Source organism: Corynebacterium sp. HMSC063A05 (assembly GCF_001809695.1).
Lineage (GTDB): Bacteria > Actinomycetota > Actinomycetes > Mycobacteriales > Mycobacteriaceae > Corynebacterium > Corynebacterium amycolatum.
Genome location: NZ_KV798500.1, coordinates 57,672 through 173,014, shown reverse-complemented (window position 1 = coordinate 173,014; position 115,343 = coordinate 57,672). Strand labels below are relative to the sequence as shown.

Annotated in this window: 98 protein-coding genes and 1 pseudogene (2 of these 99 cut by a window edge); 66 read left to right on the top strand and 33 right to left on the bottom strand. The window is 59.3% G+C overall.

Going from position 1 to position 115,343, the window contains the following annotated elements; genetic code table 11:
- From HMPREF2651_RS04590 to HMPREF2651_RS04565, 6 genes are all read left to right on the top strand, one after another.
- Window positions 1–202: the 3' portion of a phosphomevalonate kinase gene (locus HMPREF2651_RS04590; RefSeq protein ID WP_049182337.1), read on the top strand. Its footprint begins 896 nt before the window's first position; only the last 202 of its 1,098 coding nucleotides appear in the window; its start codon lies off the left edge, out of view; its stop codon occupies window positions 200–202.
- A gap of 93 nt (window positions 203–295) precedes the next feature.
- Window positions 296–1,351, top strand: a complete 1,056-nt coding sequence (locus HMPREF2651_RS04585; RefSeq protein ID WP_038627713.1) for a hydroxymethylglutaryl-CoA reductase — start codon at window positions 296–298, stop codon at window positions 1,349–1,351.
- 194 nt (window positions 1,352–1,545) lie between these two features.
- Window positions 1,546–2,736: a hydroxymethylglutaryl-CoA synthase gene (locus HMPREF2651_RS04580; protein ID WP_049182336.1), complete on the top strand. Its 1,191-nt coding sequence runs from the start codon at window positions 1,546–1,548 to the stop codon at window positions 2,734–2,736.
- A 99-nt stretch (window positions 2,737–2,835) separates the two neighbouring features.
- On the top strand, window positions 2,836–3,171 hold the full coding sequence (locus tag HMPREF2651_RS04575) for a hypothetical protein (RefSeq protein WP_049182335.1): 336 nt from the start codon (window positions 2,836–2,838) through the stop codon (window positions 3,169–3,171).
- The gene (locus HMPREF2651_RS04570; protein ID WP_049182334.1) at window positions 3,171–4,415 is read left to right on the top strand and encodes a hypothetical protein; all 1,245 of its coding nucleotides are present in this window, start codon (window positions 3,171–3,173) and stop codon (window positions 4,413–4,415) included. Before HMPREF2651_RS04575 ends, HMPREF2651_RS04570 begins: the two co-directional genes overlap by 1 nt.
- A complete protein-coding gene (locus HMPREF2651_RS04565; protein ID WP_049182333.1) occupies window positions 4,415–4,696 on the top strand; it encodes a hypothetical protein in 282 nt (93 codons plus the stop codon). The genes HMPREF2651_RS04570 and HMPREF2651_RS04565 overlap by 1 nt, the downstream gene beginning before the upstream one ends.
- A gap of 15 nt (window positions 4,697–4,711) precedes the next feature.
- Here the strand turns inward: HMPREF2651_RS04565 and HMPREF2651_RS04560 are convergent, their stop codons facing one another.
- A complete protein-coding gene (locus tag HMPREF2651_RS04560) occupies window positions 4,712–5,563 on the bottom strand; it encodes a dienelactone hydrolase family protein (protein WP_049182332.1) in 852 nt (283 codons plus the stop codon).
- A 111-nt stretch (window positions 5,564–5,674) separates the two neighbouring features.
- On the opposite strand from HMPREF2651_RS04560, the gene glmS reads away from it, so the two are divergent.
- Entirely contained in the window at window positions 5,675–7,549 is a 1,875-nt protein-coding gene (glmS, locus tag HMPREF2651_RS04555) for a glutamine--fructose-6-phosphate transaminase (isomerizing) (protein WP_049182331.1), read from the top strand.
- Here the strand turns inward: glmS and HMPREF2651_RS04550 are convergent.
- On the bottom strand, window positions 7,532–8,884 hold the full coding sequence (locus HMPREF2651_RS04550) for an HNH endonuclease signature motif containing protein (protein ID WP_049182329.1): 1,353 nt from the start codon (window positions 8,882–8,884) through the stop codon (window positions 7,532–7,534). The genes glmS and HMPREF2651_RS04550 overlap by 18 nt on opposite strands.
- A 219-nt stretch (window positions 8,885–9,103) precedes the next feature.
- Window positions 9,104–10,192, bottom strand: a complete 1,089-nt coding sequence (locus HMPREF2651_RS04545; RefSeq protein ID WP_049182328.1) for an esterase/lipase family protein — start codon at window positions 10,190–10,192, stop codon at window positions 9,104–9,106.
- A 24-nt stretch (window positions 10,193–10,216) separates the two neighbouring features.
- Here HMPREF2651_RS04545 and HMPREF2651_RS04540 point away from each other — a divergent pair, with 24 nt between their 5' ends.
- The 9 genes from HMPREF2651_RS04540 (at window position 10,217) to groL (ending at window position 20,427) form a co-directional block, all read left to right on the top strand.
- Window positions 10,217–11,887, top strand: a complete 1,671-nt coding sequence (locus tag HMPREF2651_RS04540) for an NAD(P)H-hydrate dehydratase (protein ID WP_049182326.1) — start codon at window positions 10,217–10,219, stop codon at window positions 11,885–11,887.
- Window positions 11,884–13,497, top strand: coding sequence for an alanine racemase (alr, locus tag HMPREF2651_RS04535; protein ID WP_049182325.1), 1,614 nt, complete (start codon window positions 11,884–11,886; stop codon window positions 13,495–13,497). The genes HMPREF2651_RS04540 and alr overlap by 4 nt, the downstream gene beginning before the upstream one ends.
- Before the next feature lie 30 nt (window positions 13,498–13,527).
- The gene (gene tsaB / locus HMPREF2651_RS04530) at window positions 13,528–14,178 is read left to right on the top strand and encodes a tRNA (adenosine(37)-N6)-threonylcarbamoyltransferase complex dimerization subunit type 1 TsaB (RefSeq protein WP_049182323.1); all 651 of its coding nucleotides are present in this window, start codon (window positions 13,528–13,530) and stop codon (window positions 14,176–14,178) included.
- Window positions 14,175–14,654, top strand: coding sequence for a ribosomal protein S18-alanine N-acetyltransferase (rimI, locus tag HMPREF2651_RS04525; protein ID WP_049182320.1), 480 nt, complete (start codon window positions 14,175–14,177; stop codon window positions 14,652–14,654). Before tsaB ends, rimI begins: the two co-directional genes overlap by 4 nt.
- A 38-nt stretch (window positions 14,655–14,692) precedes the next feature.
- On the top strand, window positions 14,693–16,429 hold the full coding sequence (locus HMPREF2651_RS04520) for a pyruvate dehydrogenase (protein ID WP_049182318.1): 1,737 nt from the start codon (window positions 14,693–14,695) through the stop codon (window positions 16,427–16,429).
- Between the two features lie 55 nt (window positions 16,430–16,484).
- Window positions 16,485–16,913, top strand: coding sequence for a hypothetical protein (locus HMPREF2651_RS04515; RefSeq protein WP_038627743.1), 429 nt, complete (start codon window positions 16,485–16,487; stop codon window positions 16,911–16,913).
- A 58-nt stretch (window positions 16,914–16,971) separates the two neighbouring features.
- On the top strand, window positions 16,972–18,045 hold the full coding sequence (gene tsaD / locus HMPREF2651_RS04510) for a tRNA (adenosine(37)-N6)-threonylcarbamoyltransferase complex transferase subunit TsaD (RefSeq protein WP_049182358.1): 1,074 nt from the start codon (window positions 16,972–16,974) through the stop codon (window positions 18,043–18,045).
- 458 nt (window positions 18,046–18,503) lie between these two features.
- On the top strand, window positions 18,504–18,803 hold the full coding sequence (groES, locus tag HMPREF2651_RS04505; RefSeq protein WP_005510054.1) for a co-chaperone GroES: 300 nt from the start codon (window positions 18,504–18,506) through the stop codon (window positions 18,801–18,803).
- A 19-nt stretch (window positions 18,804–18,822) separates the two neighbouring features.
- On the top strand, window positions 18,823–20,427 hold the full coding sequence (groL, locus tag HMPREF2651_RS04500; protein ID WP_038627745.1) for a chaperonin GroEL: 1,605 nt from the start codon (window positions 18,823–18,825) through the stop codon (window positions 20,425–20,427).
- 125 nt (window positions 20,428–20,552) lie between these two features.
- Here groL and HMPREF2651_RS04495 read toward each other — a convergent pair whose 3' ends face one another.
- Both HMPREF2651_RS04495 and HMPREF2651_RS04490 read right to left on the bottom strand, forming a co-directional pair.
- Entirely contained in the window at window positions 20,553–20,876 is a 324-nt protein-coding gene (locus HMPREF2651_RS04495; protein ID WP_080972931.1) for a WhiB family transcriptional regulator, read from the bottom strand.
- 137 nt (window positions 20,877–21,013) lie between these two features.
- Complete coding sequence (locus tag HMPREF2651_RS04490) at window positions 21,014–21,382, bottom strand: DUF5319 domain-containing protein (RefSeq protein WP_038629374.1); 369 nt, start codon at window positions 21,380–21,382, stop codon at window positions 21,014–21,016.
- A 263-nt stretch (window positions 21,383–21,645) separates the two neighbouring features.
- Here HMPREF2651_RS04490 and guaB point away from each other — a divergent pair, with 263 nt between their 5' ends.
- From guaB to guaA, 4 genes are all read left to right on the top strand, one after another.
- On the top strand, window positions 21,646–23,175 hold the full coding sequence (guaB, locus tag HMPREF2651_RS04485; RefSeq protein ID WP_038629376.1) for an IMP dehydrogenase: 1,530 nt from the start codon (window positions 21,646–21,648) through the stop codon (window positions 23,173–23,175).
- 50 nt (window positions 23,176–23,225) lie between these two features.
- Entirely contained in the window at window positions 23,226–24,374 is a 1,149-nt protein-coding gene (locus HMPREF2651_RS04480) for a GuaB3 family IMP dehydrogenase-related protein (protein ID WP_038627749.1), read from the top strand.
- 119 nt (window positions 24,375–24,493) lie between these two features.
- A complete protein-coding gene (locus HMPREF2651_RS04475; protein WP_038627751.1) occupies window positions 24,494–26,242 on the top strand; it encodes an FAD-dependent oxidoreductase in 1,749 nt (582 codons plus the stop codon).
- Between the two features lie 13 nt (window positions 26,243–26,255).
- A complete protein-coding gene (gene guaA, locus HMPREF2651_RS04470) occupies window positions 26,256–27,830 on the top strand; it encodes a glutamine-hydrolyzing GMP synthase (protein ID WP_038627753.1) in 1,575 nt (524 codons plus the stop codon).
- A 4-nt stretch (window positions 27,831–27,834) separates the two neighbouring features.
- On the opposite strand, the gene HMPREF2651_RS04465 is transcribed toward guaA, so the two are convergent.
- Window positions 27,835–28,512 (bottom strand): hypothetical protein, encoded by a 678-nt coding sequence (locus HMPREF2651_RS04465; protein WP_038627755.1) that lies wholly within the window; start codon window positions 28,510–28,512, stop codon window positions 27,835–27,837.
- Window positions 28,513–28,661: 149 nt separating this feature from the next.
- On the opposite strand from HMPREF2651_RS04465, the gene HMPREF2651_RS04460 reads away from it, so the two are divergent.
- The 3 genes from HMPREF2651_RS04460 (at window position 28,662) to HMPREF2651_RS04450 (ending at window position 31,542) form a co-directional block, all read left to right on the top strand.
- Complete coding sequence (locus HMPREF2651_RS04460; RefSeq protein WP_038629377.1) at window positions 28,662–28,967, top strand: antibiotic biosynthesis monooxygenase family protein; 306 nt, start codon at window positions 28,662–28,664, stop codon at window positions 28,965–28,967.
- Between the two features lie 215 nt (window positions 28,968–29,182).
- Entirely contained in the window at window positions 29,183–29,878 is a 696-nt protein-coding gene (locus tag HMPREF2651_RS04455) for a hypothetical protein (RefSeq protein WP_038629380.1), read from the top strand.
- Window positions 29,878–31,542 (top strand): Y-family DNA polymerase, encoded by a 1,665-nt coding sequence (locus HMPREF2651_RS04450; protein WP_038627756.1) that lies wholly within the window; start codon window positions 29,878–29,880, stop codon window positions 31,540–31,542. Before HMPREF2651_RS04455 ends, HMPREF2651_RS04450 begins: the two co-directional genes overlap by 1 nt.
- Before the next feature lie 39 nt (window positions 31,543–31,581).
- On the opposite strand, the gene HMPREF2651_RS04445 is transcribed toward HMPREF2651_RS04450, so the two are convergent.
- Window positions 31,582–32,262, bottom strand: a complete 681-nt coding sequence (locus tag HMPREF2651_RS04445; RefSeq protein ID WP_038627758.1) for an AMIN-like domain-containing (lipo)protein — start codon at window positions 32,260–32,262, stop codon at window positions 31,582–31,584.
- Between the two features lie 163 nt (window positions 32,263–32,425).
- Between HMPREF2651_RS04445 and HMPREF2651_RS04440 the strand changes: the two genes are divergently transcribed.
- The gene (locus HMPREF2651_RS04440; RefSeq protein ID WP_049182317.1) at window positions 32,426–33,337 is read left to right on the top strand and encodes a sucrase ferredoxin; all 912 of its coding nucleotides are present in this window, start codon (window positions 32,426–32,428) and stop codon (window positions 33,335–33,337) included.
- Window positions 33,338–33,361: 24 nt separating this feature from the next.
- On the opposite strand, the gene HMPREF2651_RS04435 is transcribed toward HMPREF2651_RS04440, so the two are convergent.
- The 3 genes from HMPREF2651_RS04435 to HMPREF2651_RS04425 all read right to left on the bottom strand — a co-directional run bounded on the left by HMPREF2651_RS04435 (window position 33,362) and on the right by HMPREF2651_RS04425 (window position 36,040).
- Entirely contained in the window at window positions 33,362–33,994 is a 633-nt protein-coding gene (locus HMPREF2651_RS04435; RefSeq protein WP_224433327.1) for a methionine ABC transporter permease, read from the bottom strand.
- Between the two features lie 65 nt (window positions 33,995–34,059).
- Complete coding sequence (locus HMPREF2651_RS04430) at window positions 34,060–35,109, bottom strand: methionine ABC transporter ATP-binding protein (RefSeq protein ID WP_038627760.1); 1,050 nt, start codon at window positions 35,107–35,109, stop codon at window positions 34,060–34,062.
- A 64-nt stretch (window positions 35,110–35,173) separates the two neighbouring features.
- Window positions 35,174–36,040, bottom strand: coding sequence for a MetQ/NlpA family ABC transporter substrate-binding protein (locus HMPREF2651_RS04425; RefSeq protein WP_049182316.1), 867 nt, complete (start codon window positions 36,038–36,040; stop codon window positions 35,174–35,176).
- Between the two features lie 247 nt (window positions 36,041–36,287).
- Here HMPREF2651_RS04425 and HMPREF2651_RS04420 point away from each other — a divergent pair, with 247 nt between their 5' ends.
- The 5 genes from HMPREF2651_RS04420 to HMPREF2651_RS04400 all read left to right on the top strand — a co-directional run bounded on the left by HMPREF2651_RS04420 (window position 36,288) and on the right by HMPREF2651_RS04400 (window position 43,396).
- Window positions 36,288–39,527, top strand: a complete 3,240-nt coding sequence (locus HMPREF2651_RS04420; protein ID WP_049182357.1) for an error-prone DNA polymerase — start codon at window positions 36,288–36,290, stop codon at window positions 39,525–39,527.
- A gap of 18 nt (window positions 39,528–39,545) precedes the next feature.
- Window positions 39,546–41,510, top strand: coding sequence for an alpha/beta hydrolase family protein (locus HMPREF2651_RS04415; protein ID WP_038627764.1), 1,965 nt, complete (start codon window positions 39,546–39,548; stop codon window positions 41,508–41,510).
- A 31-nt stretch (window positions 41,511–41,541) separates the two neighbouring features.
- Window positions 41,542–42,081, top strand: coding sequence for a tRNA (cytidine(34)-2'-O)-methyltransferase (locus HMPREF2651_RS04410; protein ID WP_038627766.1), 540 nt, complete (start codon window positions 41,542–41,544; stop codon window positions 42,079–42,081).
- A 68-nt stretch (window positions 42,082–42,149) separates the two neighbouring features.
- On the top strand, window positions 42,150–43,007 hold the full coding sequence (locus HMPREF2651_RS04405; RefSeq protein WP_049182314.1) for a bifunctional methylenetetrahydrofolate dehydrogenase/methenyltetrahydrofolate cyclohydrolase: 858 nt from the start codon (window positions 42,150–42,152) through the stop codon (window positions 43,005–43,007).
- A 20-nt stretch (window positions 43,008–43,027) separates the two neighbouring features.
- Window positions 43,028–43,396: a DUF3017 domain-containing protein gene (locus HMPREF2651_RS04400; protein ID WP_038627769.1), complete on the top strand. Its 369-nt coding sequence runs from the start codon at window positions 43,028–43,030 to the stop codon at window positions 43,394–43,396.
- Here the strand turns inward: HMPREF2651_RS04400 and HMPREF2651_RS04395 are convergent.
- From HMPREF2651_RS04395 to HMPREF2651_RS04380, 4 genes are all read right to left on the bottom strand, one after another.
- Window positions 43,393–44,529 carry a homoserine O-acetyltransferase MetX gene (locus HMPREF2651_RS04395; RefSeq protein WP_038627771.1) on the bottom strand — a complete coding sequence of 379 codons (1,137 nt, stop codon included), beginning with the start codon at window positions 44,527–44,529 and terminating at the stop codon, window positions 43,393–43,395. The two genes, HMPREF2651_RS04400 and HMPREF2651_RS04395, sit on opposite strands and share 4 nt — an antisense overlap.
- Window positions 44,530–44,574: 45 nt before the next feature.
- Entirely contained in the window at window positions 44,575–45,897 is a 1,323-nt protein-coding gene (locus HMPREF2651_RS04390; RefSeq protein WP_038629393.1) for an O-acetylhomoserine/O-acetylserine sulfhydrylase, read from the bottom strand.
- Window positions 45,898–46,351: 454 nt separating this feature from the next.
- Window positions 46,352–48,574, bottom strand: coding sequence for an NADP-dependent isocitrate dehydrogenase (locus HMPREF2651_RS04385; RefSeq protein ID WP_049182313.1), 2,223 nt, complete (start codon window positions 48,572–48,574; stop codon window positions 46,352–46,354).
- A 265-nt stretch (window positions 48,575–48,839) separates the two neighbouring features.
- Window positions 48,840–49,877, bottom strand: a complete 1,038-nt coding sequence (locus HMPREF2651_RS04380) for a hypothetical protein (protein WP_049182312.1) — start codon at window positions 49,875–49,877, stop codon at window positions 48,840–48,842.
- A gap of 395 nt (window positions 49,878–50,272) precedes the next feature.
- Between HMPREF2651_RS04380 and HMPREF2651_RS04375 the strand changes: the two genes are divergently transcribed.
- Together HMPREF2651_RS04375 and HMPREF2651_RS04370 are read left to right on the top strand one after the other, a co-directional pair.
- Window positions 50,273–51,583, top strand: a complete 1,311-nt coding sequence (locus HMPREF2651_RS04375; RefSeq protein ID WP_038627777.1) for an MFS transporter — start codon at window positions 50,273–50,275, stop codon at window positions 51,581–51,583.
- Window positions 51,584–51,626: 43 nt separating this feature from the next.
- Complete coding sequence (locus tag HMPREF2651_RS04370; RefSeq protein WP_038627780.1) at window positions 51,627–52,583, top strand: exodeoxyribonuclease III; 957 nt, start codon at window positions 51,627–51,629, stop codon at window positions 52,581–52,583.
- Between the two features lie 25 nt (window positions 52,584–52,608).
- Here the strand turns inward: HMPREF2651_RS04370 and HMPREF2651_RS04365 are convergent, their stop codons facing one another.
- The gene (locus HMPREF2651_RS04365) at window positions 52,609–55,296 is read right to left on the bottom strand and encodes a DUF6541 family protein (RefSeq protein ID WP_070585985.1); all 2,688 of its coding nucleotides are present in this window, start codon (window positions 55,294–55,296) and stop codon (window positions 52,609–52,611) included.
- 190 nt (window positions 55,297–55,486) lie between these two features.
- On the opposite strand from HMPREF2651_RS04365, the gene HMPREF2651_RS04360 reads away from it, so the two are divergent.
- The 3 genes from HMPREF2651_RS04360 (at window position 55,487) to HMPREF2651_RS04350 (ending at window position 58,205) form a co-directional block, all read left to right on the top strand.
- Window positions 55,487–55,918: a hypothetical protein gene (locus tag HMPREF2651_RS04360; protein ID WP_070560858.1), complete on the top strand. Its 432-nt coding sequence runs from the start codon at window positions 55,487–55,489 to the stop codon at window positions 55,916–55,918.
- A 143-nt stretch (window positions 55,919–56,061) separates the two neighbouring features.
- Window positions 56,062–57,117 (top strand): tryptophan--tRNA ligase, encoded by a 1,056-nt coding sequence (gene trpS, locus HMPREF2651_RS04355; protein ID WP_049171954.1) that lies wholly within the window; start codon window positions 56,062–56,064, stop codon window positions 57,115–57,117.
- Window positions 57,118–57,179: 62 nt separating this feature from the next.
- On the top strand, window positions 57,180–58,205 hold the full coding sequence (locus tag HMPREF2651_RS04350) for a YhjD/YihY/BrkB family envelope integrity protein (RefSeq protein ID WP_049182310.1): 1,026 nt from the start codon (window positions 57,180–57,182) through the stop codon (window positions 58,203–58,205).
- Here HMPREF2651_RS04350 and HMPREF2651_RS04345 read toward each other — a convergent pair whose 3' ends face one another.
- Complete coding sequence (locus HMPREF2651_RS04345; protein WP_065423015.1) at window positions 58,206–59,456, bottom strand: D-alanyl-D-alanine carboxypeptidase family protein; 1,251 nt, start codon at window positions 59,454–59,456, stop codon at window positions 58,206–58,208.
- A gap of 156 nt (window positions 59,457–59,612) precedes the next feature.
- On the opposite strand from HMPREF2651_RS04345, the gene HMPREF2651_RS04340 reads away from it, so the two are divergent.
- Window positions 59,613–60,842 carry an adenosine deaminase gene (locus HMPREF2651_RS04340; protein ID WP_038627790.1) on the top strand — a complete coding sequence of 410 codons (1,230 nt, stop codon included), beginning with the start codon at window positions 59,613–59,615 and terminating at the stop codon, window positions 60,840–60,842.
- Between the two features lie 30 nt (window positions 60,843–60,872).
- Here HMPREF2651_RS04340 and HMPREF2651_RS04335 read toward each other — a convergent pair whose 3' ends face one another.
- The 3 genes from HMPREF2651_RS04335 to HMPREF2651_RS04325 form a co-directional block, all read right to left on the bottom strand.
- Window positions 60,873–62,114, bottom strand: a complete 1,242-nt coding sequence (locus HMPREF2651_RS04335) for a hypothetical protein (protein WP_038627792.1) — start codon at window positions 62,112–62,114, stop codon at window positions 60,873–60,875.
- A 132-nt stretch (window positions 62,115–62,246) separates the two neighbouring features.
- Window positions 62,247–63,290 (bottom strand): C40 family peptidase, encoded by a 1,044-nt coding sequence (locus HMPREF2651_RS04330; RefSeq protein WP_049182309.1) that lies wholly within the window; start codon window positions 63,288–63,290, stop codon window positions 62,247–62,249.
- Window positions 63,290–63,610, bottom strand: coding sequence for a hypothetical protein (locus HMPREF2651_RS04325; protein WP_038627794.1), 321 nt, complete (start codon window positions 63,608–63,610; stop codon window positions 63,290–63,292). The genes HMPREF2651_RS04330 and HMPREF2651_RS04325 overlap by 1 nt, the downstream gene beginning before the upstream one ends.
- 348 nt (window positions 63,611–63,958) lie before the next feature.
- Between HMPREF2651_RS04325 and upp the strand changes: the two genes are divergently transcribed.
- Window positions 63,959–64,594, top strand: coding sequence for a uracil phosphoribosyltransferase (gene upp, locus HMPREF2651_RS04320; RefSeq protein WP_049171962.1), 636 nt, complete (start codon window positions 63,959–63,961; stop codon window positions 64,592–64,594).
- Between the two features lie 9 nt (window positions 64,595–64,603).
- Here the strand turns inward: upp and HMPREF2651_RS10895 are convergent, their stop codons facing one another.
- Window positions 64,604–65,287 carry a hypothetical protein gene (locus HMPREF2651_RS10895; RefSeq protein WP_141746481.1) on the bottom strand — a complete coding sequence of 228 codons (684 nt, stop codon included), beginning with the start codon at window positions 65,285–65,287 and terminating at the stop codon, window positions 64,604–64,606.
- Window positions 65,288–65,483: 196 nt separating this feature from the next.
- Between HMPREF2651_RS10895 and HMPREF2651_RS04305 the strand changes: the two genes are divergently transcribed.
- Both HMPREF2651_RS04305 and HMPREF2651_RS04300 read left to right on the top strand, forming a co-directional pair.
- Window positions 65,484–66,710: a M20 family metallopeptidase gene (locus HMPREF2651_RS04305; RefSeq protein ID WP_049182306.1), complete on the top strand. Its 1,227-nt coding sequence runs from the start codon at window positions 65,484–65,486 to the stop codon at window positions 66,708–66,710.
- Window positions 66,711–66,785: 75 nt separating this feature from the next.
- On the top strand, window positions 66,786–68,195 hold the full coding sequence (locus HMPREF2651_RS04300; RefSeq protein WP_038627803.1) for an NAD(P)H-quinone dehydrogenase: 1,410 nt from the start codon (window positions 66,786–66,788) through the stop codon (window positions 68,193–68,195).
- Window positions 68,196–68,317: 122 nt separating this feature from the next.
- On the opposite strand, the gene HMPREF2651_RS04295 is transcribed toward HMPREF2651_RS04300, so the two are convergent.
- The 5 genes from HMPREF2651_RS04295 to pgi form a co-directional block, all read right to left on the bottom strand.
- A complete protein-coding gene (locus tag HMPREF2651_RS04295) occupies window positions 68,318–68,596 on the bottom strand; it encodes a mycoredoxin (RefSeq protein WP_038627805.1) in 279 nt (92 codons plus the stop codon).
- 139 nt (window positions 68,597–68,735) lie between these two features.
- On the bottom strand, window positions 68,736–69,266 hold the full coding sequence (locus tag HMPREF2651_RS04290; RefSeq protein ID WP_038627807.1) for a dihydrofolate reductase: 531 nt from the start codon (window positions 69,264–69,266) through the stop codon (window positions 68,736–68,738).
- A 23-nt stretch (window positions 69,267–69,289) separates the two neighbouring features.
- Window positions 69,290–70,126 (bottom strand): thymidylate synthase, encoded by an 837-nt coding sequence (locus HMPREF2651_RS04285; protein ID WP_049182304.1) that lies wholly within the window; start codon window positions 70,124–70,126, stop codon window positions 69,290–69,292.
- A 16-nt stretch (window positions 70,127–70,142) separates the two neighbouring features.
- Window positions 70,143–70,898: a 3'(2'),5'-bisphosphate nucleotidase CysQ gene (locus HMPREF2651_RS04280; RefSeq protein WP_038627816.1), complete on the bottom strand. Its 756-nt coding sequence runs from the start codon at window positions 70,896–70,898 to the stop codon at window positions 70,143–70,145.
- A 394-nt stretch (window positions 70,899–71,292) separates the two neighbouring features.
- Window positions 71,293–72,930 (bottom strand): glucose-6-phosphate isomerase, encoded by a 1,638-nt coding sequence (pgi, locus tag HMPREF2651_RS04275; protein ID WP_049182302.1) that lies wholly within the window; start codon window positions 72,928–72,930, stop codon window positions 71,293–71,295.
- A 213-nt stretch (window positions 72,931–73,143) separates the two neighbouring features.
- On the opposite strand from pgi, the pseudogene HMPREF2651_RS04270 reads away from it, so the two are divergent.
- Window positions 73,144–74,627 (top strand): annotated as a pseudogene (locus tag HMPREF2651_RS04270) (NAD-dependent succinate-semialdehyde dehydrogenase).
- Between the two features lie 22 nt (window positions 74,628–74,649).
- Here the strand turns inward: HMPREF2651_RS04270 and HMPREF2651_RS04265 are convergent.
- A complete protein-coding gene (locus HMPREF2651_RS04265; protein WP_038627823.1) occupies window positions 74,650–75,024 on the bottom strand; it encodes a chorismate mutase in 375 nt (124 codons plus the stop codon).
- 65 nt (window positions 75,025–75,089) lie between these two features.
- Here HMPREF2651_RS04265 and HMPREF2651_RS04260 point away from each other — a divergent pair, with 65 nt between their 5' ends.
- Entirely contained in the window at window positions 75,090–77,789 is a 2,700-nt protein-coding gene (locus HMPREF2651_RS04260; RefSeq protein ID WP_049182298.1) for a UvrD-helicase domain-containing protein, read from the top strand.
- A 67-nt stretch (window positions 77,790–77,856) separates the two neighbouring features.
- On the opposite strand, the gene HMPREF2651_RS04255 is transcribed toward HMPREF2651_RS04260, so the two are convergent.
- Both HMPREF2651_RS04255 and HMPREF2651_RS04250 read right to left on the bottom strand, forming a co-directional pair.
- Window positions 77,857–78,348, bottom strand: coding sequence for a hotdog fold domain-containing protein (locus HMPREF2651_RS04255; protein ID WP_049182296.1), 492 nt, complete (start codon window positions 78,346–78,348; stop codon window positions 77,857–77,859).
- 152 nt (window positions 78,349–78,500) lie between these two features.
- Window positions 78,501–79,208 (bottom strand): M23 family metallopeptidase, encoded by a 708-nt coding sequence (locus HMPREF2651_RS04250; RefSeq protein ID WP_070585984.1) that lies wholly within the window; start codon window positions 79,206–79,208, stop codon window positions 78,501–78,503.
- 532 nt (window positions 79,209–79,740) lie between these two features.
- Here HMPREF2651_RS04250 and HMPREF2651_RS04245 point away from each other — a divergent pair.
- The 14 genes from HMPREF2651_RS04245 to HMPREF2651_RS04180 all read left to right on the top strand — a co-directional run bounded on the left by HMPREF2651_RS04245 (window position 79,741) and on the right by HMPREF2651_RS04180 (window position 96,859).
- Window positions 79,741–81,570: a cell division protein PerM gene (locus HMPREF2651_RS04245; protein WP_070585983.1), complete on the top strand. Its 1,830-nt coding sequence runs from the start codon at window positions 79,741–79,743 to the stop codon at window positions 81,568–81,570.
- 57 nt (window positions 81,571–81,627) lie between these two features.
- Entirely contained in the window at window positions 81,628–82,281 is a 654-nt protein-coding gene (gene purN, locus HMPREF2651_RS04240) for a phosphoribosylglycinamide formyltransferase (RefSeq protein ID WP_016422166.1), read from the top strand.
- A complete protein-coding gene (purH, locus tag HMPREF2651_RS04235; RefSeq protein ID WP_049182294.1) occupies window positions 82,278–83,825 on the top strand; it encodes a bifunctional phosphoribosylaminoimidazolecarboxamide formyltransferase/IMP cyclohydrolase in 1,548 nt (515 codons plus the stop codon). Before purN ends, purH begins: the two co-directional genes overlap by 4 nt.
- 199 nt (window positions 83,826–84,024) lie before the next feature.
- Window positions 84,025–84,618 carry a TetR/AcrR family transcriptional regulator gene (locus HMPREF2651_RS04230; protein ID WP_038627845.1) on the top strand — a complete coding sequence of 198 codons (594 nt, stop codon included), beginning with the start codon at window positions 84,025–84,027 and terminating at the stop codon, window positions 84,616–84,618.
- Between the two features lie 306 nt (window positions 84,619–84,924).
- Window positions 84,925–86,505, top strand: coding sequence for a carboxyl transferase domain-containing protein (locus HMPREF2651_RS04225; protein WP_049182293.1), 1,581 nt, complete (start codon window positions 84,925–84,927; stop codon window positions 86,503–86,505).
- Window positions 86,506–86,559: 54 nt separating this feature from the next.
- A complete protein-coding gene (locus HMPREF2651_RS04220; protein WP_038627850.1) occupies window positions 86,560–88,653 on the top strand; it encodes an acetyl-CoA carboxylase biotin carboxylase subunit in 2,094 nt (697 codons plus the stop codon).
- Window positions 88,654–88,715: 62 nt separating this feature from the next.
- Window positions 88,716–89,885, top strand: coding sequence for an acyl-CoA dehydrogenase family protein (locus tag HMPREF2651_RS04215; protein WP_049182292.1), 1,170 nt, complete (start codon window positions 88,716–88,718; stop codon window positions 89,883–89,885).
- A 1-nt stretch (window position 89,886) separates the two neighbouring features.
- A complete protein-coding gene (locus HMPREF2651_RS04210; protein ID WP_049182290.1) occupies window positions 89,887–90,429 on the top strand; it encodes a MaoC family dehydratase in 543 nt (180 codons plus the stop codon).
- Between the two features lie 7 nt (window positions 90,430–90,436).
- Complete coding sequence (locus tag HMPREF2651_RS04205; RefSeq protein ID WP_049182288.1) at window positions 90,437–91,315, top strand: HpcH/HpaI aldolase/citrate lyase family protein; 879 nt, start codon at window positions 90,437–90,439, stop codon at window positions 91,313–91,315.
- Window positions 91,316–91,418: 103 nt separating this feature from the next.
- Entirely contained in the window at window positions 91,419–93,173 is a 1,755-nt protein-coding gene (locus HMPREF2651_RS04200; protein WP_070585982.1) for an AMP-binding protein, read from the top strand.
- A 4-nt stretch (window positions 93,174–93,177) separates the two neighbouring features.
- On the top strand, window positions 93,178–93,930 hold the full coding sequence (locus HMPREF2651_RS11085) for a CoA transferase subunit A (RefSeq protein ID WP_038627858.1): 753 nt from the start codon (window positions 93,178–93,180) through the stop codon (window positions 93,928–93,930).
- Window positions 93,931–94,599, top strand: coding sequence for a CoA transferase subunit B (locus HMPREF2651_RS11080; RefSeq protein ID WP_049182284.1), 669 nt, complete (start codon window positions 93,931–93,933; stop codon window positions 94,597–94,599).
- Window positions 94,600–94,657: 58 nt separating this feature from the next.
- Entirely contained in the window at window positions 94,658–95,866 is a 1,209-nt protein-coding gene (locus tag HMPREF2651_RS04185; protein WP_049182283.1) for an acetyl-CoA C-acetyltransferase, read from the top strand.
- A 129-nt stretch (window positions 95,867–95,995) separates the two neighbouring features.
- Window positions 95,996–96,859, top strand: coding sequence for an HpcH/HpaI aldolase/citrate lyase family protein (locus tag HMPREF2651_RS04180; protein ID WP_038627866.1), 864 nt, complete (start codon window positions 95,996–95,998; stop codon window positions 96,857–96,859).
- Here HMPREF2651_RS04180 and hypD read toward each other — a convergent pair whose 3' ends face one another.
- Complete coding sequence (gene hypD, locus HMPREF2651_RS04175) at window positions 96,860–98,011, bottom strand: hydrogenase formation protein HypD (protein WP_016422178.1); 1,152 nt, start codon at window positions 98,009–98,011, stop codon at window positions 96,860–96,862.
- 16 nt (window positions 98,012–98,027) lie between these two features.
- The gene (locus HMPREF2651_RS04170; protein WP_038629409.1) at window positions 98,028–98,297 is read right to left on the bottom strand and encodes a HypC/HybG/HupF family hydrogenase formation chaperone; all 270 of its coding nucleotides are present in this window, start codon (window positions 98,295–98,297) and stop codon (window positions 98,028–98,030) included.
- A 123-nt stretch (window positions 98,298–98,420) separates the two neighbouring features.
- Between HMPREF2651_RS04170 and hypE the strand changes: the two genes are divergently transcribed.
- The gene (hypE, locus tag HMPREF2651_RS04165) at window positions 98,421–99,563 is read left to right on the top strand and encodes a hydrogenase expression/formation protein HypE (RefSeq protein WP_049182282.1); all 1,143 of its coding nucleotides are present in this window, start codon (window positions 98,421–98,423) and stop codon (window positions 99,561–99,563) included.
- Here the strand turns inward: hypE and hypF are convergent.
- On the bottom strand, window positions 99,560–101,962 hold the full coding sequence (gene hypF, locus HMPREF2651_RS04160; RefSeq protein WP_083303367.1) for a carbamoyltransferase HypF: 2,403 nt from the start codon (window positions 101,960–101,962) through the stop codon (window positions 99,560–99,562). The genes hypE and hypF overlap by 4 nt on opposite strands.
- Before the next feature lie 76 nt (window positions 101,963–102,038).
- Here hypF and HMPREF2651_RS04155 point away from each other — a divergent pair, with 76 nt between their 5' ends.
- From HMPREF2651_RS04155 to HMPREF2651_RS04130, 6 genes are all read left to right on the top strand, one after another.
- Complete coding sequence (locus tag HMPREF2651_RS04155) at window positions 102,039–102,356, top strand: hydrogenase maturation nickel metallochaperone HypA (RefSeq protein ID WP_038627871.1); 318 nt, start codon at window positions 102,039–102,041, stop codon at window positions 102,354–102,356.
- A 16-nt stretch (window positions 102,357–102,372) separates the two neighbouring features.
- Complete coding sequence (gene hypB, locus HMPREF2651_RS04150) at window positions 102,373–103,179, top strand: hydrogenase nickel incorporation protein HypB (protein ID WP_038627874.1); 807 nt, start codon at window positions 102,373–102,375, stop codon at window positions 103,177–103,179.
- A 337-nt stretch (window positions 103,180–103,516) separates the two neighbouring features.
- Entirely contained in the window at window positions 103,517–104,755 is a 1,239-nt protein-coding gene (locus tag HMPREF2651_RS04145) for a hydrogenase small subunit (RefSeq protein ID WP_038627876.1), read from the top strand.
- Window positions 104,756–104,766: 11 nt separating this feature from the next.
- Window positions 104,767–106,515, top strand: coding sequence for a nickel-dependent hydrogenase large subunit (locus tag HMPREF2651_RS04140; protein WP_049182278.1), 1,749 nt, complete (start codon window positions 104,767–104,769; stop codon window positions 106,513–106,515).
- Window positions 106,512–107,780 (top strand): Ni/Fe-hydrogenase, b-type cytochrome subunit, encoded by a 1,269-nt coding sequence (cybH, locus tag HMPREF2651_RS04135; protein ID WP_049182276.1) that lies wholly within the window; start codon window positions 106,512–106,514, stop codon window positions 107,778–107,780. Before HMPREF2651_RS04140 ends, cybH begins: the two co-directional genes overlap by 4 nt.
- 61 nt (window positions 107,781–107,841) lie before the next feature.
- On the top strand, window positions 107,842–108,426 hold the full coding sequence (locus HMPREF2651_RS04130) for a hydrogenase maturation protease (RefSeq protein ID WP_049182354.1): 585 nt from the start codon (window positions 107,842–107,844) through the stop codon (window positions 108,424–108,426).
- On the opposite strand, the gene HMPREF2651_RS04125 is transcribed toward HMPREF2651_RS04130, so the two are convergent.
- Window positions 108,423–108,782, bottom strand: coding sequence for a hydrogenase maturation nickel metallochaperone HypA/HybF (locus tag HMPREF2651_RS04125; RefSeq protein ID WP_187271236.1), 360 nt, complete (start codon window positions 108,780–108,782; stop codon window positions 108,423–108,425). The two genes, HMPREF2651_RS04130 and HMPREF2651_RS04125, sit on opposite strands and share 4 nt — an antisense overlap.
- A 40-nt stretch (window positions 108,783–108,822) precedes the next feature.
- Between HMPREF2651_RS04125 and HMPREF2651_RS04120 the strand changes: the two genes are divergently transcribed.
- Window positions 108,823–110,178: a nickel-dependent hydrogenase large subunit gene (locus HMPREF2651_RS04120; protein ID WP_049182275.1), complete on the top strand. Its 1,356-nt coding sequence runs from the start codon at window positions 108,823–108,825 to the stop codon at window positions 110,176–110,178.
- Between the two features lie 4 nt (window positions 110,179–110,182).
- Window positions 110,183–110,443, top strand: coding sequence for a HypC/HybG/HupF family hydrogenase formation chaperone (locus HMPREF2651_RS04115; RefSeq protein WP_038627884.1), 261 nt, complete (start codon window positions 110,183–110,185; stop codon window positions 110,441–110,443).
- Here the strand turns inward: HMPREF2651_RS04115 and HMPREF2651_RS04110 are convergent.
- Window positions 110,440–112,074 (bottom strand): LCP family protein, encoded by a 1,635-nt coding sequence (locus tag HMPREF2651_RS04110; protein ID WP_371199666.1) that lies wholly within the window; start codon window positions 112,072–112,074, stop codon window positions 110,440–110,442. The genes HMPREF2651_RS04115 and HMPREF2651_RS04110 overlap by 4 nt on opposite strands.
- Window positions 112,075–112,242: 168 nt before the next feature.
- Between HMPREF2651_RS04110 and rfbD the strand changes: the two genes are divergently transcribed.
- The 3 genes in view from rfbD to HMPREF2651_RS04095 are tightly spaced (at most 41 nt apart) and all read left to right on the top strand, a layout consistent with a single transcriptional unit that may run on beyond the window.
- Complete coding sequence (gene rfbD / locus HMPREF2651_RS04105) at window positions 112,243–113,217, top strand: dTDP-4-dehydrorhamnose reductase (protein ID WP_049182274.1); 975 nt, start codon at window positions 112,243–112,245, stop codon at window positions 113,215–113,217.
- A gap of 11 nt (window positions 113,218–113,228) precedes the next feature.
- Entirely contained in the window at window positions 113,229–114,152 is a 924-nt protein-coding gene (locus HMPREF2651_RS04100) for a glycosyltransferase family 2 protein (protein ID WP_049182273.1), read from the top strand.
- A gap of 41 nt (window positions 114,153–114,193) precedes the next feature.
- Window positions 114,194–115,343 carry the 5' portion of a mannose-1-phosphate guanylyltransferase gene (locus HMPREF2651_RS04095; protein ID WP_038627889.1) on the top strand. Its footprint extends 8 nt past the window's final position, so the window shows 1,150 of its 1,158 coding nt (coding positions 1–1,150); it begins with the start codon at window positions 114,194–114,196; its stop codon lies beyond the right edge, outside the window.

Sequence of the window (115,343 nt, the reverse complement as noted above, 5' to 3'; positions counted from 1 at the left end):
GCTCGCCGACATCGCCGATGGCGCGGGGGCCGCGGGCAAGAGCAGTGGCTCCGGTGGTGGCGACTGTGGAATCGCTTTGGTCGGAGCCTCAAATGGTGCCGATGCTGAGAGTTCGACCCGAGAGACTGCCGCGGACATCACCGCGCGCTGGCAGGCAGCTGGCATTCGGCCGTTGTCGCTGAAGCTGGCCGCTCAACTTTGACCACAGTTTTTTGACCGTAGAATTTAAGACAGCTGAAATTTACAGAAGCTGGGAACCGAAGCTGCATGCAGCTAGAAAGGGTCGCTTAGGATAATGGCTGAAAAGAGCTCGCACGACCTGGAATATGCACACGTACCACTGAGCTGGATTGGCCCGGTGCGCATTAGTGGCAACGTCATGAATGACGAGGTGAAGATTCCGCTGGCGACTTACGAGACCCCGCTGTGGCCGTCCTGTGGTCGCGGTGCGAAGGTCTCCCGCATGATTGAAGGTGGCATTACCTGTACTTTCGTCGGCGAGAAGATGACCCGCTCGGTGATTTTCACTCTCGACTCGGCAGCTGATGCCGTCATTGCACGCGACAACATCCTGTCTCGTTATGACGAGCTGAAGAAGGTCGTGGAGTCCTCCTCGCGTTTTGCCAGGCTGGTGGATATTCACTTTCAGATCGCATCGCGTCTGCTCTTTGTCCGCTTTGACTTCTTCTCCGGTGACGCCTCGGGCCACAACATGGCCACGCTGGCGTCTGAGCGTTTGATGTCCTACCTGATGGAGCAGATGCCAGAGTTGGGCTATGGCTCTATCTCGGGAAACTACTGCACCGATAAGAAGACCTCCGCCGTCAATGGCATTTTGGGTCGCGGTAAGTACGTGATTGCCGAAGCCGTCATTCCAGAGCCAGTTGTCCGCGAACGTCTGCGCACAACTGCCAAGCGTCTGGCCGAGCTCAACGAGCGCAAGAACCTCGTCGGCTCCATCATGGCCGGTTCGCTGCGCAGCGGTAATGCGCACTACGCCAATATGCTGCTGGGCTTTTACCTCGCTACCGGTCAGGACGCTGCGAATATCGTCGAGGGCTCGCAGGGGCTGACGCAGGTAGAGGCGCTTGACGACGGCTCCGTGCGCTTTAGCTGCACCCTGCCACATTTGATCGTCGGTTCCGTGGGCAACGGCAAGGGCTTGGACTTCGTGGAGAAGAATCTCACGGCGCTGGGCTGCAAGGAGGACCGTGAGCCGGGTGAGAATGCCCGTCGTCTAGCAGCGTGCTGTGCGGCAATCGTCTGGTGTGGTGAGCTTTCCCTGCTCGCGGCACAGACGAACCCGGGTGAGCTGATGGAGGCGCACGTTTCTATCGAGCGGGCGAAGTAGTGCGTCGCAACAATTCGCAAAACCTAAGACAAATCTCAGGTAAACGCGCTAGATTTCTGTAGTAGGCAATTAACATTTTGTGGGCAAAATATCCCGTGGTCTGATGACTGCTCTGATGGTCGTTCTGATGACATGGGATGTTTCGTTGCCCGTTATTTCTTAAAATCTGTAGAGGTAGTGAAGGCACGGTTTTGATGACAACAAGCAATGTGACCCCGGTCGGTATTGATGACATCGCTTTTGCGACGGGTTCGTACTGCATTGACCTCGCCGATATTGCGCCCCGACTCGGAGCGGAACCGGCAAAATATCACAAGGGCCTGGGGCAGGAACGCTCCAGCGTGGTTGCCTCTGATGAAGATCCGGTGACGATGGCCGCGACTGCGGTGAAGAAGATTGTGGATCGCCACGGTATCGACGGCGTGCGCACCATCATGTTCGCCACTGAGACCGGTATCGACCAGTCGAAGGCCGCTGCCGTCTATGTCCACGAGTTGGTTGGTCTTGACCCGCACGCGCGCTCTGTTGAGCTGAAGCAGGCTTGCTACTCGGGTACCGCGGCGCTGCAGTTTGCGTGCGCTCTGGTGGCCCGCAATCCGGAGGAAAAGGTCATCGTTGTCGCCTCCGACATTGCCCGCTATGACCTGGACTCCGCTGCGGAGCCAACCCAGGGCGCAGGTGCTGTGGCCATGCTGGTGACCGCTAATCCGCGCATCCTGGCCATCGATGCGGCTTCGGGCGTCTTCACCCGCGAAGTTATGGACTTCTGGCGTCCGAACCACCGCAGTCAGGCGTTGGTGGAGGGCAAGCTCTCTATTGGCGCTTACATCGACGCTGTTCAGGGGGCTTACGAGGACTACCGTGCCCGCGGCGGTGTGGACTTCAGCGAGATTGACTACTTCAGCTACCACCAGCCGTTCACCAAGATGGCCTACAAGGCGCACCGGCAGCTGTCGGCCAATAACGGTGTGGAGCTCACCGCAGAGGACGAGGCCCGCCAGTTAGGCCCAACCACTGAGTACAACCGCATCATCGGTAACTCCTACACAGCATCGGCCTACTTCGGCCTGCTCTCGCTGCTGGACACCGAGAAGGACCTGACTGGTAAGAAGGTCGCTATTGTCTCCTATGGTTCCGGCTCAGTTGCTGAGTTCCTCACCGGCAATGTGGTCGAGGGCTACGAGTCCCAGCTGCGCACCGCAGATAATGCTCGTGAACTGGAAGAGCGCGTAAAGCTCGATGATCCGACCTACTACCGCCACGCTCAGGTGACGCATGAAGATCCTGGTGAGTACTCAAACCTGGGAGACGACGCACTGATCGGCACCGGTCCATTCAGCTTCACCGGTGTTGAGGGCTGTAAGCGCATCTACCGCGCTCGTTAGCCCGGGGGCACCCGCGCTAGGACCTCAACGGAACCGAATCCCCTTTTTTCGCGCCTAACAGTAATAAGAACTGTTTTTCGCGGGGGAAGGGGATTTTTCGTGTCCGCAAGTTTTACTGGAGGCAGTGGCGGAGGCTTGCTGCACTTTTCGGAGGATGCAGTGACAGCGGCTGCCCGAGAGATCGAGCAGCGCGGCCGTGACGGCCATGAGCGGTGGGGAAGCGCTCCCAATATCTCAGCAGCAGACTGTGGCCAGGGTTTTGCCGCCCAGGGGCATCGTCTGCAGCAGGCGGCAGTGCGGCTGCGTGAGCACGGGCAATCGATGTACGCGGGACTTGGCAACCATGCTCCGGCAGTGCGGGAACAGTGGCGTGTCTTTGCAAGCTGTGACAGCGACGGGAGTGCCGACCTCGGTGGAATTGAGGTAGTGGACTGATGCCATGGGTTGCTCGAATTCTTCCGATATTGGTGCGTGTTATTGGCCGTGGAAGCCGTATTGGAGCCAAGCGCGGGGTCGGCGGCATCGGCAAGAATCTGCCCAAAGTCTTGGATAAGGCGCGACGCGCTGACGGCTGGAAAGGCAGCGCCCTATCCAAGTTCTCCAACTCCGTGGGGTTGATAGCCTCCGCGATAACTATTGCTATGGCTTTCGATTGGGGCGGTTTGAAAGGCGATGCCGCCGGCGCCGCCAAGGAACGCTGCGATAAAGCCGCGCAGGACTGTGCGAATCAGGATGAGCGGTCCGCCGATGGCGCACAGAGTGTCGGCGAGTGCGGCAAGAAAGTCGACGAGGTCCTCGAGGATTGTGAAAAGCAGGCCGAAGATATGGCTGAGCAAACCGACGGTGTTCTCTCTCAGTGCGAAGCGCTTGTCGACGATCCGGAGGTCGGCGCCGAAGCCGCACAAGTGGCCCAGCAGGTGTGCAACAGTCTCGTCGACTCCACTGGTCAGCTCTACGATGCGCGCAATGCCTGCATCGAGCAGTGTCTTGAGCAGGCAGCGTGTGACACTGAGGCCGCAGTGGTCGCCACCCCGCCGCAGCCTCCTACTGTCCCTGCCAGTTCGGGTGCTACCTCGGCGGCCTGTGCAGAGGTGGCTGAGTCTGTGAGTGGCGAAGGAGCTACTGTAACCGGTGGCAACGGTGCTATCGCTGGTGGAACTGGGGTTGTTGCCAACGTTGATATTGGGATAGAGGCAGGCGTTGCTGCTGGGATATCCGTTGGAGATGCCATTGGTGCTGTAGGTGCTGCCAGTATCGCCGGAATTGCGGAGGCTGTGGGTGTTGCGGGCAGCGTCGCCACCTCGCTGCTCAACTTAGACATGTGCACGGAGATGGAAGAGTCAGTGTGCGAACAGGCACCTGAGCCAGCACCAGCTCCTGCGCCGGAGGACTGTAAGCCGGAACCAGAACCCGAACCCGAGCCCGAGCCGGAACCAGAAGATGCGCCTGAGCCACCTCCTCCGGCTGAGAAACTAAAGCACTTGGGAATCGAGCTGCCACAGGAACCGCAGTCAGAATCACAACAGCCAGAAACACAAGCAGAGCCACAGCCAGAACCAGCCCAGGACGCGGCAGCATCAGTGCAGGAATCTGCTTCAGCTGTGCCCGAGCCCCCTGAGCAGCCCAACGCACAGGAGCTTGTGGGCGCGGTTAATTCGCCAACGGCAGGTGAGTGGTAATGGGGAGTAAGCATGCCGCGAAATATGACCGGATTGGGCAGGCCTATTACGACGCTGCTGCAATGACCAGGCAGGAGTTCGAAACGACGATACAGAGGGCACAGAAAGAATTGCAGGGTTTGGAAGAGCGTCGTAAAGCACGCGAAATTAAGGAGAGAGAGGTGGCGAAGGGCGTCGAGAAGCAGCAAAAAACCGCCCGATCGAAGGGAACCGTTACGCGGTTGTTCGGGCGGGCGGGGAAAGGGACGCCGACGGTGAAGTCGATTCGGGGCGTGTCCTGAAGCGTGGCCTAGTGACTACTTGCCGGGAACCAGCGAGTGCTCCGGGTTTTCCGGCAGCTCCTTGATGAGCCACTCCATATCGCGGTTAGTTGTGCCCTTGATAGTGGCGGTCGGGTCTGCGAAATCCGAGTACTTCTTGTCGTCACCGACCGTGGCCAGCAGGAAGCCTGTGAGCGCGGCGCGCGCAACCTCCTGGTACTTCACCTTGGAAGAAGAGAAGCCCGCTAGGCGACGTAGAAGAGTTGTCTCCGAGAAGCTGCTCTGGTCAGCGTTGTCTACTTCGCGGTAAACGACATCGCCCTTCCACTGAACAGCCAGGCGAGCCGGGTTGCCGCGATCGAGCCACTTATCCTCGCCAGGGGCCAGGACGAGGCCCGGAGCCGAGACATTAGTTGCAGCCGCGCTGGAGGAAGGCGCGGTAGTCGCGGGGTAGACGCAGCCAACGCCGGAGATGATGTCGTGACCAGCGGCGGCGAGGACGGCTACGCCAGCGCCCATGCCGTGGCCGGCGACACCGAGTTTCTTTGGGTGGACGACGACCTTGCCCTCACCGAGGCGGACACCAGCGAGAATCTGGAGCGCTGTCTCCAAATCGTTGGCGAGACCACGGTGGTCTGCCACAATGCCATTTTCGGTGTCCGGAGCAGCGACCGCGATGCCCCACGAAGCTAGGTGACGCAGCGTGGCGTGGTACTCCTCAATCGGTGTGCGCCAATCGTGTGCGAAGGCGATACCGGGGATGCCATTGCCCTCTGCAGGCGTGTAGACCTTTCCCGGCAGGCCAGTAAAAGCTAGGTCACCGACCATGACGCGGTGCGGTCCACGCTTGGAAAGATTAGATGTCAGAGTCTTCAAGTTGTCAGCCACAGTGAATAGCTTAACTATAAGGGGCATACCTTTGCTGAAAAAGTGCCAGGATGAGCGAGAATGTCTATTTCGTTATGACGATTTTCCGCTTCGCGGGTTATTCTGTAGGGCATGTGTGGAATCGTTGGATATGTGGGCCATCAGCCCGCCCTGGATATTGCTGTCGATGCGCTACGACGCATGGAATACCGTGGCTATGACTCCGCGGGTGTCGCCATTGTCGACAATCAGGGGCATATCACTGTAGAGAAGAAGGCCGGTAAACTCGCCAACCTCGAGGCTGCCCTTGACGCGGATGGGCGCGACAAAATCACTGGAACCACTGGAATCGGGCACACCCGTTGGGCTACCCACGGTCGCCCAATTGATGAGAATGCCCACCCACACCAGTCCTATGACGGCAAGGTGGCTATCGTCCACAACGGCATTATCGAGAACTTTGCTCCGCTACGTCAGGAGCTGGAGGATGCCGGCATTGAGCTGAAGTCCGAAACCGACTCCGAGGTCGCCGCGCACATGCTCGCACGTTCCCTGGACGGTTCCGACGGCGGATCTACCGCTGGTGATTTCGAGGCGTCTGCGCTGTCCGTGCTCAACCGCCTCGAGGGTGCTTTCACGCTGTTGTTTACTCATGCAGACCACCCGGATCGCATCATCGCTGCTCGTCGCTCCACTCCGCTGATTGTCGGTGTGGGCGAAAACGAAATGTTCCTCGGATCTGACGTTGCGGCTTTCATCGCGCACACCCGCGAGGCCGTGGAGCTGGGGCAGGACAACGTCGTCATCATCACCGCAGATGATTACCGCATCCTGGATTTCGCCGGCAACGAGCAGCAGGGTCGACCATTCACCATCGACTGGGATCTCGCTGCAGCCGAAAAGGGTGGCTATGACTCCTTCATGATGAAGGAAATCCACGAGCAGGCTGCCGCCGTTCGCGATACGTTGGCCGGTCACCTCGTTGATGGCCGCATCGTTCTCGACGAGTCCCGCCTGAGTGACCAAGATCTGCGTGACATCGAGAAGGTCTTCGTCGTCGCCTGTGGTACCGCATACCACTCCGGTTTGTTGGCCAAGTACGCCATTGAGCACTGGGTGCGTATCCCGGTCGAGATTGAGGTCGCGTCCGAGTTCCGATACCGCGATCCGGTGCTGGACCGCCAGACGCTGGTGGTCGCTATTTCGCAGTCGGGTGAGACTGCGGACACCCTCGAGGCCGTGCGGCACGCAAAGAGCCAGGGCGCCCGCGTGCTGGCTGTCTGTAATACCAACGGTGCACAGATTCCGCGTGAGTCTGATGCCGTGCTCTACACGCACGCTGGGCCGGAGATTGGTGTTGCTGCAACCAAGTCGTTCCTGGCGCAGGTAGCCGCAAATTACCTGGTCGGATTGGCTCTTGCCCAGGCACGCGGCACTAAGTACCCGGATGAGGTCACTCGCGAGTTTGAAGAGCTGGAGACCATCCCGGCACTGATTGACAAGGTCGTTGCTAAGGGCGATGAGTTCATCGACATGGCCAAGGAAATCGGTGCTATTCCGACGATGCTCTTCCTCGGCCGACACGTTGGCTACCCAGTCGCACTTGAGGGTGCGCTGAAGCTCAAGGAGCTTGCCTACATTCACGCAGAGGGGTTCCCGGCAGGCGAGCTCAAGCATGGTCCAATTGCACTCATCGAGGATGATCTTCCGGTCGTCGTTGTAGTGCCATCGCCGAAGGGACGCGCCGTGCTGCACTCCAAGATTGTCTCCAACATCCAGGAGATTCGTGCCCGTGGCGCCAAGACCATCGTGATTGCCGAAGAAGGGGATCAGTCGGTGGTTCCGTTTGCGAACTACCTGATTGAGATCCCGGAGACGTCCACGTTGCTCCAGCCGCTGTTGTCTACGATTCCGATGCAGTTCCTGGCAGCTGAGATTGCTCGCCAGTGCGGTAACGAGGACATCGATAAGCCGCGCAACCTGGCTAAGTCAGTCACCGTCGAGTAGTTCGTCCTGCTTTCGTCGGTACTGCTCAATTTCCGCATCGAGTTCTTCATCCGTGAGGGACCCGATGCGTTTTTCTTCCTCCTCTGTTAGCTCCCAGACCTCGTCAGGTACGTCGCAAAATGACAACATCCAATCGAGGTTGCGTTTCTGAATCGTCTTCATCTTTCGTGTCACGCGCTGATGAAAAGTTTGCTTGCCGACGTTCTTTAGCGCCCCAACCGGAACGCTAGTCGCGGTGTCTCCATCGCGGGAAGTCCACACTTCCGTTCCATCGGGGTACCTGTCGATGTCCCAGCCCTCGTGAGTTTTTAGGTTGTGGTGTCGGCGGCAGAGACAGTGCAGATTCTCTGTGTCAGTTGGCCCGCCCTGGTCGGGATTGTCGTGGTTGTACGGCTGAATATGGTCCAGGTCGCACTTGGATGCCGGGACGTCGCAGCCAGGGAAGCGGCAGGTACCGTCGCGACCACGGACGCGAGCCACTTGGCTCTCGGTGGGGCGGTAACCATCCACCTTGCTGTCGGCGGAGATACGGATGTGAGTTGCGCGAGCAATCCATTCTTCGGTGGCTACCTCGCTCAGCCAGCCGACGCCATCAATCCATGCTGGCCCACCGCCGACCTCGCGGTAGACATTGATGACAATCTCGGCATTGGTCGAATTCTGTGCCAGCTGTAGTAGCGCTTCCGCCTGCGTGCACTGTTCACCACGATTGATTGCGATGTTGCGAATCCCCTGGATCCTGGCCATGAGCTCGGTCGCGCGGTCGTTTTCAAGGATTGCTGTGACCTTTTTGTGCTTGCCATCGCCCGTGTCGGCGAGTGTGACCGCTTCGCCTTCTGGAACCCGTTGGGTGCCGTCGTTGCGGGCGCAGTCGTTGTACTCAGAAACCAAGTCGCCGATTAGGCGAGACAGCGTGTAGACACCAATCATTGCTTGTCGAGGTCGCGTCGGAGTGAGCATTTCCAAAAGATGGGGCTCTACCGTGTCGAACTGGTCTGGTGACAGCCCGGCAACGCCATTGGCGATGGCGCGGAGATGGGCTAGAGAGAAACAGAAGGTGGATTCGATGAGAGCCCGGACTTTTGGTAGGCGCTCGAACATCAGTGCAATCTCGCACAGCGTAGAGCACTTGCCGCGGCTAAGGCCGGTTCGAATGCTTATGCGGGCGAGATGGTGATTGACATCTACCGCGTCACCGGGAGCGCAGATATCGATGAGCTGAAGGTCTGCGGCGTTGGTGGCACGGGCCGCGATGCTAATGGGGTCGTCGGATTGCTGGTTGGCCCATGAGGGCTTTTGACCTGGTGCTGGAAGTTCTATGGGCGGCGATGACATTGGTTATCCCCCTGATTACTACGTGTCCGCCGGAGAATTGAAGATTGAGTTCTGTGGTGGAGAGAAGCGTGGAGAGGCTCGTTCAACCAGCCCCCGCCAACCTCTGTGCACCGGACCAAGAACTTTTGCTTACAAATTTTCCCTACAACCCAAATCGTACACCTGTTTGAAAAAGTGTCAATAGGGTTTTAGAAATATGTTCTAAAAGTCCATGTTGAATTAGATTTGGCCGCGCCGTCCGAGTCTCCGCCGCCCGAGCCTCGTCGGCAGTGCGCCGTACATAGGCAGGACTCGCTGCCGTACATGGCGCGGCGTTTGCTTGTTGGTCGAAGAGTCCTCGGCGCCACCCTCCTCGGCGCGATCCAGCTCGTCTAAGAACTCGTGGATGAGTTCTAAGGTATTGGGGGAGTAGAGCAGCGCGAGGTGGTCAGACCAGTCGCCACCGCCGGTGGCGTTGTTGACGTTCGTAATGTGGTGACCCTCTTGTTCGGGCAAAAAGGCGCCGGTCCACGGGCGAACTACGGTGTCGAAAGGGGTGCCGATATTCAGGTAGTGCGGGCCGCGTCGGGTAATGCCACGCACTGCGCGGTTCAGAGTCGCAATATAGTCGGAGTCCAGCAGCTGTTGAATACAGGCACGGCCGACAAGGCGGTCGACGAGTTTGTGCATTGGTAGGCCGCATCGTTCAAAGGCACTGAGCCTTCGGCGCATGCCCCACGCAGTAGTGCCGCGATGGTTTCCCGCAAGCGAGATGACTGCCCGCACGGGGCTGTTGTCGGAGGCGAACTGCTCGGCGTCTTCTTCGTTGAGGCCATGGTTGAGGGCGTCGTCGTAAAGCGAATCGATGCTCGCGTTGGCGTAACTGCGACAGTGCAGACCGCCCTGGGAATGACCGATGAGGTCGATGCGGGGTAGGGAGAGTTGGGCTCGGAAGCGGTCGAGAAGGTCGGTGACTTCGGCGAGCGCATCGCTCAAATCGGTGGTGGCTTTGACGCTCCGGAGGCGGCTGACCAGCGCGGCGGGGTCGGAGCCGTAATCGAGTGAGAATACAGGGCGATTCCGGGCGAGGAACGGCCCCAACATGGCGAAGGAGTTGAACGAGTTCATCCAGGTGCCGTGAACCAGGACAATTGGTGTGCGGCCGTTGTATCCATCCAGGTCGGGAGTGACTTTGCCGTCGAGGATTTCGCGAATGTCCTGCACGCCGTGGGGGATCCATTCGGGATGACGCAACGAGCGCAGGTATGCCTGCGGAAAGGCGCGCAGTAGAGGGCCGAAAACTCGCGTGCTCGGGGAGTAGTCATCCATAGGGGCTAATCGTAGGCTGGGTTTATGACGTACTGCTACACAGCTGCCGAAATTCGCGCCGCGGAACAGCCCTATCTGGACGCACAAACGCGTGACGACGAACTCATGCGCCACGCAGCCACCGCTGTGTCGGAGGTGGCGGAGCGGATGCTCGCTAAGGTGTCGCCGGAGCCTGGTCGCGGTCGTGTGCTGCTGTTGGTTGGGTCGGGAGGCAATGGTGGCGATGCGCTCTATGCCGGCCGGGACTTGTCTTCGGGCGGACATGGCGTGGATGCAGTTTTGCTGGGCACCAAGCCACATGAACGGGCGCTGAAAGCGTTTGAGCTCGCAGGCGGGCGGGTGCTGCCGTTGGGGTGTGACCGGGAGACGGATTTATCGAAGATTCTGTGGTCGATAAGTGAAGACTACGCACTGATTATCGACGGAATTGTGGGGCTCGGTGGTCATGGTGCGCTGCGCGAAGAGGCTGCGTGGCTGGTGCGCGAGGCAAACATAGGCGAGGTGCCTATTCTCTCGGTCGACGTGCCGAGTGGCGTGGAAGCCGATACCGGACGCACTTTTGATCCGCCCTCCCAGACCATCAACCCCGACCTCGACCTGGAAGAGGGCCAGGATCCGTATCTGCCATCCCACGTCGAGGCCACGACAACGGTGACCTTCGGCGGACTGCGCTACGCGCATGCGCTGTCGGAAGCCTGTGGTGAGGTCGAATTGTACGAAATTGCGCTCGATGTCTGCTCCCTCGAACTTCCAGGACTGGGGCAGACGCTCTATGAAAACGGTCACTACAATGCCGTCCACCACCAGACTCCGACCGTAGAGTTTTACGAAGCCCTAGGCGGGAGCTTTCCGGCACCTTTTGGCGCGAAGACTCAGCTCGAACCCGGTGCTGCTGACCACAAGTACTCTACCGGAGTAACGGGTATCGCCGCCGGTAGTCAGGAGTATCCGGGCGCTGGTCAGCTGTGTGCCTCCGCTGCCGTGCACGCGACCAGTCCCGCGGTTATCTATGTCGGCGACGTGGACGCCCGCAACCGCATCACCGCAGCCTTACCGACGGTGATTGCGCAGCCGGACTCGGTGGATCGTAAAGAGGTACGCGTCGATGCCTGGGTTGCCGGCCCTGGTCGGGGCACTGATGAGCGCGCGGCCGAGGAACTGCGTGCCATCCTGGCTACCGACAAACCAGTAGTCATCGATGCTGACGCCCTGACGCTGCTCTCGATGCATGAGAATCTCCGACAGCTCGTCCGCGAGCGCGGCCAGGAGCGCAACCTGCGCACTGTTCTCACACCGCACGCCGGCGAATTTGAGCGCCTTACCGGGCACGAGGTCACTAACGCCATCGCAGATGCCCGTGAACTTGCCGAGCAGTTCTCCTGTGAAGTGTTGCTCAAGGGACGCCGCACCGTGATTGCCAATCCGAAAACGCAGCGCACAGTTGTGATTGACGCGGGTAGCTCCTGGGCAGCCACGCCGGGCTCCGGCGATGTACTGTCCGGACTTCTTGGCGCCTGGGTAGCACGAGGCGAATCCCTCTACGTACCAGTAATTATTCACGCTCGCGCCGCATTCTTGGCCGCGCAGACAGAGTTCGGACCAGCACCCTGCAGCGCCCAGGACATCGCTGAATCCATCCGAGATGCCACCGCGTGGTTCACCAATGAAGGCATCAGTGGCAAAATACGGCTATGACTTCCTCGGCACCAGCCATCCTGACCCATACCGTTAATCTCGACGCAATCACCCACAATGTGAAGACCGTCAAGGCCATCGCAGGGGTGTCGGAATTCATGGCCGTCGTCAAGGCGGACGGCTACTCGCAGGGTGCGCTGCAGACGGCGCGTGCCGCACTGGCCGGCGGCGCAACACAGCTCGGCGTCGCAACAATCGACGAGGCGCTCTCCCTCCGCGAGGAACTCCGCACCACGCTTGACGACGGCCACACCATCCCCATCCTCGCCTGGATCTGGGACGCGGCAGCCACCTCGTTGCTGCAGCGTGCTGTGGCTGCAGATATTGACCTCGGCCTGCCGTCGATGGCTCATGCGCTGGCCGTGGCCAATGCCGGGCGGGCGCTATCGGTGACACCACGTGTGACGGTGATGGTCGATACGGGCTTGGGTCGCTCGGGATTCTCTATGGCCAATGGGGACTTTGAGAATGCGGTTGATCAGCTGGTCGAGCTGCACAAGACCGGCGCGCTGAACATCACCGGTGCTTTCACGCACTTTGCGTGCGCGGATGAGCCGGGCAACGAAAGCGTCGATAAGCAGGCGCAGAATTTCCGTGCAGCGATTACTGCACTGCGCGAGGCGGGGCTGGATGAGCTGATTAACCATGCGGCGAATTCGCCGGCATCGTTGTCGCGTCCTGACCTGGCCTTCGACATGGTGCGCCCAGGTCTGGCGATTTATGGTGGCGAGCCAATTGTGGGGTCCACCCATGGATTGCGTCCAGCGATGCGGTGGGAAGCGTCGGTCATCTTGGTCAAGAAGCTGCCGGCAGGGCAGTCGGTGTCCTACGGACAGACCTGGACAGCTGACCGCGATACCACCATCGGCATCGTGCCCTGCGGCTATGCCGACGGCATGATGCGCTCAGCATCCGGGCGTTTCGAAGTCAGCATCAATGGCACACGCTATCCGCAGGTAGGACGCGTATGTATGGATCAGTTCGTCGTCGACCTTGGTCCCGACAGTGATGTCGAGGCCGGCGACACTGCGGTCATCGTCGGTGATCCCACACTGGGGGAGCCCGGTCTCGATGACCTCGCGGAGGCATCCGGCACCATTAACTACGAAATCCTCACCGCACCGAAGGGACGCAGCGAGCGAAAGTGGGTGCGCAGCCGCATTGCGCCAACCGCAGAGGACATGCGTGACCTCGGCGAGGAGATTGGCCGGGAGCTAGCCGCCGGGGATTTGGTGATTCTCGATGGCCCACTCGGCGCGGGTAAGACCACTCTCACGCAGGGCATCGCCCGCGGCATGAATGTGCGCGGGCGCGTGACATCGCCGACGTTCACCATCGCCCGCGAGCACCGTCCGCTCGCAAAAGACGGCGTCACCCTCATCCACGTCGACGCCTATCGACTCTTCGGCGAAGAGGGACCCGGCTCCGATGGCGAGGCCTTCGATGCGCTGGATTCACTCGATCTGGACACCGACCTCGAGGACAGCGTCGTGGTCGCCGAGTGGGGAATGGGGCTCGCCGAGGTGCTCTCTGAGCGCTATCTGCAGGTGAGCATCGATCGTTCGCGTGACGACGATGCCCGCGTCGTCACCTGGAAGTGGAGCAAGTAGCTTCAAGTCGGTTCAAGTAGGTTACTGAGTATGAACATTTTGGCCGTTGACACATCGACCCCACAGGTCACCGCGGGAATTGTCCGTGATGGTGAAACCGTGGCCGAAAAGCTGCACCTGGATGCCCGCGCGCACAACGAGGTGCTGGTGCTGCTGATTCAGCAGTGCCTCACCGACAGTGGGGTGGCGGCAGCCGAGCTAGATGCCGTGGTTGTCGGCTGTGGTCCGGGGCCGTTTACGGGCTTGCGCGTTGGTATGGCAACCGCAGCCTCCTTTGCCGACGCTCTGGGACTTCCCTGCTACGGCATCTGCAGCCTGGATGCGCTCGCGGGTGGTGTTGGCGATGAACTGGTCGTCACCGATGCCCGCCGCCGCGAGGTGTACTTCGCGGCCTACCACGATGGCCAGCGAGTTTTCGGCCCGGCAGTGGCCAAGCCAGCCGACGTCATGGAGCTGCTCAAGGAAGAACTCGCAGCAGAAGTCGCCGACTTCACGCCGAGCCACGCCCGCGGCAGCCTCAGCCACATCGAGCAAATTGCCGGACTTGAGGTTGCTGCCGAACAAGTCTTTCCCACTCCGAAAGCCATGGTTGAAACGGTTGACTTTGACTCCGCGCCGGGCCCACTGGTGCCGCTGTACTTGCGCCGTCCGGATGCCGTTGTCCCGAAGGCTATGAGATGAGCGTCGTCAAGCTAGTGCGTCTCGGGCCTCCTGCAGCCAAGGCGTGTGCGGCGATTGAGGCGGAGCTATTTGCCGGCGATGATCCCTGGCCGGAATCGGCCTTTATGGCAGAGCTGGCCGCGCCGAACAATTTCTACGTCGGGCTGATCGCAGAGGCAGACGGGGTCGAAGAACTGTGCGGCTATGCGGGGATTACCAAGCTGGGACCTGCGGGTGGCGCCGAGTACGAGATTCACACCATCGGCGTGGGGCAGAAGTGGCAGCGCCGGGGCTTTGGGGCGCAGCTCATGGACGCGCTGATGGCAGCTGTGGCGGAGGATCCGGGCCCGGTGTTTTTGGAAGTGCGCACGGATAATGAACCCGCTATCGCCATGTATCGACGCTACGGCTTCGAAAATATGGGGCTACGAAAAAACTACTACCCGGGCTCTGGGGCGGACGCTTACACAATGTGCCGGCCTGTGCCCGCCGGCTAAATGTTGACGTAGCGACTATTCTGCGTTAGACCGGTCACATGGCTAAAACCTTTGCAAAGCAGCTCGTAGAAACCCTAGAGAATCAAGGTGTCAAGCGAATCTTCGGACTCGTCGGAGATAGTTTGAACCCCATTGTCGACGCGGTGCGTGAGTCCTCCATTGAGTGGGTGCACGTCCGCAACGAGGAGGCTGCGGCCTTCGCTGCCGGTGCCGAGTCCCTGGTCACCGGCGAATTAGCAGTGTGTGCGGCCTCTTGCGGTCCGGGTAACACCCACCTCATTCAGGGCCTCTATGACTCCCACCGCAACGGCGCAAAGGTGCTGGCGCTGGCATCGCACATTCCTTCTCGCCAGATTGGCTCGAACTTCTTCCAGGAGACCCATCCGGAGTTTATCTTCAACGAGTGCTCCGGTTACTGCGAGATGGTGAACTCCGCTGAGCAGGGTGGCGTCGTTTTGCATCATGCTATCCAGTCGACCATGACTGGCCACGGTGTTTCCGTGCTGGTTCTGCCGGGCGACATTACAACGCATGAAGTGGAAAATGATGAGTTCGTCACCTCCACTATCAGCAGCGGTCGCCCAGTCGTATTCCCTGATGCCGGTCAGGCCGCCGCGCTTGCCGACGCAATCAATGAGGCTAAAACCGTCACGCTTTTCTGTGGCGCAGGTGTGAAGGATGCCCGCGAACAGGTGCTCAAGCTTGCGGAGAAGATTAAGTCGCCGGTGGGGCATGCGCTGGGTGGCAAGATGTACATCCAGTACGACAACCCCTATGACGTCGGAATGTCCGGACTGCTGGGCTACGGCGCCTGCCACGATGCCTCTAACGATGCTGATTTGTTGATTCTGCTCGGTACTGACTTCCCGTACAACGACTTCCTGCCGACTAAGAACGTCGCCCAGGTCGATATCGATGGTCGCGCCATCGGTCGTCGTACCACGGTGAAGTACCCAGTCGTCGGCGATGTGGCCGCAACGATTGAAACCATCCTGCCGTACCTGGATGAAAAGACCGACCGCTCCTTCCTGGACAAGCAGCTGCGGAACCACGAGCGCCTGCTCAGCCACGTCATCGAGGCATACACCCATGACGTTGAGAACATGCGCCCGATTCACCCGGAGTATGTGGCCGACCTGATTGATAAGTACGCCGATGACGATGCCGTCTTTACCGTCGATACCGGCATGGGCAATGTCTGGGCTGCACGCTACGTCACGCCGAATGGCAGGCGAGAGCAGATTGGTTCCTTCCGTCACGGCACTATGGCCAATGCACTGTCGCAGGCTATTGGTGTGCAGGCTGCTGACCGGGACCGTCAGGTCATTACCTTCAACGGTGACGGTGGCCTGTCAATGCTGCTCGGTGAGCTCATCACCGTGCAGCAGCAGCAGCTGCCGATCAAGATGTTTGTGTTCAACAACTCCTCGCTCGGTATGGTCAAGTTGGAAATGTTGGTTCAGGGGCTGCCGGAGCACGAGACCGATCACGGCGCAGTTGACTACGCGGGAGTCGCGGAGTCGTTGGGTATCAAGGCCATCCGAATTGAAGATCCGGCCGATGCACCTCGCCTGATTCAAGAGGCGCTGGCCTACGACGGTCCGGTACTGGTGGACATGGTCACCGACCCGAACGCCCTGTCCATCCCGGCGAATATCACCTGGGACATGCTGATGGGATTCTCCAAGGCCGCTACTCGCACCGTCTTTGGCGGCGGCGTTGGTCAGATGATCAACATGGCACGGTCGAACCTCCGCAACATCCCGCGGCCATAGTGGGGGTAGCGCTCTCGAGATGCGGGAGCGGATGCGGTGCGGTACCTCTGTTTCCATGATTAAAGGTTTTCTGGTGAACCCTGACCTGACGCATCGCATCGTCGAATTTGAGTTGGAGGCCGCTGCTACATTCCTCGGCGGAGTTTCCTCTGACCGTGTTTCGGTGGCGTTTCAGGAAGATGGCGTCGATTACGCCGCTCTCTACAACCCGACGGCCAAGGCTGAGGGCGCTGAACCGAACCCGGTCGCGTCCCTCGGTCGCAATGAGGCTGCTACGGGCAACTCGGCTTTCTTCACCGACCCCACCACCGCAATTTGCGGAACGGTCGTATTCGTCGACGCCGAGGGCGAGGACATCGGCGACGAGGAAATTGAGCGTATCAAGCACGGTATGCGCGCCGTTCGTCACTACCGCGATGACTACCCAGAGGAATACGCCCTCTGGCGTGCTGCAGTGAGGAACCTCGGTCGCCTCGAAATTTAAACTCGGTCGCTGGTAAGCGACCCGGTGGTGCGCTAGTACCATGACTGCTATGACCGAGTTGACCCTGCTGGCAATCGAGAGTTCCTGCGATGAGACTGGCGCTGCAGTGATGCGTGTGCGCTACGACGACACCGCCACCCCTGCCGCTGTTGAGGTAGAAGTGCTTGCCGACGTCGTCGCATCCTCCATGGAACAGCACGCCCGTTTCGGCGGTGTGGTTCCCGAGATTGCTTCTCGCGCTCATTTGGAAGCCTTGCAGCCAGTAGTCTCCGAGGCGCGCGCGCAAGCAGCTGCCAAGCTCGGTATCGATACTTTTATCCCAGATGCCGTTGCCGCTACCGTGGGGCCTGGTCTCGCCGGTGCGCTGCTGGTTGGTTCGGCAGGCGCGAAGGCCTACGCCGCTGCCTGGGGTGTACCGTTCTACGGCATCAACCACCTCGCCGGTCACGTTGCTGTTGGTGCCCTTGACGGCGCGGATTTGTCCAATGCTGTAGCGCTGTTGGTCTCTGGCGGTCACACACAGCTGCTGCGTGTACAGGGGGTCGGTCGCCCGATGCAGGAGCTCGGGTCGACGCTTGACGACGCAGCCGGAGAGGCATACGACAAGGTTTCTAGGTTGCTTGGGTTGGGTTACCCGGGCGGCCCGATTATCGATAAGTTGGCTAAGCAGGGAAACCGCAAGGCCATCGCGTTTCCTCGGGCCATGATGCGCCAGCAGGATGCGCGCCATGACTTCTCCTTCTCCGGCTTGAAGACAGCCGTGGCCCGCTATGTCGAGGCAGCGGAGAAGGAAGGTCGTGAATACTCCGTAGAGGACGTTTGTGCTTCCTTCCAGGAGGCGGTCTGCGATGTGTTGACCAAGAAGGCTGTCCGTGCGGCTCAGGATGTGGGGGCTACTACGCTGCTGCTCGGTGGTGGTGTAGCTGCGAACTCGAGGTTGCGTGAACTCGCAGCGGCGCGAGCTACCTCGGCGGGAATTACGCTGCACGTGCCGCCGATTAAGCTGTGTACCGACAACGGTGTCATGATTGGCGCAGCTGCCGCCTACCTAATTGCCGCAGGGGTCAATCCCTCTGGTTACGCCTGTCCGACCGACCCATCGATGCCAGTGGAAGAACCTGTAATGCAATGAGACTGATTACCACTCGGCTCCGTTTAGCGGAGACTGTGAGGCGCCGGAGTTCCCAACCACGGAGGAAAACTTTACGATTGTCGCCTGTGACGGATGGTGGGCGATAGGTGGACGCACAAACAGTGGGGGGACTGGCGGTTTACCAATGGGACGAAGGTGCCTGGCAAAGGAGGGAGCCAGACAGTCGTTACACGACCGGTTCTGGTGGCCCCTGCTTTAGCGATGAGTACATCAAGGAACACGGGATGACGGTTACTGTGTTCGGTCGTATGGCTTGCAACCCCGACAAGCTGACCAATTAGCATTAGCGCTCACTGTTGTTGAGTGTTAGCACTTGCAGAGGTAGAGTGCTAACGAAGGTTGTTTGACACACAGTTGTTCACCCGCGACGACGGCTGTGCACGGCAGACCAACCGGCACAAGAACATCACATCACCGCATGTATGGAGGAATTCATCGTGGCGAACGTCAACATCAAGCCGCTGGAGGACCGCGTCCTCGTTCAGATCAACGAAGCAGAGACCACCACGGCTTCTGGCCTGGTTATCCCGGACTCCGCTAAGGAGAAGCCGCAGGAGGCTACCGTTATCGCAGTTGGTCCGGGTCGTTGGGCCGATGACGATGACCGCATTCCTATGGACGTCAAGGAAGGCGACATCGTCATCTTCTCCAAGTACGGCGGCACTGAGCTGAAGTACCAGGGCGAGGAGTACCTGCTGCTGTCGCAGCGCGACATCCTGGCTGTTATCGAGAACTAAAGGGAGGACGTACCCACACATGGCGAAGCTTATTGCTTTTAACGAAGAGGCTCGCGAAGGCCTCAAGCGCGGTGTGGACACGCTTGCCGACGCAGTCAAGGTCACGCTTGGCCCGAAGGGTCGCAACGTAGTCCTGGACAAGGCCTTCGGCGGTCCGCTGGTCACCAATGACGGTGTGACTATCGCCCGCGACATCGACGTTGAGGATCCGTTTGAGAACCTCGGCGCGCAGTTGGTTAAGTCCGTTGCGGTCAAGACCAATGACGTTGCCGGCGACGGCACTACTACCGCAACGCTGCTGGCACAGGCGTTGGTCCACGAGGGTCTGCGCAACGTTGCAGCTGGCGCAAACCCGATTTCTCTGAATCGCGGTATTCACGCTGCATCCGACAAGGCGGTTGAGCTGCTGAAGCAGCGTGCCACCCCGGTCAGCAGCTCTGCTGCCATCGCACAGGTGGCAACCGTTTCCTCGCGCGACACTGAAATCGGTGACCTGGTTGCAGGTGCCATGGACAAGGTCGGCAAGGACGGCGTCGTCTCTGTGGAGGAGTCGCAGTCGATTGCCACCGAGCTGTCCGTGACCGAGGGCGTGTCCTTCAACAAGGGCTTCCTCTCGCCGTACTTCATTACCGACGTTGAGGCTCAGCAGGCAATTCTCGACGGTGCACAGGTGCTGCTGGTCCGCGAGAAGATTTCCTCCCTGCCGGAGTTCCTGCCGATTCTGGAGAAGATTGCCGAGTCCGGCAAGCCGACTCTGATCATGGCTGAGGATATCGAGGGCGAGGCTCTGTCCGCGCTGGTTATCAACGCTATGCGCAAGACCTTGAAGGTTGCCGCAGTGAAGGCACCGTACTTCGGTGACCGTCGTAAGGCGTTCATGGATGACCTGGCAGTTGTCACCGGTGCAACCGTCGTTACGGCTGACACTGGCATGCAGCTGAAGGACGTTGGACTTGAGGTGCTGGGTAACGCACGCCGCATCACCATTACCAAGGACGAGACCGTCCTGGTTGACGGTGCCGGCACCGCTGAGGCCGTGGAAGAGCGTCGTAACCAGATTCGTGCCGAGATTGAGCGCACTGACTCTGACTGGGACCGCGAGAAGCTGGAAGAGCGTCTGGCGAAGCTCTCAGGCGGTGTGGCTGTTATTAAGGTCGGCGCTGCAACCGAGACCGAGGTCAACGAGCGCAAGCTGCGCGTCGAGGATGCCATTAACGCTGCTCGTGCAGCAGCTCAGGAAGGCGTCATCGCCGGTGGCGGTTCCGTACTGGTGCAGATTTCCCGTGAACTCGAGGCATTTGCTGACGAGTTCGAGGGTGACGAGGCAGTCGGTGTCCGTGCAGTTGCCAAGGCTCTGATCCGCCCGGCTTTCTGGATTGCTGAGAATGCTGGTAAGGATGGCGCAGTTGTCGTTTACCACATCGGCGAGCAGGAGAACGGCAACGGCTACAACGCTGCTACTGACACTTACGAGAACCTGATTGAGTCCGGTGTCATTGACCCGGTCAAGGTCACTCACTCCGCAGTCGTCAACGCAACCTCCGTGGCACGCATGCTGCTGACCACTGAGGCTTCCGTTGTGGACAAGCCGGAAGAGGAGCCGGAGCACGATCACGCTCACTAATTGCTAATGAGCTAGTGTGCTAGCTGCTAGTACGTGAAATGCTCCCCGCCTTTCAATCTGAGGGTGGGGAGCATTTTGGTTTTATGTGAACTGGAACTGGCTGGAGTCCGAGAGAAGGGGAGGGACTACATGGCAGCGACTAGAACGCGTTCAAGTTCGCGTTCACGTGAGGCCGGCTTAGCTCGAAGGATTTCATTTCGTTCAGATTCGCTGAGACCACCCCAGACGCCGTATGGCTCACCAACCTTGAGTGCGTGACTACGGCACTGCATAAGAACGGGGCAAGAACGGCAGATAGCCTTCGCACGGGCTTCGCGTAGGCTGCGTGCGCGTCCGCGCTCGCCTTCCGGGTGGAAGAAGGTCGCGGAGTCCTGCCCGCGGCAAGAGCCGTGCAGCTGCCAATCCCACAAATCCGCATTGGGCCCGGGCAAGTGGTCGATGTACGTCATCGGAATTGATGTCTCCTTCATTGAGCTTTCTTGAAGCAGTGAGCTCAAGTGTGGAGGCCAACAATGAACGGTTGGTAAACCTAAGGAGGCCAGCCGGGATACTACGCAAACAATTCCGTGAAACTCTTACCAAATTTTTAGAAACGGCCAGGTCGGCGAGAACGCAGACCGTCGACAAAGCCTGCGCAGTAGTCCCATGGAGCGTAACGGGAGGGGTCTGGATCGAATTGTGGCTCGTGAACCGGGGACGCCTGTCCAGACAGGAGCATCAGGTAGTGGTTTTCCAAAACTTCCCAGTTGTAAAAGTGCTCGTCACCGCAGTCCTCACACAACATGCAGACACCCAGTAATCCCTCTGGGCTCAAAGCGGTGCGGAATAGGCGAACTGCGGCCAGATCTTCAAGAACCTCTCGACGTTCCTGGTCTGTCAGCGGAGCAAACGGCTCATCCGGCTCGAGAAAGCTTGCCGGGTCATTGGGATCTCCCTCGAACGGATCCCGCGGCATGGATGAGAAAAAGTTATGGTTCACAATCACTACCGTAACAGCTCTGTACGGCAATCCTGACGATTGGCAATCTACTTAGTTGGGGTTTAGTTCACCTTGGTATAACCCTCAGCTAGCTTTTGGCTAACCCTTGTCGGGCGCCTGTCGCTCCGTCTAATTGTCGCGTTCTATCACTTAAGGACTACCCTGTATATAACGTTTGGCAACCACGAAGCGATAGCGCCCCTGGCCGGATGTCGGCAAGGGTGGAGCAGGAGGAGTCCATGACCAACCCCACGGGAATTAGCCTCGGCGGAGACAATCCCAACAAGATTCCACTAGTCGGCCTTACATTCGATGACGTCCTGCTTCTGCCGGACGCTTCGGACGTTATCCCCTCCGGCGTTGATACTTCGACGCAGCTCACTCGTGAGCTGCGTCTGAACATTCCGATTGTGTCCGCTGCTATGGACACCGTCACCGAGGCTCGCATGGCTGTTGCCATGGCCCGCCAGGGCGGTATGGGTATCCTGCACCGCAACCTGTCCATCGAGGAGCAGGCTCAGCAGGTCGAGATTGTAAAGCGCTCTGAGGCTGGCATGGTGTCCGACCCGGTGACCTGTTCCCCGGATGACACCATCGCCGAAGTAGATGCCAAGTGCGCTCGTTACCGCATCTCGGGCCTGCCGGTCGTCGACGAGGACGGCAAGCTGGTCGGTATCTGCACCAACCGCGACATGCGTTTTGAGGCAGACCTGAACCGCAAGGTTTCCGAAATCATGACACCGATGCCGCTCGTCGTGGCTGAGCAGGGTGTGTCTGGCGATGCGGCGCTGAACCTGCTGCGCGCTCACAAGGTGGAGAAGCTGCCGATCGTCGATGGCGAAGGCCGTCTGACTGGTCTGATTACCGTCAAGGACTTCGTCAAGAAGGATCAGTACCCGAATGCTTCCAAGGATGGTTCCGGCCGTCTGCTGGTCGGTGCTGGCATCGGTACCGGCGAGGACTCCTGGAAGCGCGCACACGCATTGGCTGACGCAGGCGTAGACGTGCTCGTTGTTGATACCGCTCACGCCCACAACTCAGGTGTACTTGAGATGGTCTCCCGCGTTAAGAAGGAATTCGGCGAGAACATCCAGATTATCGGCGGCAACCTAGCTACCCGTGGTGCTGCACAGGCCATGATTGACGCGGGTGCAGATGCCATCAAGGTCGGTATCGGCCCGGGCTCGATTTGCACCACTCGCGTTGTCGCAGGTGTAGGTGCCCCGCAGATCACCGCCATCATGGAAGCCTCTGTCGCAGCTAAGAAGGCTGGCGTTCCGATTATCGCCGATGGCGGTATGCAGTTCTCCGGCGACATCGCCAAGGCTCTGGCGGCCGGTGCATCCTCCGTCATGCTCGGTTCGATGCTGGCCGGTACCGCTGAGGCTCCGGGTGAGGTTACCTTCGTTAACGGCAAGCAGTACAAGATGTACCGCGGCATGGGCTCGCTGGGCGCCATGCAGGGCCGCGGCCTGACCGGCGAGAAGCGCTCCTACTCCAAGGATCGCTACTTCCAGGCTGACGTCAAGAGCGAAGAGAAGCTGGTTCCGGAAGGTATCGAGGGCCGTGTTCCGTTCCGCGGCAGCATCGACTCCATCGTTCACCAGCTGGTCGGTGGTCTGCGCGCAGCTATGGGCTACACCGGTTCCGCTACCGTCGAGCAGCTGCACGACGCACAGTTTGTCCAGATCACCGCTGCAGGCCTGCGCGAGTCGCACCCGCACGATATCCAGATGACTGTCGAAGCGCCGAACTACTACCAGCGCTAAACTGGCTTAGTCGAGTTAAATTCCACGGAAAGGGCATGTGAGGAAAGCTCATGCGCGACATCGTTGAAATCGGTATTGGCCGCGAGGCACGCCGGACCTACGAGTTGGACGATATTGCACTCGTTCCCACTCGTCGTACTCGGTCGTCCAAGGACGTCGATACCTCCTGGCGAATTGACGCCTACGATTTCGAACTCCCGATGATGATGCATCCGACAGATGCCATCGCCAGCCCGGAATCCGTCGCTGAGTTTGCTCGCCTGGGCGGCTTGGCGGTTCTCAACGCCGAGGGTATCTGGGCCCGTCATGCCGATGCGCAGGACAAGATTGCCGAGCTGGTGAAGTTGGCAAAGAATGCCGCCACCAAGCGCGAATCCGAGGCAGTGAACCGCAAGCTGCAGGAACTGCACTCTGCTCCGATTGATACGGAGCTGTTGGTTGAGCGCATCAAGGAAATCCGCGCAACCGGTGCGATCACTGCAGTTCGTGTCTCCCCGCAGCACGTCCGTGAGTTGGCGCCGCTGGCTATTAAAGCTGGCATTGACTTGTTGGTTATCCAGGGCACGCTGATTTCCGCAGAGCACGTCACTGCTCAGGGTGAGCCGCTGAACCTCAAGGACTTCATCGGCAGCCTGGACGTTCCGGTTATTGCCGGTGGCGTTGTCGACTACCAGACTGCGCTGCATCTGATGCGCTCAGGCGCCGCTGGTGTAATCGTCGGTACAGGCTTTACGACGTCCCCGGATGCGCTCGGCATCGATGTGCCAATGGCTACCGCTATTGCGGATGCTGCAGCTGCTCGTAAGGACTACCTCGATGAGACCGAGGGCCGCTACGTCCACATCATTGCCGACGGCGGCATTGATACCGTCGGTGATATTGCCAAGGCAATCGCCTGCGGTGCGGATGCTGTGGCGCTGTCCAGTGCGCTGGCAACCGTCAACGAAGCCCCGGGGCAGGGCTATGTCTGGCCGTCTGTTGCGGCACACCCGAAGTACCCGCGAGGTGCGGTGTGGCCGGTTGTCGACGATGAGAAGGAATTGGTCAGCCTGGAAGAGGCTCTGTTTGGCCCGTCCGCCTCGCCGTTCGGTGACCGCAATCTCGCCGGTGGCCTGCGTCGCGCAATGGCCAAGTGCGGCTTTACCAACCTGAAGTCCTTCCACCGCGTTGAGCTGTCGGTACGTCCAAAGGGTTTGTAATTAAAGTAATCGGATAGTTTTTTCGCAAAACTACCTTACTGAAAAGCCACCTCCGCTTAGGGTTAGGAACATGAGTTCCGCGCATTAGTGTTACGCCCTTAGAGAAGGTGGCTTTTCCCATGAGTAAACAACGTGATTTCGATGTTGTAATCGTCGGTTCCGGTTTCGGTGGCTCTGTTTCTGCTTTGCGGTTGACCGAAAAAGGCTACCGAGTGGCAGTTCTCGAAGCCGGTCGACGGTTCGAAGATAAAGACTTTGCCAAGACCAGCTGGCGGCTTCATAAGTACCTGTGGGCTCCCAAGCTGGGGCTCTTTGGCGTCCAGCGCGTGCACATGTTGAAAGATGTCATGATTCTCGCTGGTGCTGGAGTCGGCGGTGGTTCCCTTAACTACGCAAACACTCTGTATAAGCCGGGTACCGAGTACTTCCAGCACCGTCAGTGGGGGCACATTACCGACTGGGAGTCAGAACTCACTCCGCACTATGACAATGCATCTCGCATGCTCGGGGTGGTCACCAACCCATCCGACACGCCTGCCGACGTTGTCATGCGTGAGGTAGCCGAAGATATGGGGGTGGGCCATACTTTCCGCTCAACCCCGGTGGGCGTGTTCTTCGGTGCCAAGACTGGTGGTCAGGGTGTGCCAGGGCAAACAGTTTCCGATCCCTACTTTGGTGGCGTTGGACCGGACCGCACTGCTTGTACGGAATGTGGTGAGTGCATGACTGGTTGCCGCCACAATGCAAAGAACACCCTGGTTAAGAACTACCTTTACTTGGCGGAGAAGTTCGGTGCGCAGGTCTTTGACCGCACTACCGTTACTGGCCTGCATCCTCAGGCTGATGGCTCCTGGGTTATTGACACTGAGCGCAGTGGCCGTTGGGTAGCTAAGGGCAAGCAGCAGTTTAGAGCTAAGCGCGTTATTCTCGCCGCCGGTGCCTGGGGAACCCAGAATTTGCTGCACCGGCAGCAGGCCGATGGGTACTTGCCGCTGCTGCCGAAGTCTTTGGGCAAGCTGACCCGCACCAACTCCGAGGCTATCTTGGGCGCGATGGGTACGAAGGTGGACCCGGAAAATGACTTCTCTAACGGTGTAGCTATCACTTCGTCATTCTTCCCGGACGAGGACACCCATATCGAGCCAGTGCGCTACGGCAAGGGGTCTAATGCCATTGCAATGCTGCAGATGATTATGACCGAAGGGGGTCGTGCAACTCCGCGTTGGCTACAGGCTGTGGGGATCGTCGTAAAGCACCCGAACTACCTGACACAACTCCTGAACCTGCGTAAGTGGTCGCAGCGCACCGTGATTTCTTTGGTGATGCAGAATCGCGACAACTCGATTACGACGTACCTGCAAAAGATCGGGCCGGTGCGTTTCCTGATGAGTAAGCAGGGCGAGGGGGAGCCGAACCCGACGTGGATTCCGTCGGGCAACGAAGCTACGCAACGTGCGGCGGACAAGCTCAATGCACGTGGTCGGAATGGTCGTGTGCTGGCTGGTGGCACTATCGGTGAGTTGGCAAATATTCCTTTGACAGCTCACTTCATTGGTGGCGCGACGATTTCGGATTCGCCCGAAAACGGCGTAGTCGACCCGTACCTGCGCGTGTGGGGCTACCCGACGCTCTCGATTCACGACGGCTCGGCGATGGCAGCCAACCCGGGGGTGAACCCGTCACTGTCGATTTCCGCGAATGCGGAGCGTGCAACGTCGCTGTGGCCGAATAAGGGTGAGGAAGATCAGCGTCCGGCGCAGGGTGAGTCCTACGTGCGACTGGAGCCGATTGCTCCGGTGAACCCGGCTGTGCCGGAAGATGCTCCGGCTGCACTGAACCTGGGTATGCCTGCAGTCCGTAAGTCTTGATAAGCTTTAGGGCGTGTCTGAACAGGTGACTAAGCCCGTCCTCGTCGTGGACTTCGGTGCGCAGTATGCACAGCTCATCGCGCGACGTGTGCGCGAGGCAAAAATTTATTCCGAAGTGGTCTCGCATGATGCGACGACCGAAGAAATCAAGGCCAAGAACCCGGCCGCGCTGGTGCTGTCCGGCGGCCCGTCCAGTGCCTACGCCGAAGGTGCCCCGAAGCTCAACCCAGAGTGGCTTGAGCTGGGCATTCCGGTGTTTGGTATTTGCTACGGTTTCCAGGTGATGACTGAGGTGCTCGGCGGCACGATCGCTGCTACCGGTGACCGTGAGTACGGCCGCACGCAGCTAAACGTCGTCGACGGTGGCGGTGTCGCTCACGCTGGTGTGCCGGAGACGCACGAGGTGTGGATGAGCCACGGTGACGCGGTGTCTGAGGCACCGGAGGGCTTCACCGTTACGGCGTCCACCAAGGGTGCTCCGGTAGCCGCTTTCGAGTGCTTGGAAAAGCGCATGGCCGGTGTGCAGTACCACCCGGAGGTCAACCACTCGCCGTATGGTCAGCAGGTTCTGGAGAAGTTCCTGTACGAGATTGCTGGCCTGGAGCCGGACTGGACTGCCGCTAATATCGCGGAAGAGCTGATTGAGCAGGTCCGTAATCAGGTCGGTGAGACCGGTCGCGCAATTTGCGGTCTGTCTGGCGGCGTTGACTCCGCAGTTGCCGCCGCGCTGGTGCAGCGCGCTATTGGTGACCGTCTGACCTGTGTCTTCGTCGATCATGGGCTGCTGCGTCAGGGCGAGCGCGAGCAGGTTGAGAAGGATTTCGTTGCTGCAACTGGCGCGAAGCTGATCACCGTCGACGACTCCAAAGTCTTCCTGGATGCTTTGGCTGGTATCACCGATCCGGAGACCAAGCGTAAGACTATCGGCCGTGAGTTCATCCGATCCTTCGAGCGCGCTGTCGCTCAGGCACTGGAGGGCGCTCCGGAGGGCGAGACCGTGGACTTCCTGGTTCAGGGCACCCTGTACCCGGATGTGGTGGAGTCCGGCGGCGGTTCTGGTACTGCCAACATCAAGAGCCACCACAACGTCGGTGGTCTGCCGGATGACGTTGAGTTCACCCTCGTTGAGCCGCTGCGCCTGCTGTTCAAGGACGAGGTCCGTGCGGTCGGCCGTGAGCTGGGGCTGCCGGAAGAAATCGTTGCTCGTCAGCCGTTCCCGGGTCCGGGGCTCGGTATCCGCATCATCGGCGCTGTCGATGAGGAGCGCCTGGATACCCTCCGCCGTGCCGACGCCATTGCGCGCGAGGAAATGACGGCCGCAGGTATGGATGAGGTTGTCTGGCAGTGCCCGGTCGTCCTGCTTGCCGACGTTCGCTCGGTCGGTGTTCAGGGCGATGGTCGTACTTATGGCCACCCAATTGTGCTGCGCCCGGTTTCCTCTGAGGATGCGATGACCGCTGACTGGACTCGCGTTCCGTACGACACTTTGGAGAAGATTTCCACCCGTATTACCAACGAGGTGCCAGAGGTCAACCGAGTGGTCCTGGATGTGACTTCCAAGCCGCCGGGAACCATTGAGTGGGAGTAAGCCACTAGTTGGCAAGGGCCGTGTCTGTGAGTTGTGCAAACTCGCGGGCACGGTCCTTTTCCGTCAGGGCAGAATTGTTCCTGGTGATGGTGATGCGCTTATCGGCCACGAGCGTGTGGAGGGCTGCGCTCACGGCATCGTCGTCAAGCATGGCGAAGTAAGGCAGCTGGTCGGTGAAGAAGACGTAGTTGTCGCGCAGACGTGCGGTGAAGAGGACCGCGAGGATGCGGGCCTCTGGTGAGTCGGCGGGATAAGGGCAGCGTTGGGAGAAGTCGTCGGGAAGTTGTGCGGCCATCGGGAGGAAGCCGAATTGCCGCGGCAGGATTGCGCAGGTAGCGGTGATGGCGGACAGAACTAGGGTCACTATGCAGGCGATCGGTGTAGAGGAGATTCGTTCGGCGACAGCCGCAATAATCCATGCGCCGGGGAAAATCAGCAGCACGCTTACGCTGGAGGTCCAAGAGATGTCGTTTGGTGACTCACGCATCGGCTCGGCGAAATAGGACGGCCGAGTTTCTTTGGTGGGTGTTTTTGCCTGGCGCACGAAAAGAGTGGCGCCGATGAGAGCCAGTAAAAGCGCTATCATGATCCACCAGCCAATGGAGCCGATGATATGTGCGTTAAGCAGCGCGAGCAGTGTAATCACTGCGGTGATGACGCCAATCACCGTCCCCAGCCGCACGGGATTATTGATAAATTTTGTCGTGCGTTGAGTCGCGTCTGGGTAAGACCCTGAAGAGTGTTGGTATCGGCTGCATTCAGTCATACTTCTTAAGTTTAGTAGCGGTGGAACTATAGATTGTTGAGAGTCGTGTGGCTAGTGTTATGACTATGAGCATTGTAAAAATTAACGCTATTACCGTTCCTGAGGGTGCGGGAGAAGAGCTCGAACGTCGCTTTTCCGCTAACTCTTCGAAAATGACCGATGTCCCGGGGTTTATTGGTTTCCAGCTGCTGCGTCCAACCGCAGGGGAGAGCCGCTACTTCGTCTTCACTGAGTGGGAGAGCGAGGAGGCCTACCAGGGGTGGCGTGAGGGCCGTGCCTTCAAGGCATCGCATGAGGGCGAAAAGCGCAAGCCGGTGTCGTCGTCGGCTGATTTGCTCGAATTCGATGTAGTCCTGGATGTGAAGGCGTAAGCATTACGCAATGTAGTGTTCGGCTGAGGTTAGAGCGTCGCGCGGTGGTGTGCGGCGCTTTTCTTCGCACATTAATATCGAACGTACGTGCTATTTAAGGTAGTGTTTAATCCGCTTGTTGGGAAAGAATATTCGAGCAGGGTTCGTGGTGAGCATGGCAGTGAGTCGACAGAGGGTCGACAGCGGGATGACAACGAAATGAGGTGGAACAAGAAGTGACAACGGCGGTCAATATTGCTGCGGGGCAGTCTAGGGAGCAGACTATTGCGGCATTGCGGCAGGCGATGGCAGCCCAGTCTGGTGGGACTGTAACTGGTGCAACCTTTGGGCTCGGTGAGGCGCTGCCGGTGCCGGTGGCGTTGGAAAATACGTTGGCGGGAGCAGTGCGAAAAGGGGCTGTCAGTGTCATTGAACAGCCCGGTGCGGTATTAGCAGGCCTAATCGCGGAAGTTACGAAGACAGGTCATGTTGCGCTAGTTGGGCTCTCCGAGCAGGGGTTGCTCTCCGTGGTGGAGTTGGGCGGGAAGCTATCGAACATTGTCTGTGTGCCAGATCCTGGAATGCAGCCACTTGAAGTAATTGGGCTGCTGGCGGACGGCGTTGACTTGGTGGTGGCTTCGTTGGCACCCACTCCGCCGCCGTCGCAGGCACGTCCGCTGCAGGCACGACTGCGCACGAGTGGTTGTGCTCTGGTTTTTGTCGGGCAGCAGTGGCCGGGCGCTGAGTCGGAAATTTCCAGCTCTGTTGCTGGTGTTTCCGGGATTGGTACTGGGTATGGCCGGATTCGGGCAGTGGATTACCACGTCAGTGTGTCGGGGACGCGGTTTCCGCGGAGGCAGTGCCGTTGGCGGGTGGGGGAACAGGTGGAACAGAACAATGTGGTCGCCTTTCCCGCACAGAGGAGGTCCTAATGGCAGCGGCGGAATCGAACCGTGTGGTGGCGCTATGGCTTCCTGATTGGCCAGTGCAGGCAGCGCATCTAGCATCTGTGACGTCGCAGGCTAATCCGCTCAGTCCAGTTGCAATTGTGGGTGATAGCGGAGTCGCTGCTTGTTCTCCAAGTGCACGCCGTGCAGGGGTACGGCGCGGGCAAAGTCGTCGTCATGCGGAAGCGTTGTGCCCGGAACTGGAGGTTGTCGAGGAAAGTGCGGTGCGCGACGCTGCGGAATTCGAGTCCGTGCTGCAACGGTTGGAGGCGGTGGCAGCTGGTGTCGAAGCTCTACGGCCAGGCTTGGCGGTTGTGGCAGCGCGAGGGGTAATGCGTTATTACGGCGGACAGGATGTGGCCTTGGAAAAGCTGCTTGATGCCGCTGCAGTACCGGGTGTGGACTGCAGCTTGGGGCTCGCGGACGATATTGTGACAGCTATTTTGGCAGCGCGCCGGGGAGTGCTGGTAGCTCCCGGGGAGGATGAAGGCAAAAGATTTCGGCAGGGAATCTCTCTGGTGGAGCTTAGGGCGGAAAGTGCACTGGAGATGCCCGCAGAGCTTGCGAAGTCGTGGCAGGAACTCGGTCTGCGCACATTGGGAGATGTCGCTGCGTTGCCGAAGCGGGATATAGCCAACAGGTTTGGGGTGCAGGGGGCTAGATGGCATGATTTGGCCTGTCGTGGGGAAGTGCGGTTGGTAGCGCCGCGATCTTTGCCACCAGGATTGGCTGCGAGCTACCAGTCTTGGGAGAGTCCACTCCGGAGAGTGGACGAGGCCTCATTCGTGGCGCGTTTTCTAGCTGGGCAACTGCATGAACAGCTTTTTAACCATGGGTATTCGTGCTACCGCTTAGCGGTGGTGGCGCAGTTTAGTGACGGCTCAGAGGTGCGCAGAGTATGGCGCTGCACTGAGCCACTGGCAGAACAGACTACGGCTGACAGAGTTCGGTGGCAGCTCGATGGCTGGCTGAATAACAGGAATCGGCAGCAGCCACGAGGGAACAGCGACACTGGTGCTGGAGTTGTTGGCTGCGCTGAGGAAAATGACGGAGATGATAGCCGCGGAATCGTAGAGCTGCAGTTAGAGCCACTGGATGTGGTCGCCGCCGGGACTGTAAAGCAGGATTTGTGGCACGGTAGTGATGATGCGCGAGCTAAAGCGCGCCGGGCTGCAGAGCGTGTGCAGGGGTTACTGGGGCCAGAGGCAGTACAGCAACCAATCATGCAAGGCGGGCGTGGCCCAGGCGAAAGAGTGGGATTTGTCGCTTTCGGAGAAAACCCCAAAAACACAAAAACCGCGGAAATTAATCAGCCATGGCCGGGAGCTGTTCTTGCCCCCAATCCGGCAATTATTCCCGCGACTGCGAATGCAGAGGTGGAAGTGCTCGACGCCGATGGGCACACCGTGGGCGTAACTGGGCGAGCGACCATGACGGCGGAACCGTCCCTGGTGCGACATGGAGTAACAACGTATCGCGTGTCATCGTGGGCTGGGCCCTGGCCGATTGATGAGCGCTGGTGGGTACCCGATGAGGCTCGCCGAGCGGCAAGAATACAAATCCGTGCGGTAGCGAATGACGGTACCATCGCCGCCTGGTTGCTCATAGGGCATGCCGGCGCATGGAGAATCGAGGGTGCTTACGCGTAGAGACGCAGTGGAGGAGGAGTGCGTCGGTGTGCAAACCGATTACTTCGATTGGAAGTCAATAACCAGGCGGTTTGGATTGCTCAACGAGAAAACCTTGAACGGGGTCTTATCTCCCTTGAGCCCGACGACATACTGAGTCTGCCCCTCGAAGGTTCCGGCACCGACGACTTCCTTAATAACGGAAGTCGATGTCGGCTTGACCGAGTCAGAGGGGAAGTCCTCCATCTGGAAATCAAAGGGGTAGCCCATGCCCCGCAAGTCGATTACCAGCTTGGCTGTACCGTCGACAGAAATCGGCTTGCCGGAGCCCTGCTGGGTTGGGACATCCTCGTAACGGACGAAGTATCCCGGTGTGCCCTCGCCGGTGAGTTCAAAGACAATGCGGTCATAACCGTCGTGGGAACCGACGCGGACATCTTGAATACCCAAGTAAGCGCCATCGGAAGGAGCAGCTTCTGCAGAGGAGCTATTGAAATCGCCCGCCGGAGCAGCATCGTCATCCATGGTGGTCTGCGCCGCCGCAGACGAGCTAGTGGAGCTGCTAGAGCTGCTCGACAAATCGGAGGTGCCAGCGGTTGAGTCAGTTTTCATAGACAGTGCAGCAGCCGAGTCTGAGGAGGAGTCAGAGGAGCAGGCACCGAGAGCTAGACCCAATGCGAGGCACAGGGATGCCGCGATACGGGTACGAGTGCGCGAAGCATCCAGCGATTTCGTATTCATACGTCCGACGGTATGTGCGCGGTTGCGGAATTTCAACAAGTTGAACTGCAAAAGTCGAGGTCAAAGTTATTTGTTGTCAAAGTGTTGCACAATAGTAATAAAACAGGGGTGAACGCTGCGACCTAAGACCCAATCGCAGAGGTACTCAATTACGCTTAGGCGTATGAGCCAGGCCAAATTTGATACCACCTGTTCCGCTCAGATGGCTGAGCCGCTTCCCGGTACTGCAAAAGCCGGAAAGCTCTTTATTGCGTTGGAGCACCAACTCGGTTGGTCGCACGATATTTTTGACGGCGGGGTATGGGGAGCAGAGATCACCGGTCAGGTAGAAGCCTGGTTATCTGAGCGCGGTGGCGCGTTGCAGCTAATTCGCAAACCAGGCCGAATCGGCCAGCAGCCGTGTGATGGCGTTAACGTCTATATCGCGCATTGCGAGTCAGCGGATGGCTCTGAGGTTTTCCTCGAACATCGCATGGTTGCCGATGTTGAAGACCTGATGACTCTGGATATCCGGCTTGGACAGTCCACCGAGGGGGCCACTCGTCTAGACCATCCACTGTTTCTCATCTGTACGCACGGTAAGCGCGATCGTTGCTGTGCGATTAAAGGTCGCCCGCTCGCTGCGGCGATGCACAACCTCTACCCAGAGGTCGTGTGGGAAACTTCCCACTCTAAGGGGCACCGCTTTGCGCCGGCTAGCGTACTGCTGCCATGGAATTACAGCTTTGGACGTCTGAGTGCGGTGGACGCCAAGGGGGTTATCGAAGACGCTCAGCGGGGCATCGTGCATGCAGAGGGCTGCCGCGGCCGTGGTATCTACACCCCGCAGGGGCAGGCAGCCGAGTTGGCTGCGCGTCGTCAAGCAGATGCGTGGGGCGTAGACGACGTCGCACGCGTTGACGTCGACGGTACGACTGCAGTCGTCGCGCTTTACGACGGCCCCAGCGACCGCGACAAGGTCGTGGAATACGAAGTGGCCCTGGAGAAAATCACCACAGAAGGTGTTGTGTCTTCCTGCGGTGATGCTCCAGGGCCAAAGAAGGGCTGGGCTGCGGTCGAAGTAACCCGCCGCTAGCTAGCGGCTAGCTAATGTGTGCGGCTACCTGCGCATAATCTTCTTGGAGAGCCAGTTGCCGAAAATCTGCGCCAACTGGACGATGAAGATGATGACCAGGGTTGTCACCAGAGTGACGTTCCAGTCGAATGCCTGGTAGCCGTAGGTGATTGCGAAGTTGCCCAGTCCGCCGCCGCCGATGTAGCCGGCCATAGCCGACATGTCGACCACGGCGATGAATGCGAAGGTGTAGCCAAGTACCAGTGGGCCCAGTGCCTCCGGCACGACGACCGTGCGGATGATGCGCCACGGACTTGCGCCCATCGCACGGGCGGCCTCAATCACGCCGGGGTCGATGGACATCAAGTTCTGCTCCACCAGTCGCGCGATGGCGAATGTGGCGGCAATCGACATGACGAACACCGCGGCTTCAGTGCCGATCGTGGTGCCGACCACGTTCTTTGTCAGTGGGCCAATGGCCGTAACCAAGATGATGAACGGGATTGGGCGGACAAAGTTAATCAGGACATTGAGGACCTGGTAGACAAACTTGTTGCGCAACACGCCACCGTCGCGGGTGGTGTAGAGCAGCACGCCGATTGCCAGACCTGCGACACCACCAATCAGCATGGCGACACAGACCATGTAGAGCGTCTGGCCGAATGCCTCGCCCAGCATTGGGCCGAGGCTATCCCAGTTGGTGTCCTTGCCACTCACCGATGGCAGAGAGTTTAAGAGACCGATCATGATGCAAGCTCCTCTACCTGTGTCAGTTCGGAAATGGCAGCAATGGCGGCATCGAAATCAGAGGAATCCGAGGCGGAATCACCTGTCAGCGGAGTCAACCGCAAAGTAAGGCGACCGTAGGACTTCGCTTGCACATTGGCGACTGCACCGTGTGCCACCGAGGCGGCGACACCGTGGGCACTAGTGGCCTGTGCTAGAGCACCGAGGTCAACACCGTCATTGATAGTGATGGTGATCAGGCGAGCCGCTGCGCTCTCGGCAGACTGATTCACCGAATCGCGTTCACGACCAATCGGAACATCGCGCAGCGCGGTGGTGGCGAAGCGGCGGCCAACCTCAGTCTTGGGATTGGCAAAGACCCCGTGGACCGTACCAGTTTCGACGATGTGCCCATTTTCCATGATGGCCATGCGGTCAGCGATACCGCGTACAACCGACATGTCATGGGTAATCAGCACGATAGTGACACCCATTTCGCGATTGATGCGACGCAGCAGATCCAGGACACCAGAAGTAGTTTCCGGGTCGAGTGCCGAGGTGGCTTCGTCGGCAAGCAGGAGCGTCGGTTCGGTGGCGAGCGCACGGGCGATGCCGACACGCTGCTTCTGTCCACCCGAGAGCTGCTCTGGGAAGGACTCCGCCTTGTCGCCGAGACCGACGAACTCCAACAGCTCCTGGGCGCGAGCGCGGCGCTTGGCCTTCGGCATACCGGCCAGTTCCAGCGGATATTCAACGTTGCGAATCGCGTTGCGCGAATGGAAGAGGTTGAAGTGCTGGAAGATCATGCCGATATTGCGGCGCAGGCCCCGTAGCTGGCGCTCGGAGATGCCGACGATGTCGGTGTCGTCCAGCAAAACCTGCCCTGATGTTGGCTTTTCCAGGCCGTTAATCATACGGATGAGCGTTGATTTACCGGCGCCGGAATAACCGATGACGCCGAGGATTTCGCCGGGTTCAACGGTCAGGTTGATGTCGGCGAGCGCGGTGACGTCGCCGAATTGCTTGTTCAGCTCGCGGAATTCGAGCTTCGTTCCCTTGTTGGTCACGAATGAATCAGTGCCCCTTGGTCTGTGTTCCCTGGTGGTGGGCGGTGCTTAAGCGGCAGTGGCCTTAGTTCTGCTCGCGCTGCTGCTTTTCGACGCGGTCCAAAATGTCCTGCAGCTCCTTAGCCGAACGGTCAACCGGAACCGAGGTGCCCTTGGAGTCCTCTGCGACTGCGTCCTGGACCTCCTTGGAGTGCCAGATCTTGGAGAGCTCCGCGTACTTCGGGTCGTCAGCATTTTCAGCCTTGGTGACAAAGACGTTGATGTACGGCTCTGCCTCCGTGGAGTTCGGGTCATCCTGGAAGATGGCGGTGTTCGGGTCGATACCGGCGCGGTCCAGGAAGGAGTTATTAATAATGGCAGGCTTACCCTCGCCGTAAGCGGCCGGGGTCTGAGCAGCATCCACTGGCAGGACCGTGACTGTGGAAGCTTCCTTATCGATGTCGGCCGGGGACGGAGTCAGCAGGTCATCCTGCTTCAGCTTTAGCAGGCCAGCCTGAGCCAGCACGTTAATAGCGCGCCCCTGGTTGGAAGGGTCGTTCGGGATAACGACCTCGGTGCCCTTCTTCAGCTCATCAACTGACTTGTGGTCCTTCCAGAACAGAGCCAGCGGGACAATCTCGCTCGAGCCAATCGGCGTCAGGTCCGACTTAGCGCCGACGTTGTACTCAGCCAGGAACTTGATGTGCTGGAAGAGGTTGACGTCGAGCTGGCCCTCATCGAGTGCGCGGTTCGGAGTCTGGTAGTCGGAGAAGTTCTTAACATCCAGATCAATGCCCTGTTCAGAAGCCTTCTGCTCGAAAACGGTCCAGGCCTTCTTGCCGGCATCCGTGGTGCCGATACGAATGGCGTCATCCGAGCCGCCACAGGCAGTAAGGCCGGTTGCGGCGAACGCGACAGTAAGTACACCGGCGGAAAAACGCTTGAGGTTCATCGAGGGGTCTCCTTATTTAATGGGATTTGTTAGCTGAAGTTTTAAGGCAGAACTAGACCAAGCTGTCTTTAATTCTGGGGTTAAGGCTAGCACTTGCCCAGGTAGTGCTGAAAATTCAACTTCAGCCTAAACAGTCGAACGTGGCTGAGATGTGACTTACGGATGCGTCCCGGGGGTGACGTTTAATGCAGATGGCAGTCGAAAATACGTTTGAATTCAGTCCGCGGTGTGGGTTAATGTTCGTGGCATGGAAAACATCTCGGACGGGCAGTCGGAGCGGTCCGGTCGACCACTGAGTTGGTCGCGGATTGAGCGTATTCTATCGGGTAAATTTTCAGGAAAACTACAGCCTAATGGTAGCTTCAACGGCTGGCGGGGGCAGCTGTCAGATTCCATCGTTGGGGCTTTTGAAGCTCCGGAAAGCGGCGCTGGTGGCAGAGGTGGCATGTCATTTACGCCTGCGGATATTAAGGCGGAATTGCACTGTCGTTCGAGTTATTCCTTCCTGCATGGCGCATCGGATCCGGAAGAATTGGTGTCCGAGGCTGTGCGTTTGGGGTTAAACGTGTTGGGGCTGACAGATCGCGATGGTTTCTATGGAATCGCTCGTTTTGCCGAGGCTGCAGCGGAGGCTGGTATTGCCACAATTATCGGCGCGGAGCTGGGGCTTCCGCAGCGGCCCCTCACGGTGCTGGGGCGGGGTCCCGAGGGCTATCGGCGCCTGAGTCACGCGCTGTGTGATGCGCATATGTCTGCGGGGGAGAAGTCCGTCGTCCGCTATCCTCCACTGCCAAAGTTGGGGGAGGCCGCAGGTGGTTTCTGGCAGGTGCTTGCCGACGTTAACTGGCTCGGCGACCTGGAAGAACTTATTGCGGCCTTCGGTGCGGAGAATGTGGCACTCGAACACCGCGTGAGCCCCACCGCGCAGGCGGCCGATGACGCGGAAGCTATTTCAGCCGCAGCTGTGAAGTATGGCCTGCGGGAGGTGGTTTCCTCTGCTGCGACGTCGGCTTCGCCTGCGACAAGCCGGTTGGCTGGGGCTAAACAGGCTCTTGCTGTGAGAGAGGACTTAGACGGGTTCGAGTCACGACTGGAGCCGGCAGGCGGAGCTTGGTTGCGTTCGTGGGAGGAGCTAGCGGCGGCAACACGGTATCTGGGGGCGCAGGTGCGGCAGTCAACACAGGACATTGCAGGTGAGTGTGCTTTTACGCTTGACCTCATTGCGCCTGAGTTGCCTCGCTGGGAAGTGCCAGAGGGCCACGATGAGGACTCCTGGCTGCGGGAAATTACCCGTGCGGGGGCACGGCGGCGGTATGGTCCGGTCGATGGAGCTGGGGACGGCTCTGCGCAAGCGCGGGCGTGGGCGCAGTTAGAACATGAGCTGACTGTGATTCGAGAGCTGGGCTTTCCGGGCTACTTCCTCATCGTGCACGACATCTGTGAGTTCTGTCGCCGGGCGGGAATTCTGGCGCAGGGGCGCGGTTCGGCCGCTAACTCGGTGGTGTGTTTTGCGCTGGGGATCACCAATGTTGACCCCATTAGCGCCGGGCTGTTGTTCGAGAGGTTTTTGTCGCCAGAACGGGATGGTCCGCCGGATATCGATGTAGACATCGAGTCTGGTCGTAGGGAAGAGGTTATCCAATACGTCTATGAAAAGTATGGTCGTGACAATGCTGCGCAGGTGGCCAATGTCATTACCTACCGGCGGCGCGGCGCATTGCGCGATGCGGCGCGGGTGTTGGGATACTCGCCGGGCGTTATCGATGCGTGGGGCAGAGACCGAGAAGCGTGTCCGCCGGAGCCGGTGCGGAAACTGGCGGAGCAGCTTCGTGGGCAGCCTCGTCATTTAGGCATTCACTCTGGCGGAATGGTGATTTGTGATCGGCCGATTGCGGATGTCGTGCCAGTGGAATGGGCACGCATGGAGGGGCGCTCAGTAGTGCAATGGGATAAGGATGACTGTGCGGCAGCGGGACTGGTGAAGTTCGACCTGCTTGGCCTCGGAATGCTGGAGGCCATCCACCATTGCATTGACTTGGTCTATGAACAGCACGGGCGCCGAGTGAACCTGTGGGAAATAGATGTCGCTGAACCGGAGGTTTACGAGATGTTGGCACGCGCGGACGCGGTGGGCGTGTTTCAGGTGGAATCGCGCGCGCAGCTGGCCACCTTGCCCCGACTGAAGCCGAGGGAGTTCTTTGATCTGGTGGTGGAGGTGGCACTCATTCGCCCAGGCCCCATTCAAGGCGGTAGCGTGCACCCCTACATTCGCCGCCGAAATGGACTCGAACCGGTGACCTATGAGCATCCGGTGTTGGAGAAGTCTCTCGGGAAGACACTGGGCATTCCGCTATTTCAAGAGCAGCTGATGCAAATGGCCGTCGATGCGGCGGGTTTCAGCGGGGCGGAAGCGGACTCGCTGCGCCGCGCTATGGGGTCGAAGCGCTCAGTGGCCAAAATGGAAGCGCTCCATGCCCATTTTCTGGCTGGGCTGGAGCGCACCAGTGGCATTGATGCGGATATTGGGGAACAACTGTGGAACAAGATAGTGGCCTTTGCCGCCTACGGTTTCCCTGAATCACACGCGCAGTCGTTTGCCTCCTTGGTGTATTTCTCGGCCTGGTTTAAGTACCACTATCCGGCGGAGTTCTGTGTAGCGTTGCTCCGTGCTCAGCCCATGGGGTTTTACTCTCCGCAGTCGTTGATTGCCGATGCCCGCCGGCACGGTATCGGCTGCGATGGTCCGGATATCGCAGTTTCAGGCGTGGAAGCCAGCGTCATCGATGGTCGTATTCGTTTGGGGCTCGGTGCCATTGCCGGTGTGGGCAATGGCATGGCGGAACGTATCGTCGCAGCGCGGCCATTTGTCAACGCAGCAGATGTCGCCCGCAGAGCTCGGCTGGGTGTTGGGCACATGGAAGCACTGGCGCGCGCAGGAGCACTTGGGTCGCTGGGGATTGACCGTCGTCAAGCACTGTGGGCGGCGGACGTGGCGGCGACGGAAAGTGAGGGCATGCTGCCGGGGCTCACGCTTGCCGACGCACCGGCGTTGCCCGGCATGACGGAGTTTGAGCTGGCAGCTGCCGATTTGATGGCAACGGGAGTGACCCCGGGGCAGTACCCGGTGGCTGCGTTGCGGGCAGACCTGCAGGAACGTGGAGTGGTGCCTGCGGCGGAACTGAAAGCAGTGCCCGATGGAACACGAGTAGAAGTGGCGGGAGTCGTGACACATAGGCAACGTCCAGGGACAGCTGGCGGAGTGACATTTTTGGGAATGGAGGACGAAACTGGGCTGGTGAATGTGCTGTGTACACCGGGGCTGTGGAATCGTTTTCGGCCGGTAGCGGTGAATTCGCGGGCGATGGTGGTGCGCGGTATCGCGCAGACAGCCTCTGGTGCGGTGACAATCGTGGCCGATCGTCTGGTGGATATGTCCGAGGCTCTGGGGCGGCCGGTGGTGGCAGGTCGAAGTAGAGATTTTCGCTGACTATTAGAATGGATTGTTATGCGCCAGACCTATGAATCCTCGTTAGCACCGGATGGGAGTGCAATCGCCTTTATTGTCCGCGATAGCGGCTACCCGCGTGCGGTACAGCAGGAGATTACTCCGGAGGGGCTAGGGGAGGAGCGCCCCGTGAAACTGCCGGTGGAAGGCCCGGTTACCAGAGTGCTGCACTCCCCGGATGGAAAGTGGATTGCCTGCGAGGTCTCTCCGTACGGTACGGAGCGACTGCAGACCTGGCTGGTATCCACCGATCCGGAGGTCGATGGTGCCCGCCCCCTGCGCATGGATGCGGATATGCGCGCCACACTGGTGGAATGGGATAACAATCTCCTGGCGATGAACGCGGTCGATGCCCAGGGCATTAACTATGCACGTTTGGTCAACCCGACAAACTCAAAGTATGAGGTCATTGATAGACGCACCGACAGCCAGCTGGTAGCGGCTGAAAGTGGGTTTGGCCTCGTGCGGGTGGGTCCGCGAGGCCACCGGGAGCTACTACTAGTCGGGCCGGGGCAGCAGTGGCAGCCGCTGTTGCCATCCGATCCTGGCTCCACCACGGATGCCGGTGTCTTATTGGCGCATACGGGGCAGGAGAAGCTGACCGCATTCGTGCTCTCAGATCATGGCGCGGAACAGCGTCGCATCCTGCGCCTGGGTATTACTCCCGATAGCGGTATCAGCACTACTGAGCCGCGCACAGCGGAATCGACCGCAGCGGAGATTTTGGATATGAAGATCGGCATCGAAGTCGATGTCGAGGAGTTCATTGGCAATCCGGATCAAGACGTCGAAGAATTCGTCATTAGTGAGGATTCCTCCACTGCGGCTGTGCTGTGGAATAGCGGTGGGGTCAGCACGCTCGAGGTGCTAACCCTTGGCTTTCACCCGCAGACTGACGACATGCGGGTGATGGTGCGCCGCAATGTGGAATTGCCGGGCATGGTTGCGCGCGAGCTGTCAATCTCCGGAGACGGTGAGCTGATCTCCCTGACAGTAGAAGGGCCAGGCCTTGCGCCAACGGTGGAGATTCTGCGCAATATCGGTGGTGTCATTGAGCCATTGGATATGGAACGCACCGAACGGATTTTGGCTCTGGAAGAGAAGAATCTGGAGACCATGCCGGCCCCAGAACTGGTCTACTTTGTCTCCCGCGATGGGCTGGAACTCTCTGGCTGGCTCTACCTTCCAGAGTCGGTGCGCAATAGTTCTAATGACGTTTCCGAAAACGCACTACCGCCGGCTTTCATCCATATCCACGGCGGCCCAGAACTGCAGGCGAAACCCATTCACCACGATGTTCTAGCCAGCATTGTGGAGGCGGGCTTCGTGGTGTTCACACCTAATGTGCGCGGTTCCTCGGGGTCCGGTAGGTCATTCGAGCACGCGGGCGACCGCTATGGACGCTTTGCCGCTATTGCGGATATCGCAGCGGCGCGTGCCTTCCTCGTTGATGCCGGGTTGGCGGACCCAGAACGCATTGCCCTGGGTGGGCGATCCTACGGTGGCTTCATGTCGCTGTTGGCCTCGGCGTGGTACCCGGATCAGTTTGCTGCCATCGTCGATGCCTGCGGAATGACAAGTTTTGAAACCTACTACCAATCCACAGAACCCTGGTTGGCGCAGGCCGCGTTCCCTCGATACGGCTACCCGTACCAGGATGCTGAGCTTCTGCGCGATATCTCGCCACTGCACCGTGCGGAGGAAATGAAGGCTCCAACCCTATTCATCCACGGCGAGTGGGATACCAACGTGCCTCCGCGAGAGTCCGGTCAGATGCGCAACGCCATGGATGCCTATGGTGTGCCCACTGATTTTCTGGTGGTTGAGGGAGAGGGCCATAAGTTCTCGAAGCCGAGGAGCCGAGCGCTCATCGGTGAGACCATCATCGCGTTTTTCGCCGAGTACGGCGTGTGTGATGCGGTGCCCAGCGCGTCAACGGCAGTAGAAACTAACAACGATCAGTAATAGAAGCAGCGGAAAAGAACTGACAGAAGAAATGAATAGCGCCACGACCGAGCCGACGAACGCCGAGCCAACCAACTCCACAGACTGGATTAAGAGCCACACCTGCCACGTGCTTTTTGACCGGCCTGTCATCCCGCCGAACACCGGAAACGCTATCCGCATGTGTGCGGGCTCTGGAGCTATGTTGCATCTGGCCAAGCCACTGGGGTTCAACTTCGATGACAAGAATCTGCGTCGCGCCGGGCTGGATTACCATGACCTGGCCGATGTGCGTATTCACGATTCCATCGATCAAGCGTTGGAGACCTTTGCCAGCCAAGGGTGCCGCATCTTTGCCTTTACCGCACACGCTGACACTTGGCACACAGACATTGAGTACACGAACACCGATGTACTGCTCTTTGGCCCGGAGCCAACCGGGTTGGAACAGTCAGTGCTCGATGATTCGCGAATTACGCAATTGATCCGAATTCCCATGTTGCCCGCTCGTCGCAGCATGAATCTTTCCAACGCCGCTGCAGTGGCTGCTTATGAAGTCTGGCGTCAACAGGGCTTTATGGGCGGTAAATAGGGTCAAAGGCGAGGGCGGTTACAGGGCGTTTCTGGGCATTATTCGCTCCTGTGCCTAAGATAAATGCCATGGCAGCGACAAAGCTTGATGGCAAACTCTACCGAGACGAAATCTTTGAAGACCTGGAAAAGCGCGTTGAGCGTTTGAAGGAAGCCGGCTACACCCCGGGGTTGGCCACCGTGTTGGTTGGTGATGATCCAGGCAGCCACTCTTACGTCAAGATGAAGCATCGCGACTGTGAGCAGATTGGTATCGCCTCTATCCGCCGTGATCTCCCAACTGACACCACGCAGGAAGAACTCGAGGCAGTAATCACCGAGCTGAACGGAAGCCCGGAGTGCACAGGCTACATTGTTCAGTTGCCACTGCCGAAGCACCTGGATGAAAACCGTATTCTGGGCCTCATCGATCCGGAGAAGGACGCCGATGGGCTCCACCCGGTAAACCTGGGCAAGCTGGTTCTCAACGAGCCAGCGCCACTGCCGTGTACCCCAAACGGCTGTATCCACCTGCTGCGACGCTTCGGCGTCGAGCTCAATGGAGCCAAGGTTGTTGTTATCGGCCGCGGTGTCACCGTCGGTCGCCCAATCGGGCTGATGCTCACTCGCCGCAGCGAGAACTCCACCGTGACGCTGTGCCACACCGGCACCAAGGATTTGGCCGCTGAAACCCGTCAGGCTGACGTCATCATCGCAGCCGCTGGTGTCGCTCATATGCTTACGGCAGACATGGTCAAGCCTGGCGCTGCTGTACTCGACGTGGGAGTTTCGCGTGTCGACGGCAAGCTGGCCGGTGACGTTGCTGATGACGTCTGGGACATTGCCGGTTACGTATCCCCGAACCCAGGTGGTGTCGGCCCACTGACTCGCGCTTTCCTCGTACGCAATGTCGTCGAGCGCGCTGAAAAGCTCGCTGGCCTGGCCTAGTCAGCCGGGAGGAAGAAGTCATGTCGAAAAGGGAAATTGCGCAGCGTGCCCGGCGGGAAGATCTGCCGGATCCAATGCTGAACCCGCATAGCCCGAAGACCCCGCCGCCGGGGGCATCGTGGCCAATGTGGGTGCAGTATACGATTTACGGCGCGCTCTTTTTCGGCATGTCCGCCTTCGTCGTGTTCCTGGGGCTGGAGCGTTGGCGACGCGCCACATTCATGCTGGGAAGCACAATGGTGCTGCTCGGTGTGGCTAGGCAGTACCTGCCGGACAGTATTTTAGGTGTGTTCTCTGTACGATCCCGGACCTTTGACCTATGGTTTTGCTCCATAATCGGGATGGGGATCGTATTCCTCGCAGTCAGCGTGGATGCGCTGGGAAGCTAGCTGACATCGCGAGAGAGGAAATTACGCACAATCGAATCCACTCGCTCGAACTCCGTCAAGAATCCGTCGTGACCCACGGCGGATTCAATCTTTTCTAGCCCCATGCAGTTGCCCAGATTGCGGGCGAGGTGCTCCTGCTGGTGGAAGGGGTAGAGAATATCCGTGTCCACACCGGCAATCATGGTCGGAACGGTTGACGAGTGCAGCGCCTCGTTGAGGCCACCGCGATCACGGCCAATATTGTGCCGATTCAAGGTATCGGTGAGCACGACATACGACCCGGCATCGAAACGCTGAGCCAGCTTCTTCGCCTGATGATCCAAGTAGCTTTCTACCTGGAATCGGTCTTCCGTGCGCATCGCGCCCAGCGGATTCTCACCGGGCTGCGCTGCCGCACCAAAGCGGTCATCCATCTCCAGCTCGCCACGGTACGTCAAATGCGCGACCCTGCGTGCAAACCCCAGACCTCGGGTCGGGGTCACACCGCGGTCGTAGTAGTCGCCGCCATGCCAATCGGGATCGGACTCAATGAATTGAATCTGCGCAGACTGAATACCAATCTGCCAAGCAGACGCACGTGCGCCGACGCACATCACCAATGCCTTGCCGACGAAATCCGGGTGCATCAGTGACCACTCAAGCGCGCGGGCCCCACCCAAGGAGCCACCAATGACAGCTTGGAGGCGGGAAATTCCCAGTTCTTGCAGCGCAAGGTGCTCCACTGTCACCGTGTCGCGCACGGAGATGGCGGGGAAGCGAGAGCCCCAGGGCTTGCCGTCGTCCGGATGTGGACTGGAGGGGCCAGTTGTACCGCGACAGCCGCCGATGACGTTGGTGCAGATGATGCAGTACTCGTCGGTATCCAGTGCGCGGGCAGAGCCAATCATCCCGTTCCACCAACCCGCAGTCGGGTGGTACTCATCCGAGGGACCGGAAGCGTGGGCGTCGCCGGTTAGAGCGTGCTCGAGGAGGATGACATTCGAGCAGTCGTCGTTAAGCCGGCCCCAGCGTTCGAACTCGACGGTGACGTCGGGGATGACCGCGCCGGCCTCGGTGGTGACATCGCCGATAAAGACACGCCCCGGCTCGCCCTCGGGTGGGAGGGCGGCCGGGGTAGATGGGGAAAAGCTCATGCCTTATAGACTACTTAGTCCGTCATATGTCTGTGTACAAACGGTCTACGCGAGTGCTGCGAAGCCGCCCTCGAGGTCAGCGATGATGTCATCGATGTTCTCGATACCGACGGAGAGACGCACGGTGGCCTGGGAAATGCCGGCGCGAGTCAGACCCTCCTCATCGGACTGGGAGTGAGTGGTGGTGGCCGGGTGGACAACCAATGAGCGGACATCACCGATGTTGGCGACGTTGGAGTGCAGCTTCAGAGCGTCAATGAACTTCCAAGCCTTGGCGGTGTCGGCATCCTTCAAGTCGAAGGAGAGCACGCCGCTGGCGCCGGAGAGACCCAGCTTGGTCAGGGTTTCGTGCCACGGGGAGCTCGGCAGGCCAGCGTAGTTGACCTTGGCGACCAGCGGGTGGTTCTCGAGGAACTCAGCGACAGCCTTGGCGTTTTCATTGTGGCGCTCGATGCGCAGAGACAAGGTGTCGAGGCCCTGAGCCAGAACCCACGCGTTGAACGGAGCCGGAGTAGCACCAGTGTCGCGGAGAATGCCAGCGCGGGCGCGCAGTGCGAAGGCTGGGGCGCCCAGGTCGGCGAACTTCAGGCCGTGGTAAGCCTCGTCGGCCTCGGTGAAGTTCGGGAAGATAGAGCGGCCGTTGCGGGTCTGAGTCCAGTCGAACTTGCCACCATCGACGATGACACCGCCGAGGGAGGAACCGTTACCGGTCAGGAACTTGGTGGTGGAAGAAACCACGATGTCAGCACCGTGCTCGAGCGGGCGCAGCAGGGCAGGGGTCGGAACCGTGTTGTCGACAATCAGCGGAACGTTGTTGCGGTGTGCAACCTCTGCGATAACCGGGATGTCCAGGATGTCGATCTGCGGGTTAGCGATGGATTCACCGTAGAAACCGACGGTGTTGTCCTGAACTGCTGCCTGCCAGGACTCCGGGTCATCCGGGTTCTCGACGAAAGTGCAGTCGATGCCAAGGCGCGGCAGGGTGACCTTGAACAGGGTCTCAGTACCACCGTAGAGGCGCGGCGAAACGACGAAGTGGTCGCCCGCACGAGCCAGAGTGAGAACAGCAGCGGTCTCAGCTGCCTGGCCGGAGGCGAACAGTACGGCTGCGACGCCACCCTCAAGGCTGGCGATGCGCTGCTCGACGGCATCCACAGTCGGGTTGGTCAGGCGGGAGTAAATCGGGCCTGCATCCGAGAGGTTGAAGCGGTTGGCAGCGTGCTCAGCGGAATCGAAGACGTAGGAGGAGGTGTTGTAAATCGGCAGGTTACGCGCGGAGGTCTGTGCGTCCGGAGCGAAGCCGGCGTGAATAGCGCGAGTGGACAGGCCCCAGTTGGCGGCGTTGCTGTTGTCGTACTTGGTGGTCATTTCAGATACTTCCTTGCGGTTTTTGAGGTTGTTCAAAACGTTGCTTACAAACAATAGTGAACCAAGCTGTCTATTGCAAAGTTTTGGAAAAACCCAAGGTAAGAGGGTGTGTGCATCTGTGTCGAGAGTGCGATAGCCCGCTTAGTATGGATTGGTTTGATTAGTCGTGGGGTGTGATTAGTTGTGGGGGGGAGCCTGGGCATTGGGCGCTGCGGTGTCGAGTGTCGGGTTGAGCCAAGCTGGGGGCTGGATATGGGCGAAAAGTACCGGAGACCGCCGAAGGGCGCTCGAAGTTGTCAAGGCCGTTATGGAGGTCAGGGCACAGAAAAAGCCCCACGCATCATGTGCATCAAATGCAACATGAGCGAGGGGCTATCGCCTGAAATCGGCGGGCAGTCTAGGTCAGCCTCGGCCAACCAGACCAGCCAGACCACCCAGGGGCAAGCAGTTAGTCCTACTTCTTCAAACCGTCGATAATCTCGTTGAACTCAGCGGACGGACGCATAACTGCGGAGGTCTTCTCATCGTCCAGCAGGAAGTAGCCACCCAGATCAGCTGGGGAACCCTGAGCATCAATCAGGGTCTTGGTGATGGACTCTTCCTTCTCCGTGAGGGCCTTAGCAACCGGTGCGAAAGCTTCCTTCAGCTCGGAGTTCTCGTCCTGCTTGGCCAGCTCCTGTGCCCAGTAGAGAGCCAGGTAGAAGTGGGAGCCGCGGTTGTCGATCTCGCCAGCCTTGCGGGAGGGCGACTTGCCCTCGTCGAGCAGGGTAGCGGTTGCCTTGTCCAGGGCCTCGGCCAGGACGCGCGGACGTGAGTCGTCGTCATCCTCAGCGGCATAGCGCAGGGACTCGGCCAGTGCCAGGAACTCACCCAGGGAATCCCAGCGCAGGTGGTTTTCTTCCTGAACCTGCTGGACGTGCTTCGGGGCGGAACCGCCTGCACCGGTTTCGAACAGACCGCCGCCGGCCATCAGCGGCACGACCGACAGCATCTTAGCGGAGGTGCCCAGCTCCATAATTGGGAACAGGTCGGTGAGGTAGTCACGCAGAACGTTACCGGTTACGGAAATGGTGTTCTCGCCGCGGCGGATGCGCTCGAGGGAGAACTTGGTGGCGGACACCGGATCCATGATGCGGATATCCAGACCCTCGGTGTCGTGATCTGCCAGGTACTCGTTGACCTTGCTGATCAGGTTGTTGTCGTGCGCACGCTGCGGGTCCAGCCAGAACACTGCAGGGTCACCAGTGATACGAGCGCGGTTAACGGCTAGCTTCACCCAGTCGCGGATTGGGGCGTCCTTGGTCTGGCAGGAGCGCCAGATGTCACCCTCGGCGACGTGGTGCTCAATCAGAACCTCGCCAGCGGAGTTGATGACCTGCAGGACACCGTCAACCGGAACCTGGAAAGTCTTGTCGTGGGAGCCGTACTCCTCAGCCTTCTGAGCCATCAGGCCGACGTTCGGGACAGATCCCATGGTTGCCGGGTCGAAAGCGCCATTGGCGCGGCAATCATCGATGACCGCCTGGTAGACGCCGGCGTAGGAAGAGTCCGGGATAACAGCGAGAGTGTCGCTCTCTTCGCCGCTCGGGCCCCAGCCCTTGCCGCCGTTGCGGATTAGTGCAGGCATGGAGGCGTCAACGATGACGTCGGACGGAACGTGGAGGTTGGTGATGCCCTTGTCGGAGTTCACCATGTAGAGGGCCGGGCCCTCCTTCAGGTCCTTTTCAATCGCGGACTTGACGGCTGCAGCGGTTGCGTCGTCAAGCTTGTGCAGGCCGTCGAGGATAGCGGCGAGGCCATAGTCCGGAGTCAGGTTGGCAGCAGCCAGCTTGGACTCGAACTTCGGGAAAACAGATGGCAGGAAGGCCTTGAGGACCTCGCCGAAAATCAGCGGGTCGGAGACCTTCATCATGGTGGCCTTCAGGTGGACGGAGAACAGGATGTTCTCGCGCTTTGCGCGACGGATCTGAGCGCGGAGGAAGTTGTCCAGGATGTGGACGTTCATGCCCGTGCCGTCAATAATCTCGCCCTTGAGGACCGGCATGTCCTTCTTCAGGGTGATGATCTGGCCGTCGTTGGACTCGAGCTGGTAAGTCAGCTTGTCGTCTTCCGGCATGACAATGGACTTCTCATTGTGGCGGAAGTCGTTGGAGGCCATGGTGGCGACGTTGGTCTTGGAGTCTGCGGACCAAGCACCCATGCGGTGCGGGTGCTTGCGGGCGTAGTTCTTCACCGGCTCCGGAGCGCGGCGGTCGGAGTTACCCTCGCGCAGTACCGGGTTAACGGCAGAGCCCTTGACCTTGTCGAACTTTGCGCGGTCGGCGGTCTCCTCGTCGCCTTCCGGCTGCGACTTGTACTTCGGAATGTCGTAGCCCTTTTCCTGCAGCTCTGCGACAGCGCGCTTAATCTGCGGGACGGATGCAGAGATATTCGGCAGCTTGATGATGTTGGCGTCCGGCTCCTTGACCAGCTTGCCCAGGGCTGCCAGCGCATCTTCTACCTTCTGCTCGTCCGAAAGGCGCTCCGGGAACTGAGCCAGAATGCGGCCTGCGAGGGAGATGTCGCGGGTTTCAACATTGACACCAGCCTGGCTTGCAAATGCCTCCACGATTGGCTTCAGCGAGTAGCTCGCCAGCAGAGGGGCTTCGTCAGTACGGGTCCAAATAATTGTCGCCATAATTCATGTCTCCTATCTGTTTTGTTCCACGATAACCCAGTTTTGAATCTTGGGTTGTGTCGGGGCATAGCGCAAAAACAGTGATAGTGATATGAATAACGCAATTATGTGAGGTAAGTCACGAAATGCGTTTTTATTTGTCGCTTATTCACCGCTTTTCATTCCATTTTTCGCTTTACGACGGTCCCCGCGCTCAGGCCCCTCAAATACGAAAAACCGCGCTGGGGTGTCGTGCACGCCGGCGCGGTGGTTCAGGACAGCTTAGTTAGTTCTGCGTATTGTTCGGAGGATTGTTCTGGCCGAACTGGTAGCCCTGAATGTTCTGAGACTGGGGGTGCTGCGGCGCATATACCTGCCCCGGAGCTGACTGGGTAGTCCTGACCAGTTTCTGGCCGCGGAACCATGCGCGCATGTCCTTGAGGAACATAAGAACGCAAGCGGCGATCAGCATGGCACCTGCGAGGAAGAGGACTACATCCACCCAGGAGCTCAAGAACAGGAGGGGGATGATGGTCATAGTCAACGCCAGTGGTGCCACGGTGACGCAGAAAAAGATTGGTGCCGTTGAGTCTTCGCCGCGGAGAATGGAGTGAATCCAGTATGCGGTCAAGGTGACAAGCATCATTCCCAGCAGTAAAAGGATTGGAACGAGAACGAGGGCGGCTGCAGCGCCCATCATGTAGCCAATACCCTCCCAAGAATCACCCAACGATGACTCTAGGCTGCCGAGATTGTTGGCGCCCTGGATGCTGAGCTTGATTGCGTACAGAACTGTGATGATGCCAATCAAGGTTGAAAAACCGACCAGGCCGGTAGTAATTCGGGGAATGAGCGGCATGCGCTGCCACATGTTCTGCAGTGTGGCGTTTGCCGGCAGTGGCGGTACATCCGTGGTCACCGTGGTGGTTACCGTCGCAGGTCCGTTTTGAGTTGGGGCGGACCACTGTGCTTGTTGATTCTGCTGTGCCGATGACGGCTGCGACTGGGCTTGCTGGGCTTGCTGGGCTTGTGTCTGGAACGAGGATTCCTGCGCAGTGGGTACCGGGCGATTTGCCAGCCCGCGCAGCGTCGCGACGGTGATGGTGGCGTTCTCATCGGCCAGCAAAGCGTCGTATTCGCGACGACGTCCCTCATCGCCTAGCACTTGCAGCGCAGTGAGCTTCTCCTGGAACTCGCCGGAGTACTCCGAGACACCAGCATCCCGCAGTTCAGAGAGCTGACTAGAAAGGTTTGCATGGAGCTCTTCGGTGCTGGCTGCGCTATCCAGCTTCAGAGACTCGTAGAGGTTATAGCGGTCGCCCATAGCGGCTCAAGATCCTATCGGTATTGCAGTTCGAAATATCTTTTCAAACAATTTACCCGGTAGCTAGTACGGCAGCATCGAAGACCCGGAGCGCTCGATGGTAGGAAGTCCGTGGCGCTCGGAGGGCATTGGTAGCCCTCGGCAAACAATGCCGATTGCACAATGTATTAGAAGAACGTGAGTGAGTGACTACCGCCAATGGCTGTAGATGTTATTCCGCGCACAAATACCCGGGGAACAGACGGATTGAATAGCGAAATTTTTGTGTTGCGGAGTAGAGTCTCATTTTTCCCTTTCGGCTCCCCTCGCGGTTTTGCGAGCCCGTCTTGGGTCGAAAATCGAGGGGAACTGAGAGCCCACCAACTGGCGTAAGAAGAGAAAAGGAGACGGTCGCAATGACGTCGTCAAGCGAAGTAACAACCCACAACGACGACCACAAACCGCGTGCACGTCGTGTGGGAGCGTTTAGCTCGCATCGCCGTCCTGTTCCGGTGCAGGACGACATCTCTGATCTACGCCGAATCTTGGTGATTGTGGCTCTGTCGGTCGGTGCATTCGGCATCGGCGTTACTGAGTTTGTGGCCATGGGCCTGCTGCCTTACATCGCTGACGCCTTCGGACGCGATGAGGATGCCGCGGGGCGCATGATTTCGATGTACGCCCTCGGTGTTGTCGTGGGCGCACCGCTGATTACCGTGCTGACCGGTTCGATTCCGCGCAGGCGCATGCTACTGCTGCTGATGGCGGCATTTACCATCGGCAATGGTGCCACGGTATGGGCAGGCACACTGGGGTCTTTCGAAGCTGTCATGGTCTCCCGCTTCATTGCCGGTTTGCCGCACGGTGCGTATTTCTCGGTGGCTGCTCTGGTGGCGGCCTCCCTGGCTAAGCCAGGGCAGCGTGGAAAGATGGTGGCCCTGTCGGGCGTGGGGCTGTCGGTGGCGACTGTGATAGGTGTGCCGGCCGCGCAGGTGCTGGGGCAGATGTACGGTTGGCGCAGTGCCTTCGCGTTTGTAGCGGTCATCGGCCTGATTGCACTTGTTTCGCTGTGGTTCGCTGTGCCGCATATGAACCGTATGCCGAAGACGCGTCCGATGGATGAGCTCTCCGCCCTGGTGACACCGCAGGTGCTGCTGACCGTCGCAATCGGCACCGTTGGTTTCGGCGGAATGTTCGCGGTCTACACCTATATCACTTGGACCATGACTCGCGAAGCGGGCATGAGCGAAAACCACATCTGGATTGTGCTGATGGCCTACGGCATCGGCATGGTAGTCGGTACCTACATTGGCGGATGGCTCTCCGACCGCATCGGGGAGTGGGGCATCATGGTTGCGCTGGTGCTGATGGTAATCATGCTCAGTGCTTTCTACTTCACCTCGCAGAATGCTGTGCTGGGCACGATCAACTTCCTCCTTATCGGTCTGCTGGGATCGGTATTGGTACCGAATCTGCAGACCCGTCTGATGGATGTCGCAGGTCGCGCACAGACGCTGGCGGCAGCTCTCAACCAGGCCGCATTGAACATGGCCAACGCATTCGGAGCCGCGCTCGGTGGTTGGGTCATCGCTTCCGGTTATGGCTACCGCGCACCGGCTTTGGGCGGCGCAACGTTGGCGATGCTGGCTATCTTCATCGCTCTGCCGACCATTGTTCTGTACCGCCGCTCACAGGCGAAGAAGTCCGAGCGCATCGAACTGCGCTAGAGGTCTACAAGGCGTAGCGCACGCATAGGTAACGTATGAGGGCATGAGCCTTACAATCGCGACAATCAATGTCAACGGCATCCGCGCCGCCGTCAAAGAGCGCAGCGAAACCAACCTCGGACTGTTGGAGTGGCTGAAGCACACCAGTTCCGATGTCGTTTTGCTGCAGGAAGTCCGCGCCACCGACGACCAGGCACGCAAGGCCCTCGCGCCCGCTTTCGATGCCGGATGGCATTGGGTCGGCGCTGAAAACCTGGGTGCCAAGGGGCGCGCCGGGGTGGGCATTCTCTCGCGCTTTCCGCTTAACGACGTCCAGGTGGGCATCGGCTCGGAGGAGTTCGAAGAATCCGGTCGGTTTATCAGTGGGGTTGCCCCGGCAGCGGATACCGGCCTGGATGCGGATGTCCAGATTGCCAGCCTCTACCTGCCGTCCGGTGCCGCGCTTAGTGAGAAGCAGGATGAGAAGTACCGCTTCCTCGATGCCTTCTCTGATTACCTGGCGGAACTGGGTGCCAAGGGGCGCGACGGTCACCACGCAGTTATCGGCGGCGACTGGAACATCTGTCACCGCGAACAGGATTTGAAGAACTGGAAGACCAACCGCCGCAAGAGCGGCTTCCTGCCACAGGAGCGCGCCTGGATGGACTCGGTCTTCGGCTGCTGGCCCGATGAGGTTCCCCAGGATTCGCAGGTTCAGGCCAGCGACAAGGAGCTGGAATCCGGTGCCTTCTCCGATGGTTCCGTGTGGGAGGCCCCGGCGCCCAATGCAGATCCGGTGTGGTTTGATGTCACCCGCCGTCTTCACCCAGAGGCCGACGGCCCTTGGTCCTGGTGGACCTACCGCGGTAAGGCGTTCGATACAGATGCCGGCTGGCGCATCGACTACCAGGCGGCAACCGAACCAATGCTCAAGCGTGCCGTCAGCTCGGTGGTGGACAAGCCTGCCGCCTACGATCTTCGCTGGACGGACCACGCGCCGGTGATCGTGGAGTACGCCTAGACTCGGCACGCGCCTAGGCCGCGGACTAGTATGCTCCGACTCCAGCGAATTCTGGGATCAACTCCGGCTCGGGAGCGGTTACGAGATGTCGGTTCTGCCGCAACATGGAGGCAATGCCGTCAACGATGGCGTCGGCCCATTTGTCCTGCATAGCCGGGTCGGCCAAATCGCGGGTGAGTTTTTCAGCGCCCACCGCTCCCAGCGATAGCGCAACCGTCGGCGCATGCGACCGCGAACTCTGGTTCACCGCCACTGCCGGCGCCAGACCGGTACGAAACTCTGTTGGCACCCCGTTTGTGCTGTAACTGCTGTGCGGATTGAAACCTCGGAACACCATTCCGTCACGCACACCTGCCGCCAGCTGCCAGTCAGCAGGGTCATCGTCCTTTGGCTCGAGGGACTCCACCACAGCGGATACCGAAAAACCACGATCGCCGATGTTATCCCCAGAAAGGGTCTGGCCCTCTGATGAGCGACCGACAATTACGGTGGCTGCGCTCTCCGTGCCGTCGGCAAGCGAATGCGCGCCAACGATTGCGCCGCGCTGACGGAGCTTCTCGTTGGCACGTTGCACGATGCTGTCGATGTGAGCGGAAGTATCCCCACTCAAACGCAGTGCGCGAGGCAGGTCAGCGTTGATAGCCTCGATGGCCCCGCGGCGAGAGTCGACGGTGATATGCGCGCCGGCGAGCGGATCGGCAGCCTCGTCGGGGGAGGGGATGATCGGCTGGCGCGGAGGCATCCACAGTGGATTGGGGCGCGCCGGGCGGTGTGGGGAACTGTTGACAACAGCGTGCAACTCTTCAGGTGAAAACATCTTGTTGACCGCGAAAATCATCACCGAACCGTCGTGATACACGGGCGTGAGCCCCGGCGCGTGCCATGCCCAGGAACGCATCGACAGCGCCTCCGTGCCATCCGTGTTCACACCTGGCGGGGAACTAATGATGTAATGCACGCCCAGTTTTTTCGCCATGGCATCGAATTCCGGATGTGAGCCCAGCAAGTCAACGTTTGTCGGCAGCTTCTTGCTTGCCTCGGCATTTTTGTCGGAGAAGGAGAAATGGCGGAACAGCGTCGGCAGCCCAGCGATGGCGTACATCCACGCAGAACCGTCACGACGGTCATTGAGGATATGCCCCTCAAACGCATGCGGCTGCTCGGACAGCCAATCAATAGCTTCCATGTCCGCAGCGGTCACAAACGTGCTTCCGAAACTTCCACGAATTGCCTCGCGCTGAGCAGGCCCACTCACCCAGGTCGCAGGCACAATCGCCAGTGCCGCTACGAGCCCCATCGCCAGCGCAGGATTCCACGACTTGACCGGCTGATTTCGCTTTGCGACGATCCACTGCGCCGCAGCCACAATCGCGACAACGGCAGCCGCGACTGCGTAGCCGACCAGCACTGCGCGCAGAATTCCCATAACCGCCTGCATACGGTACGGCATGTCGTAGAAGAAAGTGCCAATAAACTTCAGATAGGTGCCGAACGGCTCATCCCAACGGGACTGCGCACTATCGGACACCACAAAGAGCAGCCCGAAAGCCAGTGCCGGCCACGGCGCCCACGGGCTGTCTGGTAGGCGAGAGACCAGCGCCACCACCAGGCCGATGAGCACAAGAACCAGAACAGTCTGGGAAAAGATGGGCTCGTCAGCATAGCGGGAAAACCCGATAAGAGTCCGCCACAGTGATTCGGAGCGGGAAATCTCAATTTGGCCGGTAAAGCCCGCAACGGATTCACCTTGCCCGCTAGCGGACAATGCTGCCGGGAGAGTCATCACCAGTGAGAGCGCTCCGATAATTAGTGTGCGAGCGAGGCCACTGACACTCGGTTGGGTGATCAACCACAAGCCAACAAAGAGCACAGCAGCAATTGCGCCGGCCGGGTGGGTGATAAACGTGCCGACCAGGGCAAGCGTAGCGGGGACAATATAGCCCCGCATGGTCAAAGCCGCAGCGATCGGCAAAGTGGCCACCGCGAGCAGATACGGCATGGAGGATGTGCGCCAAAGAGCCACCCAAATCTCCGGGAGCATCAGCGTCGCGACGGCAGCTGCGGGACCGGCATAGGCCGCCCACTTAGGGCCAACTGCGGTGCGGGCTAGCACCGCAGTTGCTGCGGGCAGAAGCAGTGCCGGGGCCAAGAACGCAAACACGTTGGAATCGAGGAAAACCGAGCCGGGCAGCAGCCCCGCCACGGCATGCCAGCCGGTGGGGTAGAACATTTCGGCTCCGGTCTCCTGATTCATCAGGTCACCGGCCGCGGTGGGCGAGGCTATTGCATGCTCGTCAATGAACCGGAGGAAGTTGGTATGCCAGAGCATATCCCAGGCCTCGCGGATAGCGCCGGGGCCACCGGGGACGTCGTTAAGCACGAGCATGGCGCGCATCGAGCCGACTACCGTGACCCCGGCGACAATCATCGCGGTGACAACGCCGGAATCGAAGCCGTCTTCGGGCGTTGCCCGGGGGATGAATCTGCGCACCAGATAGCCAATGGCACAGAACCATGCCCACATGCCGGCCACGAAGAGCCAGGTGTAATCCAGCCCAAGTGCGTGAGACGACCATGCGGAAAAACCGATCACACCCATCGTTAATGGGCCGGCAGATGCCAACGCGAGCGTGGGACGTAGCCCACTGACCCAACCGAGAACTGTGCCTGGGATCAGCAGGATGAAGACGGCAACCGCAATGGCAGCGAGCATGGGACTCCTGACGGATAAGAGAATTGAATTAGTCCAATAATACCTGTGGGTTAGTTCGGCACTTTGGACGCGAGCGCCTAAGATTTGAAGAAGGGCTGATGGGACTTCAGCTGCTGTACAGCCCAAGCGCGAATTTGCGCGAGACTTGAAGCGAGCTCGGTGCGGACCCGGAAAGGAGAGGACATTCACAGTGAAAAACGGCGAGAGAGATAACAAGCGGCACCAGATGGCCGATTTGGAAGCCATCGCACGGAGCCTGCAGAACGATCCTGGTACTGCTGTCAATGTCCCGGTGGTCGTGACTTCCGGTGTCATCGTTGCGTTTATTGTGCTGTCTTTTGCCTACGCGTGGCCACTGTGGATTTCCCTCGGACTCATTGTTCTGCTGGGAGTCGTCATGGTCGTGTCCTACACCCGCAGGCCTCCCGTAGCTCCACTGGAGTTGACCCAGGGGGAGCGCGAGCGTGTTCGACGTGTTCTCTCTGAACACGGCATCCGCCCGGCTGTCACGCTGGTGCGCGCACTGTACCCCGAGGAATCGCCAGCCGCTGCAGCGCGAACCGTCAAATTGCTATCCGATCGAATGCTTGTGGAGCAAGGGTACAAGGGCCGTCAGGACTAGTTTTTGGTAGTCGCTTTCCCGGTAGTCGACGTCGATTTAAAGACCGGATATTAAGGATTGGCGTTCCTGTAAAGCCTGCGATGTCGTCGAAATGGGTACGTCGCCGACTCTCCACTATGAAGCTCGCGCTAAACTTATTGGCTATGAGTGAAAGCAAGGGTCCTGAAGCAACTAATCCTGCACCGAGTGCTCGTAAGCAGCGCGTTCTGTCCGGCATTCAGCCGACCGCAGATTCCTACCACCTGGGCAACTACCTGGGAGCATTGAAGAACTGGATTAATCTGCAGGATGACTTCGACGCTTACTACTTCATTCCAGACCTGCACGCCATCACTGTCGAGCAGAATCCGAAGGAGCTGCGTCAGCGCACTATCGCAGGTGCCGCACAGCTGATTGCACTTGGTATTGATCCGGAGAAGTCGGTGCTGTTCGTGCAGTCGCATGTGCCCGAGCACGCGGAGCTCGGATGGGTGCTGACCTGCTTGACTGGCTTTGGTGAAGCCAGCCGTATGACGCAGTTTAAGGACAAGTCCTCTCGTCAGGGCGCGGAACACACCTCCGCTGGTTTGTTTGCGTACCCGATGCTGATGGCCGCCGACATTCTGCTCTACCGCCCACAGCTGGTGCCGGTGGGCGAGGACCAACGCCAGCACCTCGAGCTGACGCGTAACCTGGCGCAGCGCTTCAACTCCCGCTACAAGAAAACGTTCGTTGTGCCGGATCCGCACATCATGGAAGGCTCCGCCAAGATTTATGACTTGCAGGATCCGACCTCGAAGATGAGCAAGTCGGGTGCAAACCCGAAGGGCATTATTAATCTGTTGGACGACCCAAAGGTCTCTGCCAAGCGCATTCGCTCGGCCGTTACCGACAACGATGGCGAAATTCGTTTCGACCGTGAGAACAAGCCGGGCGTATCCAACCTGCTGGTCATTCAGTCGGCGTTGACCGACAAGCCTGTCGACGAGCTCGTTGCCGGCTACGAAGGCGCAGGCTACGGCCAGCTGAAGGCTGATACCGCAGATGCGCTGGAAGCATTCACCACGCCACTGCGTGCTCGCTATGAGGAGCTCATGGCTGATCGCGGTGAGTTGGAACGAATCCTGGCCGAAGGCGCTGACCGTGCCCGTGAAGTTGCCGCCAAGACACTTGCAGATGTGTACGAGCGCGTCGGGTTCCTGAAGGCTGCCAACCGTTAATCCAGCTGTAGACTCTGCGCTTCAGTCTCCGTACCGAAAGCTGGCACGTTAAGGTAGAGGACATGGCAACCTCTACTCAAAAAGATCCGAAGAGAACGGACCGCTATGGCATCGAGCGTGTACACGCCGATGAACCGAGCGCAATCGACCGCCTCCGCGAAAAGTGGACGTGGTTCGATCACATTATGCGGATGCAGGAGCGCTACTCTGAGCAGGGTGGCAACTTTTTTGCCGCCGCTGTCACGTACTTCTCCGTGCTGTCGATTTTCCCCCTTATCATGACGGCATTTGCCATCCTCGCGCTTGTGTTGCGTGGTAATGAGCAACTGCTCGAGCAAATTCAGTCCGCTATCACAGACTCCATCGATGGGTCGATGGGCGACACCATCAACGCAATTATTGAAGGTGCGATCGATCAGGCCGGTGGCGTTTTCACCGTCGGTTTCATCGCCACCCTGTGGTCGGGTCTTAGTTGGATGAGCAACCTCTCCAACGCAGTGACACAGCTGTGGAAGCGCCCGCTAGGCGCTAGCAACTTCGTGATGGGAAAGGTTCGCGACCTGCTGCGTCTGCTGGGCATGCTGGTTATGATCCTGCTGACCTTCGCTGTCACCGCGGCCGGCTCTTCCGGACTGACACAGTCCCTGCTGGACAAGATTGGTCTGGCCCATGTCCCGGGAATCACAATAATCGCAGGATTGATTGCCATCGCCATTGGTCTCGTCGCCAACTGGCTGCTGTTCTTCTGGATGCTCGCTTTCCTGCCACGCGGGGGTGCCCCGTTCCGCTCTGCGGCAAAGGGCGCGATTATCGGTGCGATTGGCCTTGAGGTTGTCAAGCAGCTCGGTAGCGTTTTCTTCTCCAACGCCCTGTCGAACCCGGCCGGTGCAGTTTTCGGTCCGGTCATCGGTTTGATGGTCGTCTTCTACCTCATCTGGCGCATCACTATGTACGCCACTGCCTGGACCGCGACGACCGAAGAAGCGCTTGCCGACGAGGAGCTGGATGCGCCTGCTCCTGCTGTCATTAACGTCCGTGCGGAAGCGGCCAACCCGTCCGGATTGAACCGCCTGCTCGGTTCGAAATAATTAGCCGCGATCGCGTCTGCCGAAGCGGTAGGTGACCATCGCAATCAATGCGATGACACCTACGATGGCAGCGCTGACAGTAATTTTCAGCCCGGTTCCTGTTGACTCGTCGTCCAGGATATCGGGCAATTTTTCTACCAACGTATTCTCAGCCGCTTCCGCTTCGAGGACACCGACAGAGCTGTCCTGCGGGGCCGCGAAGCCGGCGTCGAGAAGCGATGCTGCCTGCTCCCAGGGGCGCGGTGAATCCTCCACAGTGGCGTCGAGGATGATGACGCCGAGACGACGGCCGTCGCGCTCAGCCACCCCAGCGAAGGTGTGACGGGCATCGTCGGTAAAACCGGTTTTGCCTCCAAGCGCGCCGGGATAGTCCTGGGCAATCAGCTGATTGTCGTTGGCGATTTCGAAGTCATCGACCTCGAGAGCTTTGTCTCCGGGGATGGTGGCCAGGCGGGTGGCCGAGAGTTTGCGATAGGTCTCATTGTTGAATGCGTGCTGGAAGAACAGTGACATGTCGTATGCCGACGTCATCTGGCCCGGGGCATCGAGACCAGTCGGGTTGACCACTCGCGTATCCGTCGCCCCCAATTTCTTTGCCAGGGCGTTGACCTTTTCGGTGGTCTTATCCATGCCACCAAGTTCGCGGGCCAACGCGTGGCCGGTGTCGTTGCCGGAGTTGAGCAACAGGCCAGTCAGGAGCGTTTCTACCGAGTAGTTCACGTCCTCGACGATGCCGACACGAGAGCCCTCCATGTTCGCGTCCTCGAATGTCGCTTTAACCGAGGTGTCGAGTTTCAAATCCTCGAGCGCCTCCATCGCCAGCAACACCTTAATAATCGATGCCGGACGGTAGCGGCCGTGCGGGTCCTTCGCCGCAAGGACATCGCCGGATTTCAAATCGAACACCGTCCATGCAGAGGCGGAGAGGTCTTTCGGGACGTCAAACCCCTCACCGCTGACAATGCCGCAGGCGGACATTTTGCTACCTCCAGTCGGTTTTTGGGGAACCGGAAGTGGAGGGGGAGATGTTTCGCCGGGAGCCGGAACCTCCGAGGAGTCCACTGGTGCTGGTGGGAGGGTCTTGTAGGGGCAGCCCTCCGTGTCACGGATGTCAGGTGCGGGGCCGACAATCGGAGTGTCGTCGGTAAGCGAGGTGCTCTGCGCCATGGCTGCGGGGGCAGTGCTCGGCAGAAGCAAAGCGCTGGTGGCTAGCAGCGTAACGGCAGACGAGTAGCGGCGAGAGGGAAACATGATGAAATAAGGGTAGTAAAACGTCACTCGGAATGACGTATTTCTCGTGTGTGGATGGGGGAAAACGGGGGAGGGAAAGCCTTTGTGCAAAGCAGAAATACGATTCCGCGGCAGTGAAGTAGAAGCGGAGGGCGCAGTACCGATAGTCTGGCCATTATGACTAATTCTTTGCACAGTGATGCTCAGTCTCTGGACACACAGTCTTCGGCATCGAATCTCGATGAGATGCGCAAGGTTGTCGCCAGCCTGCCCAAGGTACTGCTTCACGATCACCTTGATGGCGGCCTGCGCCCGCAGACCGTTATCGACCTGGCCGCGGACTGCGGTTACACCGATCAGCTGCCCACCACCGACGTGGATGAACTGGAGAAGTGGTTCATTGACACCGGCAACTCTGGCTCGTTGCCGAGCTACCTGACTGCCTTCGCGCACACCTGCGCCGTCATGCAGACCGCTGAGTCGCTGACGCGCGTGGCGCGTGAGGCCGTCGAGGATTTGGCTGCCGACAACGTTGTCTACGCTGAGCTGCGTCTCGCTCCGGAAAACCATCTGGAAAAGGGCCTGGATATGCAGGCTGTTATCGACGCTCTGGTCGAAGGCCTGGCGCAGGGTGAAGCCCATGCCGCCGCTGAGGGAAAGCACATCACCGCACGTCTGTTGGTCTGTGCGATGCGCCAGAATAACAATTCCAAGGAAGTTGCACAGCTGGTCATCGACAACTACGGGAAGAACTCCGACGGGTACGTTGTCGGTTTTGACATCGCTGGACCGGAAAACGGCTTCCCGCCGGCTAACCACGCCGAAGCATTCACTATGCTGCGGGAGAACCTCATTCCGGTCACCATTCACGCAGGTGAAGACGCCGGTGTGGATTCGTTGCAGGACGCTGTCGTGCAAGGTGCTCGCCGCCTGGGGCACGGTGTGCGCATCTACGAGGACTTCGGTGCTTCCCTCGAGGGCATCGAATGTCAGGAGGTTGCCTCCGCTATTCGTGACCGCCAGATTCCGCTGGAAATCTGCCCGACCTCCAACGTTCAGACGGGTGTCTGTGACAGCGTTGCGGATCACCCGTTCTCGCTTCTCGACGATATGAGTTTCGCCTGCACCGTCAACACGGATAACCGTCTGATTGGTGCGACTTCCATGACCAGGGAGTGCATGGAGCTGGTGGAGAACTTCGGCTACGGCTACAGCGAGCTGTTCGAACTGACCTCGAATGCGCTAAACAATGCATTCGTGGATCTGCCGACCCGCGAACACATCATGGACACCATTATTTACCCCGCTTACCTGCAGCTTATCGACAACAGCGACGAGGACATCGAAACTGATGTCAACGGTGCGGGTTTCGGTGCCGAAGACGAGCTGAACCTGACGCTGGACTAGCCAGCGCCGGCCAGCTTTGCTGGGTGGGAGCTAGATCTTGGTCGTAAACCGAGCGGCCAAGTCCTTCTCCAGCTGCCTCCAGCCCTTGGCCTCATCGTCGTAAGGCGGAACTGGCTCGGACAGCTCTCCGGTGTCCAGCAGGAAGTTCAGCAGCCACTGCAGCTGCTGATTGCCCGCCAGTACCTCGTTCACGGCATCATCACCAGCCCAGTCAGCGGCATCTGCGAGTAGCTCGTACGCGCGGGCGAGCTGGGCGGTGTCCACGGCGTTCGGGCCCTTTTCAATATCCTCGGCCAGACCGGTAAACGAGTACTCATTGTCCTCGTGCACCACGGCCTCTAGCTCACCTGCGTTGGCTGCAGTGATGATTTCATCCCACGTCGTCAGCGCCGACATGTCGTGATGCTTGTTCTCCAGCAGCCAACGTACCATCGTGCGTGGCTGCGAGAACGTGTGAATCTCACCGGCGCTGCCCAGGAATAGCGGGCGACGCCCCATGTAACAACGCAAGGTGTAGAGCGTGCGGCCAGCGATGGAAATCTTGATCGGGTCGATGCCAGCGTTGGCCCACACCGTCTGATCGTACGGATCGCCGGCGGTCTCCTCTGCGGCCTTCTTTTCCTCTTCGCGCTTCTTCTCCGCTGCTTCACGACGCTCACGCTCCGCGGCCTCTGCTTCCTTTAGTGCGACTGCAGCAGTGGTTTCAGACTCTTCATCGATGTTCGGAGTATTTGCGCCGATGGCGTCGATAGCGTCAATGCAATTGTCCCAGTTGGTCAAGATGACACTGCCGATAGCTGACCACTGAGCGGCGCCACCGCCCTGGAAGTGATCAGCACCATTTTGTGTGGCAGCCAGGACAGAGTGAGAGGCGAACATCTGGTTGATCGGATTGAGATCCGCGATCGCACCAATCGAGCGAGTGATGGCAAGAATGCGGTCTGCGCGCGAAACATGGTCGTAGTCGGCCCGGCCAGCCAAAATTTCTGGCAGCCCAATCAGGTCATAGCGGTGGCGTGGCGCCGCGATGGCCGCTCCCGGTAGCTGCTGGTTGAAGTTGCGCCAGCTGGGGTGCTGCGTGAAGTCGTGAGGAGCATCCGACTGAAGGAAAGCCAGGAGCTTTGCCGCTGATGAGAACAAATAGATGTCATCGCCGCGGCCGAGCAGAGCCTGCCACTCGGAGCCACCTTCACGCCAGCTTGGAGCCCACAACGTGTAAAAGGTGCCCGAGGTCAGCTCGAGTTCGATAGGAACGATGCCTTTCCTGGCCATAGTTTTCGTCGCAGCCCTTCTGCTTGTCGGTGATTGTTAAAACTCAAAAATTGTCATACCTGCAGCGCCCCCACGGGTGGCAAGTTTGCGTAGTCCTATCTTAGAAGTTTTACGACGCAGATACCCACCGCACTATCCGGTCGGGCGGTAGAACCCCTTAAACGGCATGCCGATGTTGGTTGTACGCACGGGGTTTACCTGTACCGGATCGCCCGCTTCGACCATCTTTCCGTCGCCGATAACCATGGCGACATGGCCGTCCCACACTGCAAGATCGCCAGGCAGCAGTTCATCCTGGCTCACCTGTCGGCCGACGGCCTGTGCTTCTGCCGTGCGGGGAATATCAACACCAGCTTGCCCGTAGGCCCAGTGCGTCAAGCCTGAACAATCGAGCGCCTGCCCCGGAGTATTTCCGCCCCAACCATAGGGCGTTCCCACGGCACTGAGTGCAGCTTTCACCGCAGCTTGGGCTTCTGGTGTCGGCGCGCCAGCCCCCGCATCCGCAGGCACCGGCGCGCCGCCCGAATCGGACGACGCCCACGAACCATCTGCAGCGTCGGTAGCGCTGGCCAATCCTGGGGTGTTCGTAGACGTAGAAGCGAAGGCGGCTTGAGTGGTTGCTGGGGCCTCCAACTGCGTCGGACGGGGTGGGGCAGGGGTGTCCACCGCGGTGCTTGCCTGCTGTATCAGCGACTGCACCAGAGGCCGCAGTTCTTGTTCTAGTTTCATGAGCCGCGCAATGGCCTGTGAGATCGCGGAACTGGCCGCTGAGACTAGGCTGGCACCGGTTGCGGCGAGACCTGCGGGCCCCGCAGCCGTCGCAGTCAGCGAGCCCATGGCGGAAGTAACAAAATCCATGGCAATCCGGGCCAAATCAGTGGCCGCTGACATTACTGCGGCTAGGCCCTTGGCAATGTCACTGTCAATGGTTCCGGCGCGAGCTTCCAAGTCGGCTGCCGCATTTGCAGCCTGTTTGAGGCTTGTTCCCGCGGCTCCTGCCCCGGAACGAGCACCATCGCTCCAGTTGCGGTCAACGGAATCTGCCACAGAGCGCCAGGCAGTACTCGCGGCGGGGATTGCGGCCCCAGCAAGTCCTGCCAGTGCGGGCGCGATGGCAGGACTTAGCTGTTGTGCAATCGCGCTGGGGACTTCCGTAAGTAGATTGGTGGGAAGCATCACGCACCGCCAATCCCGCGAGCTGCAACGGCTCCCATTTTCGGTGAAATGGACTGCAACGCATGTGCGCCTGCATCTTCAGCAGTGGACACCGCAGAGACAAGAGCGTTCAGTGCACGAGCAGCGCTGGTGCCGTACTCATTCAGCTCAGCCACATGCTCATGTTGGCGCTGTAGAGCAGTGGCTGCAGCGTGACAGAAGGGGCCGGCAAACGGGACGTCGCCAAGCGAGTGCAGTGCGCTGATGTCCAAGGCAGTGCCGCTGTCCTGCTGCGACAATGCGTCAAGGCGCGCGGCATTGGCAGAAATAAGCTCTGGCACCAGCGTAAAGACTGAGTCATTCCCGCTAGTGGCCGGAGAGAGAAATGATTGGCTGTGGGGACTGTGCGGTGATGGACGGGACAAGATTTACGGCCTCTCTAGGAAATTCGCGTGTGGTTAAACACTCAGTGCTGTGGCAGAACGGCTAGCGGGGTTCGGACGGCGACTGAGTGGCAAGTGGATTTGGTAGTAAGCGGGCTTACACAAATGGGGCGCAGTAAAAAGCCCTCGTATTGTTAGGCGCGAAAAAGGCCGATTCGGTTCCATCTTTTTTTGCGGAACGTGTTTTCAGAAACTTGCGATGCCGGCACCAGAGCGGCAAAAGCAAAGCAATGTATTTTGGAAGGCATGGAGATTACCGTTGTCAACCATCCCTTGGCACAGTCACGTTTGACCATTCTGCGCGACGCGCGCACTGATAACGCGGGCTTCCGTGCGGCACTCGCCGATCTGGGCGCAATGCTGATTTACGAGGCAAGCCGGGAGCTGCCCGTCGATAACTTCGATGTTCAGACCCCAATCACCACCGCGCCGGGTTACCGTCTGCAGGATCCGCCGATTATTGTTCCCGTCATTCGTGCGGGGCTTGGCATGATTGATCCGTCGCTGTCGATGATTCCGGATGCGCAGGTGGGATTTATTGGCTTGGCTCGTAATGAGGAAACCCATGAGCCGGTGCCGTACCTCGAGGCGCTGCCGGAGGATTTGTCCGGGCGCACTGTCTTCCTGGTCGACCCAATGCTGGCAACCGGTGGTTCACTGCTGCATGCCCTGAAGCTGTTGGCAGATCGCGGAGCGGACAACATCACGGCCGTGTGCATCATTTCCGCACAGCAGGGTGTCGACGCCTTGAAGGAATCCGGTTTCCCGGTGCGTCTTGTCACCACTGTGGTGGACCCGGATCTTAACGAGGATGCCTACATCGTGCCGGGGCTGGGAGATGCGGGCGACCGCCTCTACGGTCCCCGCAACATTGATCTTTAAGTTGATCTCTTAGGCAGTGCCCCAGGCTTCTGCAGCGTACTTTTTGACGACCTCGTTGTCCTTGGTCACAAGAACTCCGTCGGGGGACATCTGGTACTTGTACGAGCCGTTTTGTGCAACAACGCGGTCGCCCTCATCGACGATGATGTCCATCGATCCGGAACCCTGTGGTGTATCCGAGCGGTAGTACTTCTCGCCGGAGCGTGTCTCACAAGCAGCAGCCTTAATTCCCTGTTCAGCGGCGACAACAGCAAAAGCGCGGTCGCCGCTGTCGCAGCGTGCGGAGCTGCCCACGAAGCCCAGGCCGTCCAGGTCGGAGCGCCCAGTGCCGAAGTCCTGTCCCTCCGGAGCTGATGTCGGCTCGGAGCTCGTCGTCGTGGATGACGAAGACGTGGTGCTCGGCGTCGACGACGAGGAAGATGTCGAAGTGCTCGGCGTGCTTGACGACGTCTCGGAGGTCTTCGACGTAGTTGTCGTCGTGGTGGTCGTCTTGCTCGTAGAAGTCGAACTCGTCGAGGACTGCGGTGTCGAACTGGGCGACGTCGGCTGCGAGGAGGAGGGGACCTCCGGACGCTGGGGCTCATCACTATTGTTCAGCGACAGGCCGATGGCGATGCCGATGACGACCACGAGTGCTGTGGCCACGATGATGATGGGGATGCTGAGAGACTTAGGTGTGCCATTGCCGGACATGCCTATTATCATCGCAGACTTCCTCAAAATGTGAAACATCTGATAATTGAAGAGGTCAAAGTTAAAGAAGTGACTCCTGGTCATGTGTACGTCTGGCGCTGACATTCAAGCGCTTGCCGGCCACTGCTATCGCTGGCCCAGTCGTCGGTAGGCCTCTTGTTACGGCCTGTCGATGGAGCGCTTACACTGGAGAGTTGTGATTGAGGAGTTTATTAAGCACTGGTGGGCCGAGCATGCGAACGAGATTCTCGAGTGGCGGCGGCATCTTCATGCGCACCCAGAGCTATCTCACATGGAGCACGCCACCACGGCTTTTGTGGAGGAGAAGCTGCGTGCTGCAGGGCTGAAACCAGTGCTGTTTCCCAACACCGGCTTGATGGTTGACATTGGTGAAGCCGAACTCGCCGGTAGTGACGCCGGAGGTGAACTCCCAGGGCGTCTCGCTTTCCGTGGTGACATAGACGCGCTTCCAATAACTGAGACCACGGGGCTGGAGTTTGCCAGCACCAACGATGGCGTCATGCATGCCTGCGGGCATGATTTTCACACCGCGATTACGCTCGCGACGGCATTGGCCATGGCTGAGTACCACGAGAAGCACACGTTGCCTACTCCGCTGCGTTTCATTTTCCAACCGGCAGAGGAAGTCATGGTTGGCGGTGCGCCCGAAGTTATCGCTGCCGGTGCGCTCAATGGTGTTGAACGTATTTTTGCTGTCCACTGTGAGCCGAAGTTACGTGTCGGTCACGTTGGCGTTCGAACAGGTGCCATCACCTCTGCAGCCGACACCCTGGAGATTCAGGTGCATGGTTCGGGCGGGCATACCTCTCGTCCGCAGATGACGGCCGATGTTGTCTATGCGCTGGGTAAATTGATTGTAGATTTGCCAGGCTTGCTGTCGCGACGCGTCGATCCTCGTACGGGCACCGTGCTGACGTTTGGCTCCGTTCACTCCGGGTACGCGCACAACGCGATTCCGTCGGAAGGCAGCGTCAGTGGCACCCTGCGCACCGCGGACATCAAGACCTGGCGCGACATCGATCCACTTGTGCGCGAACTGATTGAACAGGTCCTCGCTCCGACCGGCGCCGATTGCACCATCAACTACGAGCGTGGCGTGCCGCCTGTGCTTAACGACGAATACTGCACCGCCCTGATTGCGGAAGCGGTGCGACGAGTGGACGAGAATGCTGTCATTCAGGCCCCACAGTCGTCCGGCGGCGAGGACTTCGGTTGGTATCTCGAGCACGTCCCGGGTGCGATGGCTCGTCTGGGCTGCTGGTCCGGTCGTGGAGACAAGCACGATTTGCACCGAGATGATCTAATCGTGGACGAGCGTTGCCTGGGCGTTGGTGTGAAACTCTTCGCTGGCATCGTCGCACGCTATGAGGATGGCGCGCAGTCAACCATGACTGTCCGTTAGACTATTGGGGCAAAGCGGGGAAAACGCCTCCCGCGGTAGTTACATTGTGATATCCACGGCAACTTTGGAGGATTTGTGGCACAGAGGATCGTAATCATTGGCGGCGGCCCAGCCGGCTACGAAGCAGCGCTGGTTGGCGCCAAGTACGGTGCTGAAGTCACTGTGGTTGAGGATGCCGGTATGGGCGGTTCGTCCGTCCTGTGGGATTGCGTTCCCTCTAAGGCTTTCATCGCGGCGACGGGCGTTCGTACCGATATGCGCCGTGCGGACGAGATGGGTCTTCGCCCGGACTTCTCCCAGCGTAAAATCGACTTCACTGCGGTCAACGAGCGCGTTAAGCGCCTGGCGCAGCAGCAGTCTGACGATGTTCGCGCACAGATGGAGCGCGAGGGCATCAAGATGCTGCAGGGCCGCGGTCGTCTCGATGACCACGACCCGGGCCGTGTAACTCACTACGTCACCGTCGACTTGCTCGAGGGCGGCGAGGTCACTCTTGAAGCCGACCTGGTGCTGGTCTGCACCGGTGCGTCCCCACGTATTCTGCCGGGTGCGATTCCTGATGGTGACCGTATTTTGACCTGGCGTCAGGTTTACGAACTGGAGGAGCTGCCGGAGCACCTCATTGTGGTCGGTTCTGGTGTTACCGGTGCGGAGTTCGTATCCTCGTTCACCGAGTTGGGTGTGAAGGTCACCATGGTCGCTTCGCGTGACCGTATCCTGCCGCACGAGGATGCTGACGCTGCAGATGCCCTGGAGGAGGTCCTGCTGGAGCGCGGTGTGGACGTTGTGAAGAACGCCCGCTGTGATCTTGTCGAACGCACTGAGGACGGCGGCGTTCGCGTCGTCACTTCCGACGGCCGTGAGGTCTTCGGCTCCCACGCGTTGATGACCGTCGGATCGATTCCGAACACTGCGGATATGGGTCTGGACGCAAGTGGTGTGAAAATGACCCCGTCTGGCCACATTCACGTTGACCGTGTTTCCCGCACCAACGTGCCGGGTATCTACGCTGCCGGTGACTGCACCGACTTGTTCCCGCTGGCTTCCGTTGCAGCTATGCAGGGTCGTATTGCGATGTACCACGCCCTCGGTGAAGGTGTTTCGCCAATTCGCCTGCGCACCGTTTCCTCGGCAGTGTTCACCCGCCCGGAGATTGCGACTGTTGGTGTCTCCCAGGCTCAGATTGAGTCCGGTGAGGTCTCCGCTCGTGTTGAGGTTTTCCCGCTGGCAGGTAACCCGCGTGCGAAGATGCGCTCGCTGCGCCACGGCTTCGTCAAGCTGTTCTGCCGTAAGAATTCCGGCATGATTATCGGTGGTGTGGTGGTCGCTCCGACCGCCTCGGAGCTGATTCTGCCAATTGCTGTGTGTGTTTCCAACCAGCTCACCGTCGATGACCTGGCAAGCTCCTTCTCTGTCTACCCGTCGCTGTCTGGCTCGATTACTGAGGCTGCTCGTCAGCTGATGGCACACGACGATTTGGATTAATGCTGGTATCGCGACTGGCAGCATGACCGGCCGCACTCGTAATTAAAACAAGCCGAGCCCCGAAAGTGGGGCTCGGCTTTTTGGTTGTGCAATAAGAACGTACCGATGCGCTTATGCTGCGCTTACTTGCTGGAGAGTTCAGCGTACTTAGCGGTGACTTCCTCCACAGACGGATTCGTGGCGTGCTCGCCATCGGAGTACAGCACAGTCGGCACAACGCGGTTGCCGTCATTGACGGACTCAACCCACTTCGAAAGGTCGTCGTGCTTTTCGACGTCCCAAGCCTCAAACGGAGTGCCGTTTTCCTTCAGGCCAGCAATGAGGTTCTGGCAGAAAGGGCACCAGGCCGCAGCGTAAATGGTCACGTGTTCGGTGGTCTGTGGAGTCTTCACATCAGTCATACTTAGTCCAACGCGCGGACCAAGGCCGATATTCCATTGCGCAATACGTCCGCCGGGCAGTAGCCCCACCTCAGAGCCTTGCTAGGCAGCCTTCCCAGATGCTCTTCGGAGGCTTTCCTTCCGAGGCTTTTAAAGGAAGCTAATCCTCTATGCGCCGCCATGTGCAGAAGCGGTAGCGTAGGCCGGTCGTTGACGTCTGCCACGGGCCATCCTCAATGCGGACCCAGTCGTAGAGGTCGGGAGCCATGACCGGTACCGGGACATTGACATCAGTATCAATGTCGGTGACCACGCATTCGTCGGCAAGCGAAAGTGCATCGCGATAGACACGTCCGCCCCCGATAATCCATGCTGCGGGCTCGTCGGCGACGGCTGCGAGTGCCGCTTCGAGACTGGCTGCGGATTCACCGCCGGGGAAATCGGACACGGAGCGTGAAAGGACGATGTTTCGACGACCCGGGAGTGGACGGAACTTGGGATTCAGCGAGTCCCACGTGCGGCGCCCCATGATGACTGGTGCGCCCATCGTCGTTGTTTTGAAATGCTGGAGATCTTCAGGCAGATGCCAGGGCATAGTCGCGCCGTCGCCGATAATGCCGGCCCGAGACTGCGCCCAAATCATCCCTACAAACGGGGGCCTTGCACTGGTGGAAGCGGTGGACTCGTTCATGTCGACACTCACCTTTCGCTGACTTAGACAGCCACCTGACCGCGAATCAGAGGATGCGGGTCGTAGCCGATGACCTCGATGTCCTCGTAAGCGTAGTCGAAAATGCTGTCGGCCTTCCGAAGCTTCAGCGTGGGATAGGGGCGTGGCTCACGGGAGACCTGCAGTTCGCACTGTTCAATGTGGTTGTCGTAGATGTGGCAATCACCACCGGTCCAGATGAACTCACCAACATCCAAGCCCGCCTGCTGCGCCATCATGTGCGTCAACAGTGCATAGGAAGCGATGTTAAATGGCACGCCCAGGAACATGTCCGCGCTGCGCTGGTAGAGCTGGCAGCTGAGCTTGCCATCTGCGACGTAGAACTGGAACAGCAGATGGCATGGCGGCAGCGCCATATTGGAAATCTCGGAGACATTCCAGGCGCTGACGATGTTGCGGCGGCTATCCGGGTTGGACTTCAAAGTCTCCAGCGCCTGTGCAATCTGGTCGATGTGGTGCCCATCCGGAGTGGGCCAGGAGCGCCACTGCACGCCATAGACCGGGCCGAGGTCGCCGTTGTCGTCTGCCCACTCATCCCAAATAGTCACTCCGCGGTCCTGGAGCCACCGGACGTTTGAATCGCCGCGGAGGAACCACAGCAGCTCGTACACGATGGACTTCAGGTGCACCTTTTTAGTGGTGATCAGCGGGAAGCCCTCGCTCAGATCAAAGCGCAGTTGGCGGCCGAACACTGAGCGAGTGCCCGTGCCAGTGCGGTCTGATTTCGCTGCTCCGTCAGCGAGAATTTCGCGCAGCAAATCCTCGTACGGAGTCTTAATGCCCTGATGAGGCTGTGTCGTGATGTCAGTGGAGTCGGTCATAGCCGCCCTAACTTACCTACTTCTGCTCTTGATTCTTGAATTCCTTCACCGCTGCCAGAATCTCCTCCGACAGGTCCGGTCGGCAGAACAGCATATCCGGCAGGAAAGTATCGACATTATTGTAGGTCGGCGCGGAGCCGTCTAGGCGGCTGACATGCAAACCGGCGGACTTAGCGACACCAACCGGCGCTGCCGAGTCCCACTCGTACTGACCACCGTCGTGGATGTAGGCGTCGTAGTCACCGAGCAGCACGTGCATTGCCTTCGCGCCAGCGGAGCCCATCTCCACCAGCTCCATGCCCAGCTTGTCAGCGACGTACTTTGCCACAGCCGGTGGGCGAGTACGCGATACGACAATCTTGCCCGCACGCGGCCCCTGCACAGCCTTGGCCTCACCCGTGTGGAAAACCTGGCCGTGATCCGGCAGACCAACAGCAGCGTGGGTCGGCTGACCGTCCTCTACCAGAGCGACATGAACTGCCCAGTCCTGACGGCCCGAAGCAAACTCTCGAGTGCCATCGAGTGGGTCAATGATCCACACACGCTTTGAGTCCAGGCGCTCACGGTTATCCGCGGCTTCCTCCGACAGCAGTCCGTCGTCCGGACGGTGCTGCTCCAGTACGCGGGCAATCCACTCCTGTGCCAGTGCGTCGCCGGCATCTCCCAGAATGCGGCCACGCAGCAGGCCTACGTTGCGGACACCCTTGAGAATTTCACTGGCGCCCACGGCAAGTCGATAGGCAAGAACATCATCTTCAATGTAGGCAGACATGACTTAGATACTATTCACTTTTTCCCAACCCCGCTTTACGACGAGATGCCGCGACTTATTCTCACCGCAGCCAGGTGGCCTCATTGGCTTAGCTCCAGACCTTGCGCAGGTGTTAGTTGAGCCTTGCTAGCTCCAGTTGCCGACTACGCATCCTGACTAGACTTAAGTGGCATGAAGACCTTGCTGAATATCATTTGGCTTTTGTTCGGTGGCCTGTGGCCAATGTCAAGATGATCCCGGTGACCTGCTTCCCATTTGGCAAGGAGATTGTTAAGGGCTATCGCGCTGACGGTTACGCGGTGAAGATTTAGGGGGATACAAATAACAAAAGTCCGCCCGCAGCGAGAAGCCGAGGGCGGGCTGTTAGCTATTTAGGCCAGCTGTCTAAGAGCCGCTAGCGCTTATCTCGGTACCACGTCAGCAGCGCATCGGTGGAAGTATCGCCAGAATCCGGTGCTACTTCACCAGTGACCGCAGGCAGCAGGTCACCGGCCTGCTGCTTGCCCAGCTCCACGCCCCACTGGTCGAAGGAGTTCAGGCCCCAGACAATGCCCTCGACGAAAGTGATGTGCTCGTAGAGTGCAATCAGCGCACCGACAGCGTCCGGGGTCAGTTCCTCGGCCATGATGGTCGTGGTCGGACGGTTACCCGGCATGACCTTGTGCTCTACGAGTTCCTCGGCAACGCCCTCTGCGCGAATTTCTTCTGCGGTCTTACCGAAGGCCAGCACCTTGGTCTGTGCGAAGAAGTTACTCATCAGTAGGTCGTGCATGGAACCTTCGCCAGATGCCGTCGGCAGATCCTGGCGTGGGCGGGCAAAGCCGATGAAGTCAGCCGGAACCAGGCGAGTTCCCTGGTGAAGGAGCTGGAAGAAAGCGTGCTGGCCGTTCGTTCCCGGCTCACCCCAGAAGATTTCTCCGGTGTTGTAGTCCACCCTCTTGCCGTCGGTACGCACGGACTTACCGTTCGATTCCATGGTGAGCTGCTGGAGGTACGCCGGGAAGCGAGAGAGATCCTCGGAGTAGGGCAGCACGGCATGCGACTGAGCGTCGAGGAAGTTCGAGTACCAAACATTCAGCATGCCCATCAGCACCGGCACGTTCTGCTCCAGCGGAGCGTTGAGGAAGTGCTCATCCATTGCGCGGAAGCCCTGCAGGAAGCGCATGAAGTCCATCGGACCAACGACGGCCATGATGGACAGGCCGATGGCGGAGTCGACGGAGTAGCGGCCGCCGACCCAGTCCCAGAAGCCAAACATGTTCTCAGTGTCGATGCCGAATTCGGCGACCTTTTCGGCATTCGTGGAAACGGCAACGAAGTGCTTGGCGACGGCTTCTTCGCTACCCAGCTGCTGGATAAGCCAGCGGCGAGCTGCGTGAGCGTTGGAGAGCGTCTCCTGCGTGGTGAAGGTCTTGGAAGCGACGATAAACAGCGTGGACTCCGGATCGACCTCATCCAGAACTGCCTGCAGATCAGACGGGTCAACGTTGGAGACGAAGCGGGCATCAATGCCGGCAGTGGCGTAGGTGCGCAGCGCCTTGGTCACCATTGCCGGGCCCAAGTCGGAGCCACCGATGCCGATGTTGACCACAGTCTTAATAGTGTGACCTGTGTATCCCAGCCAGTCTCCACTGCGGAGGCTGCGAGCAAAGTCGCGCATGCGGCCGAGCACCTCATGCACGTCGGCAGCGACATCCTGGTCGCCGACGGTCAAATTTTCCTCTGCTGGCAGGCGCAGCGCTGTGTGCAGCACAGAGCGGTTTTCAGTGGTGTTGATCTTGTCACCGCGGAACATCCTCTCGCGTGCTTCTTCGATGCCAGCGGCGCGAGCGAGCTCAACCAGCTCGGCAAAACCGTCGAGGCACATCAAGTTCTTGGAAAGGTCAACGTGGAGAGTGCCCGCATCGAAAGTCAGCTTCTCAGTGCGGCCATCTTCATTGGCGAAAAGCTCACGCAGCGAGGTGGCGCGAACATTGTCCACGCGCTTAGCCAGCTGAGCCCACTGTTCGGTTGCGGTGATATCTACAGTCATTCCTGCTCCCAGGTAATTTTTGACGAAATGCACTTTATACCTCCCCAGACTAGTTACGTTTTGGCGCTCTCGCCGGGCGGCAGGATTCGACCAGGCGTGACCGCAATCTGCCAGCAACTCGATTCCGCTGTGCTTATGCGTCGCTTATGCGTCGCCCAACCGCCACCTACGAGCCCCTAGCCCGCTTCAGCAAAGGCACCTACCCTGGAAAATATGACTGATTTCACTCCTGATTACGACAACATCCTCAAAGACGTCCCCACCGGTCTGCTTATCGGTGGCCAGTTCCGCCCCGCGTCGAATGGCGAGACCTTCGACGTAATTAACCCCGCCACCGACAAGACGCTGGTCAAGGTCGCTTCTGCCACCGAGGAAGACGCCAAGCAGGCGCTTGACGACGCCGTCGCCGCCCAAGCGGAGTGGAAGGCAACCCCGCCCCGCAAGCGCAGCGAGATTCTTTACCGCGCATTTGAACTCATCCGTCGGGATGCAGACAAGTTGGCCCAGCTGCAGTCCCTGGAGATGGGCCGTGCGTTGCCGGATTCCAAGGCTGAGGTCGGCTACGGTGGCGAGTTTTTTCGTTGGTTCGCTGAGGAGGCCGTGCGTATCTCTGGCGATTACCGAATTTCTCCGAGCGGGACCTCGCGCGTCGCGGTGATTAAGCAGCCGGTCGGCCCGGTGCTGGCGATTACGCCGTGGAACTTCCCGCTGGCGATGGGTGCTCGCAAGATCGCCCCGGCACTGGCCGCCGGTTGCCCGATTATTATTAAGCCCGCTTCCAAGACTCCGCTGACCATGCTCTACCTGGGCAAACTTCTTGTCGAGGCCGGTGTTCCCGCAGGTGTCGTTTCCGTGTTGCCGACGGGGCACTCATCCAATGTCTCAGCCCTGCTTTCCGATGACCGCCTGCGCAAGTTCACCTTCACCGGTTCCACCGAAGTTGGCCAGATGCTCGCTGCGAAGGCCGCGGAAACTTCGATGAAAGTCTCCCTTGAACTCGGCGGAAATGCTCCGTTTGTCATTCTCTCTGATGGTGATGTCGATAAGGCTGTGCAGGCAGTCAGTGTCGCCAAGCTCCGCAATGGCGGCCAGGTGTGTATCGCCCCGAATCGCTTTATTGTTCATGAATCCAAGAAGGATGCGTTCGTCGAGGGCGTCGTTAAGCGTTTTGCGGAGCTGAAGTTGGGCGAGGGTACCGATCCGGCGACGGACCTTGGGCCACTCGCGCTGCGTGATCAACAGGAAAAGGTTCGTGATCTGGTTGACGATGCGGTCAAGCGCGGTGCGAAGGTAGAGTGCGGCGGCAAGATCCCAGATCTCGGCGGCGCGCTTTCCGACGGCTACTTCTTCGAGCCCACAGTTCTGACCGATGTGCCCGAGGATGCGGATATTGTCCGCGAAGAGATTTTCGGTCCGGTGGTTGCGGTGACGACCTTCACGGACGATGGCCGTGCGATTGAGCAGGCAAATGACACCATCTTTGGTCTGGCGGCGTATGTGTTCAGTGAGAACCTGACCAAGGCACTTGGTGCGGCAGAGACGTTGGAGTCGGGCATGGTTGCGGTCAATAAGGGCTCGCTGTCGGACCCGTCGGCGCCGTTCGGTGGTGTCAAGCAGTCCGGCCTTGGACGTGAGGGGGGGGCTTCACCGGTATCGATGAGTTCCTAGAGGAAAAGCTGATTTCCCTGGAAGGCTAGCCGGACAGGTAGCTGGCGAGGGTTAGCCCAGGCGACCGCGTCCCATGCGCAGCAGAGCCGACGCGATTGCCGGGCCCTCTGGGCCAAGTGCGTCGCGGAACTCGTTGATGATCTGCACCTCTCGGCCGTGCACGAGACGCGTGCCGCCAGATCCCAGGCGGGTTTTGCCGACGGCCTTACTGATTGCGGTGCGGCGTTGAATGGCATCGATAATCAGCCCGTCAAGGCGGTTGATTTCCTTGCGGTACTGTTCGATCTCCGCGGAGCTCAACGGGTCATCGGTGCCGGTGGGGGTGCGGACTTCAAAAGGGGATACTGCCGCAGCCTGTTGGCTGTGCTCAGCGCCGTTGGTGTTGTCGGTGTGTGCGGCGGGAGTGTCCGCAGGGTTTTCGCTCATAGTTCTTATTGTGCCAAAGGATTCGAACAGTCCAATCCGGGGGCTCGGCTACTGTAGTAGCCATCATGGGAAATGAAACTGGAATGTTGTTCGGGTCCTTCAATGCTGACGATGGCCGTCGTGGTGATAGCCATGGTGGTTCGAACCACGGTGAGTCGGGCGGTGCTACGCCTGGCCGTGGTGGGTTCGGCCACTTCGCCGGCGCTGGTAGCAATAGCGCGCCGAGTGGCGCTGCCAGCTTTGGCGGCGGTTTTGGCGGTGGCTTCGAGCCCAGTTTTGATTCAGAGTCGCTGTTAGAGGGGCTTAATCCGCAGCAGCGCCAAGCAGTGGAGCACATTGGCTCACCACTGTTGATTGTGGCTGGAGCGGGTTCGGGAAAGACGTCTGTGCTGACGCGCCGGATTGCATACCTGATTGGTGCGCGTGGGGTCCTGCCAAGTCAAATTTTGGCTATTACTTTTACCAATAAGGCCGCAGCCGAGATGCGCGAGCGTGTGGCTGGTCTGGTTGGTGACCAGGCGCAGCGTATGTGGGTGTCCACGTTCCACTCCATGTGTGTGCGCATCCTGCGCATGCAGCATGCGCTAGTACCGGGGCTTAATTCCAATTTCTCTATTTATGATTCGGACGACTCCCGGCGTTTGCTGTCCATGATTGCTAAGGACATGGACCTGGATGCCAAGAAGTTCACCGGCCGCGTGCTCTCGTCGCGTATCTCCAATCTCAAGAATGAATTGATTGACCCGGAGAAGGCCATCGCGGATGCCTCGACGACGCGCAATCCTTTTGATGACGTCGTTGCACGAGTTTACCTGGAGTACCAGACCAGGCTGCGGGCGGCTAATGCCGTGGACTTTGACGATCTAATCGGTGAGGTCGTTCGGATCTTCACCAATCACCCGCAGGTTGCAGAGTATTACCGTCGCCGCTTCCGGCATGTGTTGGTGGATGAGTACCAGGACACCAACCATGCGCAGTATGTTTTGGTCTCGACGCTCGTCGGCAAACCCGGTGGAGATGTGCCTCCGAGTGAGCTGTGTGTGGTGGGCGATTCGGACCAGTCCATTTATGCCTTCCGTGGTGCGACTATTCGAAATATTGAAGAGTTTGAAAAGGACTATCCCGAGGCCACGTCGATTCTGCTGGAGCAAAACTATCGCTCGACGCAGACGATTCTGTCGGCGGCCAATGCGTTGATTGCGCGGAATGAGAATCGCCGGGAGAAGAAGCTGTGGACCGATCTCGGTGAGGGCGGCAAGATCAAGGGCTACGTGGCGGACAATGAGCACGATGAGGCTCGGTTTATCGCTAACGAGATTGAGCAATTGGTCGACTACGGGCCGTACTCGTATTCGGATGTGGCGATTTTCTACCGCACCAATAATTCCTCTCGTGCGCTAGAGGATGTCTTCATTCGTATGGGCGTGCCGTACACGGTGGTTGGTGGCACCAGGTTTTATGAGCGTAAGGAAGTACGCGATATTGTCGCCTACCTGCGCGTTATCGAGAACTTCGACGATGATGTTTCGCTGCGTCGCATTATCAATACGCCGCGCCGCGGAATCGGTGACCGTGCGGTGGCGCATGTGTCGCTCTATGCCGAGGACGAGAGATGCTCGTTCGGCACGGCGCTACGTGCTGTAGCGGAGGGCAAGGTTCCGGCGGTGGCGGCGCGGAGTCGAAACGCGATGGCGGCGTTCGTCGAGATGATTGATGGCTTGGCGGCGGATATGGCATCCGGTGAACTGGCCGATATCGGTGATCTGGTCAACGCGATTATTGATCGCAGTGGGTACAAGTCGGAGCTCGAGCGCTCCAATGATCCGCAAGATGCCACGCGCCTGGACAACCTCAATGAGCTCGTCAGCGTTGCGCGGGAGTTCTCTGCAGAGGCGCGGATGATGTCGTCGGTGGATATTAGCGCTGATGTAAATGAAGGCTCTGGCGCTGCAACTGATGCTGAAAGCGGTGCTGATACTAGTGGCGAGTCCGAGGTGGAATCTGGAATCGCGAATGACCTCGCGCGTGATTTCGCGGCCGACTTCGACAACGATGGGGAAGCGGAGCCGGGAAGTCTGCAGGCATTCCTCGAGCGAGTTTCTCTGGTCGCGGATGCGGACCAGATTCCGGATGATGACACCGGTGTAGTGACGTTGATGACGCTACATACGGCCAAGGGCCTGGAGTTTCCGGTGGTATTTCTCATTGGTTGGGAAGACGGACTGTTCCCGCACCTGCGCGCCCTAGGCGATCCGAAGGAGCTGGCCGAAGAGCGACGTCTGGCCTATGTGGGTATTACCCGAGCTCGCAAGCAGCTGTATCTCACACGCGCTGTGACTCGGTCCTCGTGGGGTTCGCCGCAGAATAATCCGCCCTCACGTTTTCTGGGGGAAGTCCCAAGCGACCTGATTGATTGGCTGCGCGAGGCTCCGGCTCGAAGCTGGGGCTCCGGTTCTGGTGGCTACGGCTCTGGTGGCTACGGCGCAGGCAGCGCGTTTGGTCGTGGCCATGGTGCCTCGTCGGGCTTCGGTTCCAGCTCGGGCTTCGGCTCTGGTGGATCCTCTAACTCTGGTGCGTCATCCCGAAAGAAGAATCAGGTCTTGCACCTAGAGCCCGGTGACAAGGTTGTTCACGACAAGTACGGCTTAGGCACTGTGCTTGAGGTCCAAGGGGCCGCGCCCCGGGCAACTGCGATGATTGACTTTGGATCCGCAGGTAAGGTCCGCATGATGCTTATCGGCGGCGTGCCCATGGAGAAGTTGTAAAAGAACAACCACCGCCCGATTGGCCGTCCCTACCTGCGGCCGTGCACGTGCCACTATCGCGTGGAGGCTACTTAGGCTTCTTCGCCGTCACCCAGCAGTTGATGGTGGCATCTTGCACTTCGGTGCCGTTGGCATCGGTCAGCACGATGTGGACGGGAAAATCTACCCCACCAGTCTCCGGTGTGATGGTGGAGAAGTCCGGCAACTCAGCCTTGGCCACAGCCGTCAGGCCACCAACGGAGATGCGCTTGTAGTTCGTCGTCATGCCCTTTGGAACCCAGCGATGCGTTGTCGGTACGCTGGCCTCACAGAGCATGCCCATCGCGAATTCAACGAGGTTACACGCAGCAATCGCATGCACGGACTTAATGTGATTACGCACGCCCCACCAAGCGGGCATGCGCGCTACCGCCAGTCCAGGCTGCATCGTCTCTAGCTTGGGGCAGATCGTGCGGAAATATGGCGCCGTCAATGCGGCGGTTAAGGAAAATAGACGCTTGCCGACGACCGGAGTCGCAGCCAACTTCTTCCACATGCGGAATGTTTGAGTCTCTGCCATGTGTCAAGGGTAAAGCCCCAGTGCCGGCGGCGATGCCGGTTTCTGAAAAATTAATCAGACGAGGCTTTCAGCTACGGTCAAACAGGGGGCCGGTGCACAAGTAGGGCCTTCGTAGAACGGCCAGGCCTGCTCGTGCCTGTGCCGATACCTGATTAGTTCAGGCTCAGACCACGCTGGATGAACCAGGTCACCGGGTCGACCGGAGTGGTGCCATCCGGGTGAATCTCGAAGTGGAGGTGCGTACCGGTGGAGAAGCCGCGGTTACCCATACCGGCGATGACCTGGCCAGCTCGGACAGCTTCGCCGACAGCGACGTAGATGGACTCAATATGGCCGTAGACGGAAACAGAGCCGTCGTCATGGCGAACGCGGATCCACTGACCGTAGCCCTGAGCCGGGCCTGCATCGATAACAGTGCCGTCCATGACGGACATGATTGGGGTGTTGGTGACGTTAGCCAGGTCGACGCCGTAGTGGAAGGTTCCCCAGCGTGGACCGAACGGTGAGGTCAGCAGTCCCACAGTCGGGATGGAGAGCTTCGGAGCGCGGGCAGCCTGGTCGCGAGCAACGCGCTCCTGGTTGTACTGCAACGCCGTAGCGAGGTGGTCGCTGAGGTTAGTGCTCGGATTGAAGGAGCTGGAGGCCAGCACCATCGGAGCATTGTTCTTCGGCTGAGCAGCGCGGGCCTGAGTCGAAGCTGAGTTCTCCGGAGCCTTATTCTCGGTCTCAGCTGCGTGGGCGACCGCGTTGGAAGAAGCAATCGTCGATGCGGACAGTGCGACCAGTGCTGCGCGAGAAGTTGCGGAAACCTCTACCTTGCGGTGCTTTCCGCCTCCGCGACGAGCATTGAAAAACGTCACTTCAATCTCCCTGCCAACGAAACTCTTTGTAACCCAACTGTTATCTAACTTCTGCGATAATAACGGTTCGATATAGGGCAAGCAACTCATATTTAGAGAACTTGTTCACTAATTTGTCAGTTTCAGTTCAATAGAGCCGTGCTGCGACCGTGGGGCTGTTGTCTTGTATCACGGATCCGGTGAAGCGCAACCGGTGTGTTGCCAGGGGATTTATGGCGGATGCCCCTTAATCGAGGGGGTGGGTAGGGAGGTCGGCAAGTAGTTTCCGGGTGAACTAAGGGTGTGGTAGCGGGGGTGACAAAAGGTAACCCATCGACGTTGACAAATGGAAACCAACGGCGAAGCCACTTTGGGGGGGGGACAGCGGAGGAGGTCGGACTCAACGGATACCGTCCGTCCTGGGATCCGTACCTTCAAATTAGACTCTGCAATGCCTAAACAAAGAGGCGTTGTATGTATGGCACTATATGGCCATGGCTGTGACGCACCCTTGCGTGGCACCCTATCTATATAGGTGGGCAATCAGCTGTCAATGATTAGACGCGGGAAGGACGATGTCACTGTGAAAGGCGCGGATTCGCGGAGAGGTTCCTCCGGTAGCGATCGAAATCGGCGAAGCCGCACCGGTGCCGGTGGCAGCGGCGGTGGTTCCCGTAGCGTCCGCAGTGAGCACAGTGAGCGCACTGCCCGCGCATGGCAGAACACGCAGGCCGGCCGGACTGGCGGTGCGCGCAGCGTCGGTGCCGACAGCAATCGAGGCGCCACGACGAAGATGAAAGCGGGGGGCTCCGGAACGTCGTCACGCAAGGGGCGTCCCTCGGGGGTCCGTCGTTTCATTAACTCTCCCCGTGTGCGCCGGTTTGGGCTGTCTGTTGCCGGTTCTTACGGCGTCGTATTGCTGTTCATCATCTCGGTAGCTCTGATTGGCGTCATCGTCAGCGGCGCTGGAATGTCTCCGCTTCCAGCGAGTATCGCGTCGCTGTGGATGATGTTTAACCTTGCCCCGTTCCGCTTTAACGGCACGACGCTGGGGCTCACGCCGGCGCTACCCGCAGTGCTGACGGTGGCATTCATCGCTTGGCGGGTGCGCCGCGAGGTCGCTGACCGCATCAGCATCAAGGACGTGCGCGCGTTGGTCGGCGCGTATCTGGGCACGCCCATTGTTCTCACCATCATCGCGTGGCTCATGCTTTACGACGCGTCGAAGGTGTTTCCCCGCGTTCAGACCCCCAGTTTCGGTCTGGCGATTGCGGCTGCGCTGCTCGTAAATCTCGTGGCCTTGGTGCTGGGAATGGGGCAGCGGTTGCTGCGTGCACTACTGCTGCGCCGGAAGTTGCCGGAATGGTTGCTCGGGTCTGCGCGACTGGCGGTCAGCTACGTGGCATGGCTGTGGCTGGTCGGTGTTGCGGTGACACTCGTTTCGCTGATTTGGCATCGAGAGTTGCTGGCAGAGACATTTGCAATCACGGATACCGCCGGTGAAAGTGTTGCGGTCAGCGGTCTCTCGCTGCTTTACCTGCCGAATGTAGCCTTCGGTGCTGTCGGTGTGCTGGTAGGTGGAAAATCGACCTTCGGGCCTGCGGAGGCTGGACTATTCGCAGTGCACCCGGCTCAGCTGCCACCCCTGCCGATTTTGGCTGCCATGCCTCAGTCGCTGGCGCACTGGGCTTTCGGAGTGCTGATTGTGCTACCGCCAGCCGTCGCAGCTTGGCGCGTCGTGGCATTCCTGAAGAAATCTGCACCGAAGCAGCCCTACCTGGTCGTCGTTCTCGCTGCCGTGTGGTCAATCATGTTCCTCATGGGGCTGGCTTGGCTGCTCGGCGGTGAGGTTGGCATCTTTGGGTGGGCCGGTGCCTCCTGGTGGCTGACTGGACTGCTCGGCTCGATGTGGCTGGTTGTTCTGGGGGCCATCGTGGTTGTTGCGATGACCGGTGTGCCGTCACTTGGTAGGGACAAGGGAGTCTCGGAAGTGGCCGCAGAAAAGTTCCCGCCGAAGCCTGCGGGAGATGGAAACGGTCATGCTGAGGCTGAGGATGCCGGCGACGCCGATAAGTCCGACAATGACGGGGACAGCTCGGAGGAGTCAGAGGAGTCGGAGGAGATTGTCGACGGGGAAGTCGTAGCGACCTCCGAAGATGAAGTCGAGTCCGACACAGAGGAGGAATCAGAGTCCGGTGCTGAGTCTGAAGATGCTTCAGAAGACGCTGAGGAATCGGACGACTCTGAAGAGGATTCGGAAAGCGCCGCAGGCGGAGGAGAGTCGAGCGAAGTAGATGCGACCGATGAGGGTGAATCCGATGAGGACACCGAAGACTCGGAGGAGGGCGGCGACGGGGAACCGTCGTCAAGCCAAAAGAGCTAAGCCAACTTAGGGGGAGCGGAATTTGGGGTCTCTGTCGGGCTGGGTAAGCTAAACGCCGTGACTGAAGCACAGCCCGTCGCAGAAATTTCGCACAATAATTCCTCCAGCAAGCAGCTCCGCATCGTAGTCCTGGCCTCTGGCCTGGGCTCCCTTTTGCAGTCGATGCTGGAACTGCTGGACGCTGAAAAAGTTCAGATTGTCGCGGTTGGTTCGGACAAGGATTGTCCGGCGCTGGAGAGGGCTCAAAACCTCAATATCCCAACTTTTCGGGTGCCTTTCGATGCTGAGGCAAAGAAGGACCGAGAAGGTTGGGATATTCGTGTTTTAGAGGCCGTGAACAGTTTTTCGCCGGATATCGTTGTCTCGGCGGGTTTCATGCGCATTCTGGGGCCATCATTTGTGGAGGCCTACAGCAATCGCATCATTAATACGCACCCTGCGCTGCTGCCGTCCTTCCCAGGGGCGCGTGCGGTACCGGATGCACTTGACTACGGGGTGAAGGTCACCGGCACGACCGTGCATATTGTTGATAATGGAGTGGACACCGGGCCGATTCTGGCGCAGCAGCCAGTGGCCGTCGAGGACGACGACACGGTGGAGACCCTGCACGAACGAATCAAGGTTGTCGAACGCCGACTCCTGGTTGATGTATTGCACTCGATTGCCGATCACGGAATTGAGCGTGACGGACGAAAGGCTTATCTGAAATGACCAACGACAACACGCAGCGTAAACCGATCAAGCGCGCTCTGATTAGCGTCTACGACAAGACTGGGCTCGAGGAGCTGGCTCGCGACCTGCACGAGGCTGGCGTGGAAATCGTTTCCACCGGTTCCACGGCTGGCAAGATTGCTGCAGCTGGCGTGCCTGTGACCCCGGTTGAGGATCTCACTGGTTTCCCGGAGTGTCTCGAGGGCCGTGTGAAGACGCTGCACCCGCGTGTTCACGCCGGTATTCTGGCTGATACTCGCAAGGAAGACCACCTGGCTCAGCTGAAGGAGCTCGGTGTGGAGGCTTTCCAGCTCGTTGTCGTTAATCTGTACCCGTTCCGGGAGACCGTTGCCTCGGGCGCTTCCTACGACGAGTGCGTGGAGCAGATCGACATTGGAGGCCCGTCGATGGTTCGCGCTGCGGCGAAGAACCATCCGTCGGTCGCCATCGTCGTCGACCCGGCTCGTTACGGCGATATCGCTACCGCCGTGAAGGAAGGCGGCTTCACCCTCGAGCAGCGCCGTGAGTTCGCTCGCGACGCTTTCCTGCACACCGCTGATTACGACGCAGCTGTGTCCAACTGGTTTGTTGAGCAGCTCGGTAGCGCTGAGGGATCCACGCCGACCCCGCTGCGCTACGGCGAGAACTCTCACCAGTCGGCAACTCTGACCCGCATTGGTACCAAGGGGCTGGCAAACGCCAAGCAGCTGAACGGCAAGGAGATGTCGTACAACAACTACCAGGATGCCGACGCCGCATGGCGTGCCGCCTGGGATCACGAGCGTCCGTGTGTGGCAATCATCAAGCACGCTAACCCGTGCGGCATCGCAGTCTCGGATGAGTCCATCGCCGCAGCTCACCGCGCAGCTCACGCATGTGACTCGATGTCCGCATTCGGCGGTGTCATCGCCGTCAACCGCGAGGTCTCCGTTGAGATGGCCGAACAGGTCAAGGACATCTTCACCGAGGTCATCGTCGCTCCGTCCTACGAAGACGGTGCCGTTGAGGTACTGAAGGCCAAGAAGAATCTGCGTATTCTCGTCGCCGAGTACGAAGCACCGACCACCGAGAACAAGTTCATCTCGGGTGGTCTGCTTACCCAGGATCCGGATACTTACCAGGCAGAGGGAGATAAGCCGGAGAACTGGGAGCTGGCCACCGGCGAGGCATTGAATGCTGAAGAGCTGGCTGAGCTCGAGTTTGCATGGCGCTCCGTCCGCGCTGTGAAGTCCAACGCCATCCTGCTGTCCAAGAACAACGCCACCGTCGGCGTCGGCATGGGCCAGGTCAACCGCGTGGACTCCGCAAAGCTCGCCGTTGAGCGCGCAAATACGCTTGCCGACGGAGAAAACCGTACCCAGGGGGCCTACGCTGCGTCCGATGCCTTCTTCCCGTTCGCTGACGGTCTGCAGGTCCTGATTGATGCCGGTGTGAAGGCAGTTGTCCAGCCAGGTGGCTCCATCCGTGACGAAGAGGTCATCGCTGCTGCCAAGGAAGCTGGCGTCACTATGTACATGACAGGTACTCGCCACTTCTTCCACTAATTCCTTGCTGGATTAGGGGCTAACCGCCGCGGTGCTAACTATCACCTCGGCGGTTTTTCTCTACCCGGACGTGTGGGGACCTGTGGGCGAGGATGTGTGTCTGTTGTCGAGCCGTGGTCTATGTGAACACACGCTGAGGGCGGGCGCTGGTGGTAATTATGCAGACGAAATGGCTCCAATGCGTTTAACATAAGGGCTTATGTCACGTAGAACCGAAGCGCGACGGCGTCGAGAAGCAGAGATTCTCTCCGCTGCTGCTGCGATCCTGGCCGACCGAGGGTTTCATCAGACTCGGTTGGAGGATGTTGGCTCCGCTGTTGGCATTTCTGGCCCAGCTCTTTACCGCTACTTCAGCGGCAAGGAAGAGCTGTTGGCGCAGATCCTCATCGATATTTCTATCCGACTTGTCGATGGTGCGCGAGCAGTTCTCGATCGAGCAAAGAGCAATGACTGGGGTCCAGAGGAGACTCTTCGGGGCCTCCTTGCGCATCACGTGCATTTTGCAGTCACGGAGCCCGATCGCATTCGTGTCCAAGAACGCGAAGGCGGAAATCTAGCGCCAGAGCAGAGCGCAAAAGTGCGTTCCTTGCAGCGTCTTTACATGGTCTTATGGGTGGACGCTCTGCGTGAACTACAGCCCGAACTCACCTCCGACGAGGCGCAGCTTAAAGTCCAGCTCACCGCTGGGTTGATTAACTCTTCCAGACATGTGCTCAAATGGGCGGGTCCCGAGGCGACAAGGGATAATGCCTTTGAGATGGCCCTTGCTGCGCTGGGCATTAACAACCAATAATCCGTATTTATTCTTGTGCCGTCTGGCCTCACTGTGCTCAGCAGTGTGAGGTCAGGCGGTTTTATTGTGTGGAGCGGTCGGTCTTATCCAAGTGAATTTACCCCCGAAACAGGTTTCTAGGACAAACTTAAATCTCTATTGGAAACATGTTGTGACCTCAGGGAGGGGTGTGTACTTCAAGCTGTCTGAAAGGCATCCGGGGGTAAAAGTATGGCCTAGGAAACAAAACTTGTTGTGAAGTGACTGTGGTCACATTAACCTTTCCGTCAAGAAAGTTAATAGTCATTAACGGAAAGTATTTCGCCCATGACTCACGCCCCAGCATTGACCAACCGACAGCGCCACGAAGAGCTCGTCGCAGAGCTCAAAGAGTTGCTCAGCACGACAGCACGCGGTGGTTCCGAACGTGCCCGTGCTCGCCATATTTCCCGCGGTAAGCTGCTGCCACGTCAGCGCATCAACCAACTGCTTGACCCCGGCAGCCCTTTCCTTGAGGTCGCACCTCTAGCGGCCCACGAAATGTATGGCGGCAAGGTTCCGGCTGCTGGCGTCATCGCCGGCATTGGCATCATCGAAGGTCGTCGCTGCCTGGTTGTAGCCAATGACGCAACCGTTTCCGGCGGAACGTACTACCCGTTGACTGTCAAGAAGCACCTGCGCGCACAGGAGATTGCCAGCCTTAACCACTTGCCGTGCATTTACCTGGTCGACTCCGGCGGGGCCATGCTTCTCAACCAGGATGAAGTTTTCCCTGATCGCGATCATTTCGGTCGCATTTTCTACAACCAGGCCAACCTCTCCGCTCGCGGGATTCCGCAGATTGCCGCCGTGATGGGATCCTGTACCGCCGGGGGCGCATACGTGCCGGCGATGAGCGATGAAGCGGTCATTGTGAAAAACCAGGGCACCATCTTCCTGGCAGGCCCACCACTGGTTAAGGCTGCAACTGGTGAAGATGTCACACCAGAGGAACTCGGTGGCGGCGAACTGCACTCCAAGACCTCCGGCGTTACTGACCATCTCGCAGTTAACGATGCCGACGCACTGCGTCGTGTCCGCGATATCGTCGCAACGCTCCCCAAGGACCCGGAAGTTCCGTGGGACACAGAGCCCACCGTCGCGCCGACTCGCAACCAGACCGATCTTTACGATGTCGTCCCCGTCGATGCCAAAGTGCCTTACGACGTTCACGAGGTCATTGAAATTATTGTGGATGGAGGCCAATACCAGGAGTTCAAGGCCGAATTTGGTACGACCCTGGTCACTGCTTTCGCCCGCATTCACGGGCACCGCGTCGGCATTATCGCCAACAACGGCATTCTCTTCGCGGAATCTGCACAGAAGGGCGCGCACTTCATCGAGCTGTGTGATCAGCGCGGCATCCCACTGGTATTCCTGCAGAACACCACGGGCTTCATGGTTGGTCGCGAATACGAGGCCGGCGGTATCGCAAAGCACGGCGCCAAGATGGTCAACGCCGTGGCTACCACCCGCGTGCCCAAGTTCACCGTAGTCATCGGCGGTGCCTTCGGCGCCGGCAACTACTCCATGTGCGGTCGCGCATATTCGCCGCGCTTCCTCTGGATGTGGCCGAATGCTCGCATTTCCGTCATGGGCGGCCCACAGGCGGCGATGACGCTGTCGACGGTTCGTCGCAACCAGATTGAACGCTCAGGTGAGAGCTGGTCGCAGGAAGACCAGGAGGAGTTTGAAGCTCCGATCCGCGAGCAGTTTGAGCGCCAGTCGCACTGCTATTACTCATCGGCTCGCCTGTGGGATGACGGTGTCATCGATCCCGCAGATACCCGCCGAATTCTTGGCATGGCCCTCGATGTGGCAAGTGGCGCGCCCCTGGATGAACAGGGCTTCGGCATCTTCCGCATGTAGTAACCAGCTAAAAACTCTCGACACCGCATTTTCTGGAAAGGAAACACAGGGCACATGACAGCGCACAACACGCAGCCCCACGCAGCTGGCGGCAGCCTGAGTACCGTATTGGTCGCAAACCGCGGGGAGATTGCCTGCCGCATTATTCGAACCCTTCGTGACAACGGAATTCGCTCCGTCGCGGTTTACTCGGATGCCGATGCCGACGCCCCTCACGTCCGCATGGCGGATATGGCCATCCACATTGGCCCATCTCCGGCACGCGAGTCCTATCTGGTTATCGACAAGATTATCGATGCCGCTCGCCGCTGCGACGCAGACGGAATCCACCCCGGTTACGGCTTTCTGTCTGAAAACGCAGACTTCGCGACCGCCTGTGAGGAAGCAGGTATTGAATTCATTGGCCCACCGGCCAGCGCCATCAACATCATGGGTGACAAAATCTCCGCCCGCGCTGCCGTCGAAGCCCGCGATGTTCCCACCGTGCCGGGTCTTTCTCGCCCCGGGCTTAGCGACGAGGACCTCATTGAGGCAGCCCCATCGATTGGCTTTCCTGTACTGATTAAGCCGTCGGCAGGCGGTGGTGGCAAGGGGATGCACCGCGTGGAAAATGCTGCTGACCTGCCGGCGGCACTCGCAACAGCTCGTCGTGAAGCGGCGGGTGCCTTCGGCGATGACTCCCTGTTCATCGAGCACTTCGTCGACACCCCACGGCATATCGAGGTGCAGATTCTCGCAGATAAACACGGCAATGTAATCCACTTGGGCGAGCGTGAGTGCTCGCTGCAGCGACGCCATCAGAAGGTCATCGAGGAAGCGCCGAGCCCTCTGCTGGATGAGGAAACGCGCAGCGCAATTGGTGAAGCGGCCTGTGACGCGGCACGCTCGGTTGGCTACGTCGGCGCGGGCACGGTGGAGTTCATTGTGCCGGCGAAGGACCCGTCGTCGTTCTTCTTCATGGAGATGAATACGCGCCTGCAGGTTGAGCACCCCGTGACTGAGCAGGTCACCGGCCTGGATCTGGTGGCGCTGCAGGTTGACATTGCCTCGGGACGCCCACTGCCGGTTGCTCAGGAAGATGTAACTCTTACCGGTCACTCGATTGAAGCTCGCGTGTATGCCGAAGACCCGGCGGCGGGTTTCCTGCCCACCGGTGGCACGGTCACACGTGTCGTCGAGCCGAGCGGGGTGGGAATCCGGGTGGATTCCGGCATTGTCGACGGTTCCGAGGTCTCATCTCTCTATGATCCGATGTTGATGAAGATCATCTCCTACGGTGAAAACCGTGAGCAGGCGCTCGAGCGGCTGGACAAGGCGCTGGGGGACACCGTTGTCGCAGGTGTCGGAGTCAATATCGATTTTTGTCGCTATCTGCTGAACGTCCCCGAGGTTCGCGCCGGCGATCTTGACACCGGACTGCTCGACCGCGTGGCGGAAGGCTTCGCCACCACCGAAACGCCGGACGATGTGTACCTCGCCGCCGCGATGGACTGGCTGGCTTCTCGCTTTGAAGAGGCCACCGACTCACCGTGGCTCACCCCGGATGGCTGGCGTGCCAGTGCGCCTGCCGCGCAGCGCATTCGCTTCGGGGCAGGGGAGAACTCGCGTCTGATCTCGATTGTGGGCACCCCGTCGAGTACCGACGTCGTTGTCGGTGACGTAGTCGCAGGTCTGTCGGCCGAAGCGGAGAACGAAGATATCGACGTTCCAGAACCGCGAAATTACAAAGTTTCGGTCTATCGCGACGGGGAACATCTGCGCATCGTCCGCGACGGAGTTGCACAGCACTTCCTGGTCGAAACCATCGACAACGCTGGGTCAGCGAACCACGAAGAATACGTCGTCGCCGGTGCCCACGGCACCTGGGTATTGCCCCGCACCGAGGTAGTCACCACCGGCGCCGAAGCCGATGCCGGTGGCTCAGGAGTTATCCAAGCTCCGATGCCCGGCGCGATTATCGCGCTGGCGGTGGAGGAGGGAACCCGCGTCGAAGTTGGTGACGCTCTGTTGGTCATGGAGGCCATGAAGATGGAGCACACTCTCACCGCCGAAATTGCAGGTGAGGTTAGCTTCACCGTCGCGCCGGGCGATCAGGTCACCGGTGACCAGCAGCTGGCCGTCATCACCGTAGCCGAAGCCGAGGAATAAAAACCCACACAAAACGCACCAATCAGGTCCCACACCTACAAAATCTTTAAGGAGCACTCATCATGTCCGAAAGCACCAAGATTGCAACCGCCATCCTCGACGACGAATACGTGGAACTGCAGAAAGTAGTTCGCGAATTTGCCAATGAAGTTGTCGATCCGGTTTCTGCCGAGCATGACCGCAACCACACCTTCCCGTACGAGATTGTCTCGCAGATGGGAGAAATGGGCCTGTTCGGTCTGCCATTCCCCGAGGAAGTCGGTGGCATGGGCGGTGACTACCTGTCCTTCGGTATTGCTCTGGAGGAGCTAGCTAAAGTCGATCAGTCGGTCGCTATCACCCTGGAAGCGGGCGTTGGCCTAGGTGCCATGCCAATCTTCCACTTCGGCAATGACAAGCAGAAGGAGACCTACCTGCCCGAGCTGACTGCTGGTAAGAAGCTGGCCGGTTTTGGTCTCACCGAGCCGGATGCAGGTTCCGACGCCGGTGCCACCCGCACGACAGCCCGTGAAGACGGCGATGATTTCGTCATCAACGGTGCCAAGCAGTTCATCACCAACTCCGGTACCGACATCACTTCGCTGGTTACTGTCACCGCAGTCACCGGCCAGAAGGACGATGGAAAGAAGGAGATTTCTACCATCATCGTGCCGAGTGGCACGGAGGGCTTTGTCGCGGAACCGGCTTACGACAAGGTCGGTTGGAATGCCTCCGACACCCACCCACTGACCTTTACCGATGTCCGCGTCCCCCAGGAGAACCTGCTGGGCACCCGTGGTCGCGGCTTCGCTAACTTCCTGTCCATCTTGGCGGAGGGCCGAGTCGCGATTGCAGCTCTTGCCACTGGTGCTGCGCAGGGCTGTGTCGACGAGTCTGTTCGCCACGCAAAGGAACGCCACTCCATGGGCCGAGCGATTGGTGAGTACCAGGCTGTTTCCTTCAAGATCGCACGAATGGAAGCGCGTGCGCATGCCGCACGTATGGCGTGGTACGACGCAGCCGCAAAGATGGCCGCGGGCGCAGATTTCCGTCGTGAAGCGTACATCGCCAAGATGATTGCCTCCGAGGCCGCGATGGACAACGCGCGCGACGCGACACAGATTTTCGGTGGCTACGGATTCATGAACGAGTACCGCGTGGCACGTCACTACCGCGACTCCAAGATTCTGGAGATTGGCGAGGGCACCACCGAAGTTCAGCTCATGCTGATCGCACGCGGATTGGGGCTGTAAAATGGCTGACAACAACGTAACCGAAGTCACCCACGACGTCGTCCAGCGCGGACTGTGGTTCGAAGAGTACGAGGTCGGCGCGCGTTACCTGCACCGACCGGGGCGAACCGTCACTGAAACCGATGACGTCCTGTTCACGACGCTGACCATGAACACCCAGCCACTGCACCTGGATGCGCACTGGTCGAGCCAGCAGCCGGGATTCGGCGGCGAGCGGCTGGTCAACTCCATGTGGACGCTGTCGACGGTTGTCGGGCTGTCCGTCGGGCAGCTGACGCTCGGCACCATCGTCGCCAACCTCGGCTTCACCGAAGTGGCGTTTCCCGCACCGATGTTCCACGGCGACACCCTGTATGCAGAGACCGTCTGTCGTAACAAGCGTCTGTCCAGGTCCCGCCCCAACCAGGGCATTGTCGAGCTCGAGCACATCGGACGCAATCAGGACGGCACCGTCGTCTGCCGCGCCGTCCGGTCCACGCTCGTCCAATGCGCACCGACTTCGCTTGACGACGGCTCCGAGAACGCAGCTTCAGCGGGGAAGTGAGTGGCCCATGTCTACGCATAACTCCTGGCAGCCGCTGGGCCCTGCAATTCTGTTTGCGCCGGCAGACAGGCCGGAACGATTCGCTAAAGCTGCTGACCGTGCCGACATGGTGATTCTGGACCTGGAGGACGGCTGTCGCGCAGAAAACCGTGAGGCCGCCCGCGAGGCTATCGCCTCCTGTGACCTCGACCCGGCCCGCACGATTGTGCGTGTCAATCCACCGGAGGTTGAGGACTACGCAGCGGATATTGACATGCTGCGTGGCACCGCTTTCCGCCAGGTGATGCTGCCCAAGGCTTCATCGGCTCAGCAAGTGGATGAGTTGGTAGCGGCACTGGGGGAGAAGACCCAGGTCATTGCCCTTATTGAAACTCCGCTTGGGGTCATGCGCGCCGAAGAGCTGGCGCAGGCCGATGGTGTCGTTGCACTGTTCTGGGGCGCAGAGGACCTGGTGGCGGGATTGGCGGGAACGTCATCACGCTTTAGCGAAGCAGAGGCTGCACTCGTGCCGGGCCGTATCCATGCGGGTAGCTACCGCAGTGTGGCGGTACATACCCGCAGCCACGTTCACCTGGCTGCAGCGGCGCACGGTAAGGCCAGTCTGGATTCCATCTACGTCAATATCTCCGACGCGAATGGGCTAGCTGCGGAGGCCGCAGATGCCGCTGCGTTGGGATTTGCCGCCACCGTCTGTATCCACCCCGGTCAGGTCCCGACAATCCGCCAGGCTTACCGCCCCAGCGACGAGGAGATTGACTGGGCGCGTCGGCTCTTGGCGGAAGCGGAAGAGAACACCGGCGCCTTCAGCTTTGGCGGCCAGATGGTGGATGCGCCGCTCTTCCGTCAAGCAGAAGCCATTGCTCGGCGAGCTGCCGTAACCGGTTAGTCCCACGGCCGGTAACGACCACTGATTTATCCCCCTAAAGAACACATTTTCCTCTCACACACTCCGCACTCTGCGGAGTCACTTAAACCAAGGAGAACTCCCCATGACCGCGACATTGAAGAACCACGCAGAACAGCGCACTGCTGATCCTTCGAAGCTGCCGGAGGGCTTCACCACTGTGCCGGCGCCATACGGCAAGGATGTTGTCGATGCCGATGGCAACAAGATGAGCCACGTGTTCGGCGCCGGTGTCGAGCAAGGTGCCGCTCCACTTCGCGATGAGACCCTCGGTGAGAACCTGCGTTCGATTGTGGAGAAATTCCCTTCCCGCGACGCCGTCGTTGACGTCTACGCGGATGTCTCCTTTACCTTTGAGCGTTTCTACAACCGAGTTCTGCGCCTGGCCAGCGCTTTCATCCGGGAGGGCTACCGTCCAGGAGACCGTATCGGCATTTGGTCCACCAACCGATGGGAGTGGACCGTGGTGCAGTACGCCTGCCACCATATCGGCCTGGTGCTGGTCAACATCAACCCGGCTTACCGCCAGCACGAGCTGAACTACGTGCTGGAAAAGGCAGGTGTGCGTATGGTGTTTGCCGCTCGCCGCTACAAGGACTCCGATTACCGAACCATGCTGATCGAGGCCTCCAAGCAGCGCGGTGTGCGCTTGGACAAGGTCATTTACTTCGGTTCGTCCGAATGGTACGAGCACATGCACAGCGAGATCGACGACCTGAGCGAGTACACCTCCCAGCTGAAACCGGATGATCCGATCAACATCCAGTTCACCTCGGGCACGACAGGCTTTCCCAAGGGCGCTACGCTAACGCACCGCAACCTGCTGAACAATGGATACTTCATCGGTGAGCTGTTGGGCTACACCGAGACCGACCGCATCTGTGTGCCGGTGCCGTTCTTCCACACCTTCGGCATGGTGATTGGCACCTTCGCCGCCTTCACCCACGGTGCCGCTATTGTCATCCCGGCCCCGTCGTTTAAGGCGCGTGAAACACTCAAGGCTGTGCACTCGGCCAAGGCCACCAGCCTCTACGGTGTGCCGACGATGTTCATCAATGAGCTTGAAGAAGCCCACGACCAGGAGGAGTACGGCTCTCCGTACGACCTGTCGCTGCTGCGCACAGGGGTGATGGCAGGTACCTCGTGCCCGTCGAAGACCATGCGTGATGTGATGGACAAACTCAATATGCGCGAGATTGCCATCTGTTACGGCATGACGGAGACCTCGCCGGTGTCCTTCCAGACCCGCGCGGATTCTCCGCTGGAAAAGCGCGTCAACACCGTCGGCCAGATCATGCCGCACTTGGAAGCCCGCATCATTTGTGAAGAAACCGGAGAGACGCTACCGCGAGGCGAACAGGGCGAGGTTGTCGTTCGCGGATACTCCGTTATGAAGGAGTACTGGGAACACCCGGAAAAAACCGCCGAGGCCATCGACGCCGACGGCTGGATGCACACCGGCGACTTGGGTGTGCTTGACGACGAGGGCTACCTGTCCATCACCGGACGTATTAAGGACATGCTCATCCGTGGCGGTGAGAACATCTACCCGCGCGAAATTGAAGAGTTCCTGTTCACCCACCCGGCTGTCGTCGATGCGCAGGTCATCGGTGTGCCGGATGACAAGTACGGCGAAGAGATTATGGCATGGGTAATTCTGCACGACGATGTGGAAGACCTCACCGCTGACGATGTGGCGGCCGTTGCCCACGGCAAGCTGTCGCGTCACAAGATTCCGCGCTACGTCCACGTCGTCGAAGAGTTCCCGATGACCGCGTCGGGCAAGGTCCGCAAGGTCGAGATGCGTGAGATGGCTCCGCGAATCCTGGGCTGGGTGTAGAACAATGTCAAAAACAACTGATCAGACCGGCCGAGAGCTTGTCGCAGGCCTTGTCACTGATGGAATGACCCTGGCAGTTGGCGGCTTTGGCCTGTGTGGTGTGCCATATACCCTCATCGAAGGCGTGCGCGACTCCGGGGCAAAAGACCTCACCATCGTGTCCAACAACATGGGCATTGACGGTACTGGACTCGGCATTCTGTTGGAGAACAAACAGGTGGCAAAGGTAGTGGCCTCCTACGTCGGCGAGAACAAGGAGTTTGCCCGCCAGTACCTCGAAGGAGAAATCGAGGTGGAGTTCACCCCTCAGGGAACTCTGGCTGAGCGGCTTCGCGCAGGGGGCGCAGGTATTCCCGCGTTCTACACCGCAACCGGCGTCGGCACGCTCGTTGCAGAGGGCAAGCCCCACGCCGACTTCGACGGGCAGACCTACGTGCAGGAGCGTGGCATCGTTGCTGACATTGGCCTGGTGCACGCCTACCACGGCGATATCGAGGGCAACCTTGTCTATCGCCGGACCGCGCAGAACTTCAACCCGCTGTGCGCAGCATCCGGCAGGGTGACCGTTGCGGAGGTGGAGCACTTGCTTGGCCGCGGTGAGATCGACCCGGATCTGGTGATGACTCCGGGTGTGTATATCCAGCACATCGTCCGCGGTGACGGCCGTGAGAAGCTCATTGAAAAGCGCACAACTCGGCCACGCAATACCGATTCCAGCCACGATGCCGGTGACGCGGCAGCAGGGGAGGAGATTTAAATGGCACCTGCGAAGACAATTATGGACAAGGGCTGGAGCCGTGACGAGATGGCACAGCAGGCCGCCGAAGAGCTGCGCGATGGCGACTATGTGAATCTGGGTATCGGCATTCCGACACTGGTGGCAAACCATATTCCCGAAGGTGTGCGAGTTCTGCTGCAGAGTGAAAACGGAATTCTGGGAATGGGCGCCTTCCCATATGAAGGTGAAGAGGACGCCGACCTTATCAATGCGGGCAAGCAGACCGTGACATTGGTGCCGGGCGCGGCAATCTTCGACTCCGCCTCCAGCTTCGGCATGATTCGCGGCGGTGCTGTGAAAATGGCCGTGTTGGGTGCAATGGAGGTTAGCCAGTGCGGTGACCTGGCCAACTGGATGATTCCGGGAAAGATGGTCAAGGGCATGGGCGGCGCGATGGACTTAGTCGCTGGTACCCCTCGAGTGGTGGTTTTGACCGATCACGTTTCCAAAGATGGCAAACCAAAATTGGTAAAAGCCTGCGAACTGCCCCTCACAGGTGCAAAAGTAGTGAAAAGGATTATTAGCAACCTGGGAAGCTTCGATGTCGCTGATGATCACCTGGTGTTACGCAGGCTGGCACCTGGGGTGACGCTAGCCGATATCGAGGCCAACACCGAAGCCGCATACGTGGTTGACCTCGAGAATTAAATACGCAGCAATCATGGTCAGTCCACACTCATCAGATTTGACTTAGGAGAATCCATCCATGAGTAACCTTCCAACTCCCAGCCCGAATGATGTCGTTATCCTCGCCGGTGCCCGCACCCCGCAGGGCAAGCTGCTCGGCCAGCTGGCACCGCTTACTTCCGTCGAACTCGGCGCACATGCTGTCAAGCACGCTGTCCAGCGTTCCGGCGTTGCCCCGGAAGAGGTTCAGCACGTCGTTCTGGGCCAGGTGATTCTCGCAGGCGCTGGCCAGAACCCGGCCCGACAGGTCGCCATTAAGGCAGGTCTGCCATGGAATACGACCGCTGAGATCGTTAACAAAGTCTGCCTCTCAGGCCTAAACGCTGTCATTCACGCCGCTCGCCTGATTCGTCTCGGTGATGCAGACGTTGTTGTTGCAGGTGGTCAGGAGTCCATGACGCACGCTCCGCACGTTGCACGCGGTGTTCGTCAGGGCAAGTCCTTCGGTGCGCTGAAGCTGGAGGACACCTTGGAGCGCGACGGTCTAGTCGACTCCTTCGATGGTGTGTCCATGGGTACGCTTACCGACGGTCCGAACAGCGACCTCGGCATTAGCCGCGAGCAGCAGGACGAAGTTGCGGCCGCTTCTCACCAGCGTGCAGCCAAGGCGCAGGAAGACGGCATTTTCGCGCAGGAAATCGCTCCAATCGAGATTCCGCAGCGCAAGGGTGACCCGGTAGTTGTCGACACCGACCAGGGCATTCGCCCGGAGACCACTGTGGAGACCCTGGCTAAGCTGCGTCCGGTCTTCCTGAAGGAAAACGGCACCATCACTGCCGGTAACTCCTCGCCGATTTCCGACGGTGCCGCAGCAGTTGTGCTGGCATCGCGTGCCTACGCAGAGAAGCACGGCCTGGACTACCTCGCAGTTGTGGGCAAGGCCGGCCAGACCGCAGGTCCGGATAACTCCCTGCACGCTCAGCCGGCGGACTCTTTGAAGGAGGCTCTGCGTCGCGCTGAGTGGGACGCGCAGGAGCTTGACTTCATCGAGATCAACGAGGCATTTGGTGCGGTGGCCGTCAAGTCCCTGCGTGAGCTGGACTACCCGCTGGAAAAGACCAACATCCACGGTGGCGCGATTGCCCTCGGCCACCCGATTGGCTGCTCCGGTGCCCGCCTGACTCTGACCGCTGCAATGGAGCTGAACCGTCGCGGTTCGGGTCGCGCTGGTGTGTCCCTGTGTGGTGGCGGCGGCCAGGGCGACGCGCTGCTGCTGTACCGCGACTAATCGCATAGGTTAAAAACTCAGTAAACCCGCGTTGTGGTTTCCACTCTATGGACCCCACAACGCGGGTTTTGTTGTCTCCTGGGAGAGCCTGCGCGAAGGTGATTCGAGTTTTCAATTAGGTTAGGAGCTATGACAGGCTTTAGCTCCCTCGATGGTGAACAGACCTTCCCTTGGCTTCCCTCTGGCCCGGCGCTACTCTTCGCCCCGGCTGACCGTCCGGAACGTTTCCAGAAAGCTGCTGAACGATCGGACATGGTCATTATTGACCTGGAGGACGGCGCTGCCGTTGACAATCACGAGCAGGCACGTGCGAACATCATCAACAATCCGCTCGACCCGGAGGTGACTATTCTTCGGATTACCGGTCCTGGGACTCCGACCTTCGCGGAGGATGTCGCCTTTGCCCGTACATGTGACTACGACATCGTCATGGTGCCCAAGATTCGAGACTCCATTCCCGCAGAGCTCGAAGGGTTGAAGATCATCGCGATGATTGAAACCCCGCAGGCCATGATTAATATCCAGCAGATTGCCACGCACCAGGACGTTGTGGGGCTGTTCTGGGGTGCCGAAGACCTGACCGCCGAACTCGGTGGGGCGTCCTCGCGTCAGAGTGTGGATGAAAACCCTCGTCGCCACTACCGCGATCCGCAGCGATTGGCTCGTGCACTCGTTCAGGTGCATGCAGCTGCAGCGGGTATTGCCGCCATTGATGCCGTTCATACTGACTTTCGCGATGAGCGCGGCCAGTACCTAGAGGCTCTCGATGCCGTGGGCTGTGGTTTCTTGGCTACGGCCTGCATCCACCCGGCGATGGTGCCGCCGGTGCGCAAGGCATATAAGCCGTCGGAAGCAACGCTCGCCCGCGCCCGGAAGATTGTCGATCACGCAGGTACGCACACTGGCGCCTTCCAGCTCGATGGCGAGATGATTGACGCGCCCGTCGTAAAGCAGGCGGTGGCAGCGCTCGCGCGTGCGGGAATTACGGAGTAACTAGCGGCGGGATTTCGCCAGGTTCTCGGTGACTTTCCGGTCGATGCGGCCGAAGTTGTAGTACGCCGCACAAGCGCCTTCGGGGGAGACCATGCAGGTGCCGATGGGGGTCGCCGGGGTGCAGGCGGTGCCGAAGACCGCGCATTGCCACGGCTTGATGTGGCCGGTGAGCACAGATCCGCATTCGCAGGTCACAGGGTCTGGGATCCGGCGCCCCGGCACCTGGAAACGGCGCTCGGCATCGAATGCTGCGTATTCCTCAGAGATGCCGAGGCCGGAGTTTTCAATCCAGCCGAGACCGCGCCACTCGAAGGTGTCGCGGAGGGAAAAGACGCGGTCCATAAGTTTCTGCGCGGTGGTGTTGCCGGAGGAGCGCACAACGCGCGCGTACTGGTTGTCCACCCGCGACTTACCGGCAGCAACGTCGCCGCTGACGAATTGATCTAGCAGCATGACGACGGCCTGGAGTACATCCAATGGCTCAAAACCGGTGACCGCCACCGGCAGATTGAACTCGCGCGGCAGGAACTCGAAAGCGTCCGTGCCGGTGGTGGTGGCCACGTGGCCTGGGCCGATAAACCCATCAACCTTGGTTTCGCCGCCGTTGACGATGGCGCGCAGCGGCGGCTCGATAAGTACGTGGTTGGAAAACACGGAGAAGTTTTCCACACCCTGCCGGCGTGCGGCCTCAACGGTCACGGCAGTCGACGGGGCGGTGGTCTCGAATCCGACGGCGAAGAAAACGACCTGCTTATCGGGGTTGTCGGTGGCAATTTTCAGAGCGTCGAGAGGCGAGTAGACAAAGCGTACATCGGCGCCGCGCGCACGTGCCTGCATCAGCGACGTTTCGGACCCCGGCACGCGCATCATGTCGCCGAAGGTCGTGAAAATGACGTCTTCCTGCTGTGCCAGCCAGATGGCATCGTCGACGCGCCCCATGGGGATGACACAGACGGGGCAGCCGGGTCCGTGAATCAGCTCGATGTTCTCCGGTAGGAGGTTTTCCAAGCCGTAGCGGTAAATGGTGTGCGTGTGCCCGCCACAGACTTCCATCAGTGCGATGGGCTTTTCCAGCTTGGTGGCCTCGCGTTCAATGCGTGCGAGCAGCTTCTTCGCAGCGGCGGGATCGCGGAATTCGTCAACGTATTTCATGGTGCCGTCCAGCCCCTTAGTTGATCTGTGACGATGAGAAGGATTCCAGCTCATCCTCGTAAGCGTCGCCACCTAGCTGTTTGATTTGCTGGAGCGAGAGTCTGGCCTCTTCCTCGTCGATCTTGCTCATGGCGAAACCGACATGTACGAGAACCCAATCACCGGCGGTGAGGTTCTCGTCAATAAGTAAATCGGTGGAAATCATGCGTGCGACACCACCAATTTCCACTGTTGCGCGGGCCGCATCGTGGACTTCTGTGATCACTGCAGGGACACCAAGACACATACGCTTCTCCTCGTTTGCAATACTTATCGAGACTACCATCAGGAGCAGCGAGCCTCGTTTTCGAAGGACGAGTGACGCAAGCAGTTTTGTCCGCCAGCAGCTGTGAAGTTAGGGATAGTGAGCATGCAGCCGAAGAATCGTCTGAACACCAACGAAGCCAAGGTAAACACCAATATTGGTCGCGTTCGGGCACGTCCGTTCAGGCTTCTCGACGACTACGTCACCCTGCAACACGGCTCCGGCGGAAAGGCATCCGCAGCTCTGGTTGAACAGGTCTTTTTCGATGCCTATGGCAATGAAATTTTAGGGCAGGGTGGCGACTCCGGGCTCTTCGCTGCCGATGCCGTCGTCAAGGCTGCGACAGCTTCTGCACATGGCGGGGCGCGTTTGGCAATGTCCACTGACTCCTACGTGGTCAATCCCATCGAGTTCCCGGGCGGCAACATCGGCGATTTGGCCGTCAACGGCACGATCAACGATCTGGCGGTAGCCGGAGCCAGGCCGCTGGCGCTGACCGCATCGTTCATCCTGGAAGAGGGGCTGGAGATCGCGACTCTCCGTCGCATCGTGGCGAGTATGCGCACCGCTGCCGATGCCGCAGGGGTGAGCATCGTCGCCGGCGACACCAAGGTTGTGCCGAAGGGCGCAGGTGACCAGGTCTACATCACCACGGCCGGGGTGGGCGTGGTCCGCGGCGACTACGCAGGTGCCGCTACGGAAGGATCTGTCTACGCAAACATCGAGGCCGGAGACCGCATCCTCGTCTCCGGTCCAATCGCCGATCACGGCATGGCCGTCATGCTCGCCCGCGGCGACTTGGCTCTGGCCGCGCCTATCGAGACCGATACCCGCGCAGTCAACGGTCTGGTCGAAGCGCTACTTGAAGCTGCACCCGGCACTCGCTGGATGCGCGATGCCACCCGCGGCGGCCTCGGCACGGTCGCCAACGAGCTCGCCCGTGGCACCGGTTTTGGTGTCGTGCTTGACGACGAATCCATTGCAGTCCGTGAAATGACCCGTGGCGCCTGTGACATGCTCGGCATCGATCCGCTCTACGTCGCCAATGAAGGCACCTTCGTCGCCGTTGTCCCGGCTGAGCAATCCGAGGCAGCGCTCAGTGCGCTCCACGCAGCCGGGGCTTCCGAGGCTCGTGATATCGGCTCCATCGAGGACGATCCCGCCGCTTCCGTGGTGCTGGTCACCGGATTCGGTGGCACCCGCATGGTGGACATGTTGGTCGGCGACCCGCTGCCGCGCATCTGCTAGACATCCATGCCGGTTGCCGCCAGCAGGCGACCGGCCACCGCCTGGCCAAGACTCAAGCCGCCATCGCCCGGCGGCACGATTTGATGCTGCAACAGAGTAAAGCCCTCAGCTGCAACTTCGCGCCGCAGCAACTCCATCAACAGCGCATTATTCGCACAACCCCCGCTGACACCGACAACATCGGTTCCAGTTTCCTCCGCCGCCTGCACCAATCGCTTGCCGACGACGCCCGCAACCCCACTGTGAAACAAAAATGCGGCCTGCTCAACGTCAGGCGATGCTACCGCCTCCGGGATGACCTCCTGGAGGGGCACCGGCTTCGTCCCCGAACTGACCGCTCCGAGCGCTTCCGCATGCGATCTCACGTAGCGAGTCGCCACTGCCTCCAACTCCATGGCCGCTTGCGCCTCATAGTTGATGGCCGCACCACCGCGCCAGCGAGGAAGCAGCAGAGCTGCGGCGGCATCGAATATGCGGCCTAGAGACGAAGTTTGCACGGTGCCGATTCCCGTCGCCAGCTGGCTTTTAACCAGCGCTACTTCGTGTTCGTTGGAGAGGTTGCGCAAGAGACGGTCGTCGTCAAGCGCCCATGCGTGAGTGAGACCGAGGGCTAGCCGCCACGGATGCGTGACGGCACGATCGCCGCCTACCAATGGGAAAGAGGGGCAGTGCCAGGTGCGTTCCCAGCCTGCGGAATCTCGACTGAGTGTGAGGATTTCTCCGCCCCAGATGGAACTATCTGTGCCATAGCCAGTGCCGTCGAGGGTAGCGACGACTGCGCGACCGGCACCGGGGGAAAGGAGGCGGTGTTCGGCGAGTAGGGAGAGCGCGTGGGCGAAGTGGTGTTGAATCGAGAGCAGCTCGATGTCGTGCTCGGCAGCGAAGCGTTCGGCGAAGGCGGTAGTGGCGTAGCCCGGGTGAAGGTCGCAGACGACAAAATCCGGGGTCGCGTCACGCATGGAAAGGAGCTGATCAACTGCTCTCTGGTAGGTCTTCTGACTAGCCCACGAACCCATGTCACCAATGTGTGCGGAGATGTGAACGAGGTCCCCATGCGCGATCGCGAAAGTGTTCTTCAGCTCCCCGCCAGTCGCGAAAATGGTGGGTTGCGACGTACTACGGGCGCTGGTGCCAGGGCCAGTGCCGGTGCTAGTGCCCGTGTGGCTACGAGAATCGATGGCCGCGATTGAAATGGGGATGGGAGCGAAGCCACGGGACCGGCGCGATGGGGCGGTGCCGATGAAAACCGAATCTTCAACGGGTACGTGGATTTCGCGGTCGTGGAGGATGAAAGCGTCGGCGATGTGACCGAGCTTCTTCAGCGCGTCGGCATTGTCGGTGCACACGGGCTCGCCACTGAGGTTGCCGCTGGTGACCACGAGCGGGCGATCGCAAAGCAACAGGTGAATGCCTGAGTATGGAAGCATAATGCCGAAGCTGTTGAGACCAGGGGCGATGAGATCGGAAAGCGGCCCCGACTGCTGCTTCGGTGCAATCACAATCGGTGCCTCAGGGGAGTCGAGGAAACGCTTCTCCTGCTCAGTTAACTCAACCAGTTGGGCAGCGGTGTCAACAGTGGGAGCCATTACCGCCAACGGTTTGTCGGGTCGACGCTTGCGCATCCGTAGTTTCTCGCAGGCAGCGTCGTTGGCGGCATCACAGACCAGGTGAAAACCACCAATACCTTTGACGGCGAGCAAGGCGCCGTCGTCAAGCAGCGCGTGTGCGCGACGAAAGAGTGCGAGAACTTCCTCGCGGGAGGTAGCGGTGGTGGTGCCGCCTGTATCGTGCCAGCTCAGACGCGGGCCGCAGTCAAAGCAGCTGATTGGCTGGGCGTGATAGCGGCGGTCGGCGGGGTCGGTGTATTCGCGCTCACACGGGGTGCACATCGGAAAGGCCGCCATAGTGGTGCGCGGGCGGTCGTAGGGCAGTTCAGTGATGATGGACAGACGAGGCCCGCAGTTGGTGCAGGAAATGAAAGGGTAGAGGTAGCGCGGGTTGGTAGGGTCGAAAAACTCACGGCGGCAGTCCGGGCACAGTGCGGTGTCGGGCGGAAGCAGCGCGCGGCCGGAGTAGCTGTGGCGAGAGGGCACGATGGTGAACTCGCGCTCATGGCCCAGCGCAGCGATGTGCTCGGCGGAGTGATTGATGATGCGGGCAAGCGCCGGCAGTTCGGTGAAAAGCTGGCTGCGGAAGGCCGCGAGGGCGTCCGACGTGCCTTCTACCTCGATGAATACGCCCTGCGCATCATTGCCGCAGAAGCCGACGAGACCCGCGCGCCGGGCGATGGTGGCCACAAAAGGGCGGAATCCGACCCCCTGGACGATTCCTTCGATACGCCAGCGAATGCGTTGAATGCCCGTGCCCATCCCCGCCCCGGTCGTGCCTGCCTTTTCCATGCGTTCAACTTTACGTAAGCGACTCGGGTCCGTTCGCACTGCTACTTTGGAGATTGTGCACGAAGTAGCGTTGAGCATGCAGTTGGCGAAGGTTGTCACGAGGGCAGCCGAGGGGCGGAATGTACGCACTGTGCACCTGCGGATAGGCGCTCTGCGTCAGGTTGTTCCAGAAACCCTTTCATACGCGTGGGATTTCGTCAGTCGCGATACCGGTTTGGGGCACGCGAAATTGGAGATTGACTGGGTACCTGCCGTTGTCGAATGCGCGCACGGCCATCGCGAACAGGTCGGGCCACTCGACGGACTGCTGTGCCCCACGTGCGGAAAGCCCGGACGCGTAATCTCGGGGGAAGAGTTCACAATCGTCGACATCGACGTCGACGCGCACAAGTAGGAAAGACGGTTTAATCATGGGACGTTTCCACCGGCACGACGGCGATGACGCACACCACCACCATCATCATGACCATGACCACCACCACGGCCATGACCACGTTCATCTCGCCGACCCCAATGACACCAGCCACGGCGACCACTCGGGTTATGAAACTGGTGTGGAACGCGTGACCATCCTCGAGGACATCTTCAGCGAGAACGACCATCGCGCGGAGCACAATCGCGAGTTGCTTGCCGAACATGGTGTTGAGGCCATCAACCTGATGAGCTCCCCGGGTTCGGGTAAGACCGCGCTGTTGGAGAAGACACTGGTGGCTGCGCAGGGCAAACTGCGCGTCGGCATTATCGAGGGCGATATTGAGACGGCCCTCGATGCCGATCGTCTGGAGGGCTACGGGGCACAGATTTCGCTGCTGAACACGGGCAACGGATTCGGTGGCGAATGCCACTTGGATGCTCCCATGGTCTCCCGCGCGCTCGAGGGGCTGAATCTGGACACGCTTGACCTGGTCATGATTGAAAATGTGGGAAACCTCGTCTGTCCGGCTGAGTTTGAGGTCGGTGAGACTCGCAAGGCAATGGTCTACTCCATTACTGAAGGTGAGGATAAGCCGGTCAAGTATCCGGTGATGTTCCGCTCTGTGCAGGTAGTGGTTATCAACAAGATGGATCTTGCCCCGTACCTTGACTTCGACATGGAGCTCTTCCGCGCCAACCTGGAAAAGGTCAATCCAGGGGTGAAGGTGATTGAGGTCTCCGCTAAGACCGGGGAGGGCATCGACGAATGGCTCCGTTGGGTCAACCCTGCGCTGGTTGATTAAGCGCGCGCCGGGGGGGGGGCGTCGTGAAGCAATGGGGGGGGCATTACGGCATGCTTGACGACGGTCCCGCCACCCCCTCGTTTCGCTCCACCTTAGTGGGGGATAGGTGATATCCCGCTGTAATCTGCGGCGGTTTTTCACGTTCATTCCCTGTACCTGGAGCTATATTTACGCAACAGTTATCTTGCATATTATTTTGTTATAACCGCAGCGCAGCGCCATTATTCAGGTTGTTCTTAGGTCGCTATACTTGGCCATGTATAGGCAATGGGCCTGGGTAGTTGTAAAACCTCGAAACCAATATTCCTAATAACTAAGCAGAAGGCGCAGCGAAAAAATGATTAGTGGCGCGAATTGGCAGGAAGGCACCCTCGGCGACAACCTCGCTAGAGCTGGTGTCTCACGGCGCAGTTTCATGAAGTTTTGTGGCACCATGGCGGCAATTTTTGCCGCGGGAACTCCGAATGTCGGTGAGGCCGCGGCGCAGTCGCTGACTCCCTCGGCGGAGGAAATCGCAGACAAGCTCTCAGCTGTAAAGAAGCCGAAGGTGGCTTGGTTGCAATTGCAGGAGTGCACCGGATGTATGGAATCCGTATTGCGTTCCGGAGGCACTACTGCTGAAGACGTGGTGCTGAACTTAGTTTCGATGGACTATAACGAGCTGCTCATGGCGCCGTCCGGGCACGCGGCCGAAAAGGCTTTGGATGACATGAATGCCGAGGACCACATTCTGGTGGTCAATGGCTCGATCCCGACCGGCGAGCACGGTGCGTATTGCACCATCGGCGGTAAGTCGGCAGAACAAGTGCTGCTCGAGGCTGCTGAGAAGGCCACGGCAATCCTGGCCGTTGGTGCCTGTGCTGTCTGGGGTTCTGTTCAGGCCGCTAAGCCGAATCCGACCGGCGCTAAGGGCGTCGATGAGATTATCAAGGACAAGCCGGTGATTAATGTCTCTGGTTGTCCGCCGATTGGTGAGGTTATTACCGCCACTCTGACGTACGTGCTCACTTATGGCAAGACTCCGGAGGTTGACGCTGAGGGGCGGCCAAAGTTTGCCTACGACCAGCGTATTCACGACTCCTGTCCGCGCCGCGCACATTATGATGCCGGTCAGTTCGTGAAAACCTTCGATGACGAGGGTGCACGCAACGGCTGGTGCCTTTACGAGGTCGGCTGTAAGGGGCCATCCACGTTTAGCCCATGCCCAATCGTGCAGTGGAACCTTAAGTCTGGCTGGCCAATTGGTGCTGGTCACCCATGTATTGGCTGTACTGAGAAGGACTTCTTCGACCAGTTCACTCCGTTCTATGACAAGCTGCCGGGTATCCCGGGTATTGGGGTGGAGTCCAGTGTGAACAAGGTCGGCGTTGGACTGCTGGCTGCTACTGCTGCGGGTACCGCGGTCCATGGCGGACTTACATTGGTGAAGGAACTGAAGATAAGGCGCTCCAACGGCGAAGAAAAGGTGTTGGCTGCGTTTGGTGGTGTGGAAGGCCGGAAGCCTCCGATGGTCGACCTTCCTTCAAACTCACCGGGCACGCAGAGTGAGACAGCATCCGATTCGAAGGACAACTAAGGGCATAGGACATGGCTACGGAAAAAGTTGTAATTGACCCGATTACCCGAATCGAGGGACACCTTCGCATTGAGCTGGAACGCGAGGGAGCCCAGATTAAAACCGCGTGGAGTGAGACCACTCAGTTCCGCGGCATCGAAACCATTGTGAAAAACCGCGATCCTCGCGATGTCTGGGCGTTCGTTGGTCGTATCTGTGGTGTGTGCACGGGTACCCACTCGGTGGCATCTATTGCTGCGGTCGAAGATGCCATTGGCTCGACACCGCCCCCGCAGGCACGTCGTATTCGCGACCTGGTGATTGGCTCGCAGGAGATTCACGACCACGTCGTGCACTTCTACCATCTTCACGGGTTGGACTGGATTGATGTCACGAAGGCTCTCGAGGCAGATCCGAAGAAGACCGTTGAGTTCGCGCAGTCGATCGGCTCGACGTGGAAGGGCAATAACGAAGAAACCTTCGCCCGAGTCAAGGACACCGTGCAGGGCATTGTGGACTCCGGCCAGCTGTCCATCTTCACCGGCGGCTACTGGGGGCATGAGGACTACCGCTTGCCGCCCGAGGCCAACCTGATGGCAGTGTCGCACTACCTCGACGCCTTGGCTTTCCAGCGCTCTATCATCCGCATTAACACCGTATTTGGCGGTAAGAATCCCCACCCGAACTTCCTGGTCGGAGGTATGGCGTGCTCCATAGACCCGGAACGCTCGGAGACGGTCAACCAAGTCGGCATTGACCAGATCAAGTCCTGGATCGATGAGATCGTGGAGTTCGTCAATGACTGCTTCTACCCAGATGCAGTCGCCATTATGAGCGTTTACAAGGATTACTTCGACATCGGTCGCTCCTCCGACAGCTTCCTGGCGGTCGGCATGGCCGGTGCCACTTACTCCGGCGACCCGGCTAAGTCCCGTGTCCAGACCGTGCATCCAAACATCAAGCCCGGTGTCATTCTCGACGGTGATTACACCAAGCTCCACCCATTCCAGCCGGAGAAGATCGAGGAATTCATTAACTCCGCCTGGTACACGCAGGAAGCAGGCGACGATGTCGGCCTCAAGCCGTACGACGGTGAAACCACAGTGAACTACACCGGACCGAAACCGCCGTACGAGTGGCTGTCCGACAATGAAAAGTACACCTGGTCGAAAGCGCCGCGTTACGACGGTCGCGCTGTTCAAGTCGGCCCGGTTGCACGTGTGCTGTTGGCGTACCTGCAGAAGGAGTCGGAGACGGTGCGCCTGGTCGACGAGGTTATGGACAAGCTCGACCTACGCATTGAGCAGATGAACTCCACTGCGGGACGCACCTACGCTCGTGCCGTGGAATCTGTGACTACCGCCAATTACTTGGCAGATCACATTTTCCCAGAGTTCGTTGAGGCCTTGAAGAACGGCGATATTGATGTCTTCGACAACAGCCGTTGGGAGCCGTCCTCGTGGCCGGAAAAGTGCCAGGGCGTGGGCTTTCTCGAGGTCGCTCGTGGCATGCTCAGCCACTGGGTCAAAATCGAAAATGGCAAGGTGACCAACTACCAAGCCGTGGTTCCTACCACGTGGCTGGCCGGTGGCCGTGACCCCAAGGGGCAGCTTGGCCCGTACGAGCACGCGCTGGCTGGCGATGGCACGCATCCGCTGGTCGATCCTGAGCAGCCGCTTGAGCCACTTCGCACGATTCATTCCTTCGACCCATGTATGGCCTGCGCAGTCCATGTTTTGGATCCGTCTGGTCAGGAGATGTTTAAGGTGACGACGGCATGACCCCCTCAGTGAGTGAAAATCCGGAACTGCGACTAAAGGATTCCAAGGGCAACCCCCTGGTTATTGCGGTTATTGACGCACACACCAGCCACTGGTTGTCGCCATCTGAGGTCATTCAGGCCGCAGCAATTGTCCCGGACGAGTCCCGCGATCCTGTCGACCTTGCGCTGAAGGTCAGCTTGCGTCGTCGTCGTGACGATCTTTTCCACCTCGACGGCACGCCACTGATGAAATTGACCCCGGATTCGTACGATCCGGCAACACCGGATCGCCGTTACTCCATCGCTAAGGTGCACGGTCTCAATATCGCCGATCAAACGGTCGATGTGGCAATCATGCGTGGTGAACTGGACTCAGTCGTAGAGGCATCCACGATGTCCCGCGAGGAAGGTGTTCTACTTCGTCGTAACGCGAACATGCACCATGGCCGCGGTCATCGCAGCATGGGGGTCGCTCTCGCGCCCATTGACAAAGACGGAAATATCATCGGAGAGTTCATCTTCGAAGGATTCGTGGCAATGGGGCTGCGGAAACTCGACGAGGCCATTGCGGAGAACAAGAAGGGTTCCGGTTCGTGGGTCGAGGTTCACCTGTGGGGATGGGCGCTGCGCGTTCAACATTGGTTGAACCTGGCGCTGATGTTGGTGATGACCTTTACCGGCTGGTACATCATGCAGCCCTATTTGACCGAGCGTACTTATGACGGTTCGGCGGCGGGATTCGCGATGGGATATGTCCGTTTCGCGCACTTTTTAGCCGGATTCCTATGGATTGCGGTGGGATTGTGGCGTGTCATTCTGTTGTTTGTCACCCACGACCGACAAACACGATGGCGTGCGCTATGGCCGATTTATAACAAGCAGGATGTTAAAGACCTCTGGCACACGATGCAGTACTACCTCTTCCTGCGCAAGGAAGGGCCGTTTTACTTCGCGCACAATCCGCTGCAGCAGCTGGCGTACACCGGCATTTACGCGATGTGTTTCATCCAGATGCTCACAGGTTTGTCGCTATACGCGATGATGGATCAGTCCAACTGGTTCTTCCAGCTGTTGGCTATGCCCACGCACTGGATTGGCATCGGTTACTTCCGCCTGATTCACACAATCATCATGTACCTGATTTGGCTCTTCGCCGTCATTCACGTTTACCTGGTCATCCGCTCCGATGCGGTGCACAATCACGGTGGTCTGTCCTCGATGATTGGTGGCTCTGTCTGGCTACCGCGCGGCACGCAACCGGTTGACTCTCCACGCATTGGATAGGAGATCATTGGGTAACGATAAGGCGTCCGACGCAGTCACCGGCGCCGATACTGGAACCCCGTTGGTGACGGTTCTTGGCATCGGCAACCCCGTCATGGGCGACGACGGCATTGGTCTCGAACTGCTGAGGCGCCTCGCCCCGGAACTGGAATCTGCAGGCATGAGGCAGGCAACTCAGGCCGGAGATTCTGCGCATTTGGTCTGGTCGCCCTCTAATCTCGATGATCCTGCGAACATCGCCGGGCGAGGGGACGAATGGACGGGTGCGGTTGCCTACATCGATGGCGGCACCTGCGGTATGGAGTTGCTGCCCATCGTGCAGGAGGCCAAGAACTTATTGTTGCTCGATGCTCTCGCTGGTCCGGGGGATCCCGGTACCGTCGTTAAGCTCGTCGGTGACCAGATTCCTCGACTATTGGCGGCAAAGCTGTCCGCGCACCAGGTCGGCTTGTTGGATTTGCTCACCGCGGCGCGCCTGTTGGGGCAGGAGCCTGCGCGCGTCGGTGTGGTGGGAGTGGTCTACGAGTCGGCTGACATGGTGGTGGGGCTCAGTGACACGGCACTTGTCGGCATTGAGGAAGCGACTGAGGTTGCGCGCGAGCTCATCGACAGCTGGCTTGCCGACGAGCACGACAGCGGCGTCTAACTCTCGCCCTCAGCGTTGACCTCAATACTGGAGATTTCAAACTCGCGACCGTGCCGTAGATCCGCAGTTGGAGTGCCGCAGACGGGGCAGGTTAGAGCATAGAATTCATCGATTTCATGCTCGGCCTCGCAGGTGGGACAGTAGACCGTCGACACAATGAGCTCGGCGTCTAACTCGGCGCCCTCACACTGCGTCGCGGCACTGGCCACGGGCCACGCGGCGATGAGGGAATCGTAGACGACTCCGGAGCGGTCGCCCACACGCATTGACACCTTTGTCACGGTGCGCCCCGGGCAGACCTCGGCAATCTTTTCCACCACGCTGGTCAACAATCCAAGCTCATGCACAGATACCATTATGGCGAAGCACTCAGCGCAAAGGAGGCGCAGGCGGACCATGTCATCCAAATCCGTTCCGGTTACCCAGCACATCCAGCTCGATGAGCTTGTTGACCCATTCGAGGCACGACTGGATGTCTATCGCGATGACAACGGCGCCATCACACAGGTGGCCTTCGACCTTTCAGGGCTACCGCGTATCGACGGGATGCTCGTGGGCAAGCAGGCGCTGGCTGTACCAGATATCACCAAGAGGCTGTGTGGCCTGTGCCCGGTTGTGCATCATCTTGCAGGCGTGCGGGCGGTAGAGGACCTCTACGGGATCTCCGACATTCCTCGAACCGCACAGTTGATTCGAGAGCTGCTGGCGGCCGGGTCGACCTTGGATAATCTAGCGACCAAATTTGTAGCCGTCGACCGCGAGGGGGCGCGGGCAATGAAGCGTGCCGGAAAAGCTCTGATGCGTGCAGCGGGGGCACCGTCGCACTTCCCGGATGTCGCCGTCCCCGGCGGTGTGCGCGCGACAGTGGATAAGACGCTGGTTTCTGAGGCAGAAACTGCTCTGGAGGTACTGGCTGAGACGGCGGTAATCAAGGAAGTGGAGCTTCTTCCCACTCCCGATGCTCCTGATGCTTGGACAGATACTTTTGACGGCCTCGATGTGGCAGTTGTCGATGCCGACGGTGAGCTTGCGCCGCTGGGAAATTACCTGGCAGTCGCGCGGCATGACACCGATACCGCGGCGGAGATTTTCCCGGCTGCTGATTGGCCCACACGTGTTCGTGAATCCCGTCCGGGCGATGCCGCTCCCAGACCGGTGTTTGATGCCTCGAAGCAGCTGGGCAAACATGGCTGTGAAGGTCAGCGGGCCGATTTCTACCGGGTGGGGCCGGTCTCCAGGCAGGTTGTCGTCGATAAGCGTGGGGTGAGCCCACGCGACGCCCAACGCCAGCTCCTCGCCGACACCGCGGCTTGGGCGAGGCGGGTGCTTGCCGACGGGGAACTGCTCGGCGAGCATGTGTGCGATCCGAATGCCGCGACAGCGATTGAGAACGCTGACTTTGAAGGGCATCGCAGTGGTGTCGGGATTATTGACGGTCCGCGTGGGCTGTTAGTACATCGCTATACGGCAGGGGCTGACGGCATCATCACGGATTGTCAGATTATGACGCCAACTGCGCAGAATGAACTCTGGCTGACGCGTATGCTCACCGCGCAGATGTGCGGTGGCGGGGAGACTGCGGGGGTCGAGAAGTCCATCTGGGCCGCTGATCCGTGCTTACCGTGTAGCTCGGCACCTGCGGGAGTGATGACATTCAAGATGCAGGAACATGCCGGTGCACCTGCGGACAATATGACAACGGATAGCCGTAGTTCGGCGGATGCCCCGACCGTAGTGGAGAGGACGAAGTAACACGATGTGTCTTGGAATTCCTGCCAAGGTTTTGGCAATCGCCGATGGTCCACTGCCGATGGCGATGGTGGATATGGCGGGGCAGAAGCGGCAATGCTCGGCAATGTACGTGCCTGAGCTGGTGGTAGGTGATTGGGTGTTCGTCCAGAACGGGTTCATCATGAACGTGCTGGACGAACAGGAGGCCAAGGACTCCTTAGCCGCAATTGAGGAATATAACCTCATCGAACATGTCGCTGAGGTCTCCCCGAAGAGACGGACCTAGTTCACGCAGGTCACGCCAGCGGCGTCGATAGCGGGGCGATCTTCCTGCGGAATTTCGCCGCCCTCTTGGCCGATGATGTCGCCATTGGAACCATCTTCGACGTCAGGTGCGGGTTCGGCACTCTCGCCCGAATCAGTGTCCATTCCCTCTGATGTCAATCCTGGGCCGTCGTAGTCACCGGCAATCGTCACTGAGATGTGGTGCGGATCGAGGTATGGATCGTGGACAATCGGTACGCCACCGAGTGCTTCAGAAATGGCCTGAGCTGCCGGATCCTCTGGGTCAGCCGCATTGATCTGGCTGGAGGCAACGCCGGCGAACTCAGCGTTGCCGACCTCTCCCTGGGTGTAGCCCTTTTCCGTTAAGAAACCTGAGACGCCGCTGGCCAAACCTTCAATGCCTGTGGCGTTGTAAACGCTGACTGTAGTTTCAGCCGCGTTGGGGTCAGCCTTCTTATCGTCTTCTTCCTTCGTCGGAGCTTCTTCTTCCTTGGTGCCCAGCAGGGTCTCGAAGTACTGGTGGACTTGGCCCTTATCGATTGTGACCACCGACTCGCCATAGTCGCCGACACCGTCAATCGAGGTCACCGGGATCGTTTCAAACTTCACGTTGCCACCACTGAGGCCCTGCATCTGGGTAGCAAATCCGGTGACATCCCAGTTGTCGTCGAGCACCACCGAGCGCTGGACAGCGTTGCCCAGTTCAGACAGCTTCGCGGGATTGGACAGTGTGCCAGCGCCGAGCAGCTTATTGGTGAACGAGGCCATGAAGACCTGCTGGCGAGTAATTCGGTCGAGGTCACCGCGGGGCAGACCGTGGCGCTGGCGGACGAATGACAGCGCGTCGGCACCCATCAACGTCTGTGAGCCCGCCGGGAAGTCCGCACCAGAGAACTCGTCGTAAACAGCCTCATTCAGACATACATCGACACCACCGATGGCATCGGTGAGCAGGACAAAGCCGAGCAGGCCAACTTCTGCGTAGTGGTCAACGGTGATACCGCTGAGGTCGCTAATGGTTTCAATCAGAGCTCTACGTCCGGCCTCAGTCGAGCGACGCTCAATCTCATCCGGCGAAGCCCCGCTTCCTGCGAGTTCCTCTTCCACCATCTGCTTTGTATTGCCGTAGACACCATTAATCTTTGTGTTGCCTAGGCGATTGGTGTGGACATAGGTATCGCGCGGAATGGAAATCGCCGTCGCGGAAGAGCCATCGGCAGGAACACGAATCACAATAATCGTGTCTGTATTCGTGGCTTCTTCGTCGCCGGCACGCAGAAGCTCAATTTCTTCCGGAGTCAGCGGGTTGCCCTGGGCATCGGTGCGGGAGTCTGAGCCGACGAGCAGAATATCGGTTGCACCGTCCTTCTCACTGCCCAGGCCGAAGTCGCCACCCGAACCCAAGTTGTCGGTGGTCCTACCGAGTGTCCACCAGCCAACTGCGGAAATAACCAGGATAATGGCCGAGAGCAGTACAAGCGCATTGCGCAGCATCGGCGGCCAAGCTTGGGCGGTACTCTCTGCAGAGGACGGTGGCGCTTGAATATCGCGTGCGTGACGCGCGCGTGGCGTGTGGCTGCTCAAACCGGGGCTCCTCTTAAACCGTTTTCGAAAATATAATTTGTGCTGCATGTCTGCGTGGGCATTCCACACATCGTGGAGGGCAGTAAGCAGCTGCGGAAACTACATAAACCTTAGCCGTCCAACCGTGTGCGGTTGCACCTCAACACAGTGTCAATCCGTATCCGGTTACACCTCAACACAGTGTCAATCGTATCTACGATAGTGATAAAGAAGAATATGTCTGAAATATCAGTCTCGCATTTCGCCACTCATGGACCAACCCACAGCAACTCGCGGCGTCCCATTATTGTCATAACTGGTGCGGCTGGACAGCTGGGTACTGCGCTTCAGCGTGATTCTTTCGCCGCCGATGTTGAGGTGCGCCCTCTCACTCGGGCACAGTTGGATATCACTGATTCGGATGCTGTGGAGACATCGCCTCTGCTTGACGACGTCGACATCATCATTAACGCGGCAGCGGCGACCGATGTCGATGGTGCAGAATCCGATCCCGGTTCGGCACATCTAATCAATGCACTCGGACCGAAGTACTTGGCGGCTCGGGCGAAAAAGGAAGACGCGTATCTCATTCATATCTCCACCGACTATGTCTTCGGTGATGTAGCAATCGATGAGATGACGGGGCAGCGCCGAGCGCTGCGAGTTGATGATTTCACCGCGCCTCAGACTATGTACGGACGTACCAAGTTAGTGGGGGAGAACAATGTGCGTGATTCGGGCGCGCGTTCCGCTATTTTGCGTACGGCGTGGGTCTGGTCGGGGCCCACACAGCCAGAGGCCAAGGACTTCGTCTCCACGATGATGCGTCTGGCGGAGACGGCGACTGATGACAAGGGCAATCCGGCAATTATTAAGGTCGTTGACGATCAGCACGGCAACCCCACCTTTGTTGGTGACCTCGCCGGAGCTATCTGGGAGTTGTCCGATCGCGTGTTGTCCAAACCGAGCAGCGCACCGACCGGCACCTTCCATGTCACGGGCAGCGGTGAGTCAACATGGTTCGAGGTGGCTCGCGAAGTGTTTCGGCTCACCGGTCACGATCCACAGCGTGTGGTGGCGTGTACCAGCAGTGAGTTCCCTCGTCCGGCCCTGCGTCCGGCCTGGTCCGTGTTGGATGGTTCCGCATGGAGTGAGGTAGGTCTACATTCGCTTCCGGAGTGGCAGGACACTTTGCGTGCAGTCCTGACCTAGGGTCTAGGTTTGTGAATGCAACCTCGAATTCCCCGCAATCCTCACAGCTTCCGCTCGGTGTGGTCACCGTGACCTTTTCGCCCGGTGAGCACCTGAGCAAGCTGGTGGATTCGCTGGGCCCCGCCGCCAGTGCCTCCACGCGTCTGATCATGGCCGACAACGGCTCGACGGATGGTTCCGTGGAGAAGGAAGAAGCTCGGGCCAAGGAGACCGGAGCTGATGTTCAGCTTCTGCGCACCGGCGGCAACATTGGCTATGGCGCGGCCGCCAACCGTGGCATTGCGGAGCTGGGACGGGCTCGCCGTGCCGGTGAGATTAATCCTGATTACGTCATGCTGGTCAACCCTGACGTGGTGTTTGCCCCTGGCGCAATCGATGTTCTGTTGGAATGCGCGCAGCGCAATCCCAAAGCCGGAGCGATTGGTCCGCTGATTCGCGAGGCGGATGGCAGCGTGTACCCGTCGGCACGCGCGGTTCCTGAGCTTGTCAGTGGTATCGGACACGCGCTGCTCGCCGATATCTGGCCTACTAACCCTTTCTCACGGCGCTACCGGGATGACGCGGATATGGATCGCGAGCGACCGGCCGGCTGGTTGTCGGGCGCATGCCTGCTGCTGCGATGGGATGCGTTCGACCAGATTGATGGCTTTGATACCCGCTACTTCATGTACATGGAGGACGTGGATTTGGGCGACCGACTGGGCAAGGCTGGTTGGAGGAATATTTTCTGTCCTCGTGCAGAGATTCGTCACGCGCAGGGGCATTCTGCCAGTAAGCACCCAGAAATTACCGTAAAGGCCCATCACGAGTCGGCCTACCGCTTTATGTCAGATCGCCTGCCGGGGCCGGCGCTGGCACCTGTGCGACTGGCATTGCGTTTGGGGCTATTCCTGCGTGGCAAAGTCATAATCGCGGTCAAAAAGCGTAGGAATTAATTGACTGTTGGAATGATCCATCGAAGAAAGTTACCGATTTCATGACTACCGAAGTTCGTCCGAGTGCTGGGCATGGCTCCGCTTTCCAGCCGGGAGCGGATGCTGCACAGCAGGCGGGAGCCACGTTGGCTGAACAGACTGACGCTGTCATTCTGGTCGGCGGGCAAGGTACGCGTTTGCGTCCCCTTACTGTGAATACGCCGAAGCCGATGCTGCCCACGGCAGGACATCCATTCCTGGAGCATCTGCTTGGCCGCATTCGTGCAGCAGGTATGAAGCACGTGATATTGGGCACCTCCTACCGTGCTGAAGTATTTGAAGAACACTTCGGCGACGGTTCGGATTTGGGTCTCGAAATTGAATATGTCTTTGAGGCTGAGCCGCTGGGGACCGGTGGCGGTATCCGAAACGTCCTCGACAAGCTGCGCTATGACACCGCGATGATTTTCAACGGCGATGTCCTCGGCGGCACCGACTTGCGCGCGGTGTTGGGTACTCACGCGGAGAAGGACGCGGACGTCACGATGCACCTCGTACGTGTGCCGGATCCACGCGCGTTCGGCTGTGTTCCGACCGATGAGGATGGGCGCGTCCTGGAGTTTCTGGAGAAGACCCAGGATCCGCCAACCGATCAGATTAATGCCGGTATCTACGTGTTCCGCCGCGAGATTATCGAATCGATTCCGGCTGGTCGTCCTATTAGCGTTGAGCGTGAAATCTTCCCAGCGCTGCTCGACCGCGGTATGAACGTCTACGGTCACGTTGATTACGCCTACTGGCGTGACATGGGGACTCCGGGTGACTTCGTCCGCGGCTCCTCCGATTTGGTCCGCGGTATCGCGCCGTCACCACTTCTAGAGGGTAAGCACGGCGAAGCGCTTGTCGACGAATCTGCGTCGGTCGGTGGCGGCGCTCTTCTCTACGGTGGCTCTGTCGTCGGCCGTGGGGCGGAGATTGGTGCGGGAGCTCGGATTGATCAATCGGTGATCTTCGACGGCGCACGCATCGGTGCCGGTGCTGTGATTGAGCGCTCTGTGATTGCCGATGGCGCCGATATTGGCCCGCGGACGGTCATCAGTGATGCCATTATCGGCGAGGGTGCCGTCGTTGGTGCGCGCTGTGAATTGATCAACGGTATCCGTGTGTGGCCGGGCGTCCGGATCCCCGATCACGGAGTACGTTTTTCGACGG

Coding starts and splice junctions, on each gene's coding strand:
- HMPREF2651_RS04585 (WP_038627713.1), top strand. CDS start 296: ATGGCTGAAAAGAGCTCGCACGACCTGGAATATGCACACGTACCACTG.
- HMPREF2651_RS04580 (WP_049182336.1), top strand. CDS start 1,546: ATGACAACAAGCAATGTGACCCCGGTCGGTATTGATGACATCGCTTTT.
- HMPREF2651_RS04570 (WP_049182334.1), top strand. CDS start 3,171: ATGCCATGGGTTGCTCGAATTCTTCCGATATTGGTGCGTGTTATTGGC.
- HMPREF2651_RS04565 (WP_049182333.1), top strand. CDS start 4,415: ATGGGGAGTAAGCATGCCGCGAAATATGACCGGATTGGGCAGGCCTAT.
- glmS (WP_049182331.1), top strand. CDS start 5,675: ATGTGTGGAATCGTTGGATATGTGGGCCATCAGCCCGCCCTGGATATT.
- HMPREF2651_RS04550 (WP_049182329.1), bottom strand. CDS start 8,884: ATGTCATCGCCGCCCATAGAACTTCCAGCACCAGGTCAAAAGCCCTCA.
- HMPREF2651_RS04545 (WP_049182328.1), bottom strand. CDS start 10,192: ATGGATGACTACTCCCCGAGCACGCGAGTTTTCGGCCCTCTACTGCGC.
- HMPREF2651_RS04540 (WP_049182326.1), top strand. CDS start 10,217: ATGACGTACTGCTACACAGCTGCCGAAATTCGCGCCGCGGAACAGCCC.
- alr (WP_049182325.1), top strand. CDS start 11,884: ATGACTTCCTCGGCACCAGCCATCCTGACCCATACCGTTAATCTCGAC.
- tsaB (WP_049182323.1), top strand. CDS start 13,528: ATGAACATTTTGGCCGTTGACACATCGACCCCACAGGTCACCGCGGGA.
- rimI (WP_049182320.1), top strand. CDS start 14,175: ATGAGCGTCGTCAAGCTAGTGCGTCTCGGGCCTCCTGCAGCCAAGGCG.
- HMPREF2651_RS04520 (WP_049182318.1), top strand. CDS start 14,693: ATGGCTAAAACCTTTGCAAAGCAGCTCGTAGAAACCCTAGAGAATCAA.
- HMPREF2651_RS04515 (WP_038627743.1), top strand. CDS start 16,485: ATGATTAAAGGTTTTCTGGTGAACCCTGACCTGACGCATCGCATCGTC.
- groL (WP_038627745.1), top strand. CDS start 18,823: ATGGCGAAGCTTATTGCTTTTAACGAAGAGGCTCGCGAAGGCCTCAAG.
- HMPREF2651_RS04495 (WP_080972931.1), bottom strand. CDS start 20,876: ATGACGTACATCGACCACTTGCCCGGGCCCAATGCGGATTTGTGGGAT.
- HMPREF2651_RS04490 (WP_038629374.1), bottom strand. CDS start 21,382: ATGCCGCGGGATCCGTTCGAGGGAGATCCCAATGACCCGGCAAGCTTT.
- guaB (WP_038629376.1), top strand. CDS start 21,646: ATGACCAACCCCACGGGAATTAGCCTCGGCGGAGACAATCCCAACAAG.
- HMPREF2651_RS04480 (WP_038627749.1), top strand. CDS start 23,226: ATGCGCGACATCGTTGAAATCGGTATTGGCCGCGAGGCACGCCGGACC.
- HMPREF2651_RS04475 (WP_038627751.1), top strand. CDS start 24,494: ATGAGTAAACAACGTGATTTCGATGTTGTAATCGTCGGTTCCGGTTTC.
- HMPREF2651_RS04460 (WP_038629377.1), top strand. CDS start 28,662: ATGAGCATTGTAAAAATTAACGCTATTACCGTTCCTGAGGGTGCGGGA.
- HMPREF2651_RS04450 (WP_038627756.1), top strand. CDS start 29,878: ATGGCAGCGGCGGAATCGAACCGTGTGGTGGCGCTATGGCTTCCTGAT.
- HMPREF2651_RS04445 (WP_038627758.1), bottom strand. CDS start 32,262: ATGAATACGAAATCGCTGGATGCTTCGCGCACTCGTACCCGTATCGCG.
- HMPREF2651_RS04440 (WP_049182317.1), top strand. CDS start 32,426: ATGAGCCAGGCCAAATTTGATACCACCTGTTCCGCTCAGATGGCTGAG.
- HMPREF2651_RS04435 (WP_224433327.1), bottom strand. CDS start 33,994: ATGCTGGGCGAGGCATTCGGCCAGACGCTCTACATGGTCTGTGTCGCC.
- HMPREF2651_RS04425 (WP_049182316.1), bottom strand. CDS start 36,040: ATGAACCTCAAGCGTTTTTCCGCCGGTGTACTTACTGTCGCGTTCGCC.
- HMPREF2651_RS04420 (WP_049182357.1), top strand. CDS start 36,288: ATGGAAAACATCTCGGACGGGCAGTCGGAGCGGTCCGGTCGACCACTG.
- HMPREF2651_RS04415 (WP_038627764.1), top strand. CDS start 39,546: ATGCGCCAGACCTATGAATCCTCGTTAGCACCGGATGGGAGTGCAATC.
- HMPREF2651_RS04410 (WP_038627766.1), top strand. CDS start 41,542: ATGAATAGCGCCACGACCGAGCCGACGAACGCCGAGCCAACCAACTCC.
- HMPREF2651_RS04405 (WP_049182314.1), top strand. CDS start 42,150: ATGGCAGCGACAAAGCTTGATGGCAAACTCTACCGAGACGAAATCTTT.
- HMPREF2651_RS04400 (WP_038627769.1), top strand. CDS start 43,028: ATGTCGAAAAGGGAAATTGCGCAGCGTGCCCGGCGGGAAGATCTGCCG.
- HMPREF2651_RS04395 (WP_038627771.1), bottom strand. CDS start 44,529: ATGAGCTTTTCCCCATCTACCCCGGCCGCCCTCCCACCCGAGGGCGAG.
- HMPREF2651_RS04390 (WP_038629393.1), bottom strand. CDS start 45,897: ATGACCACCAAGTACGACAACAGCAACGCCGCCAACTGGGGCCTGTCC.
- HMPREF2651_RS04385 (WP_049182313.1), bottom strand. CDS start 48,574: ATGGCGACAATTATTTGGACCCGTACTGACGAAGCCCCTCTGCTGGCG.
- HMPREF2651_RS04380 (WP_049182312.1), bottom strand. CDS start 49,877: ATGGGCGACCGCTATAACCTCTACGAGTCTCTGAAGCTGGATAGCGCA.
- HMPREF2651_RS04375 (WP_038627777.1), top strand. CDS start 50,273: ATGACGTCGTCAAGCGAAGTAACAACCCACAACGACGACCACAAACCG.
- HMPREF2651_RS04370 (WP_038627780.1), top strand. CDS start 51,627: ATGAGCCTTACAATCGCGACAATCAATGTCAACGGCATCCGCGCCGCC.
- HMPREF2651_RS04365 (WP_070585985.1), bottom strand. CDS start 55,296: ATGCTCGCTGCCATTGCGGTTGCCGTCTTCATCCTGCTGATCCCAGGC.
- trpS (WP_049171954.1), top strand. CDS start 56,062: ATGAGTGAAAGCAAGGGTCCTGAAGCAACTAATCCTGCACCGAGTGCT.
- HMPREF2651_RS04350 (WP_049182310.1), top strand. CDS start 57,180: ATGGCAACCTCTACTCAAAAAGATCCGAAGAGAACGGACCGCTATGGC.
- HMPREF2651_RS04345 (WP_065423015.1), bottom strand. CDS start 59,456: ATGTTTCCCTCTCGCCGCTACTCGTCTGCCGTTACGCTGCTAGCCACC.
- HMPREF2651_RS04340 (WP_038627790.1), top strand. CDS start 59,613: ATGACTAATTCTTTGCACAGTGATGCTCAGTCTCTGGACACACAGTCT.
- HMPREF2651_RS04335 (WP_038627792.1), bottom strand. CDS start 62,114: ATGGCCAGGAAAGGCATCGTTCCTATCGAACTCGAGCTGACCTCGGGC.
- HMPREF2651_RS04330 (WP_049182309.1), bottom strand. CDS start 63,290: ATGCTTCCCACCAATCTACTTACGGAAGTCCCCAGCGCGATTGCACAA.
- upp (WP_049171962.1), top strand. CDS start 63,959: ATGGAGATTACCGTTGTCAACCATCCCTTGGCACAGTCACGTTTGACC.
- HMPREF2651_RS10895 (WP_141746481.1), bottom strand. CDS start 65,287: ATGTCCGGCAATGGCACACCTAAGTCTCTCAGCATCCCCATCATCATC.
- HMPREF2651_RS04295 (WP_038627805.1), bottom strand. CDS start 68,596: ATGACTGATGTGAAGACTCCACAGACCACCGAACACGTGACCATTTAC.
- HMPREF2651_RS04290 (WP_038627807.1), bottom strand. CDS start 69,266: ATGAACGAGTCCACCGCTTCCACCAGTGCAAGGCCCCCGTTTGTAGGG.
- HMPREF2651_RS04285 (WP_049182304.1), bottom strand. CDS start 70,126: ATGACCGACTCCACTGACATCACGACACAGCCTCATCAGGGCATTAAG.
- HMPREF2651_RS04280 (WP_038627816.1), bottom strand. CDS start 70,898: ATGTCTGCCTACATTGAAGATGATGTTCTTGCCTATCGACTTGCCGTG.
- pgi (WP_049182302.1), bottom strand. CDS start 72,930: ATGACTGTAGATATCACCGCAACCGAACAGTGGGCTCAGCTGGCTAAG.
- HMPREF2651_RS04265 (WP_038627823.1), bottom strand. CDS start 75,024: ATGAGCGAAAACCCTGCGGACACTCCCGCCGCACACACCGACAACACC.
- HMPREF2651_RS04260 (WP_049182298.1), top strand. CDS start 75,090: ATGGGAAATGAAACTGGAATGTTGTTCGGGTCCTTCAATGCTGACGAT.
- HMPREF2651_RS04255 (WP_049182296.1), bottom strand. CDS start 78,348: ATGGCAGAGACTCAAACATTCCGCATGTGGAAGAAGTTGGCTGCGACT.
- HMPREF2651_RS04245 (WP_070585983.1), top strand. CDS start 79,741: ATGATTAGACGCGGGAAGGACGATGTCACTGTGAAAGGCGCGGATTCG.
- purH (WP_049182294.1), top strand. CDS start 82,278: ATGACCAACGACAACACGCAGCGTAAACCGATCAAGCGCGCTCTGATT.
- HMPREF2651_RS04230 (WP_038627845.1), top strand. CDS start 84,025: ATGTCACGTAGAACCGAAGCGCGACGGCGTCGAGAAGCAGAGATTCTC.
- HMPREF2651_RS04225 (WP_049182293.1), top strand. CDS start 84,925: ATGACTCACGCCCCAGCATTGACCAACCGACAGCGCCACGAAGAGCTC.
- HMPREF2651_RS04220 (WP_038627850.1), top strand. CDS start 86,560: ATGACAGCGCACAACACGCAGCCCCACGCAGCTGGCGGCAGCCTGAGT.
- HMPREF2651_RS04215 (WP_049182292.1), top strand. CDS start 88,716: ATGTCCGAAAGCACCAAGATTGCAACCGCCATCCTCGACGACGAATAC.
- HMPREF2651_RS04210 (WP_049182290.1), top strand. CDS start 89,887: ATGGCTGACAACAACGTAACCGAAGTCACCCACGACGTCGTCCAGCGC.
- HMPREF2651_RS04205 (WP_049182288.1), top strand. CDS start 90,437: ATGTCTACGCATAACTCCTGGCAGCCGCTGGGCCCTGCAATTCTGTTT.
- HMPREF2651_RS04200 (WP_070585982.1), top strand. CDS start 91,419: ATGACCGCGACATTGAAGAACCACGCAGAACAGCGCACTGCTGATCCT.
- HMPREF2651_RS11085 (WP_038627858.1), top strand. CDS start 93,178: ATGTCAAAAACAACTGATCAGACCGGCCGAGAGCTTGTCGCAGGCCTT.
- HMPREF2651_RS11080 (WP_049182284.1), top strand. CDS start 93,931: ATGGCACCTGCGAAGACAATTATGGACAAGGGCTGGAGCCGTGACGAG.
- HMPREF2651_RS04185 (WP_049182283.1), top strand. CDS start 94,658: ATGAGTAACCTTCCAACTCCCAGCCCGAATGATGTCGTTATCCTCGCC.
- HMPREF2651_RS04180 (WP_038627866.1), top strand. CDS start 95,996: ATGACAGGCTTTAGCTCCCTCGATGGTGAACAGACCTTCCCTTGGCTT.
- hypD (WP_016422178.1), bottom strand. CDS start 98,011: ATGAAATACGTTGACGAATTCCGCGATCCCGCCGCTGCGAAGAAGCTG.
- HMPREF2651_RS04170 (WP_038629409.1), bottom strand. CDS start 98,297: ATGTGTCTTGGTGTCCCTGCAGTGATCACAGAAGTCCACGATGCGGCC.
- hypE (WP_049182282.1), top strand. CDS start 98,421: ATGCAGCCGAAGAATCGTCTGAACACCAACGAAGCCAAGGTAAACACC.
- hypF (WP_083303367.1), bottom strand. CDS start 101,962: ATGGAAAAGGCAGGCACGACCGGGGCGGGGATGGGCACGGGCATTCAA.
- HMPREF2651_RS04155 (WP_038627871.1), top strand. CDS start 102,039: ATGCAGTTGGCGAAGGTTGTCACGAGGGCAGCCGAGGGGCGGAATGTA.
- hypB (WP_038627874.1), top strand. CDS start 102,373: ATGGGACGTTTCCACCGGCACGACGGCGATGACGCACACCACCACCAT.
- HMPREF2651_RS04145 (WP_038627876.1), top strand. CDS start 103,517: ATGATTAGTGGCGCGAATTGGCAGGAAGGCACCCTCGGCGACAACCTC.
- HMPREF2651_RS04140 (WP_049182278.1), top strand. CDS start 104,767: ATGGCTACGGAAAAAGTTGTAATTGACCCGATTACCCGAATCGAGGGA.
- cybH (WP_049182276.1), top strand. CDS start 106,512: ATGACCCCCTCAGTGAGTGAAAATCCGGAACTGCGACTAAAGGATTCC.
- HMPREF2651_RS04125 (WP_187271236.1), bottom strand. CDS start 108,782: ATGGTATCTGTGCATGAGCTTGGATTGTTGACCAGCGTGGTGGAAAAG.
- HMPREF2651_RS04120 (WP_049182275.1), top strand. CDS start 108,823: ATGTCATCCAAATCCGTTCCGGTTACCCAGCACATCCAGCTCGATGAG.
- HMPREF2651_RS04115 (WP_038627884.1), top strand. CDS start 110,183: ATGTGTCTTGGAATTCCTGCCAAGGTTTTGGCAATCGCCGATGGTCCA.
- HMPREF2651_RS04110 (WP_371199666.1), bottom strand. CDS start 112,074: ATGCAGCACAAATTATATTTTCGAAAACGGTTTAAGAGGAGCCCCGGT.
- rfbD (WP_049182274.1), top strand. CDS start 112,243: ATGTCTGAAATATCAGTCTCGCATTTCGCCACTCATGGACCAACCCAC.